The 115,343-nt window shown below is 43.4% G+C and carries 105 protein-coding genes, 1 pseudogene and 1 riboswitch (2 of these 107 cut by a window edge); of the genes and pseudogenes, 17 read left to right on the top strand and 89 right to left on the bottom strand.

The window, feature by feature from the left end:
* From AB1L17_RS14375 to ftsE, 5 genes are all read right to left on the bottom strand, one after another.
* Window positions 1–763, bottom strand: the 5' portion of a protein-coding gene (locus tag AB1L17_RS14375; protein ID WP_412845504.1) for a PDZ domain-containing protein. Its footprint begins 599 nt before the window's first position; 763 of the gene's 1,362 nt are visible here — the first part of the coding sequence; it begins with the start codon at window positions 761–763; its stop codon lies off the left edge, out of view.
* A gap of 15 nt (window positions 764–778) precedes the next feature.
* Window positions 779–2,248: a S41 family peptidase gene (locus AB1L17_RS14370; RefSeq protein ID WP_412845503.1), complete on the bottom strand. Its 1,470-nt coding sequence runs from the start codon at window positions 2,246–2,248 to the stop codon at window positions 779–781.
* A 93-nt stretch (window positions 2,249–2,341) separates the two neighbouring features.
* Complete coding sequence (locus AB1L17_RS14365; RefSeq protein ID WP_412845502.1) at window positions 2,342–3,544, bottom strand: murein hydrolase activator EnvC family protein; 1,203 nt, start codon at window positions 3,542–3,544, stop codon at window positions 2,342–2,344.
* 25 nt (window positions 3,545–3,569) lie between these two features.
* Window positions 3,570–4,466, bottom strand: a complete 897-nt coding sequence (gene ftsX, locus AB1L17_RS14360) for a permease-like cell division protein FtsX (protein ID WP_412845501.1) — start codon at window positions 4,464–4,466, stop codon at window positions 3,570–3,572.
* Entirely contained in the window at window positions 4,456–5,142 is a 687-nt protein-coding gene (gene ftsE, locus AB1L17_RS14355) for a cell division ATP-binding protein FtsE (protein WP_412845500.1), read from the bottom strand. The genes ftsX and ftsE overlap by 11 nt, the downstream gene beginning before the upstream one ends.
* Before the next feature lie 332 nt (window positions 5,143–5,474).
* Here ftsE and AB1L17_RS14350 point away from each other — a divergent pair, with 332 nt between their 5' ends.
* On the top strand, window positions 5,475–6,632 hold the full coding sequence (locus AB1L17_RS14350; RefSeq protein ID WP_412845499.1) for an iron-containing alcohol dehydrogenase: 1,158 nt from the start codon (window positions 5,475–5,477) through the stop codon (window positions 6,630–6,632).
* Between the two features lie 45 nt (window positions 6,633–6,677).
* Here AB1L17_RS14350 and AB1L17_RS14345 read toward each other — a convergent pair whose 3' ends face one another.
* Complete coding sequence (locus AB1L17_RS14345) at window positions 6,678–7,790, bottom strand: GerAB/ArcD/ProY family transporter (protein ID WP_412845498.1); 1,113 nt, start codon at window positions 7,788–7,790, stop codon at window positions 6,678–6,680.
* 139 nt (window positions 7,791–7,929) lie between these two features.
* On the opposite strand from AB1L17_RS14345, the gene AB1L17_RS14340 reads away from it, so the two are divergent.
* A complete protein-coding gene (locus AB1L17_RS14340) occupies window positions 7,930–8,841 on the top strand; it encodes an acetamidase/formamidase family protein (protein ID WP_412845497.1) in 912 nt (303 codons plus the stop codon).
* A gap of 55 nt (window positions 8,842–8,896) precedes the next feature.
* On the opposite strand, the gene argH is transcribed toward AB1L17_RS14340, so the two are convergent.
* Window positions 8,897–10,342, bottom strand: a complete 1,446-nt coding sequence (gene argH, locus AB1L17_RS14335; RefSeq protein ID WP_412845496.1) for an argininosuccinate lyase — start codon at window positions 10,340–10,342, stop codon at window positions 8,897–8,899.
* Window positions 10,339–11,598, bottom strand: a complete 1,260-nt coding sequence (locus tag AB1L17_RS14330) for an argininosuccinate synthase (RefSeq protein ID WP_412845495.1) — start codon at window positions 11,596–11,598, stop codon at window positions 10,339–10,341. The genes argH and AB1L17_RS14330 overlap by 4 nt, the downstream gene beginning before the upstream one ends.
* A gap of 281 nt (window positions 11,599–11,879) precedes the next feature.
* On the opposite strand from AB1L17_RS14330, the gene AB1L17_RS14325 reads away from it, so the two are divergent.
* Window positions 11,880–12,419: a histidine phosphatase family protein gene (locus AB1L17_RS14325; RefSeq protein WP_412845494.1), complete on the top strand. Its 540-nt coding sequence runs from the start codon at window positions 11,880–11,882 to the stop codon at window positions 12,417–12,419.
* Window positions 12,420–12,448: 29 nt separating this feature from the next.
* Here the strand turns inward: AB1L17_RS14325 and AB1L17_RS14320 are convergent, their stop codons facing one another.
* The 10 genes from AB1L17_RS14320 to AB1L17_RS14275 form a co-directional block, all read right to left on the bottom strand.
* Window positions 12,449–13,798, bottom strand: coding sequence for an HD-GYP domain-containing protein (locus AB1L17_RS14320; RefSeq protein WP_412845493.1), 1,350 nt, complete (start codon window positions 13,796–13,798; stop codon window positions 12,449–12,451).
* Window positions 13,782–14,333, bottom strand: a complete 552-nt coding sequence (locus AB1L17_RS14315) for a DUF5317 domain-containing protein (RefSeq protein WP_412845492.1) — start codon at window positions 14,331–14,333, stop codon at window positions 13,782–13,784. Before AB1L17_RS14315 ends, AB1L17_RS14320 begins: the two co-directional genes overlap by 17 nt.
* Window positions 14,334–14,762: 429 nt before the next feature.
* On the bottom strand, window positions 14,763–15,734 hold the full coding sequence (argF, locus tag AB1L17_RS14310) for an ornithine carbamoyltransferase (RefSeq protein ID WP_412845491.1): 972 nt from the start codon (window positions 15,732–15,734) through the stop codon (window positions 14,763–14,765).
* Window positions 15,679–18,921, bottom strand: a complete 3,243-nt coding sequence (carB, locus tag AB1L17_RS14305; protein WP_412845490.1) for a carbamoyl-phosphate synthase (glutamine-hydrolyzing) large subunit — start codon at window positions 18,919–18,921, stop codon at window positions 15,679–15,681. The genes argF and carB overlap by 56 nt, the downstream gene beginning before the upstream one ends.
* Window positions 18,914–20,020 carry a carbamoyl phosphate synthase small subunit gene (locus AB1L17_RS14300; RefSeq protein WP_412845489.1) on the bottom strand — a complete coding sequence of 369 codons (1,107 nt, stop codon included), beginning with the start codon at window positions 20,018–20,020 and terminating at the stop codon, window positions 18,914–18,916. Before AB1L17_RS14300 ends, carB begins: the two co-directional genes overlap by 8 nt.
* Window positions 20,021–20,180: 160 nt before the next feature.
* Window positions 20,181–21,362, bottom strand: coding sequence for an aspartate aminotransferase family protein (locus tag AB1L17_RS14295; protein ID WP_412845488.1), 1,182 nt, complete (start codon window positions 21,360–21,362; stop codon window positions 20,181–20,183).
* 18 nt (window positions 21,363–21,380) lie between these two features.
* Window positions 21,381–22,178: an acetylglutamate kinase gene (argB, locus tag AB1L17_RS14290; protein WP_412845487.1), complete on the bottom strand. Its 798-nt coding sequence runs from the start codon at window positions 22,176–22,178 to the stop codon at window positions 21,381–21,383.
* A 13-nt stretch (window positions 22,179–22,191) separates the two neighbouring features.
* Window positions 22,192–23,232: an N-acetyl-gamma-glutamyl-phosphate reductase gene (gene argC / locus AB1L17_RS14285; RefSeq protein ID WP_412845486.1), complete on the bottom strand. Its 1,041-nt coding sequence runs from the start codon at window positions 23,230–23,232 to the stop codon at window positions 22,192–22,194.
* Between the two features lie 134 nt (window positions 23,233–23,366).
* On the bottom strand, window positions 23,367–23,747 hold the full coding sequence (cccB, locus tag AB1L17_RS14280) for a cytochrome c551 (protein ID WP_412845485.1): 381 nt from the start codon (window positions 23,745–23,747) through the stop codon (window positions 23,367–23,369).
* 76 nt (window positions 23,748–23,823) lie between these two features.
* Entirely contained in the window at window positions 23,824–24,093 is a 270-nt protein-coding gene (locus AB1L17_RS14275) for a YciI family protein (RefSeq protein WP_412845484.1), read from the bottom strand.
* A gap of 142 nt (window positions 24,094–24,235) precedes the next feature.
* Between AB1L17_RS14275 and AB1L17_RS14270 the strand changes: the two genes are divergently transcribed.
* The gene (locus tag AB1L17_RS14270) at window positions 24,236–25,672 is read left to right on the top strand and encodes a PAS domain-containing sensor histidine kinase (protein WP_412845483.1); all 1,437 of its coding nucleotides are present in this window, start codon (window positions 24,236–24,238) and stop codon (window positions 25,670–25,672) included.
* On the opposite strand, the gene prfB is transcribed toward AB1L17_RS14270, so the two are convergent.
* From prfB to hpf, 4 genes are all read right to left on the bottom strand, one after another.
* A protein-coding gene (gene prfB, locus AB1L17_RS14265; RefSeq protein ID WP_412845482.1) for a peptide chain release factor 2 occupies window positions 25,662–26,775 on the bottom strand; the annotation gives its coding sequence in 2 pieces (ribosomal slippage) (window positions 25,662–26,693 and window positions 26,695–26,775; 1,113 coding nt in all). The genes AB1L17_RS14270 and prfB overlap by 11 nt on opposite strands.
* A gap of 114 nt (window positions 26,776–26,889) precedes the next feature.
* Window positions 26,890–27,351, bottom strand: coding sequence for a hypothetical protein (locus tag AB1L17_RS14260; protein ID WP_412845481.1), 462 nt, complete (start codon window positions 27,349–27,351; stop codon window positions 26,890–26,892).
* 244 nt (window positions 27,352–27,595) lie between these two features.
* The gene (secA, locus tag AB1L17_RS14255) at window positions 27,596–30,115 is read right to left on the bottom strand and encodes a preprotein translocase subunit SecA (protein ID WP_412845480.1); all 2,520 of its coding nucleotides are present in this window, start codon (window positions 30,113–30,115) and stop codon (window positions 27,596–27,598) included.
* A 203-nt stretch (window positions 30,116–30,318) separates the two neighbouring features.
* Window positions 30,319–30,882, bottom strand: a complete 564-nt coding sequence (gene hpf / locus AB1L17_RS14250) for a ribosome hibernation-promoting factor, HPF/YfiA family (protein WP_412845479.1) — start codon at window positions 30,880–30,882, stop codon at window positions 30,319–30,321.
* A 208-nt stretch (window positions 30,883–31,090) separates the two neighbouring features.
* Between hpf and AB1L17_RS14245 the strand changes: the two genes are divergently transcribed.
* On the top strand, window positions 31,091–32,143 hold the full coding sequence (locus AB1L17_RS14245; protein WP_412845478.1) for an HD-GYP domain-containing protein: 1,053 nt from the start codon (window positions 31,091–31,093) through the stop codon (window positions 32,141–32,143).
* Between the two features lie 171 nt (window positions 32,144–32,314).
* Here AB1L17_RS14245 and AB1L17_RS14240 read toward each other — a convergent pair whose 3' ends face one another.
* From AB1L17_RS14240 to AB1L17_RS13995, 50 genes and pseudogenes are all read right to left on the bottom strand, one after another.
* Entirely contained in the window at window positions 32,315–32,512 is a 198-nt protein-coding gene (locus AB1L17_RS14240) for a cold shock domain-containing protein (protein WP_412845477.1), read from the bottom strand.
* Between the two features lie 73 nt (window positions 32,513–32,585).
* Window positions 32,586–33,260, bottom strand: a complete 675-nt coding sequence (locus tag AB1L17_RS14235; protein ID WP_412845476.1) for an amino acid ABC transporter permease — start codon at window positions 33,258–33,260, stop codon at window positions 32,586–32,588.
* 58 nt (window positions 33,261–33,318) lie between these two features.
* Entirely contained in the window at window positions 33,319–34,119 is an 801-nt protein-coding gene (locus AB1L17_RS14230) for a basic amino acid ABC transporter substrate-binding protein (RefSeq protein WP_412845475.1), read from the bottom strand.
* Between the two features lie 420 nt (window positions 34,120–34,539).
* On the bottom strand, window positions 34,540–35,757 hold the full coding sequence (locus tag AB1L17_RS14225; protein WP_412845474.1) for a class I SAM-dependent methyltransferase: 1,218 nt from the start codon (window positions 35,755–35,757) through the stop codon (window positions 34,540–34,542).
* A 48-nt stretch (window positions 35,758–35,805) separates the two neighbouring features.
* Entirely contained in the window at window positions 35,806–36,591 is a 786-nt protein-coding gene (locus AB1L17_RS14220) for an OmpA family protein (RefSeq protein WP_412845473.1), read from the bottom strand.
* A complete protein-coding gene (locus tag AB1L17_RS14215; protein WP_412845472.1) occupies window positions 36,584–37,393 on the bottom strand; it encodes a motility protein A in 810 nt (269 codons plus the stop codon). Before AB1L17_RS14215 ends, AB1L17_RS14220 begins: the two co-directional genes overlap by 8 nt.
* A 249-nt stretch (window positions 37,394–37,642) precedes the next feature.
* Entirely contained in the window at window positions 37,643–39,133 is a 1,491-nt protein-coding gene (locus AB1L17_RS14210; protein ID WP_412845471.1) for a CDP-glycerol glycerophosphotransferase family protein, read from the bottom strand.
* Window positions 39,134–39,152: 19 nt separating this feature from the next.
* A complete protein-coding gene (locus AB1L17_RS14205; RefSeq protein WP_412845537.1) occupies window positions 39,153–39,596 on the bottom strand; it encodes an FkbM family methyltransferase in 444 nt (147 codons plus the stop codon).
* A 24-nt stretch (window positions 39,597–39,620) separates the two neighbouring features.
* Window positions 39,621–40,250 (bottom strand): nucleoside-diphosphate sugar epimerase/dehydratase, encoded by a 630-nt coding sequence (locus AB1L17_RS14200; protein WP_412845470.1) that lies wholly within the window; start codon window positions 40,248–40,250, stop codon window positions 39,621–39,623.
* Between the two features lie 86 nt (window positions 40,251–40,336).
* Entirely contained in the window at window positions 40,337–41,671 is a 1,335-nt protein-coding gene (locus AB1L17_RS14195) for a glycosyltransferase family 2 protein (RefSeq protein ID WP_412845469.1), read from the bottom strand.
* Window positions 41,672–41,691: 20 nt separating this feature from the next.
* Window positions 41,692–42,774, bottom strand: coding sequence for a glycosyltransferase (locus tag AB1L17_RS14190; protein ID WP_412845468.1), 1,083 nt, complete (start codon window positions 42,772–42,774; stop codon window positions 41,692–41,694).
* A gap of 87 nt (window positions 42,775–42,861) precedes the next feature.
* Window positions 42,862–44,529: a glycosyltransferase gene (locus tag AB1L17_RS14185; protein WP_412845467.1), complete on the bottom strand. Its 1,668-nt coding sequence runs from the start codon at window positions 44,527–44,529 to the stop codon at window positions 42,862–42,864.
* 149 nt (window positions 44,530–44,678) lie between these two features.
* Window positions 44,679–45,803 carry a non-hydrolyzing UDP-N-acetylglucosamine 2-epimerase gene (gene wecB, locus AB1L17_RS14180; protein ID WP_412845466.1) on the bottom strand — a complete coding sequence of 375 codons (1,125 nt, stop codon included), beginning with the start codon at window positions 45,801–45,803 and terminating at the stop codon, window positions 44,679–44,681.
* A gap of 14 nt (window positions 45,804–45,817) precedes the next feature.
* Window positions 45,818–46,669, bottom strand: coding sequence for an SDR family oxidoreductase (locus AB1L17_RS14175; protein ID WP_412845465.1), 852 nt, complete (start codon window positions 46,667–46,669; stop codon window positions 45,818–45,820).
* Entirely contained in the window at window positions 46,657–47,670 is a 1,014-nt protein-coding gene (locus AB1L17_RS14170) for a polysaccharide biosynthesis protein (protein ID WP_412845464.1), read from the bottom strand. Before AB1L17_RS14170 ends, AB1L17_RS14175 begins: the two co-directional genes overlap by 13 nt.
* 36 nt (window positions 47,671–47,706) lie before the next feature.
* The gene (locus AB1L17_RS14165) at window positions 47,707–48,720 is read right to left on the bottom strand and encodes a Gfo/Idh/MocA family protein (protein WP_412845536.1); all 1,014 of its coding nucleotides are present in this window, start codon (window positions 48,718–48,720) and stop codon (window positions 47,707–47,709) included.
* Window positions 48,712–49,086 (bottom strand): annotated as a pseudogene (locus AB1L17_RS14160) (FAD synthase family protein); the annotation flags it as partial. The pseudogene AB1L17_RS14160 and the gene AB1L17_RS14165, both read right to left, overlap by 9 nt.
* Window positions 49,087–49,980, bottom strand: a complete 894-nt coding sequence (locus tag AB1L17_RS14155) for a LicD family protein (protein WP_412845463.1) — start codon at window positions 49,978–49,980, stop codon at window positions 49,087–49,089.
* Window positions 49,981–50,337: 357 nt separating this feature from the next.
* Entirely contained in the window at window positions 50,338–50,697 is a 360-nt protein-coding gene (locus tag AB1L17_RS14150; protein WP_412845462.1) for a hypothetical protein, read from the bottom strand.
* A 13-nt stretch (window positions 50,698–50,710) separates the two neighbouring features.
* Window positions 50,711–51,088: a flagellar export chaperone FliS gene (gene fliS / locus AB1L17_RS14145; protein ID WP_412845461.1), complete on the bottom strand. Its 378-nt coding sequence runs from the start codon at window positions 51,086–51,088 to the stop codon at window positions 50,711–50,713.
* A gap of 12 nt (window positions 51,089–51,100) precedes the next feature.
* On the bottom strand, window positions 51,101–52,612 hold the full coding sequence (fliD, locus tag AB1L17_RS14140; protein WP_412845460.1) for a flagellar filament capping protein FliD: 1,512 nt from the start codon (window positions 52,610–52,612) through the stop codon (window positions 51,101–51,103).
* Between the two features lie 11 nt (window positions 52,613–52,623).
* Entirely contained in the window at window positions 52,624–52,971 is a 348-nt protein-coding gene (flaG, locus tag AB1L17_RS14135; RefSeq protein ID WP_412845459.1) for a flagellar protein FlaG, read from the bottom strand.
* 98 nt (window positions 52,972–53,069) lie between these two features.
* Window positions 53,070–54,140: a glycosyltransferase gene (locus tag AB1L17_RS14130; RefSeq protein ID WP_412845458.1), complete on the bottom strand. Its 1,071-nt coding sequence runs from the start codon at window positions 54,138–54,140 to the stop codon at window positions 53,070–53,072.
* A 35-nt stretch (window positions 54,141–54,175) separates the two neighbouring features.
* Window positions 54,176–56,116, bottom strand: a complete 1,941-nt coding sequence (locus AB1L17_RS14125; RefSeq protein WP_412845457.1) for a tetratricopeptide repeat-containing glycosyltransferase family 2 protein — start codon at window positions 56,114–56,116, stop codon at window positions 54,176–54,178.
* Between the two features lie 81 nt (window positions 56,117–56,197).
* Window positions 56,198–57,019 carry a flagellin N-terminal helical domain-containing protein gene (locus tag AB1L17_RS14120; protein WP_412845456.1) on the bottom strand — a complete coding sequence of 274 codons (822 nt, stop codon included), beginning with the start codon at window positions 57,017–57,019 and terminating at the stop codon, window positions 56,198–56,200.
* Window positions 57,020–57,196: 177 nt separating this feature from the next.
* Window positions 57,197–57,445: a carbon storage regulator CsrA gene (gene csrA, locus AB1L17_RS14115; RefSeq protein WP_412845455.1), complete on the bottom strand. Its 249-nt coding sequence runs from the start codon at window positions 57,443–57,445 to the stop codon at window positions 57,197–57,199.
* 13 nt (window positions 57,446–57,458) lie between these two features.
* Window positions 57,459–57,875: a flagellar assembly protein FliW gene (gene fliW, locus AB1L17_RS14110; RefSeq protein WP_412845454.1), complete on the bottom strand. Its 417-nt coding sequence runs from the start codon at window positions 57,873–57,875 to the stop codon at window positions 57,459–57,461.
* Window positions 57,876–57,888: 13 nt separating this feature from the next.
* On the bottom strand, window positions 57,889–58,467 hold the full coding sequence (locus tag AB1L17_RS14105) for a DUF6470 family protein (RefSeq protein ID WP_412845453.1): 579 nt from the start codon (window positions 58,465–58,467) through the stop codon (window positions 57,889–57,891).
* A gap of 20 nt (window positions 58,468–58,487) precedes the next feature.
* Window positions 58,488–59,390, bottom strand: a complete 903-nt coding sequence (gene flgL, locus AB1L17_RS14100; RefSeq protein ID WP_412845452.1) for a flagellar hook-associated protein FlgL — start codon at window positions 59,388–59,390, stop codon at window positions 58,488–58,490.
* Window positions 59,391–59,407: 17 nt separating this feature from the next.
* Complete coding sequence (gene flgK, locus AB1L17_RS14095) at window positions 59,408–60,895, bottom strand: flagellar hook-associated protein FlgK (protein WP_412845451.1); 1,488 nt, start codon at window positions 60,893–60,895, stop codon at window positions 59,408–59,410.
* 12 nt (window positions 60,896–60,907) lie between these two features.
* Entirely contained in the window at window positions 60,908–61,399 is a 492-nt protein-coding gene (locus AB1L17_RS14090) for a flagellar protein FlgN (protein ID WP_412845450.1), read from the bottom strand.
* Window positions 61,400–61,471: 72 nt separating this feature from the next.
* Complete coding sequence (gene flgM / locus AB1L17_RS14085; protein ID WP_412845449.1) at window positions 61,472–61,747, bottom strand: flagellar biosynthesis anti-sigma factor FlgM; 276 nt, start codon at window positions 61,745–61,747, stop codon at window positions 61,472–61,474.
* Between the two features lie 109 nt (window positions 61,748–61,856).
* Window positions 61,857–62,285 carry a TIGR03826 family flagellar region protein gene (locus AB1L17_RS14080; protein ID WP_412845448.1) on the bottom strand — a complete coding sequence of 143 codons (429 nt, stop codon included), beginning with the start codon at window positions 62,283–62,285 and terminating at the stop codon, window positions 61,857–61,859.
* Between the two features lie 86 nt (window positions 62,286–62,371).
* The gene (locus AB1L17_RS14075; RefSeq protein ID WP_412845447.1) at window positions 62,372–63,151 is read right to left on the bottom strand and encodes a ComF family protein; all 780 of its coding nucleotides are present in this window, start codon (window positions 63,149–63,151) and stop codon (window positions 62,372–62,374) included.
* Entirely contained in the window at window positions 63,148–65,118 is a 1,971-nt protein-coding gene (locus AB1L17_RS14070) for an ATP-dependent helicase ComFA (RefSeq protein WP_412845446.1), read from the bottom strand. The genes AB1L17_RS14075 and AB1L17_RS14070 overlap by 4 nt, the downstream gene beginning before the upstream one ends.
* A 139-nt stretch (window positions 65,119–65,257) precedes the next feature.
* On the bottom strand, window positions 65,258–65,623 hold the full coding sequence (locus tag AB1L17_RS14065; RefSeq protein ID WP_412845535.1) for a glycosyltransferase: 366 nt from the start codon (window positions 65,621–65,623) through the stop codon (window positions 65,258–65,260).
* A 70-nt stretch (window positions 65,624–65,693) separates the two neighbouring features.
* Window positions 65,694–66,401: a response regulator gene (locus AB1L17_RS14060; protein ID WP_412845445.1), complete on the bottom strand. Its 708-nt coding sequence runs from the start codon at window positions 66,399–66,401 to the stop codon at window positions 65,694–65,696.
* A 33-nt stretch (window positions 66,402–66,434) separates the two neighbouring features.
* Window positions 66,435–67,577, bottom strand: coding sequence for a sensor histidine kinase (locus tag AB1L17_RS14055; RefSeq protein ID WP_412845444.1), 1,143 nt, complete (start codon window positions 67,575–67,577; stop codon window positions 66,435–66,437).
* Window positions 67,574–68,590, bottom strand: coding sequence for a polysaccharide deacetylase family protein (locus tag AB1L17_RS14050; protein WP_412845443.1), 1,017 nt, complete (start codon window positions 68,588–68,590; stop codon window positions 67,574–67,576). Before AB1L17_RS14050 ends, AB1L17_RS14055 begins: the two co-directional genes overlap by 4 nt.
* Window positions 68,591–68,742: 152 nt before the next feature.
* Window positions 68,743–69,948 (bottom strand): methionine adenosyltransferase, encoded by a 1,206-nt coding sequence (gene metK, locus AB1L17_RS14045; protein WP_412845442.1) that lies wholly within the window; start codon window positions 69,946–69,948, stop codon window positions 68,743–68,745.
* Between the two features lie 133 nt (window positions 69,949–70,081).
* Window positions 70,082–70,183, bottom strand: a riboswitch (SAM riboswitch).
* Window positions 70,184–70,243: 60 nt separating this feature from the next.
* A complete protein-coding gene (locus tag AB1L17_RS14040; RefSeq protein WP_412845441.1) occupies window positions 70,244–72,817 on the bottom strand; it encodes a S8 family peptidase in 2,574 nt (857 codons plus the stop codon).
* Between the two features lie 180 nt (window positions 72,818–72,997).
* Window positions 72,998–73,993: an SLAP domain-containing protein gene (locus AB1L17_RS14035; protein ID WP_412845440.1), complete on the bottom strand. Its 996-nt coding sequence runs from the start codon at window positions 73,991–73,993 to the stop codon at window positions 72,998–73,000.
* 38 nt (window positions 73,994–74,031) lie between these two features.
* The gene (locus AB1L17_RS14030) at window positions 74,032–74,994 is read right to left on the bottom strand and encodes an SLAP domain-containing protein (RefSeq protein WP_412845439.1); all 963 of its coding nucleotides are present in this window, start codon (window positions 74,992–74,994) and stop codon (window positions 74,032–74,034) included.
* Between the two features lie 99 nt (window positions 74,995–75,093).
* On the bottom strand, window positions 75,094–76,035 hold the full coding sequence (locus AB1L17_RS14025) for an accessory Sec system S-layer assembly protein (protein WP_412845438.1): 942 nt from the start codon (window positions 76,033–76,035) through the stop codon (window positions 75,094–75,096).
* Window positions 76,036–76,434: 399 nt separating this feature from the next.
* The gene (locus tag AB1L17_RS14020) at window positions 76,435–77,721 is read right to left on the bottom strand and encodes a glucose-6-phosphate isomerase (RefSeq protein ID WP_412845437.1); all 1,287 of its coding nucleotides are present in this window, start codon (window positions 77,719–77,721) and stop codon (window positions 76,435–76,437) included.
* A 149-nt stretch (window positions 77,722–77,870) separates the two neighbouring features.
* Window positions 77,871–78,746, bottom strand: a complete 876-nt coding sequence (gene galU, locus AB1L17_RS14015; protein ID WP_412845436.1) for a UTP--glucose-1-phosphate uridylyltransferase GalU — start codon at window positions 78,744–78,746, stop codon at window positions 77,871–77,873.
* A gap of 20 nt (window positions 78,747–78,766) precedes the next feature.
* A complete protein-coding gene (locus AB1L17_RS14010) occupies window positions 78,767–80,461 on the bottom strand; it encodes a phospho-sugar mutase (protein WP_412845534.1) in 1,695 nt (564 codons plus the stop codon).
* Between the two features lie 34 nt (window positions 80,462–80,495).
* Complete coding sequence (locus tag AB1L17_RS14005) at window positions 80,496–81,902, bottom strand: sugar phosphate nucleotidyltransferase (RefSeq protein WP_412845435.1); 1,407 nt, start codon at window positions 81,900–81,902, stop codon at window positions 80,496–80,498.
* A 14-nt stretch (window positions 81,903–81,916) separates the two neighbouring features.
* Complete coding sequence (locus AB1L17_RS14000) at window positions 81,917–83,011, bottom strand: glycosyltransferase (protein WP_412845434.1); 1,095 nt, start codon at window positions 83,009–83,011, stop codon at window positions 81,917–81,919.
* A gap of 1 nt (window position 83,012) precedes the next feature.
* Complete coding sequence (locus AB1L17_RS13995) at window positions 83,013–83,939, bottom strand: glycosyltransferase family 4 protein (protein ID WP_412845433.1); 927 nt, start codon at window positions 83,937–83,939, stop codon at window positions 83,013–83,015.
* Window positions 83,940–84,260: 321 nt separating this feature from the next.
* Between AB1L17_RS13995 and AB1L17_RS13990 the strand changes: the two genes are divergently transcribed.
* The 9 genes from AB1L17_RS13990 to AB1L17_RS13950 all read left to right on the top strand — a co-directional run bounded on the left by AB1L17_RS13990 (window position 84,261) and on the right by AB1L17_RS13950 (window position 96,307).
* Complete coding sequence (locus AB1L17_RS13990) at window positions 84,261–86,087, top strand: Ig-like domain-containing protein (RefSeq protein ID WP_412845432.1); 1,827 nt, start codon at window positions 84,261–84,263, stop codon at window positions 86,085–86,087.
* A gap of 211 nt (window positions 86,088–86,298) precedes the next feature.
* Complete coding sequence (locus AB1L17_RS13985) at window positions 86,299–86,988, top strand: tetratricopeptide repeat protein (RefSeq protein ID WP_412845431.1); 690 nt, start codon at window positions 86,299–86,301, stop codon at window positions 86,986–86,988.
* Between the two features lie 28 nt (window positions 86,989–87,016).
* The gene (locus AB1L17_RS13980) at window positions 87,017–89,311 is read left to right on the top strand and encodes an O-antigen ligase family protein (protein ID WP_412845430.1); all 2,295 of its coding nucleotides are present in this window, start codon (window positions 87,017–87,019) and stop codon (window positions 89,309–89,311) included.
* A 129-nt stretch (window positions 89,312–89,440) separates the two neighbouring features.
* Complete coding sequence (gmd, locus tag AB1L17_RS13975; RefSeq protein ID WP_412845429.1) at window positions 89,441–90,412, top strand: GDP-mannose 4,6-dehydratase; 972 nt, start codon at window positions 89,441–89,443, stop codon at window positions 90,410–90,412.
* Between the two features lie 18 nt (window positions 90,413–90,430).
* On the top strand, window positions 90,431–91,384 hold the full coding sequence (locus AB1L17_RS13970; RefSeq protein WP_412845428.1) for a GDP-mannose 4,6-dehydratase: 954 nt from the start codon (window positions 90,431–90,433) through the stop codon (window positions 91,382–91,384).
* A 12-nt stretch (window positions 91,385–91,396) separates the two neighbouring features.
* Window positions 91,397–92,173: an ABC transporter permease gene (locus AB1L17_RS13965; protein ID WP_412845427.1), complete on the top strand. Its 777-nt coding sequence runs from the start codon at window positions 91,397–91,399 to the stop codon at window positions 92,171–92,173.
* Between the two features lie 3 nt (window positions 92,174–92,176).
* Complete coding sequence (locus tag AB1L17_RS13960) at window positions 92,177–93,493, top strand: ABC transporter ATP-binding protein (protein WP_412845426.1); 1,317 nt, start codon at window positions 92,177–92,179, stop codon at window positions 93,491–93,493.
* A complete protein-coding gene (locus tag AB1L17_RS13955; RefSeq protein ID WP_412845425.1) occupies window positions 93,480–94,823 on the top strand; it encodes a methyltransferase domain-containing protein in 1,344 nt (447 codons plus the stop codon). The genes AB1L17_RS13960 and AB1L17_RS13955 overlap by 14 nt, the downstream gene beginning before the upstream one ends.
* A 17-nt stretch (window positions 94,824–94,840) precedes the next feature.
* Window positions 94,841–96,307, top strand: a complete 1,467-nt coding sequence (locus tag AB1L17_RS13950) for a glycosyltransferase family 4 protein (protein WP_412845424.1) — start codon at window positions 94,841–94,843, stop codon at window positions 96,305–96,307.
* A 532-nt stretch (window positions 96,308–96,839) separates the two neighbouring features.
* Here the strand turns inward: AB1L17_RS13950 and AB1L17_RS13945 are convergent.
* The 7 genes from AB1L17_RS13945 to AB1L17_RS13915 form a co-directional block, all read right to left on the bottom strand.
* Entirely contained in the window at window positions 96,840–97,340 is a 501-nt protein-coding gene (locus tag AB1L17_RS13945) for a PIN domain-containing protein (RefSeq protein WP_412845423.1), read from the bottom strand.
* The gene (locus tag AB1L17_RS13940) at window positions 97,324–97,635 is read right to left on the bottom strand and encodes a UPF0175 family protein (protein ID WP_103108916.1); all 312 of its coding nucleotides are present in this window, start codon (window positions 97,633–97,635) and stop codon (window positions 97,324–97,326) included. The genes AB1L17_RS13945 and AB1L17_RS13940 overlap by 17 nt, the downstream gene beginning before the upstream one ends.
* 335 nt (window positions 97,636–97,970) lie before the next feature.
* A complete protein-coding gene (locus AB1L17_RS13935) occupies window positions 97,971–98,774 on the bottom strand; it encodes a hypothetical protein (RefSeq protein ID WP_306418828.1) in 804 nt (267 codons plus the stop codon).
* Window positions 98,775–98,837: 63 nt separating this feature from the next.
* Window positions 98,838–100,655 (bottom strand): DUF927 domain-containing protein, encoded by a 1,818-nt coding sequence (locus AB1L17_RS13930; RefSeq protein WP_164684904.1) that lies wholly within the window; start codon window positions 100,653–100,655, stop codon window positions 98,838–98,840.
* Window positions 100,656–100,772: 117 nt separating this feature from the next.
* Window positions 100,773–101,423 carry a pentapeptide repeat-containing protein gene (locus AB1L17_RS13925; protein ID WP_103108920.1) on the bottom strand — a complete coding sequence of 217 codons (651 nt, stop codon included), beginning with the start codon at window positions 101,421–101,423 and terminating at the stop codon, window positions 100,773–100,775.
* Window positions 101,424–101,446: 23 nt separating this feature from the next.
* Window positions 101,447–102,307: a site-specific tyrosine recombinase/integron integrase gene (xerA, locus tag AB1L17_RS13920; protein WP_103108921.1), complete on the bottom strand. Its 861-nt coding sequence runs from the start codon at window positions 102,305–102,307 to the stop codon at window positions 101,447–101,449.
* Between the two features lie 120 nt (window positions 102,308–102,427).
* Window positions 102,428–102,985: a pentapeptide repeat-containing protein gene (locus AB1L17_RS13915; RefSeq protein WP_164684905.1), complete on the bottom strand. Its 558-nt coding sequence runs from the start codon at window positions 102,983–102,985 to the stop codon at window positions 102,428–102,430.
* A gap of 97 nt (window positions 102,986–103,082) precedes the next feature.
* Here AB1L17_RS13915 and AB1L17_RS13910 point away from each other — a divergent pair, with 97 nt between their 5' ends.
* Window positions 103,083–103,274 (top strand): hypothetical protein, encoded by a 192-nt coding sequence (locus AB1L17_RS13910; RefSeq protein WP_412845422.1) that lies wholly within the window; start codon window positions 103,083–103,085, stop codon window positions 103,272–103,274.
* A gap of 276 nt (window positions 103,275–103,550) precedes the next feature.
* On the opposite strand, the gene AB1L17_RS13905 is transcribed toward AB1L17_RS13910, so the two are convergent.
* From AB1L17_RS13905 to AB1L17_RS13885, 5 genes are all read right to left on the bottom strand, one after another.
* Complete coding sequence (locus tag AB1L17_RS13905) at window positions 103,551–103,877, bottom strand: DUF960 family protein (protein WP_103108924.1); 327 nt, start codon at window positions 103,875–103,877, stop codon at window positions 103,551–103,553.
* A 4-nt stretch (window positions 103,878–103,881) separates the two neighbouring features.
* On the bottom strand, window positions 103,882–104,343 hold the full coding sequence (locus AB1L17_RS13900) for a JAB domain-containing protein (protein WP_103108925.1): 462 nt from the start codon (window positions 104,341–104,343) through the stop codon (window positions 103,882–103,884).
* Entirely contained in the window at window positions 104,340–104,744 is a 405-nt protein-coding gene (locus AB1L17_RS13895) for a hypothetical protein (protein ID WP_103108926.1), read from the bottom strand. Before AB1L17_RS13895 ends, AB1L17_RS13900 begins: the two co-directional genes overlap by 4 nt.
* 1 nt (window position 104,745) lies before the next feature.
* Complete coding sequence (locus AB1L17_RS13890) at window positions 104,746–105,006, bottom strand: hypothetical protein (RefSeq protein WP_103108927.1); 261 nt, start codon at window positions 105,004–105,006, stop codon at window positions 104,746–104,748.
* A 302-nt stretch (window positions 105,007–105,308) separates the two neighbouring features.
* Window positions 105,309–105,533 carry a hypothetical protein gene (locus AB1L17_RS13885; RefSeq protein ID WP_103108928.1) on the bottom strand — a complete coding sequence of 75 codons (225 nt, stop codon included), beginning with the start codon at window positions 105,531–105,533 and terminating at the stop codon, window positions 105,309–105,311.
* 158 nt (window positions 105,534–105,691) lie between these two features.
* Here AB1L17_RS13885 and AB1L17_RS13880 point away from each other — a divergent pair, with 158 nt between their 5' ends.
* Window positions 105,692–106,033 carry a helix-turn-helix domain-containing protein gene (locus tag AB1L17_RS13880; RefSeq protein WP_103108929.1) on the top strand — a complete coding sequence of 114 codons (342 nt, stop codon included), beginning with the start codon at window positions 105,692–105,694 and terminating at the stop codon, window positions 106,031–106,033.
* Between the two features lie 6 nt (window positions 106,034–106,039).
* Here AB1L17_RS13880 and AB1L17_RS13875 read toward each other — a convergent pair whose 3' ends face one another.
* Together AB1L17_RS13875 and AB1L17_RS13870 are read right to left on the bottom strand one after the other, a co-directional pair.
* Complete coding sequence (locus AB1L17_RS13875; RefSeq protein ID WP_103108930.1) at window positions 106,040–106,915, bottom strand: tyrosine-type recombinase/integrase; 876 nt, start codon at window positions 106,913–106,915, stop codon at window positions 106,040–106,042.
* Between the two features lie 118 nt (window positions 106,916–107,033).
* Window positions 107,034–107,531: a hypothetical protein gene (locus tag AB1L17_RS13870; RefSeq protein WP_103108931.1), complete on the bottom strand. Its 498-nt coding sequence runs from the start codon at window positions 107,529–107,531 to the stop codon at window positions 107,034–107,036.
* A 335-nt stretch (window positions 107,532–107,866) separates the two neighbouring features.
* Between AB1L17_RS13870 and AB1L17_RS13865 the strand changes: the two genes are divergently transcribed.
* Window positions 107,867–108,097 (top strand): hypothetical protein, encoded by a 231-nt coding sequence (locus AB1L17_RS13865; RefSeq protein WP_412845421.1) that lies wholly within the window; start codon window positions 107,867–107,869, stop codon window positions 108,095–108,097.
* A gap of 142 nt (window positions 108,098–108,239) precedes the next feature.
* On the opposite strand, the gene AB1L17_RS13860 is transcribed toward AB1L17_RS13865, so the two are convergent.
* From AB1L17_RS13860 to AB1L17_RS13850, 3 genes are all read right to left on the bottom strand, one after another.
* Window positions 108,240–110,612, bottom strand: coding sequence for a hypothetical protein (locus AB1L17_RS13860; protein WP_412845420.1), 2,373 nt, complete (start codon window positions 110,610–110,612; stop codon window positions 108,240–108,242).
* A 126-nt stretch (window positions 110,613–110,738) separates the two neighbouring features.
* A complete protein-coding gene (locus tag AB1L17_RS13855; protein ID WP_412845533.1) occupies window positions 110,739–113,882 on the bottom strand; it encodes an S-layer homology domain-containing protein in 3,144 nt (1,047 codons plus the stop codon).
* Between the two features lie 449 nt (window positions 113,883–114,331).
* On the bottom strand, window positions 114,332–115,343 hold the 3' portion of the coding sequence (locus AB1L17_RS13850; protein ID WP_412845419.1) for a TolC family protein. Its footprint extends 197 nt past the window's final position; 1,012 of the gene's 1,209 nt are visible here — the last part of the coding sequence; its start codon lies off the right edge, out of view; its stop codon occupies window positions 114,332–114,334.

Here is a 115,343-nt window from a genome sequence, read left to right as displayed (position 1 = left end):
AAGCAGCCTCAGGAGAAAAGAATGGCCACCCTGGATACAATGCACCAGTGATTGCGCCTGGCTCCATCTGTACAAACAGCACAACTGGCGTCAACCAAAAGGAATGGAGCAAATAGGCACCGACGATCCGCCCACGCTGCCCTTCCACGAACAGCGGAGAAGCATCCCGCCCAGCATTCCAACGTATGAGCATCGCTTCAATCAGATGCATGATCGCGACTAACGCAAGCAATGGCAACGGTTTTGCCTGACGAATCATTTCCCAGACGAAGCCTATGCCAGGAACGTCCGCCATCGAGGGGAACACCTGTGTAATCGCGTGTAATATCGCCAAAATACCTGCAGCATATGCGAAACAGAGAAACCGTAAACGAATCAACGCCAAGATTAGCGCCAATCCCCATAGTATCCACAAATCCTGTGCTTGCACGACCACGCCGAGTCCTGCGCCAAGAAGCGAAATAAGCAGACCACCTACTAAGCCCATCCCTACAGCCCGTATCGTCGAGAGCAAGGGAGACTGCATGCGTGCAGCAAAAAGCTGTCTTTCCAGGTTCATCTGTCTGCGATAATGCAAATAAATAAACACGAGAAAGAGATAGAAGACCGGATTGATAAAAAATGCGGCAAAGCCGTATGCAATGGTAAGCATATCTGCCTGTATCGCCAATTGCCTCACCTCAAATGAAAGAAAGAAAAACCACGACATGTGATTTGCCGTGGTTATCATTTCTACGGATAGAAGGTAATTACCTGCTTCCATTTTCTTGATTATTCATTACTTGCCCGTGACTACATCCAGAGCTTTTTGCAATTGCAGGTCATTCTCTGGCTTCGCCATCGTTTTACGGAGACTTTCTTCCAGCGAAGAGCGTGTCTTCGCGTCTACTTTACCAGTCACCTCAAGCTTGTTCGCGGATTGGAACTGCTTGATGACTTGCTCTGTCTTTTCATCAAAGTAGCCATCGTCTCGTCCTGGGGACAGATTCAAGCCCTTCAGGATGAGCTGCAGGTTTTTCACGTCAGTGCCAGCCATATCGCGCTGCAATACTTTATCAGCAGGTAACAGAGTTGCGTTGAAATAATCCGGTTGCTTGACTACATAGTCTGGCGTAATGCCTTTTTGGTGGACCCATTCGCCATTCGGTGTAACCCACTTGGCAATCGTCAGCTTCAATTGGCTCTTGTCGTTCATTTCCATCGTGCTCTGAACGGTTCCTTTACCAAAGCTCTTCTCACCAACCAGCTTGTAGTTGCCGCTATCTCGCAGAGCACCCGCGAGAATCTCCGAAGCGCTGGCGCTACCGCCATTGATCAGTACCGAGATTGGATAAGGCTTAGCGGCTTCCGTAGTCGAATGATACACTTCTTTTTGTGTACCGCCATTTCCATACTCAATTTGTACGATCTTGGCTTTATTCGGTACCAGTACTTCGCCGATTTCTTTTACAGCCAACAAATATCCGCCTGGGTTGCCGCGAACGTCAATGACCAGACCGCCAATACCCTTTTGCTCGAGAGCAGCCAGCTGTTCTTTGAAATGCTTAGCCGTTTCTGTCGAGAATTGGGTAATGCCGATTACTCCTACCTTCACACCGTTCTTCTCGATAATTTGACTTTCTACAGTCTCAATCGGAATATCATCGCGTACACAAACGATGGTAAGAGGCTCCGGTACTCCCGCTCGCACTACCTTCAGAACGGCCTTGGTGCCTTTTGGTCCTCGAATCTTGGTCACTGCCTGATGCAGGTCCAATCCTTCGAGGGATTCGTCGTTCACACTCAAAATTTGGTCGTTCGGTCGCAGTCCTGCACGCTCCGCTGGAGAGTTTTTGAATGGCGAAACAACTGTCACCCGACCATTTTGCATTGTTACTTCTGTCCCAATCCCTTGGAAAGTCGAGTGCAGGGTAGAAGTGAATTCCTCAGCAGATCTAGGGTCCATGTAATCACTGTACGGATCTTCGAGCGCCCCGACCATACCGCCAATTGCACCCTCTACTAGCTGCTCATTGGTGACATTTTGGATGTATTCTTTCTTGATCGCCGAAAACGCCTCGTACAGCTTTTGGAACTCTTGCGGATAATCTCCGTTCCCAGAAAACAGCGACATGCTGGATGCTGTCAGAGCCCCACCTTGACTTGTATTGGCGCTAGCAGATGTCCTCATGATCGCCATCGTAATAAAGCTGCTGGCTACCATCGAGATGAGTACAAGCGCTATTACGGTACGTCCTTTCCATCTCACTGTTACGTCACCATCCTTTGTGCTACCGGCAAAAAGATATGCTGCTAGTGTATGCATGTTCCGTTAACAATATTTGTCTGGTCGCACGAGGGTCTACTTCAAGTACGGCATTGGGTTAACTGCTACGTCGTTTTTATAGACGGTAAAGTGCACGTGATTTCCGGTTGAGCGACCTGTCGATCCTACCTCAGCGATCTTTTGACCCTTTTTAACGGATTGCCCAACAGAAACCTTGATACCTCCCTCGCGAATATGACCGTAAAGAGTGGTATATTCCGCGTTATGCTTGATCATCACTGTATTTCCGTAGCCGCCGTTGTATCCCGCAAAGAGAACGACGCCGTCAGCTGCAGCCAAAATAGGCGTTCCTTTACGTGCTGCCATATCTAAACCATTATGCCCAGCCGAGCGGCCTGTAAACGGGTCTTTCCGCATTCCGAAGCCTGAAGTGAAGCGAAATTGTCCACTCGCGACTGGCAAACCGAACTTTCCGCCCTTGTAGCCCGTACTGGATGCACTCATCGCGCGTACACGTTCCGAATATTTTGCTGCTTCCTGTTTGGTAATAGCTATAAGCTCCTGTCCATACTGCTCCAAATCGACTTCAAGCGCAGATTCTTTCTTATCCAATTCAGCCTTGACTACTTGACTGTGCTTGTACTGCTTGTCCAGCTCAGCTTTGAGATTCTCTGCCTCTTCGAACATCCCGGAATAGACAGTCAGTTGGTGATCAATTTCTTTCTTTTTGGTCTCGATGGTTTCCTTATCGCGAATGTTATCCTCTAAAATACGCGTGTCCTGCTCCAGAATAAGATTCAGGGCCTGCATGCGTGTTAAAAAGTCCCCAAAGTCAGACGAGCCGAGGAGTACATCCAAATAAGTGACATTACCGCGTTCATACATAGCCGTCACACGCGTTCTAAGCAAGGCATCCCTTTTCGCTACGCGGTCTTTTGCCTCATCCAGCTGATCCTGTGCGTGTGCTGCTTTATCCTTGGTATCTTCCATCTGCTGCTCAAGCTTGTCCAGCTTTTTCTGTGTGTCGTTGCGACGCAAATCGATTTGCATGAGCTGCGTCTCCAAGCCCTTTTTCTCTTTCTGCACGATATTGATCTGCTGCTCGGTCTGTTTCAGCTGCTGCTGCTGGCTTTTCTTCTTCTTTTGAATTTCTTTTAGCTCTCGATTGATCTTGTCCAAAGAGGCCTTACTAGGCGCTGCCAAGCTCACGTTCGCCGGGATCACAGAGCTGACCACAAGACCAGTGATTACGAGTGCTAGCAGGATTCTCTTTCTCATGTTACTCCTCCCACGCTCTTCAAATTTAAACTCGCAAGAAGCGACGTACGGACACCATGCTTCCCCAAATCCCGATGAATGCACCAATCGCCAGCAAAGCCAGCGCTACTTGATACACGAGTGGATATAGTGGTAACAGTTTAAACAATTGGGAAGCTTCAAAGCTGGAGTTAATCGCATCCAGGAGGTAATGATAGCCTACTGTCAGCATGATCGTCGGAATCAATGCCCCTGCTATCCCCATCAACAGTCCCTCTACAAAGAATGGCCAACGGATAAACCAGTTCGTAGCACCAACCAGCTTCATGATCTCAATCTCTCTGCGACGTGCCACAATCGTCAGCTTAATCGTGTTGGCAATCAAGAACATGGCTGTAAAACCGAGTCCAATGATAAAGGCAATACCGACATTCCGGATTGCTCCGGTCAAGGAAAACAGCTTTTCCACAGTACCTTCACCGTAGGTCAGACTTTTGACGTACTGAAAATTTTTGATCTGAGCTGCAACAGTAGCAGTGTCTTGTGGTTGCTTCGTCTTCACAACGAACGCATCCGGCAATGGATTGCTTTCCTCTAAGCCTTCAAACAGGTACGCTTTTTCACCGAGGCTCTCTTTAAACTGCTTCAGCCCCTCGTCTTTCGGTATAAATGTAACGGACTCCACTTGAGGAAGCGTCTTGATGTTTTTCTCAACCTGCGTGATGTTTTCTTTCGTCGCCAGCAAGTCCATGAAAACGCGAATTTCCACTTGTTTTTCAACGGACTGCGCAAAGAAATTGACATTCATCGCCAGGATCAGGAAAACGCCCAAGATAAAGAGAGTAATGGTCACGGCACTAATTGAAGCGAACGACATCCAGCCGTTCCGCCCGAGGTTTTTGACCCCTTCACGGACATGGCGCCCTAGCGTCCTAATCTTCATAACCGTATTCCCCTCTCTGCTCATCACGGGCAATTTGACCAGCTTCGATCGCAACAACCCGTTTTCTCATCGTGTTTACAATCTCTCGGTTGTGGGTAGCCATTACGACTGTGGTTCCTCGCTGATTGATTTCTTCAAACAGCTTCATGATTTCCCAAGAGGTCTCCGGGTCCAAATTCCCCGTAGGCTCATCCGCGATGATAATGCCCGGACTATTCACCAATGCCCGCGCCAAGGCAACCCGTTGCTGCTCACCGCCAGACAGCTCGCTTGGCAGCATTTTAGCTTTATGCTTCAGCTTCACGAGTCCCAAAACATCCATCACACGCGGCTTGATTTGTTTTGGATTGCTCTCGATTACTTCCATGGCAAATGCCACGTTTTCGAAAACAGTCAGCGTCGGCAACAGCTTGAAGTCCTGGAACACGACGCCGATACTGCGGCGAACCAACGGAATTTGTCGCTCCTTGATTCTGCTTACATTGAAGCCACCCAAAAAGATTTGTCCCTTCGACGGCTTCTCTTCACGATACATCAATTTGATAAACGTAGATTTACCTGCACCACTGGGGCCGACTACGTACACAAATTCACCTTTTTCAATCCGAATGTTGATACCTTTCAAAGCATTCGTTCCATTCGGGTATGTTTTCCACACATCAAACATCTCGATCAAGCCAATCACATCCTACTTCGTCAGATCCTTCTCTATGTATCTTGATCCTGTTTTTTTAGTAAAAATCGACAAAACCCCTCTACCTACTAGCAACCGCTGCCATACCTTGTTGAAAAACAGCGGGATTTCCCATCTTATCCATTATACCATCACGATTCACGGATGGTATCCACTAAATCTCTCATTTCTTGTCGAAACCGCTTCGATTGTTAACAACTGTCACGATTTGGGAAGGAAATGCCTTTGCACATTCCCGCCTAGCATCAAGGAAAACAGTTGGCTACAATGAGGGTGACAAGAGGTTATACCCTTTAAAAGGAGCTGGTAATGAGATGGATAATTTTGTTTCCCATAACCCGACACAACTGATTTTTGGACGGGGTCAATTGGCCCAGCTCGAGGAAAAAGCAAGACAGCTAGGTCCCACTGTTCTTCTGGTATATGGTGGAGGCAGTGTGAAGCGAACCGGCCTCTATGACAAAGTGATTTCCCTGCTTCAGTCTGCAGGCTGCCGTGTACTCGAATTGGCTGGAGTGGAGCCAAATCCACGTCTCAGCACCGTTAAAAAAGGAATTGAGCTTTGCCGCCAAGAGGGCGTTAATTGGATACTGGCTGTTGGTGGCGGCAGTGTAATCGACGCCGCGAAAGCAGTCGCGATCGGCGTTCCTTATGAGGGAGATGTTTGGGATTTTTATACCCGTAAAGCTATCGCGAAAGAGGCGCTTCCACTCGGGACCGTACTGACGCTAGCCGCTACAGGTTCGGAAATGAATCGGGGAAGTGTCATTACGAACTGGAAAACACAAGAAAAGCATGGAGCTGGCACGACCTTTCCTGCGTTTTCGATTCTGGATCCAGCGCATACATTTAGCGTGCCTCGCGACCAAACGATCTACGGAATCAGCGACATTTTGTCTCACGTATTCGAGCAATATTTCACGCATACGACCGAAATCCCACTGCAAACACGCTTTGCCGAGTCGATCATGAAGACGGTCATCGAAAATGCAGAACGCGTCCTCGCGAATCCGGAAGATTACGATGCCCGCGCCAACATCCTGTACTGCGGAACGATGGCATTGAACGGCACCCTGCCTGTTGGTGTGACAACGGACTGGGCCACCCACTCGATTGAGCATGCTGTCAGTGCTGTATACGACATCCCGCACGGTGGCGGTCTGGCGATCATCTTCCCGAAATGGATGCGCTATGTGTACCGTGAAAACGTAGCTCGCTTCGTCCGCTTCGCAACAGAAGTCTGGGATGTAGATCCTGCCGGTAAAACAGAGGATGAGGTGGCGTTAGAAGGGATCGCCGCTACAGAAGCTTTCTTTGCACGCATCGGTGCCCCTACTCGATTGGCTGACTACCAAATCACCGACGAGCATTTGCAGCTCATGGCCGAAAAAGCCACTCCGTTTGGTCCGATTGGTCAATTTAAAACGTTGACAAGTGATGATGTGGCGCAGATTCTTCGCATGTCCTTGTAAGCACAAGCAACCGCCGCATTCCTAAAATGGGAGTGCGGCGGTTGTTCATTCTGCTCGTCGGTTTTGGTCCAGCCATCTTTTGCGAATGGTATATGCGCACAGAAGCAACAACGGTACACCGAAGCTGTAGGTAAAATCATAAAAGGGCCAGTACTTCGAAATGATGTTCCCAAAGACGACAATATTGGGGGAAAAAATCGTAGACATCACCATGAGCAAGATGGTGTACGGCAAAATAAGCACGGAAAAGTTTTGGATGCGAAAAACGTGGCATATCCCCAAATGAAAGAACAGGAAATAGAGTGTAATCTTGACGCTAACCGCAATAAACCAGATAACCGCTATAATCGCCTCTAGCCGCTGAATGAAATCACCGAGCTTGAGCTGTTTGACTAGCACATAAGTCGGATAATAATGTCGCGCAGTCTGATCTGCTCCCAACACAAGGATGCACATCAGCATGATGATGAACAGCACAACTCCCCCCAGTAAGGTCCCCATCAAAAAAGACCTCATACGCTTTTGGATGGGGGAGACAAACGGTAGAACCGCCATAAAAATGACAAGCTCTGAATAAGGAAACGCAGTGGCTGCCGCTGAACCCTGCAAGATTGGCTTCCATCCATTTTCGAATACAGGTTGAATTCTTGATACTTCCGCCTGTGGCAGCAAAAAGAGCATTAATAAAATAAAAAAGAAAAAGAACCAGGCAAAGTAGATTTCTGCCGATTTGGCGACTGTCTGCAGTCCCAATCTCACGCCAAACATAATCACGATGATAAATAATAGCTGTATCGCGAATCTTGGCGTGGTTATCAACAGATGCGTTTCGACAAAATCGCCAATTTCCATCACATGCGCACCTGCTGAAAACAGTGTATAGCTAATAAACGAGAGCGTAACAATTGTTCCCGGTACTCTCCCGATGGTTTGATCAACGAAAGTGAAAAAGCTTTGATTCGGGTACAGCTTCCCAACTGCTATGAGTAAGACAATATTGAGCAGTCCCGCCACGAGCCCGATCAGGACAGAAATCCACGCATCCTGCTTAGCAAGTCCAGCCGCCATGCCAGGCAGGACGAGAACGGAGTCCCCAATCGTAACAAGAGTAACGAGCATCATTAGTTGACGTGGACTGATCTTGTAGCTCTCTTGCATGTTTGCTCCCTGCTCTCTTTAGACCTTACTATACCTTTGTACAATTATTTCCTCCATGATTCACAGCTAAACCCCCATGCATTTCATGCTATGATAAAGAAAAATATGTAAATTTCAAATTGACTGGAGGATAGCCACCATGCACATAGTAAAAAAACAGGACGTTATTTATTCCATGTCTCCAAAGAATCAGCCTGTATTGAAGGTGGACGCAGGTAGTGTCGTAACGTTTGAAACTTGCGATTGCTTCGAGGACCAAATCCAATCAGCCGACACTGCCTTTCAGGAGCTTGATTGGAACCGGATCAACCCTGCTTCCGGCCCCGTTTACATAGAAGGAAGCGAGCCAGGCGATATTTTGGTTGTTCATATTCAGAAAATTAAAATTAATGATCGTGGCGTAATGGTTACCGGACTGAATCTGGGTGTAATGGGCTTCGACTTGCAAGAAAATGTAATTAAAATGATTCCGATACAAGATGAGAAGGCCGTTTTGTCAGACAAGCTCCAAGTACCGATCAATCCCATGATTGGTGTAATCGGAACTGCTCCTGCCGAGGAAGCCATTTCATGCGGGACGCCAGGCGATCACGGTGGCAACATGGACTGCAAGCAAATGCGTGAAGGTACTACACTGCTATTACCTGTAAATGTTCCCGGCGCTTTGTTTGCCCTCGGTGACCTCCATGCAGCAATGGCTGACGGGGAAGTAGCTGTATGTGGTGTGGAAATCGCCGGAGAAGTAACCATCAAGCTAGATGTGATCAAAGGAAAGCAGTGGCCCTTACCGATGGCGGTCAATCATGAGCACTTGATCACGATTGCATCGGAAAAAGAGCTGGACAAGGCTGCGGATCGAGCAGTAATCAACATGGTTCAATTTCTGCACGATGAGCTGGGCGTCGATAAGGCAGAAGCCACCTTCTTGCTCTCTGCTGCGGGAGATTTGCGCATCTGTCAGGTCGTAGATCCACTAAAAACTGCCCGCATGGAGTTACCTCTTGAATACGCCATTGCTGCTGGCTTTGACTCGAAAATAGTAGGCAGATAGAGAACGCAAAAAACCCCAAAGCTTTGGGGTTTTTTGCTTTTCACACACTATCGTTTTATGCAGGTGAACCAACATCGATCAGCGATTCAATCATGACCTTTTGACTGTTTTTGTCCACCCATGCATGCGTTTCTACCAGTTGCTTGCGGTACCAGTCAATTTGGACTTCCACCTGATTACGAGCTGTACCACCCAATACGTTACGAGCATTGACGACCGTCTCTACCGCTAGAGCGTCATATACATCAGCCCCAATAGCCTCTGAGAAGCTCTGGAATTCTTCCAAGGTCAAATCGAGAAGATATTTTTGCTGCTCGATGCAGTACAAAACGGTTCTTCCTACGACTTCATGCGCCTGACGGAATGGCATGTCTTTGCGAACCAAGTAATCTGCCAAGTCTGTCGCATTAGAGAAATCGTTGGTAACAGCCTGACGCATGCGCTCTGTTTTGACCTGCATCGTCTTGATCATCGGCGTCAGCAAGGCAAGTGCGCCATGAATGGTAGCTACCGTATCAAACATGCCTTCCTTATCTTCCTGCATATCCTTGTTGTACGCCAACGGCAAGCCTTTCAATACGGTCAGTAAACCGAACAAATTACCGTAGACACGCCCTGTTTTTCCGCGAACCAGCTCGGCCACATCGGGATTTTTCTTTTGCGGCATGATGCTGGACCCTGTGCAAAACGCATCGTCCAGCTCCACGAAGGAAAATTCCTGACTGCTCCAGATGACGAGCTCTTCGCACAGACGAGAAAGATGCGTCATGACCAACGAAGCGTCTGCCAAAAATTCTACGATGAAGTCACGGTCACTCACCGCATCCATGCTGTTTTGATAGATACCGTCAAATTGCAGCAGTTCCGCTACAAACGTGCGATCAATCGGGAATGTCGTACCTGCGAGGGCACCAGCACCAAGCGGCAGCACATTCACACGCTTCCACGTCTCGGTCATCCGCTCAATATCACGCTGCAGCATGGATACATACGCCATCAGGTGATACCCGAACAAAACGGGCTGCGCACGTTGCAAATGCGTGTAGCCTGGCATGACAGTATCGAGATGCTGATTCGCTTGTTCCAGCAATGCCTCTTGTAAATACATCGCCAATTGGATGATCTCCATCAGCTTTTCTCTGAGATACAGGTGCATATCCAACGCGACCTGATCATTGCGGCTGCGTCCGGTGTGAAGCTTGCCCCCCACCGGACCGATCTCTTCAATCAGCATCTTTTCAATATTCATATGAACATCTTCGTGGGCCACGAGAAATTCCGCTTGCCCGCGTTCGATCTTATCTTTTACCTTTTTCAGACCAGCGATAATCTGTCTTACTTCCTCCATCGGCAGGATGCCGCACTTGCCCAACATGGCAACATGCGCTAGGCTTCCGACGATGTCCTGTCGCCACATTTTCTGGTCGAAAGAAATAGAAGCGGTATACTCTTCTACGAGCTGATTCGTCGGCTTCGTGAAGCGTCCTCCCCAGAGTTTCATTGCTTGATCGCATCCTTTTCGTCCAAAATCTTGATCGCTGTATTTTGGTTCTCATGCAGTACGCCTTCGTTTACTTGCGCGTACACCTTGGTAGGCAGACCCCACAGCTTGATGAAGCCAAGCGCTGCTTTGTGGTCGAATTGGTCACCTGCATTGTAAGTCGCCAGCTCATGGCTGTACAGAGACGATGCAGAGGTGCGGCCTACAACGATGGCATGCCCTTTATGCAGCTTCACGCGTACTACGCCCGTTACGTGCTTTTGTGTTTCTTCAATGAAAGCACAAACAGCGTTGCGGATTGGCGAATACCAGAGACCCTCATAGATCACTTGCGCCAATTTTTGCTCCACAATCGGCTTGAACTGAGCGACTTCACGTGGTTGTGTCAAGAATTCCAGCTCGCGGTGAGCCAAAATCAGGGTAGTCGCAGCAGGTGTCTCGTATACTTCGCGAGATTTGATCCCCACCAAACGGTTTTCGACATGGTCGATACGGCCCACACCATGGTTGCCGGCAATTTTGTTCAGCTTCAGGATCAGCTCGGACAGTGGGAGCTCTTCTCCGTTCAAGGCGGTTGGCTTTCCTTGCACGAAAGTGATCTCGATTTCTTCCGCCTCTTCTGGTGCATCCGTGATCGACTTCGTCAGATCGTATGCACCTTCTGGAGGAGCTGCCCATGGATCTTCCAGAACACCGCACTCGCAGCTTCTGCCCCACAGGTTTTGGTCAATGCTGTATGGATTGTCCAGATCGATCGGGATCGGGATATTGTTCTTTTTCGCATATTCAATCTCTTCGTCACGCGTCCAGCCCCATTCACGAACTGGCGCCACGATTTTGATATCCGGGTTCAGTGCTGTGAAGGAAACGTCAAAGCGTACCTGGTCGTTTCCTTTTCCTGTGCAACCATGTGCCACTGCTACTGCGCCTTCTTTTTCCGCGATTTCTACCAACACGCGAGAAATCAGGTAACGCGACAGTGCGGACACCAACGGATATTTGCCTTCGTACATCGCGTTTGCTTTCAGCGCTGGCAATACGAACTCCTCAGCGAATGCTTCCTTTGCATCCACTACGATTGATTTCACTGCCCCTACCTGCAATGCTTTTTTCTGTACGAAGTCGAGGTCTTTTCCCTCTCCTACATCCAGCGCAACTGCGATCACGTCATAGTTATACGTATCTTGCAGCCATTTAATTGCTACCGATGTATCTAAACCGCCTGAATAGGCCAACACAATTTTATCTTTTGCCATCATTCTCTCTCCCCGTTTCGAAGTTTCTCTTATGCGAGTAATTATACAAAGGAATTAATAAAAATACAACTATTTTTCTTGTATATTTTTTGTGAATTCGCAGACAAAAACAGGGAAGTAAGCAAAATATACATTTTTCCGTATATGGGGCATCTTGTTTTTATGCATATCCACTGTCTGTTTATGCATAAATACTGTGTCATTGATAGGAAAGGGAATCCACGATTCAGAACGAATTAGAGGAAGGAACTACTTTGGAGAATAAATGCTGGAGGCAAATTATGAAAACGATTTATTTGGTGCGTCATTGTCAAGCTGCTGGCCAAGAACCGGAAGCCCCGCTCACGGAAAAGGGAGAAGGACAAGCTCGTAAGCTCGCATCTTTCTTCGACGAATACCCCATTGATCGAATCATCTCGAGTCCTTATCAGCGGGCAATTGCCACCATCCAACCGCTTGCAAAGGAACGCAGACTCAACATTGAGGAAGATCAGCGCTTGGTCGAACGTGTCCTTTGCGGGGTACCACGCGAAGATTGGTTCGAGCGACTGCGTGATACGTTTGATGACCTGTCTCTTGAGTTCGAAGGGGGTGAATCTAGTCTCACTGCAATGAACCGGGCCAATTCGTTACTCACTGAGATTTTGACCGCTGAGCATAAAGAAATCGTGCTTGTGAGCCATGGCTGCCTGCTGGCGTTGCTCATGAAATCAGTTGACGACCGCTTCGGCTTTAGCGATTGGGAAAGATTAAGCAATCCAGATGTATTCAAGCTCACCTGTCACACGGAAGCCCGGGAGCTCGTCCGCATTTGGTCTTAAAAAACGTAAAAACAGTTACAAGGGGCAGCTCATCTGATTGCCTCCTGTAACTGTTTTTGAGGGATGGATTCTATTCCGATAATGCTCTGCAGCTCTTCACGCGGCAGTCTCTGTACAATTCGGATAAAATGCTCTGCCAAAATCGGATCAAATTGCGTACCGGACCCCCGTTTAATTTCTTGAAGCGCTTCCTCTACAGGCAATCCTTTTCGATAAGGCCTGTCTGCCACCATCGCATCGAAAGCGTCCGAGATCGCTAAAATCCTCGCCATCAGTGGAATGTCATCCCCTGCTAAACCATCCGGGTATCCTCTTCCGTCTATTCGCTCATGATGGGAACGGATCGCAGGAAGCAATTCATTAAACATCCCTGCTTGCAAAATGATTTCATAACCAATGACCGTATGCTGCTTGATCTTGTCGTACTCTTCCGGGGTCAGCTTTCCTTTTTTATTGAGAATTTCGTCTTCGATGCCGATTTTTCCGATGTCGTGCAGAAGACCGCCAACATAAATCTCTTCTACTTTTGTAGCAGATAACCCAATATCCTTGGCAATTTCTCTTCCCCAGTGAGCCACTCGTTGGGAATGACCACTCGTATAACGATCACGTGCATCAATAGAAGCTGCCATGGCAGTCAAAAACTTGTGGTTGAATGTTTTGACTTCTTCCACTTTTTGTTGGAGTTTTTGAATACTATCATAGTAGTGATGGAATACATAACTAATAGTAATAAAGGCTACCATCATTGGAAGTAACGTAAGTACACCATAAGACTCAACTAATCGGGAACCTACACCTGCCAATACACAAAGGAGTAAGTAAGTAGATGTGAATCCCCTAGCCATCTGTTTGACTGTTTGAATCCAACCCATTTTATGAAAATAAGATATGCCTAATCCACAAAGGAACAAGTTCGCAAACCAATAAGCCCCCGCTAAGAACAGGTCTGAAACCATCGGAGAAATTGTGCCCAAGCTGCTGATCCATCGATTTAGAGCATCAACAACCCAAATAGTCATCATCAATTGACCTAGATTAGCCATTGCTTTTACTGGTGTTTTTACTGGATTGAACTTCATCAAAAACGCAATGATTAATGCCTCAATAAGAGCAGACCAGACACCAACCCATGCACCAAAAAGGAGGATTCCTGAAAATATGACTGCATTATTTAATGTTAGAATGGTATTCGCCAATCGTACGGGAGCAAACGTAGAAAATATAGTTAAGAGAGTATAAACAAATAATACTATCCAATTCTCACGCGGCTCCCACTTAGACATAGACGAATATATAATCAAGATAGCAGCTACTGCATATCCATATTTAACGATAATCCCTTTAATCATTGTCCGCATGTTAGTTTTTAGTAGCATAACTCTTACCTTCTCGGAGTTGTAGTAGCGAGATTGGTTTATTCATTAGACGTTGAACAAGTAAGAATGCACCCAGCATGATAAAAATATCCCCGATACTAATTACTCTTGGAATAATTGAAGGCATGTAAATAACATCCGTCAAAAAGGGGAGATTTGAGCTTTCCGTCAAAACACTGTGTTTAAAGTTCGTCCCATTAATGACAGGCTCTAAATCATATGGTAGTTTTTTTGCTTGCTCGAGATCGAGTGGCATTTTTCCACCATTTGTCCAAATGGCAATTGCATTCAGAAACCAACCAACCATGAAGATGCGCATATCTTCGAATTTTCGGTTACTTAAAAGAAACGCTAGAATAAACACATAGGCGACGGAAATAAATCCACCACCCCATGAAGGAATTAACGCAGAGCATACTTGAAGCGCTATGCTTATACCAAGCAGCCATACTTTATAGAATTTAGGGAATTCCTTAATTCTTCCTCCCCGCAACAAAGCAACGAGGAAAGATAAACAAATAACATCTAATAACATGTCTCTTTCCCCCACGATTGAAGAAAAACACCACTCAACCAAGCGGTGCTTTCCCCCTATTACTAATATTATCCGATATTAAAATTTGCAGATGTAGCTGCTACGATTGCTACCACCATCATAATTGCCGCGAACCATTTTTTCATTTTCTTTTCCCCCCTTCATGCATAGTGGAGAAAGCTGGCTTCGCTACTGTCCTAGATGCAGAGGCCAAGCGACCAAGTACAGCCCCTGCTCCGCTTTCCTTTTCCATTATGGAAAAGGGTGGATTCGCTACTGGCTCCATACGGACCAAGCGACCAAATACAGTCCGTACTTCCTTGCTTCTTTCCTACCTTTATTTTACACATAAGTGACAAAATTCGGCAATCATAGATTCATAGTCTATTGGATTTAATTGCAGCTAGTTCCATTTGACTAGAACTATGTTCATACCAATGCAGCCAATATCGCTTTTTGTGCATGCAGTCTATTTTCAGCCTGATCAAAAATTACGGAGCGAGCTCCGTCGATGACTCCTGTGGTAACCTCTTCACCACGATGTGCCGGCAAGCAATGCAAGAAGAGATAGTCACGGTCTGCCGCAGCTACCAACTTTTCGTTCACTTGATAGTCGGCAAATGCTTTCAATCGCACCTCATTTTCTGCTTCAAAACCCATACTAGTCCAAACGTCCGTGTATACGGCATCTGCCCCCATGGCAGCTGCTATCGGATCGGTGGTCACCATCATTTTCCCGCCGCTTTGTTTCGCGTATTCTGTAGCTTTTGCGACAATCGCTGCATCCATTTCGTATCCTGCTGGAGTCGCTACCCGCACATCCAAGCCTAGCAGAGCTGCGCCCAGCACGAGTGAGTTCGCCACATTATTGCCGTCCCCTACATATGCGAGCTTGACTCCTTTGAGCTTGCCTTTGTGCTCCCAAATGGTCAGGAGGTCAGCCAATGCCTGGCAAGGATGGTACAGATCGGTCAAGCCATTGATAATGGGGATCGACGCGTGCTCTGCAAGCTCTTCTACATAAGAGTGGGAAAAGGTGCGAATCATGATGGCATCCACGTACCGCGAGAGAACTTTCGCTGTGTCGCTGATCGGCTCCCCGCGTCCTAGCTGGAGTTCTTTTCCGCTCATGAACATTCCCAAACCGCCCAACTGATGCATCCCTACTTCAAAGGAGACACGCGTACGAGTTGAAGCCTTGTCAAAGATCATCCCCAACGTCTTGCCCTGCAGTGGCTGAAATGGCTGTCCCAGCTTTTGCAGCTGCTTGACGTGAGCGGAGAGATGGAGCAGCTCCATCAATTCTTCCCCGTTGAATTCATCGACGCACAAGAAATCTTTACCTTTATGCTTTTGTAACGGCAAGTTTTGAAAGTGTTCCAATATCTTCACTGGCTGCATGCGAGCCACCTCTTTTCTTCATAATAGACTTCACGTATAACTCGAACGTATCAACCGCGGAGAACAACGGCACACCCTGCTGTACCATTCGGCTTCGCAAAGCAAAGCCTGTTCGGCCCTGACGATTGCCTTTTGTCGCGGTAACTAAGGCGAAGGCCGCTTCTTCCTTTTGCAGCAGCTCAATCCACGCTGCTTCATCTGTCACGACATGCTTGACGTCAATCCCTTTGGCTGTCAGCCACTCGGCAGTACCCGGAGTCGCCGCCAGATTGGCTCCGTCTGCTTGGAGTTGTCCGATCGACTCTCCTACTTCATCTTGCTTATCTCCATCTGCCAAAGAGATCATGACCAACTGGCCTTTTTGCCAATCGCCGTACAAATTGTCTTTGAATGCAAACGCTTTGCCTGCCGCCTCTTCGAATGTACGCCCCAAGCCGAGAACTTCCCCCGTCGACTTCATCTCTGGGCCAAGCACCGGGTCTACGCCATTCAGCTTGATCGTGGAGAAGACTGGCGCCTTGACGACTGCAAAAGGGATTTCTGGCAAAAGTCCTGTACCGTAGCCCATTTCCGCCAGCTTTTCGCCCAATTGTGCGCGAACTGCCAGTTGAACCATCGGGATGCCTGTCACTTTACTCGTAATCGGCACTGTCCGCGAAGCCCGAGGATTTACCTCCAGTACATAAACCGTACCGCCATCTATGACAAACTGGATATTGATTAACCCGACGGCTCCCATTTCCCGTGCGATTGCTTCTGTATAGCTCGCGATTTTGTGCTTGATGTCATCTGTCAGCTGAGGAGCCGGGAACAAGGCTACACTGTCACCCGAGTGGATGCCTGCTCTCTCCACATGCTGAAAAATTCCCGGGATAATGACGGATTGTCCGTCGCATACCGCATCTACTTCTGCTTCCTTGCCCGGGACGTATTTGTCCACGAGGAGTGGGAAAAACATGCTCATATCCGGATGGTTCAACCAATCGTTGATGGTGGCTTGCAGCTCTTCGAGGTTATGGACCACTACCATGCCCTGCCCGCCGATGACGTAGGAAGGACGCATCAAGACAGGGAAGCCGATTTCCTCTGCAATTGCGGTCGCATCCTCCAAGGTCGATACCCCTTTGCCCGGGATATGCGGGATGTCCAGCTTGCGCAGCATGTCATAAAACAGCTCGCGGTCCTCCGCGCGTTCAATAGCTGAAAGTGACGTTCCCATTACTTTCAAGCCCGCATGCTCCAGCTTGGCAGCTAAGTTGATTGCTGTTTGACCCCCGAACTGGACCATAACGCCCTCCACCTGCTCGCGTTCTGCGATATGCAGCACGTCTTCTACGTGAAGCGGTTCAAAATAAAGATGGTCGGCGGTTTCATAATCCGTACTGACCGTCTCCGGGTTGTTGTTCACGACAACAGCAGCAATACCGCTTGCCTGCAGCGATTTGGCCGCGTGGACCGAGCAATAGTCGAATTCGATTCCTTGCCCAATGCGAATCGGACCTGAGCCGAGTACCAGCACTTTGCGGCCAGCTAGTGATTCTACCTCATCTACTCCTTGCCAATCCGAGTAGTAGTATGGTGTTTGGGCATCGAATTCTGCGGCACAAGTATCGACGATTTTATATGTTGGCGTAATGCCGGATTGTTCACGAAGTGCTTTGATCTGAGCTGGTGTTGTACCAACCAGTGAAGCGATGGTTTCATCAGCAAAACCGCGACGCTTTGCTTCCAACAAAACCTCCGAGCTCAATGATTCACTGTCATGGCAAGACAGCTCTACTTCCAGATCCACGATTTTACGCAAGCTCCGCAAGAAAAACGGATCGACACCAGTCAGACTGTGAAGCTCACTCTCCGTAAAGCCTTTGCGAATCGCTTCGGCAAAAACAAACAGCCTGATATCAGTCGCTTCCTGCAAGGCATGTGCAAGCTCCTCACGCGTCCAGGATTCGAGCTCTGGTCGAGTCAAATGCGTGCAGCCCTGCTCCAGGGAACGAACCGCCTTCAATAGTCCCGCTTCCAAATTACGCGCGATTGACATAACTTCGCCAGTCGCTTTCATTTGTGTCCCCAGCCTGCGATCTGCCAGTGGGAATTTGTCAAACGGGAAGCGTGGAATTTTTACAACGATGTAGTCTAGCGCCGGTTCAAAGCTGGCGTACGTATAACCCGTGATCGGATTCGTCACTTCATCCAGCCCGTAGCCCAATGCGAGCTTGGAGGCGATTCGTGCAATCGGATAACCTGTTGCTTTGGAAGCCAACGCACTCGAGCGACTCACCCGTGGGTTTACCTCGATCAGCACATAGCGATCCGAGTTTGGATCAAGCGCAAATTGAATATTGCAGCCACCTACCACCCCAAGTGAACGAATCACTTTCGTGGATACGCTGCGCAGCATTTGGTACTGGCGATCCGTCAGCGTCTGAGATGGCGCGACAACAATGCTGTCTCCCGTATGAATACCTACCGGGTCCAGATTTTCCATATTGCAGACGATGATGCAGGTATCATTTGCGTCCCGCATGACCTCGTACTCGATCTCTTTCCAGCCTTTTACACTCCGCTCAATCAGCACCTGCCCGATTGGACTAGCAGCAATACCGCCAGCAGCAACCTTGCGCAGGGAAGCTTCATCCTCTGCGATTCCGCCACCCGCTCCACCAAGCGTGTAAGCCGGGCGCACAATCACTGGATAACCAATCGAACCGGCGAACTCGATCGCAGCTTCAACTGATTCAACTGTATCGCTCTCTGGAACAGGCTCTCCGATTTGTTGCATTAATTGCTTGAACAGCTCACGGTCTTCCCCGTTTTGAATGGCGGCAAGCGGCGTACCCAACAGCTGCACGCTGTACGTTTCCAGCACGCCCGCTTCTGCCAGTGAAACAGCAAGATTAAGTCCCGTTTGGCCGCCTAACGTAGGCAAGAGACCATCGGGACGCTCTTTTGCGATAATAGCTGTCACGGATTCCACCGTGAGCGGCTCCAGATACACTTTGTCTGCTACTTGTTCGTCTGTCATGATCGTGGCCGGATTATTATTCACCAGCACCACTTGCACACCGGCTTCCTTTAAGGAAAGGCAAGCCTGCGCACCTGCATAATCAAATTCTGCTGCCTGACCGATGACAATCGGGCCAGAACCGATGACCAATACTTTATGAATGTGTGGCAATTTAGGCATATCTCTTCGCTCCTACTACGCGCATGGACTGCAAGAATTGGTGAAAAATATGGGTCGTATCGCTAGGGCCGGGATGTGCTTCTGGATGGTACTGCACACTGAAAACAGGCAGACTGACGTGACGCAGTCCTTCGACTGAACCGTCGTTGACATTGCGATAGGAAACCGTCAGCTGGCGTTTATCCAAGGACTCCTCCTTGACCACGTACCCGTGATTTTGTGAGGTCATGTATACTTTGCCAGTCATCAGATCCTTGACCGGATGATTGCTTCCGCGATGGCCGTAAGCCAGCTTTTCTGTCTTGCCGCCGTACATCAACGCCAACACTTGATGCCCCAGGCAGATACCTAATGTCGGGTACTGCTCCACGGCTTTGCGCCATTCACTGCAATAGGCAAGCAGGTGCTCTGGATCTCCAGGCCCATTGGAGAACAACAATCCGTCCGGCGCGAGAGCATTGATTTGGGCAAAAGTCGTGTCAAATGGCACCACTGTGACACGGCAGCCCTGTTCGAGAAGGGCATCCAAAATCGATTGCTTCATACCGAGATCAATCAGCACGACATGCTCGCCACCTCCCGGATACCGCTCCACTTGTTGTCTGGACACATTGGCAACCAATGATTTCTTGGCATGCTTGTAGCGCAGAGACACAACTTCCTCCACCTGCATAGGCTGATCGGAAATAACCCCGAATACCGGCCCATTTTGGCGGACGCGCTTGGTAATGGTTCGTGTATCAATACCAGCTAGGATCGGGAACCCGAATGACTCTGCCGCTTCAGCCAAAGTCATGTTTGATTCATAATGGCTTGGTTCTGTGCATAGCTCACTGACGATCATGCCTGTCAGCGCTGGCTTGGCTGCCTCATAGTCCTTTTCGTTGATCCCGTAGTTTCCGATCAAGGGATACGTGAAGGTAACGATTTGTCCTGCAAATGAAGGGTCTGTCATCACTTCTTGATATCCAGTCATACCTGTATGAAAAACCACTTCTCCAAATCCGCTAATCGGGGCGCCATACAGCTGCCCTGTAAAAACCTCGCCGCACTCCAGCGTAAGGTATCCTGTTCCAAGCGATTGATTCTCTCTATTCATCTATGAAGCCACTCCTCTCCAATGGGCACCGGCCTGAACATTCTTACCGAAAATTTATGCAACCTTTTGTATTAATATACATTTGACATTATAAAAATGCAACGAGTTTTTTGACAGCTTTGCCTCGTTGCATTTTTTACCATTCATTCAATTTTGGCTTCTATACTTGTGACAGCGCCTCGCTTAATACCGCAATCGCCTGCTTTACTTCAGCGTCCGTCGTCACAAACGAAGGCAAGAGTCTGACTACTTGTGGACCAGCCATCAGCAAGATCACTCCTTTTTCCCGTGCATACGCTACTGGGTCACCTGCCGGGATCGTCAGCTCCACACCGAGAAGAAGTCCTTTTCCCCGAACCGTAACCACTTTATCTGGATGTTCAGCCTTGAGCTTCTCCAGTTCTTTGATGACTAGCTCATGAATATGGGCTACGCGCTCCAAAATCTGCTCCTCTTCCATCGTCGTAAGCGTCGCAATTCCAGCAGTCGCTGCCAATGGATTCCCGCCAAACGTAGTGCCGTGCGTACCTGGAGCGAATGCCTCCGCTACTTCCTTGGTCGCAACTACCGCTCCGATCGGGAATCCGCTTCCCAAGCCTTTTGCCAATGAGATCGCATCTGGCTTCACGCCGTATTGCTGGAAGGCAAACCATGTACCCGTACGACCAATCCCTGTTTGGATTTCATCTACCAACAGCAGCAAACCATGCGTATCGCACAATTCACGGAGCGCCTTCACCCACGCCTCTTCTGCTGGATGTACGCCGCCTTCTCCTTGGATCAGCTCCAGCATGATCGCGCATGTCTTGTCCGTTATTGCTGACTTGACTGCATCCAGATCATTGTATGGAACAGTGACAAAGCCCTGTGGCAATGGGGCGAATCCATCCTTTACCTTTTCCTGTCCAGTTGCTGTCAGGGTAGCCAATGTACGTCCATGAAAGGACTGCTCGAAGCTGATGATCTCGTAACGGTCTGTCCCTTTTACTTTTTGTGCATAGCGGCGTGCCAGCTTGATCAAGCCTTCATTCGCCTCTGCTCCACTGTTGCAGAAAAAAGCCTGATCGAGTCCAGACAAACGGCTCAGCTTTTCCGCCAAAATCTCTTGCTGGGGAACATGCACAAGGTTCGAGCAATGCCACAGGGTGTCGAGCTGTTCGTGCAGCTTTGCCGTTACTTTTGGCGGGACATGTCCTAGCGAAGTCACTGCAATCCCTGAGGTAAAATCGAGATACTGCTTCCCTTGATCATCCCACACCTGATTCCCTTGTCCTTTTACCAAACTGATTGGCCATCTCGCATAGTTATTCATGAGATGCACTGGAGCTGTTGTTGTATGCATATTCATTTCCCTCCTCATCTAAGCGTAATTGACATTCATACGAACCGTCGTCCCAACTGCCTGCCCCGTACAAACACCGAGCAGATCCTCAGCCGTTCCCCGGCAGATCACAACCTGTTCCACTCCCTGTCCGAGAGCATCGAGAGCTGCCTGAACCTTCGGAATCATTCCTCCAGTAATAATCTCTGCCTGAATCATTTCCTGTATCTCTTGTGCACTCGTGGCTGACACTACTGCCTTGGTTCCATCTGGCTGAGGCTGCATAATGCCTGGAACGTCTGTCACCATGATCAGCTTTTCTGCACGAAGCGCTGCTGCGATCGCTCCTGCTGCAACATCGGCATTGACGTTAAACGTATTTGCACCATCTTCACTGACGGAAAGAGGAGCAACCACCGGGACATAGCCCTGCCCAAGAATGGCTTTCGGAATGGTCGTATCAGCCTTTTGGATTTCTCCTACCCACCCGAGTGGCTTTGTTGTTTTTGTGGCTAGCAGGGTCTGACCATCAATGCCGCTTACCCCCCAAGCCTTGGCCCCTGCCTGCGTCAGTCTTTTTACCAGTGCCTTATTGATGCTGCCGCACAAGACCATTTCCACTACACCCAGCGTATCCTCGCAAGTGACACGGAGCCCATCCACAAATTGCGGAGTGATCTGTACACGATCGAGCATACCGTTAATGGCGGGTCCTCCCCCGTGAACAATGACAATCTCTTGTCCTTGCGCCTGCAGTCCTGCAATCGCCTGAAAGAAGGAGTCAGGTAGCTGATCCATCGTGCTTCCGCCACATTTGATAACAACTATTCCTTGCATCTGCTCTCCTCCTCTACGGGAATACTGGTACGAGCGGCAAGCCTGCTTTCTCTGGCAAATCAAACATGACATTCATGTTTTGTACCGCTTGGCCGGCTGCTCCCTTCATCATGTTATCGATCACCGACAGTAAGATGACACGCTTCGTGCGCTGATCTACATGGATAGCAATATCGCAGTAATTGGAGCCATATACTTCCTTCGTGCGTGGATGACTGCCCGCAGGACGTACACGTACAAAAGGTTTATCTGCATAGGCAGCTTCGTATAGCTCCTGAATTTGCCCTTGTGTCACATCCGTAGTTAACTGCCCGTAAGCCGTGACTAAAATGCCTCGGGTCATCGGTACCAAATGCGGAGTAAATTGTACGAGTGTCTCTTCTCCGCTTTGCTTTTGCAGCTCCTGTTCAATCTCGGGCGTATGCTGATGATTTGTAACTTTATAGGCATGAATGCTTTCATTGATTTCGCCGTAATGAACACCAAGTGAAACTCCACGTCCAGCGCCGGACACACCTGATTTGGCATCGATGATCCAGCTGTTTGGCTGTACCCATCCAGTCTTTACGAGCGGAAGCAAAGCGAGAAGCGCAGCAGTCGGATAGCAGCCTGGATTCGCTACGAGACTGGCACCTGCCATATGCTCTTGATTCCATTCCGTCAAACCGTAAACGGCTTTTTCTACCCACTGGGAAGGGGCAGGCTCGTGTTTGTACCACGTCTTGTAGACCGATCCGTTTTCCAGACGAAAATCTCCAGATAAATCAATCACCTTTACACCTTTTTCGACCAGCTTCGGAGATAGTTCGCTGCTTACTCCCGCAGGCGTAGCGAGAAAGATCAAATCGTTCACACCACTCATGCTGTCTGCATCAATCGGTGACAATGTGGGCAATCCGAGCCCAGCTGCATGTGGAAACGATTTTTCCAAGCTCTCCCCTTCCGATGAACTTGAGTATAAATTTGCAATCTCAACATGCGGATGCCCAGCCAAAAGACGGATCAACTCCGCGCCACCATAACCCGTTGCTCCAACAATCCCGACCCGAACCATGCTCTCTCCCCTTTATCCACTTCTGTATTTTTATACATGAATAATAATAAAAATTCAAACGAAATACAACAGAAAAACTTTTGCAGTGCAAATGAAAAAGCGCCCGATTGCTCGAGCGCTGGTCTGTTTCCTGTTTACTTCTTGTCCGCCAACCATGCAGCGATATTTTCTGCATCTTTTCCTTTGACAAGACCTGGAGGCATGGATCCTTTTCCTTTTTCCAGAATACCCATGATCTGCTCCTTGTCCATCTGACTGCCGATCTTCTGCAAGTTCGGTCCAACTGCCCCTTCCAACGTCTGTCCGTGGCAGCTTGAACAGGTATTTTTGTACATGGTTTCGGCAGTTGCTGCATCATAGTCTCCTGTTGGTGCCGTGGCTGGTGGAGTTTCTGTAGCCGGAGCCTCAGTTGCGGGTTGGTTGGCAGGCGGCTGGGTTTGCTGATTTCCGCCACCACAGGCGCTTAGCGAGAATGCGAGTACAGCCGCTGTCAAAACGAATGGAATGCGTTTCAAGGCTGTTCCCTCCTTTATTCGGATTTCTTCGCTAAGTATGCCTCCAACTACCACTTCTCATTCTTGCGACACCCATTTAGGACAAAGGAAACTCCAACGGACTCCATTCACGTAGCTCCAACGTCCGTGCGCCTTCGACTACAACTGGATCAGCCTCAGCCAATTTTCGAGCTTCTTCCAGAGAATCCGCTTTGTAAATGACCATTCCCCCAAGCTTATCGGTGAACGGTCCTGCCATGAACACTTTTCCCTGCTTGTACAAATCATTAATATACGTAAGATGAGCGGGTCTTACTTGAGCATTCAGCTCTTGATTCACGATTGGCAAAAATGCGGCGTACAGCATGACGGTTTCTCTCCTTTTTCATGAGCTTGTTCTTTCATGAAGTATAACATAATTATGAATACGGACTTTTGTCTGGTAGGATTTTTCCTTTCTACAGCGAACGATTCAATTGTAGCAAGTAGCAACAGAGAGGCGGATATGTATGGGTACGCAGTTACAGTTATATACTTCTCTCTTCCACAACAATCCTGATGCTGTTTTCATGTTCGACATGGACGGCAGATTCACAGGAGTAAACGCTGCTGGTGAAGCTCTGGTAGGATACACCTCTCAAGAATTGCTGCGCATGCAAATTTGGGAAATTCTCGGACCGAAGGAAGTTCTCGATCAAAAGAAACAACAACAAATCCTCTATTCAGGAATCAGAAGAAACAAGTATTATCAGTTGCTTCATAAAGACGGACAAATTGTGGATATCGTCGCTTCCAGCTTTCCCATTTTCCACAATGGCGAGATCATCAGTCGTTATTCCATTGCCAAAGACATTACGCAACAAAAGAAAATGGAAGAGGCTCTGCATCAAATGCAAGAGAACTTTCGGTTAATATCGGAAAATATTATGGATTTGATTTTCATTGTGAATGTGGATGGAATCATTACATACGCTTCCCCTTCTGTTCAGGCGGTCAGCGGTCTCACGATTGATCAGGTTATCAACCAGCATTTCTCGATCTTGATGCATCCTGATCAAATTGCACAAGCCAAGAGCGATTTTGACCACATGTTAAAGGAAAAAGTCACACTCGACGCCGAGTACCATTACCTTCATCCAGACGGCAGAATGCTGCTGTTCGATGTGAAAGGAACACCTGACATCTGTTCGAGCGGCCAAATCGTCAGTACCGTTTTTGTGGCACGCGATATTACAGAACGCCGGCAGTCAGAGGATCTACTCCGTTATTCAGACAAGCTGTCTGTTTTAGGAGAGCTTGCTGCGGGAATCGCGCATGAAATTCGAAATCCACTCACTGCCCTGAAAGGATTTATCCAGCTCATGGAGGGCGATAATGTCGCCAATCGGCAATATTTGCAAATCATGCTATCCGAAATCGACCGAATCACTTCGATAACCAGTGAGCTTTTGTTATTGGCTAAGCCACAAGCGTTGCGATTTGCTCCCAACGGTTTATTGCCGTTGCTTTTATCTGTCATTAAGCTCCTGGAGCCACAAGCACTTCTGAAAAATGTAACCATTCTCACTGATTTTCCACAAGTTACGTCACTCATTTTGTGCGAGGAGTATCAAATCAAGCAGGTCTTCATTAACATCATAAAAAACGGCATGGAAGCCATGCCGTTAGGTGGAAATCTCACTATCAAGGTTGTAGAATGCTCTCATGATGTTGTCATTCGAATCAGCGATCAAGGACAAGGCATCCCTGCAGAGCTACTTCCCCGATTAGGAGAGCTTTTTTATAGTACCAAAGAAACAGGAACTGGCCTCGGGCTGATGGTAAGCTCAAAAATTATTCGCGATCACGGTGGTTCGATTGACATCGCGAGTGATGTCGGCAAAGGAACCACCGTCTCGATTGCATTACCAAAAGCCTTGAAGACTTCTGTTTCGTCTATCGATTGATCTGCGCGCGCAAGTAGGCATCAATAAACGAATCAATTTCTCCATCCATGACCGCTTGAACGTTTCCGACTTCCATATTCGTCCGGTGATCCTTTACCAGACTGTATGGGTGGAAGACATATGAGCGAATTTGGCTGCCCCAGGCGATGTCTTTTTGTTCGCCTTGAATAGCTGCCAATGTTTTCTCCTGCTCTTCACGCTTTTTCTCAAATAGTCGTGCCGTCAGCATTTTCATCGCACGCTCCCGGTTTTTAATCTGGGAGCGCTCTGTTTGACACGTCACTACAATTCCAGAAGGCAAGTGAGTAATCCGTACAGCGGAGTCAGTCGTGTTGATATGCTGACCACCTGCACCACTGGAACGATACGTATCGATTTTGAGGTCTTCCGTACGAATGTCTACCGCATTATCGTCTTCGATCTCCGGCAGGACGTTGCAAGACACAAACGATGTGTGACGACGTCCAGACGCATCAAACGGAGATATCCGCACAAGACGATGTACCCCTTTTTCTGATTTGAGGTAGCCATACGCATTGTAACCCTTAATGAGGAGAGTAACACTTTTTACACCGGCTTCATCGCCAGGCAAATAGTCCAATGTCTCAACCTTGAAGCCCTTGGCATCCCCCCAACGTGTATACATACGCAGAAGCATAGCCGCCCAATCCTGGGACTCCGTACCACCCGCTCCCGGATGCAGCTCCAGAATCGCATTGTTTTTGTCGTATTGATCGCTCAGAAGCAACTCCAGCTCAAAGCTCTCAAATGACTTTCTCAGCTCCTGTGTACTGTCATACAGATCTTGAATAAGGGACGCATCCCCTTCTTCAATGACGAGCTCCAGCATGAGCTGAAGGTCCTCGTATTGGGAATCGAGCTTGCCCATTGTCTCTACGAGGCTTTTGATTGCATTCAGCTCACTGATTGTCTTCTGCGCTGCATCATTGTCATCCCAAAAATCAGGGGCCAGCATGCGCTCTTCCAGTTCACCGATTCTTTCCTGTTTTACTGGGAGGTCAAAGAGACCCCCTAATATCCGCTAATCGTTTAGCCATGCTAGACATCTCTTGTTTGATGTCCGCAATATCGATTAATGCCATGTTGCGAATCACCTTCTCTTTACGTAAGCTATGTTTTATTGTAACGTAATTTGCCGGATGCGCAAATATGGCAGCCTGTCACGTTTAGAAAAGGGACTTCGCTTTTACAGTTTGTTATGTTGCCACCGGTGGTGATGGCGAGGATCTCAAGTCTCGGATTTCATGTGGTTGTTTATTTTCCGTCTGTGGTGTCGTAACCAAAAATAGATGTGTACCCCGCGCTTCTCGTACTTTCTGCTGGTAAGCCTGCTTGATGAAGGCTTGTCGCTTCCAGCCGCGTGTTTTCCTATGCTTTTTCGCTATCGGACTTTCTTGCGTTCGATCCACCAATCCATTCGGCGGTACGATCATGCCTTCTGTCCAATTCGGCTCCGGAATTTCCTCCAGCAATCGCTTGTCCTCAAAGACTGGGTCTTGTGCTGAGATTACTCTCGGTAACTCTACCCCCTCCTCCTTTTCAATCAGCTGTACTTTTTTATTTTCCTTTCCTGTCTTTAGCACCGCTTTTAAAGTAATCGATATTCGCTCCATTATATTTTTCGTTTGTATGCCCATCACGCTTCCTGACGTTCTCATTTGTTCATTCCTCCGTCTGTCGTGAATTTGGTAAAAGTGTTGTACTTACGATTCTATTTATTTTTCAGATAATTACCACTTGAATCGTTCGATTACATTTACCAGTGTTAGACAAATAGATCGTTTATATCAGACGAGGGAGAATAGATGGAGACGAATACTGTCAAGGCATTAGGAATCGGCAAGAAAAAAACATCCCCCTCGTACCGAATTTGCCGATACGAGAAGAATGTTCTGTAATTGCTTAGTGTTTTTTGTTTTGACGTTTGCGTTCCTGCTCCTGGGCGCGACGCTGTGCACGGTTTTTCGGATCAGCATCACCGGAGGTCTCAGGATCTGGACGATCAGATGGTCCGGAGGTCTGCAAGTTGTCCGGGTCGATTCCTTGACCGCGAATGACATCCTGGCGCTCCAGATTTTGACTGACTTCGGCCTTCATGATGTACATGGAGACCTCTTCCTGAACAGCTGCCAGCATTCCTTGATACATTTCATATCCTTCGAACTGGTACTCACGAAGCGGATCGTTTTGTGCGTAGGCGCGCAGGTGAATACCTTGACGCAACTGATCCATCGCATCGATGTGATCCATCCATTTGCTGTCGACAGCACGCAGGATGACGACTTTTTCAAACTCGCGAATTGCCTCGCCGATTTCTTCTTCACGCTGTTTGTACTGTTTGTCGACTTCTGCTTTCAACAGCTCGATAATCTCTTCTGCTTCCATGCCTTTCAGCATTTTTGCCGTAATTGTTTCTTCATGGAGGAATCCATTATTGGCAGCATCGGCCAATGCTTGCAGATCCCAATCCTCTGGTACCTCTTCTTTTGGACAATGCAGATTCACTGCACGCTCCAACACTTCGTAGATCATATTCAAAGCAACTTCGCTGAGATTTTCTTGTTCCAGGATGTCTTTACGTTGTTTGTATACAACCAGACGCTGCTGATTCATCACGTCGTCGTATTGGAGAACGCCTTTACGTGCGTCGAAGTTCGATCCCTCTACACGCTTCTGAGCGGATTCTACTGCACGAGTTACCAAACGGCTCTCTATTGGCATATCCTCTTCCATACCCAGACGATCCATCATATTCATGATATTGTCCGCACCAAAACGACGCATCAGCTCATCCTGCATAGAGAGGAAGAACTGAGAAGAACCAGGGTCTCCCTGACGACCAGCACGACCACGCAGCTGATTGTCAATCCGGCGGCTCTCATGACGTTCTGTACCGATAATATGAAGACCGCCCCGATCCGCAACTCCTTCACCGAGCTGGATGTCTGTACCGCGACCAGCCATGTTCGTCGCGATGGTAACCGCTCCGTACTGACCTGCACGTGCAACGATTTCCGCCTCGCGTTCATGCTGCTTCGCGTTCAATACGTTATGCGGTACCCCTTTTTGCTTCAGCATTTGGGACAGGCGCTCTGAGTTTTCGATGGAGATGGTACCTACGAGAATCGGTTGGCCATTTTTGTGGCGCTCGACAATGTCGTTTACAACTGCACGGTACTTCGCTGCCTCTGTTTTGAAAACGAGGTCTGGTGAATCGATACGCTGTACCGGCTTGTTCGTTGGAATGACCACAACATCGAGACCGTAAATTTTCTTGAACTCTTCTTCTTCCGTCTTCGCTGTACCAGTCATACCGGCAAGCTTTTGGTACATACGGAAGTAGTTTTGCAGCGTGATTGTCGCGAGTGTCATGCTCTCGCTTTGAACACGCAGACCTTCTTTTGCTTCAATGGCTTGGTGCAAGCCATCGCTGTAGCGGCGTCCAACCATCAGACGGCCGGTGAACTCGTCAACGATTACGACTTCGCCATCTTGCACCACATAATCGACATCACGCTTGAACAGCACTTGTGCCTTCAGCGCCGCCGTAATGTGGTGGTTCAGTGTGATATGCGCCGTATCGTACAGGTTGTCGATGTTGAATGCCTGCTCGACCTTGCTTACACCTTCATCGCTAAGGTTTACGATTTTCAGCTTCTCATCTACTGTGAAATCTTTTTCTGCTTCCAAGCGCTTCACGAAATGAGAGCAAATGTAGTACAGCTCTGTCGATTTGTTCGCAGAACCAGAGATGATCAACGGCGTACGCGCTTCGTCAATCAAAATGCTGTCTACCTCGTCAATGATAGCGAAGAAGAGTGGACGCTGCACCATTTGTTCCTTGTACAGAACCATGTTGTCACGCAGGTAGTCGAAGCCAAACTCGTTGTTCGTACCATACGTAATATCACACGCGTATGCTTCGCGTTTTTCTTCAGGACTCAAGCCGTTTTTGTTCAAACCGACTGTCAGTCCGAGGAAATTATACAGCTGTCCCATGATCGTAGAGTCACGCTCAGCCAAGTATTCGTTCACGGTAACGACGTGGACGCCTTTTCCCATCAAGGCATTCAGGTAAGTTGCCAGTGTTGCAACCAGCGTTTTACCCTCACCAGTCTTCATCTCGGAAATACGGCCTTCCTGGAGAACCATACCACCAATCATCTGAACATCGAAGTGACGCATACCCAGTACACGAATGGATGCTTCGCGCACAACCGCAAACGCTTCGTTCAAAATTTTGTCCAGATCTTCCCCGTTAGCCAAGCGAGCCTTGAACTCCGCTGTCTTCTCACGCAATTGGTCATCAGAGAGCACCTTAATCGTTGGTTCCAATGCGTTAATACTTTCTACTCGCTTAAACATTTTCTTTACTTCACGTTCATTGCTGTCGCCGAATATCTTTTTAACGAGTCCTAACATGAGGACACCCCTTCCATATGCTGCCAAACAAAAATGTATCACAAGCCGGCATGAGTCCAGATAATAAGAAATGAATACCGATTCTACGAGAATAATACTTTCTAAAAAGATATTTTATCAAATAGAACATCCTCTACACAAGTAAAGGGAGTTGCCAATAGCAACTCCCTAGTCTTATACGAATGAAAAGGTGTAAAGTTTCGTTATTTCGGTTCAATCAATCCGTAGCGCCCATCATTGCGGCGATACACCACACTAACATCATTGGTGTCACTGTTTTGGAAAACGAAGAAGCTGTGTCCCAGCATATCCATCTGCATGACCGCTTCCTGTGCGTCCATTGGCTTCAAATCGAAGCGTTTGGTTCGCACGATATCGATGTCAATATCGAAATCTTCCTCATCAACATCTGGGACCATGACTGCTACTGGCTGACTCTCACGCTGTGCCATTCTTCCTGTCGAATCCACTCGAAGCTTACGCATCAGCTTCGTTTTGTGCTTGCGAATCTGACGTTCCAGCTTTTCTACTACCAGATCGATAGCAGCGTACATATCTTCGTGTGTTTCCTCCGCTCGGATAATGACCCCACTAAGTGGGATAGTTACCTCGATCGTGCCTTCTCCGCGATGTACATGCATGGTGACTTGTACTTCTGTAGGCTGTGGTGTTTCAAAATATTTTTCCAGACGGCCGACTTTCTTTTCGACAAATTCTCTAAGTGCAGCGGTGACTTGAATGTTTTCTCCACGAATGTTAAATTTCATGGTTCCAACCTCCTTCCGTCTATACATACTTATTCGCCACCACTGTAAATAATCCTTCTGTTCTGCTTAAAAAATTCTTTGCAAATCTTTTACAAATCATCAATATACGACATTTTTTTACCAATACTTACTAGATTCCCTATGCTATAATAGGAAAGGTAGTCATCCAATCCTATATCGCGGTCGTACACGCACTGGAGGAATCCTCATGGTCGAGGTAAAACCTTCCCATTCACTTATCGGAACAGCACTCGCGCAAGACGTCTACAACGAGTACGGCCTGCTTTTATTACCCGCTGGTGCAGTCCTTCATCTTAGTGATATACGACTGCTCGAGGCTCACCAGGTGGAAGCCGTACAAGTTACACCCGTCTCGGAAGCACCCGAAATGCCTTTTCCTCTGCTCCATTGGAGTGAGACAGAGGCTGCAAAGGCCTATATGGTGGCAGTCCAAAAAACCGAGAATTTATTCAACCAATTCGCAAATGGGGATATTCCTCGTCTGCATCAATTTAGCGGCGCAGTCCATCCCATGCTTGATCAGGTGCTTCATCATATGAGATTTCTGCGATTCGTCTATTTGAATGAAGGGACAGAAAGCTATACGTATCGTCACTCTCTTCACGTAGGAATCGTTGCAGCCTTGATCGGGAAAATCATAGGATTGCCGCAGCGAGATATTCATTTTTTGGGACTAGCCGGCCTTCTCCATGACATCGGCAAGATGAAGATTTCAGACGAGCTGCTGTCCAAGCCAGATCGTTTGACGAATGAAGAGTATACGATTATGAAAAAGCATACCGTCTATGGCTACGAGCTTCTGCGATCCATGAAGGATGCTGACGATTTGCTAGCCCAATGCGCCCTTCTGCACCACGAACGCTGGGACGGAAGCGGATATCCACTTGGGCGAAAAAAAGATGGCATCCCTTTTGAATGCCAAATCATTAGTGTCGCAGACGTATTTGATGCGATTTGCACGGATCGCGTGTATCGCCGGGGAACCTCTCCCTTTGAAGCCGCGAATGTTCTCTGGGAATTAGCTTGTTCAGGCAAATTAAATCCGATGATTGTGTCCCGTTTTATCCATTACATCATCTTGCTTTACGTCGGTTCCCATGCATTATTAAACAATGGTGACCACGTTGAAATCATTATGATTCATACCGATGAGCCTATGCGCCCTCTCGTTCGTAGAGGTAATGATTTTATAGACCTGAGACAGCAGCGTTCTCTACGCATCCAAAGAATGATCAGTTAAAAAAACGTCAATCGATGCCTTCTCGTAGGGAGCGACCGCGTTTTGCGGAAAGTTTTTATGCGCTCCAGAATTAATTAGCGATTGCGCTAATTAATTCTTACACGTTGAACATACGAATCCCCCTGTCCTAATAGGAAGCAGGGGGATTTGCTATTTTTTGATCATGTTTTTTTATAACTTAACGACGTTCGCCGCTTGTGGACCGCGGTCCCCTTCCACAATGTCAAATTCTACAGCTTGCCCCTCATCCAAAGAACGAAATCCATCCGACTGAATCGCCGAAAAGTGGACGAATACGTCATCACCGTCTTGTCGTTCAATAAATCCAAAGCCTTTTTCCGCGTTAAACCATTTTACTTTGCCTTGCATGAAACAGCACAACCCTTTCTTTTGTGAAAATAAAATCAAGTCTAGCTTTCCCCAATTTGCCAGATTCATTCCATTATCGTGTTGAGTATTTCTTCTCTAGTCCTCTAACCACTACACGGGACAGGAATAAAGTGAGCACGAGGTATATCGCTGCTTCCGTCAAATACGGAGGATAGCGCTCAAATGTGCTTTTCGCCACGTTCATGGCTGCGTAGTTTAATTCCGGTGTCGCAATAACAGCTAATAGAGATGAATCTTTTAGAAGAGCAATAAACTCATTCCCAATAGCGGGCAGCATACGTGTAAACGCTTGGGGAAGAATAATTTGTCGCATCGCAAGGCCCTTGTTCATACCAAGTGAGCGTGCCGCTTCCATTTGGCCCGAATCAATCGATTGGATGCCGGCCCGAAAGATTTCCGCCATATAGGCTGCAGCATTGAGTGAGAGCGCGACGAAGCCTGAATAAATCGCTTCCGGGCTGCTCGCTCCTGGATACAGAATACCCCAAATCGATGGAATCACCGCAAAATGAATCAGCAAAATTTGGACCAGCATCGGTGTTCCTCGAAACAGCTCGACGTAAATCGAGCAGGTCCAGCGCAAGATTCGCTTGGAGGACATTTTGCCCAAGCTTATGAACAACCCCAAAAATGTTCCGCAAACCGTAGCCACTGCCGTCAGTAAAATCGTATTAATAACGCCGCGATAAAAAAGTTCCCGATAATCGTAAATTACGCTCCAATCCAAGCAAGTCTTCCTCCTTCTGCACAATGTTGTCTGAGTGTCGCAGACAGGGGTCTAACTCTTACTTGTTCCCGAAGTATTGGTTGTAGATTTCTTGGAGCTTTCCATTTTCCTTGATCTTTTTCAAGCCGTCGTTGATTTTGGTCATGATCTCGGTATTTCCCTTTTTCACCATGACGCCGTAGTATTCTTTCGCGAACGATTCGTCCTGGATCAGCTTGAATTTTTTGCCTGGATTTTTCTTTGCGTAGTAAGCAATGACCCCGTTGTCTCCCACGACAGCATCCACACGACCGTTGAAGAAATCATCGACGGAGGAAGGCATGTCATCATACCCTTTCAGTCCTTCATACGTATCGCCGAAAGCCTTTTTCACCACTTCTTCCCCAGTAGTCGCTGCCTGTACGCCAATTTTCTTTCCTTTGAGATCAGCCAGCTTGGTGACAGGTGAGTCTTCTGCAACCAGAATCAGCTGATTCGCCTCGAAGTAAAAGTCCGAAAAGTCGTACTTTTTCTTCCGGTCTTCTGTAATCGTAATCGAAGAGATTCCAATGTCGACTGTCCCTTTATCCAGCCCATCAAACAGCGGGTCCCAACCGGTATTTCTCCATTCGATCTTGAAACCGCCTGCTTCCGCAATCGCGTTCATGACATCAATGTCATGGCCAGTGATTTTGCTATCTGCCTCCAGTACTTGGAATGGTGGGTATGCTGCATCCGTTCCTACTACGTACACTTTGTCACCCGCTCCGCCACTTGAACCACTGCCAGACGTTTGCTGGCCGCTCCCACAGCCTGCGAGGAGTACCCCCACACCAACGACCAACGCCAGCGATTTGAACCACTTTGTCCCGATACGCATTTCGAAATCCCCCTTATGTCTCTCTATCTGCCTATTTTGTCCCCAGCAATGTCCACATGAAAATCACGGATTTTTTGCGTTCTCCACAGAGTTATCCACATTATCCACATGACCTTGTGCACAAGCTGGGTATAACTATTTTCCTGTATATTCTGCCACTTTGGTACGAAAGTAAGGGGATTGAATTGGGAGTATTAGTGGATATAGCAGCAAAAAAACAGGATTCATATATACGGGATATAGTTCTATCCTGCATATAAAAATCCTGCCTTTTATCAGAAAATAACGAATTATTCTTTTTCCCCCAAAATCACGATCTCTACCCGGCGGTTCTTCGCACGGTTCTCCGCGTTGGAGTTGTCCACAAGCTGCATTTTCCTCAGCACAGCCTTAATCAACATCATTAGATCCACCTGTAGCTTATTTGATATGCTCTTTCTTTAACCAAATACTTCCCCCGTGATTTGGTACATCTAATGGCCACTTTTCCATATAAGCATTTTTATATTTTTGTTCAATCATATTTTGAAAAAATACAATAGAATAATTTGAGTTATTTTGCAGAAAAGCACGTAATAAATACAACTCATTCCATATTACACCATCATGAATCCATTGCTTAGGATATTCAAAGGGATAGAAGATATCATGAAGATGAATATAAACGCCTTCTTTGAGTCTAGGCATGATCTCGAAAAACAAAAAATTAACATCTGAATCTATCTTAGATACGTGAGTAGAATCAATAAACAAAATATCTCCACTCTCTAATTGATCAAAGACTTCTAACGGTACCTCCTGTAATCCGCTCTCAATCAAATGGATCTTATCTGTTTCTTTCAATATTGATTTTAATAATTTTGGATATGGCTCAATGAAGGTCAACTTAATTTGATTATCTAAGTAATATTCATTAGTATCCAGTGTTACGGCAGATGTAAAGCCGGATCCAACTTCTATCATTCTTTTCGGCTTTAGAATACGGAGCATACAATGTAGACCAATCGCGTCCCCTGCACTTAAACTCTGATTCCCGTATCTATACCTTAATGGTGTTGAACCCAGTTCTATAGACATATCAGTCCATTTTGGTATTGATGAATATAACTCAATCATTTTATTTAGCAAGGCTAGTTGATTTCCTTCATTAAAATCAATATCTAAAACTTCTTTTTGTGAGTTAAATATTCTCTCTTCATTTTTTAATATGTCATCAATCTTTGGATATAAAGAGTAGAAATGACCAATATAAGGCATTTTTTGAAAATAACTTTCAGTTTCCGAATCTGGGACGAATCGTATTAATTTCATTTCATCAGATGAGACAACCTGAGAAAATCCATTATCTTTAAGAATTTTATAAATATCAGTAGCGTTATTAGGTGATACAAATACAATAACCTCATCTTTGTATTTACATAGCTCTTCAAAAGAAATACATAAAACACCGTCTATAGTGATTCCCTGCTTTTCTGGATTAGTATCACAAAAATATTTTACTGCTACTCCGTTATTCTGCAGATATTTATTTAACAATACACCATTCTGTCCTGCGCCAAAGATAACAATATACTGCTCCCTTGTACCTAAATGATATTGTTTAAGTATCATCTCTACCAACACACGACTAATCTTCATTTCAATCTCCTTCTAAAGAAATAAATGGTATAAAATAACCTATTTACACTACTCTTTCTCTGCAAGAATCACGACTTCAACCCGGCGGTTCTTCGCACGGTTCTCCGCGTTGGAGTTGTCCACAAGTGGTTTGTATTCGCCCAAACCCGCCACGGTAAAGCGAGAGGCTGGTAAGGAATAAGCATCGACCATTTCACGCATGACGGAAATTGCGCGCGCCGAGGATAGCTCCCAGTTGGATTTGTAGGCGCTTCGCGAGATCGGCACATCATCGGTATAGCCCTCGATCCGCACCTTGTGCTCAAAGCGCTTCAAAACTCCCGCTACCGTCCCGACGACCTGCTTCCCTTGTGCCTGTAGGTCTGCCGAACCACTCGTAAACAAGATGGTTTCTGGCAATCGGATACGCAAGCCTTCTTCGGTCTCCTCGTAGTCCAGATTCAGCTCAGCCAAGGCAGAGGATAACTGGTTGCGCACGGTCTCCATATCGCGCTCACCAGACTCAGCCATGCCCATTGGCGGCTTCGGTACGTTTACGGTGTCTTCGGAGCCTTTTTCTTCTTTTTCGCCCTTGAGCTCCTTCTGGCGCGCCTCCAATTGGTAGACCTCGCGTTGCAGCTCCAGCTTTTGCAGGTTGAGCAGGTCGAGGCTCTCATGCACCTGCTCCAAGCTCGCTTTTTCCTTTTGGACCTCTTCTTTTTGGGCCTGAATGCTCTTCGTCTGCGTCGCCGCAATAATAATCACAATCACGAACAACAGCGTAATCAGGTCACTGTAGCTGAGCAGCCAGCTTTTTTCTAGCTCCTTCTCGTCATATAACCGTTCGTCATGCATAGCGGTCCTGCCTTTCAATCGTGCCCTTCATGCTGCCTGCTTCTTTAATCAGCACCAGCTTCTGGTCACCTGGCAAGAATGAATTCAGCTTCTCAAACAACAAGCGTGGCGTCTCCATACGTTGCAGACCGACACAGCCTTCGATGAAGAGACGCTTTTCAAACATTTCCCGGTCGTACAGGTCCATTAGACGGTAGTAGCATGGTAGCGCGAACAGGTTCGCGAGGAGCGCGCCATAGAGTGTCGCTACGACCGCAGCGCTCAGGCTGTGACCGGTCAGTGCCATGTCAGAGAGCGACTTCAGTACGCCCGTCATCCCGAGGAGCGTACCTACAAGCCCCATACCTGGAGCCAATAAACTGATGAGGCGGAAGAAACCAGCTGATTGTTGGTAGCGGTACTGTTCGCCCTTGAGCTCGTTCTCCAGGATCAGGCGCAGTTCGTCTTCCGGAACGCCCTCGATCGCGAGCAAGCTGCCGCGCTTGACGAAGGAGTCGGGTTCTTGCTGGAGTTCCTTCTCGAGCGCGATATAACCTTGTTCCTTCTGGACGAGCGCGTAATAGTAGAAGCGTTTGATTGTTTCTTCGACGTTGCTTTGCCGGCCGTGGATGAGCAGGCGCCAGATTTTTTTCAGATCGAGATGCTTGCGCTTGACTGCGTAGGACATGACTACGGAGAGCGCGACTAGCTCGATTGCGGTGGCATTGAGGAGATCCGACAAGGTTCCGTTTAGGTAAACCGCGTGTATGAAGATGAGGAGGACGGCTCCGATTAAGACGAGTGAGCGGCGTTTTGTGGACACAAGTGATTCACCTTCCTGCACGAATATTATCTTGTTGTATCGGATAGTTGCAATTACAGTGTTATAGTTAAATTGTTTCTACTTCATTTCCATTCTAAATTCCTATAAACAAAACCTTTTAACACTCCTGAAAAAGCACCATCCCCAAACTGAGGATTCTTTATCTTAACCAAATAATAAGGGAGTCATATCCATTTCCCTTTAATCAGTCGGTCCTGAAAAAGTTCAATAAGGGGATGAGGGCTTTTATCATTTTCTTTTCAACACACATTCCTTTATTACATGATAAATTTTTTCTCCAGACGTGCCGTCTGTATTAACATATACTTTACTAGCCATTCCTTTCCTGTTTTCAGCCAATGGATCATACCCTTTTGCGAATTTCTTAACTACCTCAAACCAAGGTTCATCGGGATTGAAAGCGTAATAAAAAACATCTTCTGGTAAAAGTGACTCGGTTGGTAAACTTTCATCCCAATACAATCTATCATCCCAATACAATACTTTTTTCTCCGTAAGTAAATATGAGCGTAGGAGTGAACCATCAGCCGATATCAATACATCTGCCGCTTTTAAAGCCGGCATATAGTCCGCTGTTTCATCTATTATTATTTTGTTGTAGAACTTATCTCCGCCTTTAATATATTTCTCGGTTAAATTTACGTAGTACTCTGCAAAGCTAGGTACATATTTCATAATAGATACTAGCGTAAGCGGGTGAGGACGCCAAATAATTACACTATCTTCTGCAATTCTGGCTATATTAAAGAAGTCTACCAACTTCTCTAATTTCAAGAATGGTTGACTCGCGAAAAATAGACAACCTGTATTTATTAAATATACTGTTTTTCCTTCTATTTTTTCTTTCCATTCGCTTGGGTACGCAATGTCTTCTTTAAGTGCATTAACCATCGCATCAAGTTTAGGAGAACCGAGTACCAAAAGCTTTTCAGAGGGTACTCCATCCCGAATAGCTGAATCTTTTAAAAAGTCTGCTACTAAGATAATTTTGTCTATATTCTCTATAGTAGGGAGATTATAAGCTAAACTCTTTGTTCCTTGAGTTGGAGGGATAAAAGAAGAAACATGGTATGGAACGTAAACAAGCATATCCGTATATTGCTTAAGGTTTGTTGTAAAATATTGCTCATAAACACGAGTAATAGTATTGTACTGATCATACACATTATGAACAAAAATAATATCCGGTTGCTCATCCTCTAGGACATAATTACTATAATGTACTATTGGTATATCATCCGGGAAAAATTCCCCTTCATATGTATGTATTGCTTCATTTTGAGTCAATTGATAATAAGGAATCGGGACAACGCGAGCCACACAATTCTCATCTTTTGATGCAGCCTCATAAATACTAGCTAGACTATCCCACATTGATGCCTTATATGGAAAGAAGACTACATTAAGCTTCGCGTTAATCTCCTCTTGGAAAATTTCTTTAAGCAATACTACTTTATTATGCATTAATTCAAAAGTGTTTTCATTTATTGAAATATGATTATTTAAAATCTCATCAAAAGATATTTTTACAATTTCTAATTGGTCTAATGTCTTGAAAGGAACTCTCTCTTCCATCTGAAGTTGATTTTGAATAGCTCCAATGGCATTCAAGCAGTCTAATACTGCAGTATCTGGTTTACTCAGTCCAGGTAATACCTCAATGTATTCGAGGATTGTATCCATTAATTCTGATATTCGTCTTTTCATATTTAAGAACATGGTGAATTACCCCCTGGTACTAAATAGCATATAAGACAGTTTCAATTGTATAATCACTGTAATGCCTTATGTAAAACTTGTAATCAGGCACCAAGCTTTGTAAATACAATGGTATTTCTAAAATATCCTCCGGTTTATGATAAATACAAATTGCTAAACGTGGTCGATATTGTAGAATAGATTCTTTAGCACCCTTTAATGCCTCCAACTCTGCACCTTCTACATCCATTTTAATGAAAGTAACTCTTTGACCATTTAATATTTCATCAAGGCTTACAACATTCACGTTAATTGTTCCATTATCGGCCAATGTTGAAGCACTATTTTCATCCCCAGTAAATTTTAATGTATCGTTCTTACTCCACAGTCCTGCATTATACAATTCAATGTTTTTTATTTTCCTATCCTCTATAACTGCCTTGCAATTCGAATGATTTGAAGGATCTGGTTCAAAAGCATAGATTTTTTCATATTGCTCATTGCACCATTACTTAAACAAAAGTGTTGTATCACAATTGAAGCATCCTGCATCGACAAAAACCTCATTTTCTTGCGGTTCTATAATTGGAGCTTCAAAGTATTGTTTATCATCAAAGACTTCTAACCTGAATTTTATATTTCCATTTAAAATGTGGTTTTTTGGAATCGCCATAGAAGTTAACTCTTCATAAATCTCCTCATAGAAATCTCTTGAGGCAATTACAATATAATCATCTTTATGATCCTGAATTAATTGTTCAGGGGAAATCACTGGTAAGCCACAATAGAATGTACCTTGCTTTTTTGGATCTTTATCACAAAAACTGTACCAATTGATCTCTCTAAAGAGCTCTAGTAAGCCTTTCCCTACTGCCCCTGCCCCATAAATAATTAGTTTCCGAGTTGGATATTGATCACTAATCGCTTTATATTGATTGTAGTAGTCTTTAAATGACTGCATTTTATTTGAGTCTATCCCCGGTATGAGTGAAGTCATATCTATGAGATAATTATAGTCGTTCGTAAGATTAAACATCATGCGTAATGCGAATATCTTTTTTGATTGTTCATCATTTAAACTATCAAAAACCTTTTTCGCTTGTGGAAACACTTCTTTTATCATATTGCTGTAAACCATTTAATTGACCTCCGAATTTTTCTTTTTCATAACATTCCTTTTTTCTACACGACCTCACATTATAACTAAGCGGACAATACATAGCTTTAATGCTGCTGCTTCTCGTAATGTTGGCAGATATCAAAAATCGTTTGATTAAACTTATTTAACAATAGTTGAACACCTTCGGATGAATAATTTACTCCATCAATATTGTCTAGTGCTGTTATCCATTTGACTGGGGGTACATGTAGCAGAACTTTATCAAGTTCCTGCTTAGTCGTAATATATGAAAAACCGCTAGATTTTAGTTGACTAACTATCTCTTCAGGAGTCCGGTTTGCTACAATGACTAGTGTTCTTTCTTTTTCTTCCTCAATTAACACAGGAGAAATACATTTCACATTTGCGAAACTCTTCTCCCACTTGGACGGATCATTATCCGAAAAACAACTGACAAAAATCAATTTACTGTACAACTCCTGAACAAGTCGTTTTCCGTATTCACCTGCACCAAATATACAAATTTGCTCAGCTTTTCCTTCAGATAAGGATGCGATATACTTTTGCAAAAATAAAAGTTGTTCGTAGAGATTCCCTGGAATATCAGACTCTTGCATTTTTTGATTTGCAAAACGGAAAGTTTCCTCCATTCCAATACCTTTAAAAAAGCAACTCATTCTATGGTAGAAATTATAAGGACTTCCATACATTGTGCACATCTCTTCTTCTGTTAATTCTTTCAAAAAATCTATATGTAACTGGTTGCGTTCTGCCTGATGACTTGTGATGGTACGGCTACCTTGCTCATTATGTAGTCGCCCCAAGATAAGAGCTTCAGCAATATAAATCGTTTTCTGTCCTCGAAACATACGAAAGAACAGATCATAGTCTTGTGTTGTAATTAAATTTTCATTGAATAGTCCGACACGCTCAAAGTGGCTTTTGTGTATTAAGAGAGTGCACCCATGAATTAAACCTTGCAAAACCGGGAAAACGGAGTTTGTCAACTGATCCATTGAATACGTATTACTAAGCATCACATGAGATGTTTTAAGTGAATGGATTTCTAGCAAATCGTAATCACTTTGTACAATCGCAGTCAAATCGCCTTCCTTAAACAATGCTTGAATTTGTCTCTCAATCTTGTAAGGATAATATAAGTCATCATGGGACAACCAAGAGAAATATTCTCCCTTCATTTCCTTTATTGCAAGATTCAGTGCTGTAGCTACACCACCGTTTTCTTTGTAAAAATAACGTATCTTATCCCCGTAGGAGAGAGCAATTCTCTCCGTTGCCCCATTGTCTTTTGAACCATCATTCACGACAATTATCTCAATATTTGGGTACGTTTGAGCAAGCGCGCTATCGATTGCTTCCTGCAAGTAATTTTCCCCATTAAATACTGGTATGACTATAGATACCATCGGCCTTCCCATTGTAATCAAGTCTCCTCAATTTATTTAATCAATGCTGGCTTTGAATAAATAGATCGTACAATTGTGCATTTACCATATCTAGCAATATACTTTTTGCCTCTTTGTTTAATAGCTAGCAGCAATAGGTTTGTACATTTTAATCTCATTAGTAGTGGGATTATGATACTATCACCACTTCTTTTCTTCCTATAGACTCTGCTTGCTTGGATGACCATTTTACTATTAAGAACTGAAGAAATTCTTTTAATCATATCCTCTCTAGAAAAATATTCACTATAAGCCCCTAGACGTACTAATCCAGCAATTAACTGATCATAAAATGTTTGCAAAAGCATTAATTTCACTGGCTTTTTTGACTCTTCCCTTAATCCCGTAAACAAGAGTTCAAAATATGTCATTCTGAGTTCATATAAATCTAGGATAAAATGCGAAATTGCACTTATACGTTCTTCTGGTTGATATAAATAGTGTTTATAAAAAATGTCATTAACAATATAAATTTTGTCACTTTTTAAAAGATACTCAAGTGTAAATAACCCATCCTCACCCATCGCATAGTTAGTGTCAAATCTAAGATTATTTTTTTTAATCACCGTATTTTTATATATCATGTTACAGGAACTCCAAACAAAGGGTGTCTTTTGTGAATCAAGGTAAGAAGAGATAATAAATTCGTTTGCATCAAATAAACCTGATTCAACACTAAAACTTTTAGTTTTTAGTCCAATGTTGGTATACCCGCAAATCACAATGTCACAGCCTTGTTCTTCCATCCTAAAGACTAATGTTTCAGTCATATTTCTATTTATTTCATCATCTGAATCAACAAACTGAATATACTTCCCCTTTGCCTTTTCCAGACCTATGTTTCTCGAAACTGACACTCCATTATTTTTCTGGTGTATTACTTTAACATTAGGATATTTTTGAACGTAATTATCACATATTCTCCCAGAATCATCAGTAGATCCATCATTCACTAGAATTACTTCTATATTTGAATACGATTGTGATAAAACACTATCAATAGCTCTGACAAGAAATTTTTCTGTATTATAAATAGGAATAATAATAGAAACTAGCGGTTGCTCATGATTATTCAAAACCGCTTCTCCTCCCCACTCAAGCAAAACTAAAAAACATGTGTATCAAAAATATCCTGGCTAGTGATCGGAAAATTAAGTTCCCATTTATAATTCTTTTGTTGCCGATAGTTCTAGATTTCTAATCTTGTTACGCAACATTGCGTTTTCTTTTTTTACTTCATTTAGTTCATCATTAGCCCCTGGTATTTGAACGAGTGCTCTCAATGTTGATTTTCTTAAAGTGATGTAATCAATCTCGCTACTTTTTTCAGAAAAATCATGGGTACAGATATGTGGTTCCGGCTGCAATGAATGCTTATCAGTCAAATCACAAACCATAACATCTGGCGAGAAAACAGTCACAATTGGATTTAGAATATTATTAACGTGTGAACAATCAATCGTCTCTCCATCTAAAGCATCTTTAATTCTTGAGCTCAACGGATGAAATACCAATTTGTTTACTCTTGAATCTTTATAAGATTCAAGAATTGTTTCCATTATTGGATTCCCTGCCATACCACCAAATACCCAATCAGAGTACTGATTATTGTCTATTAAGCTAAAAAACACATTGCAATAGCGAATATAGTTAAAAGGCGTGTCTATTTTAATTCTTTTATTAAGGTAAATGCCACCTTCTGACCAGATAGCCTTTAATGCAAAATATCCATTTACGAAATCATATTCACCGGCATCATAGGCAGCCTTTACAAGTTTATTCTCTGAAATATTACAGTTTTGTTCATTTAAGACGATTACCTTACATCCTTCATAAAAAGCGTTCAGCCGACAATCTTGTAAGAATTCTTCAGATATTTTCTCACCAAAGCCCCCGACCCATACTTTACAAGGTATGGGCTTATCCGGTAAACTAACAAAACTTTCTAGTCTTTTATATAAATATTCGTCACTATTTAAAACTGGATTGTCTTTCAGTTCCGGCCATAATTCTTTTAATTGTTTAATATAGTAATCCGTAAAACTCCACCTCTTGCGGAAATCACTATGAATATGGCGAGCAACATAGGCTAAAACATATTGACGAAATTGTGGATTGCAATTTTCGATTGCATATTGTCTTGCTTTAATTGTATCTAGATTTCTAAGTCCAAAAACAGCATTGCTATCCGAACCATATCGTTTGAAATAATGGTATACAGGATAGTCTAAATATCCAATCCTTGTTGCATAAGAATGTAGCACAAGAGAATACCCTAGATCTTCCATACTTATTTCTTCTGGTATCCATCCGGCTTTTTGTATTAATCTTTTATGAACTAATTTGGTATGTAAATATAATTGACCAGTAAGTATCAATGATTCTGTTGAGATAGGTTCTTTTAAAACTCCATATAATGACTTCGTGTTTCCAGTATAAATCCATATTGGAGCGCAAACGATATCATGATCGTTTTCAATTGCCTTTTTATAAAGTAATTCCACTGCTTGCCTATCCATGATGTCATCAGAATCACAGAAAGCAAGATAGTCTCCACGAGCGATTTTAATCGCTTCATTTCGCGGTGCACCAGCTCCATGAACATGGGGAATTGATTTCACTATAACTTTATTAGGATAGTTTTTTTGATACTCCTCTAATATAGAGAGTGATCTATCCGTTGAACCGTCGTCAACAGCAATAATCTCAATGTTTTCCAAAGATTGATGGACAAGGGAATCGATACACTCACGCACAAATTTTTCTGAATTATATACGGGGACTACAATAGATACCAATGGCTTGTTTTTTTTTTCAAATGAATTCAACATACAAAACCTCCCTCATATACGCCTCATCATACGCTTTAAAATGTATAATAATAATATTTTGACCTATCCTGTAATCTAATTTATTCTTCTATTATCGTTTTCTCTATCATGAAAAACCTTAATGCAAGGTAAAACTTATCTATAATAAATTACTTGCCCCATACTTTTTGATTAATAATCTGAGTGTAGCTCTGAATAATTCGGATTACGGTTGAAGACACATTGAGCTCCGAATAATCTGGCACAACCGGAACAACTTCCTCATTTTCCCTCATACCCACTGCAATCTCAACTGATTGTAATAACTGTTCTTCCGTAATTCCCCCAATAATGAAGCAACCTTTATCCAAAGCTTCTGGACGTTCTGTAGAAGTCCTTATTGAAACACCGGGAAAACCACACATAGCACTTTCCTCCGCCAATGTCCCACTATCAGATACCACACAAAATGCGTTACGCTGAAGACTAATGTAGTCAGTAAATGGAAATGGTGGGAGCTGTTTCACGAGAGGGTGAAAAGTAAACTGTCTCTTTTCAATCAGTTTCGCACTTCGTGGATGTACAGAATAAATCACTGGCATTTGATATTTTTCTGCCATCCCATTAATCGCACTCATCAAACTGATAAAGTTATCTTCATTATCTACATTCTCTTCTCTGTGCGCGGACAATAATATATACTTGCCACTTTTAATCCCTAATTTCTCAATAATTTCATTATTAGTAATAGCCTCTTTATGTGCATGTATCACTTCTGCTAACGGAGATCCTGTTACGTAGACATGTTCTTTTCGCACACCCTCTGCTAACAAATATCGGCGTGCGTGTTCCGTATAAGGAAGGTTTACATCCGAAATATGATCAACAATTCGTCGATTTGTTTCTTCTGGAAGATTTTCATCAAAACAACGGTTTCCAGCTTCCATATGAAATATAGGGATTTTTAGTCTTTTAGCAGCAATAGCTGATAACGCTGAATTCGTATCTCCAAGGATTAGTAATGCATCTGGGCGCAACTCATTCATTAATTCATAAGACTTTTCAATAATGTTTCCGATAGTCTGACCTAGATGATCTCCAACAACATTCAAATAATAATCTGGGGCACGCAGCATTAGATCCTTGAAAAATATCTCGTTTAAGTAATAATCGTAGTTCTGCCCTGTATGCACCAATATATGTTCAAAATAGCAATCGGCCTTTTTAATTAACTCAGATAGACGTATAATTTCAGGACGAGTTCCTACAATCGTCATCAATTTTAATTTTTTCAAATACGGTCACCCCTCTAAAAATAATGTGGATAATACTCTTGATGAGACCTTATCCAGTCACACGTATCCTTTATCATTTGCTCATACGAGGGAACCTTAAAATCAAAATCTTTTCTGTTATTCACTAATGATTTATCTACATAAACAGAATCATCAGCTATGATTTCAATATGAGCTGTCCTTACTAAATTATTGAATAATTGTAGTAGTTCATATTTGCTGATTAGTTGATTATTTACTAAGTGATAAAGCCCACACAAATCCACTTCTATTGCACGCTCAATAGCCTGAGCCAATGTGACAGTAGACACTCCCGTCCATATTGCAGAGGTAAACCCTTTTACTTTCTCATTTTCTTTCATAAACCAATTTAAAAGTCCTATCCCGTACTCATTACGGTCTGGCCCGATAATTGATGTTCGGAAAGTCAAATTTTTTGAATCATTGATTTCTCCAAGCAATTTTGAGCGTCCATATAAGGAGTCACTTTCTGGAAAACTCTTCTCATTGTAGCCACCTATCTTACCTGAAAATACGCAGTCTGTACTAAGGTGAATTAGCTTTGTTTTCTTATCTTTTAGGCATTCTGAAATATAATGTGGGAGATAGCTATTGAGAAATATTCCATCCGCAGGATGCATATCTACATCCTTATTTAATACACCAATGCAATTTATTACTGCATCAAATGGCTTGGAATTTACAGCATCCCTTAACATTTCCTTGTTTAGCGCGTCACCAACTATAGTTTCGCAATATGGCAATGGAGTTCTTGAAAATGAAGTAACCTTATGACCCCGTTCACTGAAATAGAGTGTCGCAACGTGACCAGCCATTCCTCCAGCGCCTAGAACTAAGATTTCCATCCAATCAACTCGCTTTGCACGTAATCCAATCCTAACAGGAGCTCTTTAACTTGCTCTAAATCTAGCAATCTCGTATTGTTGGATGTAAACTCTGTCAGTTCTGTTTTTTCCGTCTTTCCAAGTTCAAAATACTGAGCATAATTCAAATCACGATTGTCCGCTGGAACCTGATAGTAATTTCCTAAATCTTGTGCATGTAGACATTCTTCTCTCGTTAGTAACGTTTCATAAGTTTTTTCACCATGTCGAATTCCAATGTATTGAATCTCATTGTTACTGTTAAAAATCTCTCTTATTGCTTGAGCCAATACGCCTATTGTACAAGCCGGGGCTTTTTGGACCATAATATCCCCAGGTAAAGCATTTTCAAAGGCGAATAGGACTAGCTCAACTGCCTCCTCCAAGCTCATCATAAAGCGAGTCATATTAGGGTCAGTTATTGTGATCGATTTCCCCTGCTTAATCTGTTCAATAAACAACGGTATAACCGAACCTCTCGAGCACATGACATTGCCATACCTGGTTCCACTAATGATAGTCCTGTCAGTAGTGCGTGATTTGGCAACAAAAACCCGTTCCATCATAGCTTTGCTCATACCCATCGCATTAATGGGGTATGCTGCTTTATCTGTAGACAGACAAATAACCTTTTTTACCCTTTCAGCAATAGCTTCGGTTAATACATTATCTACACCTATAACATTTGTTTTTACTGCTTCCATTGGGAAAAATTCACAAGTCGGAACCTGTTTCAAAGCAGCTGCATGAAAAACATAGTCAACTCCAATCATGGCTCCCTGAACACTATGTAGATCACGCACATCTCCTATATAGAACTTGAGCTTGTCACTTTTATAATATCTTCTCATATCGTCTTGTTTCTTTTCATCTCTGGAGAAAATACGGATTTCTTTGATACCCGAGTTCAAAAATCTCTTTAAAACTGCGTTGCCAAATGATCCCGTTCCACCTGTAATTAATAACGTCATATCATCAAACATTCGTAATTCCACTCCCTTAGGCATTTGGCATGGTTTCTATACACTACCTACAATTTCCTGAGGCTTTATACTTAACGCGATAGTATTTTCCCGCTTAACAAACGCCTCAATAATTCCCGCAATTGCAGTCGATTCTTTAGGAGTCAACTTGAACCCTTTTTTCTTACTACCGTTTATCATGGAAATAAAGTCACTTAACTCATACCGAAGACCCTCAGCTGCAAACTTGGTAAAAAACTTTTCATTTTGATCGGTTTGTTCATGACGGACTTCAAAATACTGTGTTTTCCACCAAGGCGCTTCTACATATATGTAACCCTGAGTGCCAGAGATCAATAACTGTCCCTCTGACTTTACGCCTAGCCCAACTTTAGCAGTTGAGAAACAATTTTCATATTGGAGATAGATCTTTGTATACAGATCAACCCCTTCATCATTTACAAATGTCTCAAATCTATAATTTTTTATATTTGTACCAAGCAACTTTATAATTGCAAGTAGTGGATAGCTTGCTAATTCAGTTACGCTTCCCCCATTTTCTTCTGGACGTAACTCTCGTATATCTCCAGAAACTAACTTAGTGAAACTCGCTTCTACATCTCTTATTTCTCCAATCCTTCCACTTTGTGTAATCGCCAGCAACTGCAAAAATCCAGGTGCATAAGCAGTCTTTATTGCTTCTAGTAGAACAAGTCCTTTTTCCTTTGCTAGATTATATACCTCTTCAGCTTGAGCAGCTTCCAGAACGAGTGGTTTCTCACAAAGTACGTGTTTACCGTTTTCCAGTGCTTGGCGTATATACTCATAATGAGTATTGTGGGGTGAAGCTATATAGACCGCATCGACTCTACTGAAGAAATCCTCCAGATCGTCTGTATAAAAATTTAATTCAAATTGTTGTGCGAACTTTTTTGCACTATCAATCCGCGGATTGTAAACACCTTCTAAATTTGTCCCACTTACATACTTCACTTCTGGAGCAAATCTCACTGCAATCCTGCCGCTCCCTATAATCCCTAGTCTTACAATGTTGAATTTTTTCTGACGCATCATCGTGCTGGAAATGCCTTTAGTTCTTTCTAGATAGACCACATCGCAATATTGCTTTAGGAAATCAAATTTCCCTTTCCAGTCAGAACCTACCGTAAATATATCAATACCGTACTTTTGAATATCCTGAACCTTTTGACCTTCACGATCTTCAATGATAATTTCGTCAGCAAATCCAGTTTGTTTTATGTTATTAATTCTATCCATGAGTGAATCAATAACATTCATCTTGCCTCTATACTCATCATATTGTTCAGTAGTTACCCCAACGATTAGATAATCCCCCAGCTCTTTCGCGCGCTTTAATAATCTATAATGTCCGTCGTGAAACAAATCAAAAGAACCGTAAGTAATTACCTTTTTCATTTACTGCGCCCCCATCTTTGTATCATCAAATTGATTTTTCTCTTCAAGCTTTAGCAACCGTTGATCTAAAGGTAACAGTCGATATCGAGTAGAAGCATGTCCCTGACGTTGCTCTATTGGGGGAAACTCTTTATAGTTACCAAACTTAAATGTCAAATACTCATCGTAATCTTTCGCCCCAGGGAAATAATACCCCTCAAACTCGATATCGGCTAGCTCAACGTACCACTTTCGGTAATAACCGTAATACCCATTATTAGGGGTCGGGAACGTTAATATTCGAAGCATTTTTGTTTGTTTCTTATTACTTGTACGCATTAGCCAATCGTACATGGAAAAAATGAAATCTCTCGGCAGAAGTGAAAGGCAACCATACACACCGCGCATAATAGGGTTACTATCTGATTTCGCCCCTACTGCAGACCAGAGCATTTTTCGAATCACCGTGCATGTTATATTATGTACTCTGCGTGCAAGAAGGTTATCCGGTACGTTATCAAGCGGAAAAATATCTATAAAAATCCCTGTCGGATAAGGCATGTGCTCTTGCCCTTTGCGTACAAACTCTGTTCCTACACGTCTTATTTTCCCATAACCCCAACGATATCCAGGTGTATTGGAGTGAGTCTGCAAATAAAATCGTGTTCTATCCAAATCCTTTTCGCACGCTTTGCAAAACCTTTCATATTCTGGGCGAAGCATAGCAACATCCGCATCATCATCCCATGGAATATACCCTTTATGACGTACAGCTCCCAAGAGTGTGCCAGCGATAATGCAGTAGCGTATATTGTTCTTTTTACAGATCCGGTCAACTTCCAGCAGCATCTCAAGCTGGATGAGTTGTAGCTGTCGTAAATCTTCAGGTGGCATCTTTTTATACACGTTCTCCATAGATACCTCTCCTCGTCCTGAATACTTTAGATGACTCCATGCATTACTGGAACAATATAACTTCTATTATTTAATAAATGTAACTACTAGATATATCGGCAAATTGCTACAGATCATTACACTAAACGCTAATAATTAAAACTAATTTCATGTATTAATGATATATACCTGATTTTTAACTAAAACCTCCTCTATCGTATTTAATTTACACACCCTAGATTTAACACTTGAGTACTTGAGTACTTAAGCGCTTGAGTACTGATACAAAAGTAATATCTCCAGTAAACTAAACTCTCGCATGATATGTCGAAAGTTTGTCATACTGGAGATATCCATATAACTAACTATTACTATATTCTATTTTCTTCGATCAATAAATGATCCGTAAGCAGTAGTTCCCCCGTTATTATAAAACTGTCTCACCGTTTTGTTTTGTTGAATCTTTTCTATTTTCTTCTTCAAATCGTCTTTTCTTAGGTTCATCTGCGCAAATATACTCAAATTGATTTCATTCATCATTGAGAGACGCTCTTTTTGATTGGGAGTGAAGGCATTACCAGCTTGCAAGAGTATTTCAATATCTTGCATTACCTGTTCTCTTCGTTCCAACACTTGCTCCCATAGTCCTACATCTGAATCCTCTATAGATACTACCTCCTCTAACTCTTCCGTCGCTATTCTCAATTTTTCCAGCTGTTCATCCATTTTGTTTTCCATTTTGATTATGCCCTCATCCCTGGCTTCGAGCCAAAATCATGGCTTCTTTCCAAGTATCTCGGAACTGGATGAACAAATCCTCAACCTCATCTAGAATTTCCATATTTTTTCTCATATTTGCTTCGACTGTTCTCCGGAGCATGTACTCGTACATTTTCTCGAAATCACGAGAAACAGGAAAATCTTTCTTAAGAGAAGACATCAATTCAAATAGGATATTTTGAACTTTTAAACAGTTTTCATGTACTTTCACAAAATTCCGCTCTTCCAGCGCTACTTTAGCTTGCTTAATGAACTTAATAGCACCATTGTACAACATTAACGTTAACTCAGACGGAGCCGCGGTAGTTACTTGATTCGTTTGATAAGTCTGTGCAGCATTATGTAACATTTGCAACTCTCCTTATTGACCCGACATTTTGGCGAACCAACTGCTTTGAGACTGCGATTTTGCCATAAGCTTCTCCATGGTTGCAAATTGTTTATAATATCGATTTTCTATATCTTTTAGTCGATCTTCCCAACGATCAATTTCATCATTTGTTTCTTTTAACTTTTTCCCCAGGTAACTCTCATCATATGCTGCCGTCGAAGTGGCACTACCAGCCTGACCCGTTACCTTGTCAATCGCTTTTGATAATTCACTGTACAAACGCTCTGCAATTCCACTTTCTTTATACTTAGTTGCTGGATTGGTACTATCGCTAAAATTTGTAAATAACTTTGTAACCTCGGCACCATTGTTACGAATAGCTGAACGTAGTTTTTTTTCATCGATGTATAGTTTACCGTTTTCTTGGTATGCATTTTTGCCGAAGGGAGGGCCTCCAATGCCAATTTCAGTCATCGTATCAAATGCAGCATTTACTCCTGTACCGCTTATTGCTGTACTAAATGCACGTCGCATCTCATCCAAAGCACTTTTCAGAGTAGACTCTCTAAGTAACAAGCCGCTTTTCGCCATTTCTTCCATTTTATCAACTGTCTTGTCAGGCAATGCTTCTTTTTCCTCATCAAGCAATGGCTTGTAACTTCTAAATCTTGGTTCAGAGATTTCTTTATTTATTTTTGCAATAATGTCATTGTATTTGTTGACAAAATCTTTTATCGTGTTAAACACTGCGTCTTCATCAACTTTATTTGAAACGTTGATTGCAGAACCAACATTTTTCTGCTTTAACGTGAATTCAACACCATCAAAAGTGATCTTGTTGGTCGTTCCTTCATGTTCAATACCATTAATAACAACTTTCGATTTCTGTCCGACACTACCAGTAGTTGACGTTACGGTAGAATCTGCGGCAATGCCCAGTCTGCTACTATCCCCTGTTGTCGTAATAGAGAATTCTTGATTTGTTAAACTTCCCACTTTTCCACTTGCAGAAGTTAAATGCAATTGTCCATCTACCAAAGTAGCTTGTACATTGCTAGCACTAGTTTTCGCATTTATCTTAGATACTACAGATTCAATACTATCCTTAGCTTCAACCTGAATTGCTTGCCCGTTTACAGTTAATGTAAATGCGGAGCCAATCTCAGCCTTGGTATTATTTTTCAGGCTAGGATCGATTGTAAGAGCAACGGCTGCTGGCATTTCAGCTTGAGCCAGTTGTTTAACCTCCACCGCATATGATGAAAGCTTAGGGGTCCCGACAACATTAACTGAAGCAATATTATCGTTCTCAGATGATGCTTGCTTCTTATTAAAGTTTCCAGAGAAACGAAGTGAATCCACTGACGTACGTAGTTCCAATAACAATGAATTCATTTCTCGATAAGAGTCTCGTTTCCACTCCAGCGTTTGTTTTTCACGAAGCAAGCGGTTCATTGGCTCCTTGCGAGCTTTCATCATTTCTTTGACCATCTTCTCAGTATCTAAACCTGATGCCAAACCAGTAAATCGGATCGTTGCCATATTCTCAACTCCTATCTTCTTTCATCCACTAATAGTCCGACCATTTCGTGAATCTTTGCAACCATATCCATCATTTTTTTTGAAGGAATTTCGCGGATGACTTCCATTGTTTGATCGTTAATAACTTGAACATAGTACTCATTTAATTTTTCATGCAAAGTAAACTTCACATGAGTGTTTGTCGCTTGAAGCCATTTGTTCATGCCGTCAATTTCTTTACTCAGTTCTTCTTTGGTGAGAACTTTTTCCTCTGCACCCTCTGGCTGTCGGACTGGTTTGCCTGTCCCATCTATCTGGGACTGACCACCTTCAGCATAGCCAGCCGATTTGCCCATTGAGGATTTTATTCCGATATCCATCATTCTACCTCCCATTAAGAAAAGTAATCTTACTAGGAGTATCGGAAAAAAGGGAGCCCTCATTTATGGAAACTTTAAAATATCCTATTGTTAATCCGTTACCCTTTTAAGAGCACGTGCAAACGTTCTTTGGCTTTTGAGTAGTCTTTTTCTGCTGAAAGTGTGTAATAATGAATAGCTTTCGGTGTATCCCCGACTACTTCATAGTAGACGCCAAGATTATATGACGCTAGAAAAGATCCTGTTCCGATAACACCGCCTTGTCCTCTTTGGTCCCCTAACTCCAGACATGCTAGAAAGGATCCTTCAATCAGGGACAGTTTATCTATGTGGGCAGCAATATTGCTAAGAACGTAATCCATATAGAACATCCCTAAACAAAAATGGAAATCTGGAAACGTAGTCAAGTTATCTTTCTCCATTTGAATGACTTGATAACCCGTTTCCAACAGGCCTATTTTCATTAAATTATAGATATATTCAACAATAAAATCGGGATAATACCCGTCCTCTTTTGATAGATAAGGGTACGCACGAGAATAATAGCGATCTGCCTCGACATAATCCTGTTTATTTTTAAATTCCCTAGCAAGCTGCATCAACAGGTAAGGATTGTTTTGATCCTTTTGGAGCTCTTTCTGCAAAATAGGAATATTACGTTCTGTCTTATTCGTTTGATAGTACCCGTCGTGATTAACAGTAATGAGAGTTAATCTATGCGGCAAATCAGATACTACTTGCTCATGTATATCCCCTTTATAGGTAACTCCTTTTGGGAACAGTCTGGATATCGGAGATCTCGCATACCGAACCTCTCCGTTGTCCAAATATTTGCTAATGATATTAATCCTCCCGATAGCAGGAGGACCTGATACAAACTCCTTAATTAATGCTGAAGAACCTGGCTCCAAATATTCATCCGCATCCAATACCAGAATCCAATCACCCGATGCTTGTTCAAGGGCGAAATTGCGTGCCTCTGCAAAACTATCTGTCCACGCAAAATCGTACACTTTTGCTCCACATTCTACGGCAATTTGTTTCGTTTGATCTGTTGAACCAGTATCCACTACTATGAGTTCATCTACAGATTCCTTTGCGCTGAGAAGGCATTTGCGTAAATGGTACTCCTCATTTTTTACGATCATTACAAGTGAAATCATAGACATGTTTTTCCCTCTTTTGCGTTGTATAAGAACCTAACTCAACTTAATTCTTCCTTCTGAACTGCTAAAAAGTTTGAATCGGGATATAATTCGATTGCCTTCTCAAGCATTGTATAGACATCCTTCTGACGACTAATCAATTTGGCTACCTCAATTATCGGTCCGTAAATTCGATAGTCTTCCGGTGCAATGGTAAACGCCTTTTGCAAGAAGAGCCATGCATACTCATTTTGGCCGCATTGCAACAAACAGTCCCCCACTTTATAAGATAGGTCTGCTAGTAATTCCTCCGGAGCCGCCGCCTCTTGCTCAAGGTATTCATTGTAGAAGTAATAAGCTTCCAAGTACTCTTCCTCGTAATAAAGGTAGTTACCCATTTCTAATAAAAGCTGGTTGTCTCTCGTTATTTGTCCAAGAGCTTTGTATTCAGTTATCTTTAGAACTCCACATACGTGGATCAAGAAGGAATACATCTTTTTCTTATCTATTTGTACAGAAGAATGATCTCCAATTATTTTCAACGTAATCTCACTTAAATCTTGTTCGTTCGCGTAACTCTCTCCAAGCTGAATCAGACCATTATGATCATTTCTTCTCCATGCAGCACATATAGCCCCATATGCATGTTCTATTTTTTTATGTTCGTAATACAACTCATCGAACATCGTGAAGGAATCTGAATAGTTTCCACTTAAGAATAAATACAGAGCTTTAAACTCTTTAAGTTCTGAGGCGTCGCCTTGTAATAGGGTTAAAATATGACCAGCAATGGTCGTATTATTTGTTTCTAAAGAAGCCTTCAATATATATAAGCAATCTTTTTTGTTTTTTACATCATAAAGTTTTATCAGAAAAGTAATAATGCTATCTGATTTTTCAAATCTACCTAAAATCTTCATGAGATTCACTAATGAAGAGTAAAGATATTTGTCAACCTGAAGTGCCTGTACATGGTAATTTACAGCTTTATTCCAGTCTTTCAGTTTGCTGTACAAATGTCCAACTGTATCCAATACTTTCACTGTTGTGGCAAATACACCTGACTGAACAATGGTGGTCTGCTCCATTAATTTCAAACCAGTTAAATAAGCTTCAATTGCATCTAAATAGCGATTTTCTTTTTTGTAAAAATCCCCTAGATAAAGATAGAAATCGGGGTGTTTTGGAAATGCTTTAATTGCTTCCTGCATCTTTTGTAAAAGCGCAACTTTCGGCTTGGATAAATGGATGAAGCATCGAAAAATATTTACGTAGTTGTTCTCATATACACCTTTTAAGTCGGAGTTCTGATATTGTTGAGCGCGCAAGGCAAAATCAAGTGCCTCTTCAAATTTATTATCCACCAGATACGACTCAGAAATATAATATAATATATCAAAACTGTCAGGTCTTTTATCCAATTCTTTAAACAAGATCTCTAAATTGCGTTTCCCTTTTTCTTGGCTATGTAAATTTTCCTCACTATATCCTGTGTGGATAATAGTTATATCCTGTTGGACATCCAACGCTTGCGCCGGAGAGTCTAATCTTACAATTCGCTCATGTATAGCACCCACATAGCGAATTTGAGGATGATTCCGAAAAATACGTATATGTAAATTAGTAGAGATTATTTTCCCTGTTTGCTTTTCAATATTGGACATCATGCAAATTATCATGTCCATTTTTTTTTGTTCCGCTTCCGCAATTGCACCCACTACATATTTCACACAATCAGGAGAAAAATACTCATCCGCATCTAAAAAAATGATCCAGTCGGCTTTTGTTTGTTCAATCGCAAAATTTCTAGCTGCTGCAAAATCGTCGACCCAGTCATAGAAAAATACTTTCGCTCCATATTTTTTTGCTACCTCAACAGTTCCGTCCTCAGAACCTGTATCCACTACAATCATTTCGGAAACAATTGATTTTACACTATCTAGACACACTGGCAGGTTTTTTTCTTCGTTTTTGGTAATGATACAAGCAGCTATTTTCATGGAGCGATAAGTCCTTTCTGTACACAAATGAATTTTAAAAAGAGAGCAAGGAAGCCCTTGCTCTCTTTTCTAGACTTATGATTAACGGAGAAGTTGCAATACACCTTGTGGCAGTTGGTTTGCTTGTGCAAGCATTGCTTGAGCTGCCTGAGTAAGGATATTGTTCTTCGTGAACTGCATTTGCTCTTTCGCCATATCAACGTCACGGATACGGGATTCAGCAGCTGTGAGGTTCTCGGAAGTAATGTTCAGGTTATTGATCGTGTTTTCCAAACGGTTTTGGTTCGCACCCAAGTAAGAACGTGCGGAGCTCACTGCGTTGATTTGTGCATCAATCCCGCTCAATACATCTTTAGCTTTGGATTGAGTGTCCAGATCCCAACCGTTAACTGTGGTGTATACGTTGCTCAGGTCAAAGCTACCTGCATCCAGCGCCAATACTTGAGAAGCTTCTTGGCCAATTTGCAAAGAAATCGTGCCTGCGTTACCATTGAGCAATTCGATACCATTAAATTTAGTGTTGTCTTGAATGTTTTTAATCTCTGCAGTCAGTTCAGTCAGCTCTTCATTGATTCGTTTCAAATCGTTTGTAGCGCTGTAAGTACCGTTAGCAGCTTGCGTAGCCAACTCTTTTACACGAACCAGCATATTGTTAACTGTTTGCAGAGCGCCCTCAGCCGTTTGAATTAGGGAGATACCGTCTTGAGAGTTGCGGGAAGCTTGATCCATACCACGGATTTGTGCACGCATACGCTCGGAGATGGAGAGACCAGCAGCATCGTCAGCCGCACGGTTGATGCGGTAGCCAGAAGACAGTTTCTCAACGTTTTTACCCAGGTTACCAGCGTTAACGCCGAGTTGACGGTGAGTGTTGATTGCCGACATATTGTGTTGGATAATCATGTAAAATTCCTCCTTGAGTGTTCGACAGCCACGTCCCTGTGGCTGTTGCTGAATTTTGGGACCTGTTGCAATCGCGCGCTTGCGAACTTATCCCTACATTTTTATTATCGGTATCTTTTTCATTGAACGTTAGCATATTTTGAGTTTTTTCATCATTTTTTTGCAAAAAAAGATGGGCTATTGACCATCTCTCTGTTTCTGATTCATTTGCATAAGTAATTTTAGCGCTGACCAATCTGTCTCCTGTATTGTAGCGAGCTTGTTCTCCTCTTGAATCGCATCGTAGATTTCTTTCCGATACACATCCAAATTACGCGGTGCCTCGATCCCAATCCGTACTTGATCACCATCAATCGAAATAATCTTGATTTCGATGGTGTCACCAATCATTATGGATTCATTTTTCTTTCGAGAAAGGACCAGCATGTTTGGACACCACCTATTCAGTATCCGCAGCTTGTTGCGAGAACAATGGCTGGCGGATAGGATACGAATCTTCCTGCAAAATGACCTGTTTCCCCATTCGATTGGCTAAATTGAGCACGATAGGAGCCTTCAAATTGATAGTAGCTTGATTTTTGCCACGGATGGTAACGATAGAAAACACAGCGACAGGAGACTCCGCTTCCATACGTAGCGCCTCTTTTGATACCTCAGGGAGAGTAAATTGATAATCAGGAAAGAAAGAAAAAGGATTTACCACCCAAAAACCAATATCCTTTTCTTCTGTAGACTGAATTAAAAAAAAGGGACTTTCTTCTTCCTGTATCAATTGAAAAAACTGCAAATGAGAAAATCCAGGAATGCCGTCTTCAAAAAATAGCTTGCCCAATTCCACTTGCTGACTTGCGTTCATGTTTTCCCCTCACTTACATCATTCGGTCCAGCTGGCTACCAACGACTTCTATTTTTAGGCTATTATACTGTAGCATATATGGTTCTACTTTGCCCGCTATATACGTGAATTCAGGCGGTCGGATCACTGGGTCCATGCTCATCCCATTTCGTTTTACATTGATAACTACAGGCTTGAACTGAATATTGATCTCAACACCTTCATCACCAGAAGATGCTGGTGGAGTATAACCGCTCTCCAGCGCACGCATACCTCGTTCTCTGCCAATTGATGCAATCGCATTCTCCTTGGTATGAATCCTCATCAACCGATCGCCTTCTTGACTCTTTTCCACAATAGCTTGCATGGCTTTTTGTCGACCATAAGAGGCGATATTATCACTAAACTGCATCGAAGTCATAATTCCAATATTGGCCCGAGCCTGACTAGAATCAATCTGTAAATCGGTCCGAGCTTGCTCTATCATAAGCTCAGCTGGTTGCTGACGAAGATTCATTTCTGCCTGAGGTTGCTTTATTTCATGAGTTGTCTTTATAGTATTTAGCCCTAATTGAGCAAATGAGCTTTCCATTCTAAGCTGAGGAATCTGCATACGCCCACCTCATTTTTTCATTAACGTAGGAAATCCAGAAGTGTCGGCTGTATAATTCGTGCTCCAGAACCTAAAGCTGCTTGATGCACACCTTCTTGCGTCTTCAGTTCTGTCATTACTTCCGCCATGTTCGCATCTTCATTTTTGGACATGAGACCAGTGATGCTTACTTCCTGGGATTTTAAACGCTCTGCAATAAGCTCTACGCGATTGACACTTGCACCTAACGAAGCTCGCTCTGCCAAGAGCTTGTCGAATTGCTGGCTCATTGCATTCTGAAATTGCGCGGCACTCCTACCATTGTCGAGTTCAGTAATAATACTGTCCAAGACTTTAAACATATTACTACCGTTATTTGGGAAGTTGAATAGATTTTGAGCATTAATATTTGATGTAACAAATACGTTCTGACTTACCTCTAGATTAATAGGAGAACTATTTGTACTTACAAAATCTCCCTTACCACCATTTGCTGTCATGTCATATGGAGGTTTATTCGTTTCAGTACCTGCAAAAATGTACTTGCCATTAATCTGTTGGTTCGCCAGAGTTCCGAGATGATTCTTCAATTCTTTAATTTCGGATCCCATAGTTTTTAAATCATCCGGTGAAACCGCCCCATCCCCAGAATAAACCAGAAGCTCCTTAACTCGTTTCAGCACATTCCCTACTTCATCCATCGTAGCATCGGTCATGTCCATCCAAGACTGAGCTTCATCCACATTTCGGCTGTATTGGTCATTCTCCATTAACGAGGACCGATAAAACATCCCCCGCGCAGCTACTACAGGATCATCAGATGGTCTTGCAATTTTGCTCCCCGATGATAGCTGTTGCTGCAGTTTATCCATATTACGCATGGAATTGTGCAAATTCCGCAGCATATTACTATTCAGCATGTTCTGCGTTACACGTACCGCCATAATCTATACCCTCCTAATTAGAGGCCAACCCGGCCCATGCCATTGATGACTTTATCCAAAATTTCGTCCATGCTTGTCATGACACGTGCAGATGCGCTGTACGCATGCTGATACTTCACCATTTCTGCCATCTCGTCATCGATCGATACACCAGAAACCGATTGACGCTGACTGTCAACAGTACCGACAAGCATTTCGGAGTTCAACTGGTTCCGCTTGGCTTCTTGGGAATCGACACCTAATTGGCTGATTGTATAACGATAGTAGTTATCCAAAGTAGAGCTTTCTGCCAAGTCATTCGGCCCCGTACCTGCAGCCAAAACCTTGAACTTAATGGAGGCAATGGCAAGAGCGCTCTTATTATTCCCTACAGGAGTGCCGCCTGCCTCTTCTTGTGCTGCTGCGATTGCGTCCAAGCTCTTCATAATCTCCGGATTTACAACTAGACTGGATGCACTTGTTGGATAAATTTTTGAAGCTGGGTTAGTTGCCAGTGAGTTCGCATCTACAAAGAATGGAAGATCCTGTACAGTACCATTGTTAATATCATTCAAACTTCGTCCTGCCCGATGCAGGTCATTGATTTCTTTCGTAATATTCACTGCCAAAACATCCAAACGTTTTAGCATGTTTGGTACGATCTGATCACGAGATTGGAAGGTTCCTGCCATGTAGCCAGTTGTCGGTACAAACGTTGCCCCGCCTAATGTCATGTCACTCAAGCCCGTGGCTGGGTTTTGTACAGTAGCTACAGGCTGAGAAGTAATTCCTGTAACAAAGTCGCGTCCTTCAATCGTCACATTAACCATGCCTGCTGTTGTTTGTGTTGCTCTGATTTCTACCAGTTTAGAGAGCTTGTCCAGAAGTACGTCACGTTGGTCATACAAGTCGTTTGGCTCATAACCATGTGGCACAACGTTTGAAATTTGATTGTTCAAATTGGCAATTTGCTGGCCCAAGGAGTTGATCTCCATTGCTTTTACATTTACCACGTTGTTCAGATCAGTTTGCACTTCTTTAATATGATTGGTTAACGTATTAAATGTATCTGCTACTGCCTTGCTTCGTTCCCGAACAACCGCACGAGCCGATGTATCAGTCGGGTCTTTCGCCAAGTCTTGCCATGCTTGCCACATTTGGTCCATGACCTTTTGCAAGCCTGTATCAGAAGGCTCGTTCATGATGCCTTCCAGCTTCTCCAACGTTTCCAGACGCGCATCCCAGAGTCCTTGACGCTTATGCTCATTCCGATACTGAATATCCAAAAACTCTTCCCGCAGTCGTTGAATACTAGTCGCTTGCACACCAGTCCCCAATATACCCGGCTCAATACTCGCATGCATCCCCACATAAGGCAACCCAGTCGTAGCCTGCATATTCACGCGCTGGCGACTATACCCTTCCGTATTCGCATTCGAAATATTATGTCCAGTCGTATTCAACGCAGACTGTTGAGCGAACAATCCGCGTTTACTCACTTCAATTCCATGAAAAGTAGAGCGCATTTCGACACCTCTTTACGCTTTTTTGTTGAAAAAAGTTCGATTAGCCTGACGATACGTATCTGAGGTCGGTCTGCCGTAGATGAAGTCGTCCTCGGGTGTATCGGTGATCAGGTCGAGCGTCATGTTTACAAAAGAAAGGGATTGCTCCAGTAACTGCTGATTCAGGTCGTTGGCATCGCGCAGTTCGGTGACAATCCGGCTTAGCTCATTACGACAGGAAGTGAGTCGCATCTTCTCTTCCGCACTGGTCGTCAACTTGATCAATTCAGCCAGTGTGCCTTCTTGCAGCGCAAAGCCCTTCTGTGCTGTCAGTTCTTTTACGACTTGCTGGCGGGCTGCTTCTGCTTCCGTGATGCCCTTGATCAGTTTTTGCTCCTGGCGCGTAATGGCTACCAGTTCATCTACTTTTCCTTTTACCAGCACCTCTTTCTTGTGCGTGGCCAAGGTGTACAAGGCCTTGTGCAACTGGATCAAGTTGTCGAGCAGATCGTAGAGTCTATCCATTCCTTGCTTCTCCTCATCTTCCATCGAAAACTATTCAAAGAGGCTGTTCAAAAAGTCCTCTTTTGATCTGAACTAAAGCTTTTTCCAAAAGGACAGGAGCTTATCAGCGATCCGCTCACTTGGGACGTGATATTTTCCTTCCTCCACTTGCTTCTTCAACTGCTCCACTTTCTCCCGACGCTGTGGAGAGCTCACATCTTCAACTTGCTTATGCATTTCCAGCGCTTCTGTGGAAATGTTTACTTCATCCTTGCCCATCGGGATTTTGCCGCTTTTGCCTACCTGGTTGTTTCCTGTCTTGTTGTAAGCATTAATCATCCCGACGCGGTTAGGTTCATTAATCCGCATCTGATTACCATCCTCTCATACCACCGGTTTCCCATACAAAAAACCGATGACACCTCTTAGTAGTATCATCGGCAATTTCATTGAGTACGATTAGTTTTTTTGCACAAAACTATTCGTCACTATTCTGCTTTCTTCGATATGCGGCCTGCGCCAGTTGGGCGCGTTGGAATTCCTCCAGCCTTTGCTCTACCTCGTTTTGTTGCGTGATTTCGTGCTTCAATCCGTTTAGACAAGATTCGCAAATGTTGCCTGATCGAATCAAGAAACCGCAGCGCTCGCAAGGATAGCCAAGATTGGGACTTCCGGCTACAGAAATCCGACCTTCCTTGATAAACTTCGTGATCTGCTTCACACTCACGCCTGTGGCTTCACTCACCTGGTGAATATTCGATCCGCGATTCTCGCGCTTGCGCAAAAATCGGGCGCATGCTTCATATTCTTTTTCCACTTCTTGATAGCATTTGGGGCAAATGTCACGGACGGCTTGTACAAATACAGCATCACACCGCGAGCAGTTTGCCAACTTGCCCATAGACATATCGGACACCCCTTTTCCGTTCAGAAAGTTCATAAGCTTCCACATCCGTTATATGCCTACATCATAGCTTAATTTTTCCAAACTGGCTATCGGTATATTGTCAAGGAGTAGATTTCACAGCTTGTCCCCACATGTGCTTTGATTGTCCTCGCGCACGAACGTAGCGTAGAGCCAGTCGTATAAATATCGTCAATGAGTAAAACTTTAGAGCGGGGGTCCATCTCTTTTCCATCCCACGCAAAAGCTTCACGCATGCTTTCTTGACGGGCGACGCGCCCTCGCTGCTTGCTTAGCTTTGGTGTGTCCTTCGTTCGGCGAAGCAACGGTCTGACCGGAGTTTTTATCGCTGTGCCTAAGTAGCGAGCCAGCAAATCCACCTGATTGAAGCCGCGCTCCCGCAAACGTTGTGAATGCAGGGGTACCGTCGTGATGCAGGTAAATCCAATAGATCTGTAAAAGCATTGAGCCGTAATCGCCAAAAGCGCTCCGTAGTAAGCAGCTAACCGCTCATCACCGCGATATTTGAACAAACCTAACAGATCCTTCTCTCCATCGTCGTAACGAAGCAAACTCCGATTTACCAGCAAAGTCTGCCCAACTTCTCCATGAACGCAATCCCTGCATAGCCCTCCGTTGCCAATACGAATCTCAAACTCCATATCTCGTCCACACTGCTGGCAAATATCATCACGAATAAACGGTAGTTCCTCAAGACAGCCCCCACACAATGATATTCCCTTTACCATCCGGTAGATGGTCGGATAACTGGCTTGATTGGATATCAGTCGCGCCTTTTCACGTACTACCGCTTCTCTCTGAATCGCTATTATACACCCACCACAACGAACACACGCTCCACCTATCATGAAGGGCCTCTTTGCTCTGCAAGACGTTGAGCCAAGTGGTTCATCTGTGTAATTTGCTTAACCGCCTGCTTTGGAGCAGTAGCGCGATCAGCCTGCAAAAATAACACGCTACCCGTCGTATCATCGACAGATCTGCCTACTCGCCCCGCTATCTGCACCAAAGACGCCTCGTCAAATACAGGTGCCTCCGCTCCTAACACTACTACGTCACTCTTCGGTATGGTCACACCCCGCTCCAATATAGTTGTCGTCACCATGACTGTATAACGTTTTTCACGAAAAGCGAGTACCTTTTCCTCCCGCATTGGGTCTGCCGCGTGGACACAGGCCATCTGCCCCGCATGAACAGGAAGCCACTTCTGCAGATACGCAAGTACCCTGTCCACCTCATCAACACGCGGGACAAACACAAAAACTTGTCGTTCTGCCTCCAGCGATGCACTTACCGCTTCAGTAAATGGAACCACCGCTCGATTCGTCTGAACGCACTTATGTAACCCTTGTACCGTAATAATCTTGGGAACAGGAAGTGCTGCCCCATGATAGCGCCCAGGCAAAAGAACATGCGTATCAGAGAAAAGCGGTATCGTAGCTGACGAAGTAGCAGTTGGGCGTATTTTTCTAACGAGCCGCTTTTGCAAATATCTCGGAGGTGTCGCGCTTAAATAAAGCAACTTTCCATTCTTTTGCACGGCTCTGGACAGAGCGCGGTACAAAATCGGATCGTTATGATAAGGGAACGCATCCGCCTCGTCGAGCACCACCAGCGAAAACCTCCTGTAATAGCGCATGACCTGATGCGTGGTCGCTATCGTTATGTCACTCTCTTCCCACTTCTCCGAGCTAGAGCCGTGGACTGCAATCACTTTGGCACCGGAAAACACTCGCTGAATGCGAGGGGCTAGCTCCAGCACAACGTCCTTCCGGGGTGTCGCAATCAACACCCGACCACCAGCAGCAAGCGCTTCAGTAACAGAAGGGAAGAGCAATTCAGTTTTGCCAGCTCCACACACTGCCCAGATCAAAAACTCCGACAGTCCCAGCCGCGGATTGGCTACAAAACAGCGCGCTCGCTCAGCTGCCCGTGCTTGGTCTACCGAATACTTCCCCGTCCACTCCACCCTCGATACATTCTGTATGGAGTCTGTGTTACGGATCAATCGAGCCCCCACCGCCATTAAAAAATAGGGCGTACAGCATTTGCTCCTGCCCATCCCCAAACAGGCTGTACAATAAGCGCAGCCTTGCTCACATGTATGACAATAGGTCAGCTCCAGCTTCTCCCCCACGCTTCCGCAGCGCTCGCAGACCCACTCTAATCGATTGCGCCACCAGCCTTTTGCAATCTGAAAACGAATACCAGATCGCCACTCTGCCTTATTTGCGAGGACGAATGAATGCAAAATAGCTGACACATCACGTATCTCCACCCCTCGCTTTCTCAGCAAGGTTTCGATTTCTTCCCAGAGGAGCGCACGCCCATCCAGAAGCTCACTCAAGGCGATCACTTCCGAATTCTCATGAGATGAAGTCCTTCGAAGAAGCTCGCGACCACCCAAAGGCAATTTCCTCGAAGAATCGTTCCTCTGATGCGGGACTTCCACACTCGCCTCGACTGGCTCCCAAGAAAACCACCCCTGTTCCCGACGTTCCTGTACGTTCACTGCTTCCCGCCCATATAAACGACTCGCTTCACATACACTGTTAACTGCCAGCGATCTCAACTCTGTTATATCCCCATCTGTCAGCTTCCGTCCTTTGCTGACTCGTTCCATCAAATGCCCGTTCATCTTCTCACGCAAGGAAAAAGCCAAAGCAAGCGACGCTGTCTTCCCGATGACATGAAGTACACAGCCCTCCCTCTCCTGCCAAAAAGAACGATCAACAGAAAAACTCGGTGTGACATAGGTCTGCACCTGTTGTGTCGATTCGCTGCAAGCTTTGACATACAGCAAGTACTCGCGCATACGCTACCCACCCTCCGCCTCTTGCTCATAGTGTGCAAAAAGACAGACAGGTCCGGCAAATAATTTTCCGTACGATGGACATAAAAATAAAAAGCCGCCGACATGTTGTCGACAGCTCGATATACTTGCTCCCAAATCTTTATGCTCCCTCTTTTTTCTCCCGCAGATCAATAACGATGGTTCCAGCCGTCCTATCATCATGCGCGTCTCCCAAAAAATGTCCGTACGGATAACGAGTCAAGACGGCAGCCATCTGTTTCGTATCATCGTCAGAGCCATCATCTATCAAGGTAATTCGGATAGGTCTGCCACTCCAATACGAGCGAAACAGCAGACTCCTCACTACACGTTCCAGCACCTGTTCCGAATTGTGTACCAGCAACCGATAATGCTCATACGGGAGCTCGCTCACGCTATCTGTCCGATTGGTCCAGCGCTCCGCGATCATTACCAACAAAGAGGAGCAGCCAAATGCTGCCAAAAGCCATACAATCAGCTCTTCCATCACGGTCATACCTCCTCCTATACCAAGGTATGCCGCACGGCTTGAACAGAGTGCAACTAGGATGTGAATCCTACAGTTTCACCCAGCCGTTTTTAATGGAGATGACAACAGCTTGCGTCCGGTCTTGAACATTGAGCTTTTGCAAAATACTGCTCACGTGGTTTTTAACCGTTTTCTCACTAATAAACAAGAATTCTCCGATGGCACGGTTGCTTTTTCCTTCTGCCATCAACTGCAGCACTTCCCGCTCGCGACGGGTGAGTGATTCGATCACCTTTGGATCGATGGTTTGCGAGTCGTCTACGGAGAAGCTGCGCTCTGCCGTACCTTCCTGCTCGCTCAGACGACGGAATTCTTCAATCAGCTTGCCCGTCACCTTTGGATGTATGTATGCGCCTCCACTTGCAACTACACGGACAGCGTCAACGAGATCACTCGTCCCCATTTCCTTCAGCAAATAGCCAGACGCTCCGGAGCGCAGTGTACGATACACATAGCCTTCATCATCATGAATCGAGAGCATAATCACTCGAGTAGACGGACTTACGGTAATGACATTTTCTGCAGCAGAGACGCCATTGATATGCGGCATATTAATATCCATCAACAAGACGTCCGGCTTGTGCTCTTCCGCCAATGCTGTGGCTTCTCCACCGTCCGCACCTTCCCCGACGACCTTGAAATCTTCTTCCATTTCCAAAATTCGTTTGACGCCTTCGCGGAACAATTGATGGTCATCCACAATTACGATGCGGAGTTCTTGCTGTCTCTTATCCATGGTTCATCCCCCAGTACATATTTACGTATCATGTCACATTTTTATCGGTATTTGGAATATAACCTTGGTTCCCTCTCCCGGAGCGGATTGAAGCTCGACACTGCCCTCCAGGAGCTGTACGCGCTCACGCATTCCCAAGAGTCCAAAAGAGTTGCCATTCGCCATGCGTTTTTCCAGATCGAATCCGACCCCATCATCTTTGACGATAAGGCTTAACGAATCCTGTACAAATTCCAGCTTCACCTGGACTGTAGCCGCCCCTGCATGCTTCTCCACGTTGTTCAGACATTCCTGAACCAACCGGAAGATTGCAGCCTTTACCGAGCTGCGCAATGGAGGCTCCACACCAAATACTACCAGATCGATCGAAGACTGAATACGCTCTTCGCACGTTTGGATATATTTTTGCAGGGTTGGTACTAAACCTAAATCATCTAAAGCCATTGGGCGCAAATCAAAAATAATCCTTCTGACATCTGCCAAGCTCAAACGGACCATTTCCTTCAACTCGTGAAGTTCCATTTGAGCTTCCAAAATACGCTCGTTTTTCAGCATACGTTCTACGATTTCCGAACGCAGCACGACATTCGCCATCGATTGGGCTGGGCCGTCGTGAATCTCGCGTGCGACACGCTTGCGTTCCTCTTCCTGGGCCTGGATCACCTTTAAGCCCATCAATTGATGCTGCTTAGCCGATTCCAGCGCTTCGCCTATCTTACTTAAGTCACCTGTTAAGTAACCCAGCACGACACCCATTTGAGAAACCAGCTTTTCCGCACGGACGATGGTTTCCTCCAAGGTACGCAATTGACGCTCAAGATCATTTCTTCTGCGCTTTAAATTATTTTCCCGCTCGCGGTAAATCGATAGCTCTACCTGAATACGGCTCGCCTCTTCATAAGCAACTCGGATGTCTTCCTCCGTGTACATATGAAAATTGCGGCTGACCAGAACAAGCTTGTTCCGCGATTTGCGATACGCGAGCTCGAGCGCATCGACTTTTTGAATCACTTTGGAAATTTCTTGTCGAAGTTCATGTAAATCAAACTTCAACGAATTGCCATGCTGTCTGGCGTTTTCTGCTATATCAAATATTTGGGTTTTACTCGTTTCTACGGTTTCAATTGTTCGCTTGATCACCCCGTCCAGCACGCTGATGTCTATCGCTTTGTTCATGATTGCTCTCCTTCAAACTCATTTTTAGCTTTCGTGAACAACTGTTGGAGGTGCGTTTCATCTACATCTCGTAGTCCCATGTCATTACGTGGAATGGCAAAAGGATCTGTTCCCTTTTTCACGAATCCACGGTTGGATGTAAATACATAGCGGTAGCCAGCTTGACGGGCTGTTTCCAGTACGATTGGACTTGTATAACCAAAAGGCAACGAGATGGCCTCTACCTGTTGATTCATCCATTCGCTTAAACTGGCACGAGATATACTGAAATCCACATAGAGGCGGTCTCTGTACTCTTGCTCGTCCTCTAAACGCTGCAAGTCCTTCAGATAGACTGGAGCTGTTTCCGGCCCCAGCTCGCCCCATTCATTTCGTTCTTCCTCTTCATGCAGGCTGTACGTGTGGGAACCGATCGAAACCAGTCCCGAATGAATCATTTCGTTTACCTGTTGACGCGTAAGTGGCGGCGTCATATTCTCCCGTTTTCGGTCGGCTACATCTCGTAAGCGACCCGCAATCGCGAAGTTCACTGACGGGTAGCCATATGTACGTAAGACTGGAAATGCTTTTGTGTAATAACTCTCGTACCCATCGTCAAACGTAATCAGAACAGCATTCTCAGTCGGTAAGGTACCCGTCTCCATAAATCTTAGGAATTCATCCAGCGAAATTGGATTCAGGTTGTTATCGTGTAAAAATTTCATATGTCGGGCAAATTGATCAGGAGCTATGACATACCGCTGATTTGATTGATCCATGACATGGTGGTACGTCAAAACCACGACCTGATTGTTATACCACTTTTTCGTTTGAACCGTTGCTTCTTCTGTTGGTGTGACGTTTGGCTCAGCATTTTTTGTCTCACTTATGCTTATAGACGTATCCACTTGGGGAAAAGGTTGCACTTCTTGTGTATTCTTTTTTTCCAATATAGAGCCGCCTAATAATCCAATCGCCATTGCAAGCAACAAAAAAGTAAGAAATACGATCAGGAAGAGCCTTCTGTTCGGCAAAAAAACCCCTCCTCTACTTCCTCCCTAGGAGATTCGACACAGTCCTACCAATTCCTGTGCAACAAACGGCCCAATAATTGGATGACTTTGCTCCTAAAAAAGAAAAAGAGCCCAGTAGCAATACCAGGCTCTTTCTATGCCATTCATAAATATTACAGTTGAGCAGCCTCTTGCTTCAGGATTTCTGCTTTGTCTGTTTGCTCCCAAGGAACATTCAGGTCATTGCGTCCGAAGTGGCCATATGCCGCTGTTTGCTTGTAGATAGGACGACGCAGGTCGAGCTGCTTGATGATACCAGCAGGACGAAGGTCGAAGTGTTTGCGAACCAATGTTACCAGAGCTTCTTCGGAAATCGTACCCGTACCGAAAGTATCTACTGCGATGGAAACTGGTTGTGCTACACCAATAGCGTAAGCAACTTGTACTTCACATTTGTCTGCGAGGCCAGCAGCTACGATGTTTTTCGCTACATAACGAGCTGCGTAAGCACCGGAACGGTCAACCTTTGTTGGATCTTTACCGGAGAACGCACCGCCGCCATGACGAGCATAACCGCCGTAAGTATCTACGATGATTTTGCGGCCAGTCAAGCCAGCATCCCCTTGTGGTCCGCCAATTACGAAACGACCAGTTGGGTTAATGAAGTATTTGGTATCTGCATCCAACAATTCAGCTGGAACAACAGGTTTGATTACTTGTTCAACCAGATCTTGCTTGATTTGCTCCAAAGTCGTTTCAGGAGCATGTTGGGTAGAAATAACGATTGTGTCAATACGAACTGGTTTGTCGCCATCGTACTCAACGGTTACTTGTGTTTTTCCGTCAGGACGGAGGTAAGCAAGCGTACCGTTTTTACGTACTTCAGTCAGACGACGAGCCAATTGGTGAGACATGCTGATCGGAAGTGGCATCAGCTCAGGTGTTTCATTGCAAGCAAAACCAAACATCAAACCTTGGTCACCAGCACCAATTGCTTCGATCTGCGCGTCAGTCATTTTACCTTCGCGTGCTTCCAATGCTTGGTCTACACCAAGTGCAATGTCAGCGGACTGCTCGCCAATTGCAGTAATAACACCGCAAGTGTCAGCGTCAAAACCGAATTTCGCACGGTCATAACCGATTTCACGAATGGTTTCACGAACGAGCTTTTGGATGTCTACGTATGTGTTTGTAGTGATTTCACCTGCTACGAGAACCAAACCGGTAGTTACGGAAGTTTCGCAAGCAACGCGAGCGTTTGGATCTTTGGACAGGATCGCATCCAAGATGGAGTCGGAAATTTGGTCACAAATTTTATCCGGATGTCCTTCGGTTACAGATTCGGATGTAAACAGACGACGACCTTTTTGCAAAGCCATGAGAAAATACCTCCTTTGACCTCATACAAATAGTGTGGTAGCCGAGTCAGGATTTTATCTACGTAAACGCAAATAAAAAACCTTTTCCATCTTTTGGGAGGAAAAGGTTTGAGCGTTTTTTGCTTCCTTCATCCTCTTATCGGCCAGAACAGATGTCCGTTCTGCTGGTTAGCACCGCTCGAGATCGGTTGCCGGGCTTCATAGGGCCAGTCCCTCCGCCTGCTCTGGATAAGAGTATCCATTACGGAATATAGAATAATTGTTTTTTTCTATGGTGTCAATAGGCAAAGATTGCTTACAATTGATAGGCTTTGGAAAGCAAGACCACGACTTCAGCACGTGTTGCCCTTCCATTTGGTTTAAAGCTAGAGCCATACCCGCTTACCCAATTTCTAGATGTCAAAGCTTCAATGGCTGGTGAAGCCCAGTGGCTCGTTGGCACATCCTGATAATTCGAATGATTGCGGTTGTACAGCAAAACATTGCGTGCACGCGCGATCATAACAGCCATCTCTGCTCGCGAGATCTGCTGATCCGGCTTCATTTCATTTTTCGGGTACCCTTTCAAAATTCCTAATTGATAGGCTACCCCCAGGTTATTATAAGCCCAGTGGCGTTTTGACATGTCTCGAAAGGTCGTTTTGCCTGTGTAGGTTGTCGCTACCTTAGACCCCGTAGCACGCATGGCCTTGAGCAGCATCGTCGCAAACTCCGCGCGGGTCACTGCCTGATTGGGCTTGAACGACGCGTCGTTAAACCCATTTACAATACCGCGAGAGCTGAGGCGGACGATCTCCGAGCGCGCCCAGTGGTCCGAAATGTCGCGATAGCCTGCTAGCAATTTCTGCTGGGTTACCGTCATGCGGTACGATTCGTATTTGAACGGACTACCGCTATTGAGTCGAACATAATATTTTCCTGGTTGCAAACGCAAACCGATAATGTCATGTCCTCTACTGGACAGCTCCGCTACTTCATTTGTCGAAGCAAGCGCGTAGTTCATGTTTCGATCACTGTAGAGTGCGAATCGAAAGCCACTGTCGACAGGAATGTACGGAGCTCGAAACGTCACATACGATTCGTTATTAACAGTAAAGTGGAACCAGTCAGAATCTGTTGCCGTCGGGAATGTCCCTGTCATCACGGTCCCGCCGCTTAGCGGAGACGCTTTCTGATAGGTGTCATTCGGCTCATTCAGGTCTTTTCTTACTGGCGTATACCCAAGATCCAGCTGGTAATTACCATTCACCGCATTCCGCGAATACTCACTCACACGGATGAAATACTTACCCGGTGACACTTCTTTTTGGACACGCTCAGTCGGATTGTCTTTCGTTCCATTATCGTATTCAGGATCCCAGACTACTGTTTTTTTCCCAGGCTCTTGTTTACCAAGACCCAGAAGCATATCCACCCGCTTGTTATCAGGGCTAACAGAGATATCTAAATACCCGTATTCACGAACGTAGTAGGAAAACCAATCCGGATCCCCCTCATCGTGAAAATTACCTGTTACGCTGATTTGGTTCCCCACGAGTGGTCTGGCTGTCTCTTGTGTATCATTTGGTTCGTTTCTGTCCGGGTTGATGGTAAATTTGCTCGTCAACACGTAGGTAAAAGCGCTGTTGACTCCACCGTTACGCATCAACCGGATGTCCATTCTTCCCGCCTTGACCGGGACGGTTACGGTATCGCCGTTGCCGAAGTACTGTGTAATCGGCGGACGATTATCCGGGTAAAAGGTAGCAGCCATCGCTGAAGAAATACCCGATGTCACTGTAGCCGTAAAGCTGACCTTTCCATCGTAAGGGATGTCCATCCTCAGCCAATCTACTGTATCTTTTGGTCCCAAATTACCACGTATTTGTGACTCAATTGGAAATGCCTTTGCTTTAGAGGGGGAATTATTCGGCTCTAAAAAGTCGTAAGAAAGCGCAGTTTTCACTGCCTTATTCACATCCAGCAAGCCGTATCCTGTCTTCAGATCCCAGCCTCTCTCCCCCAAATCTGTCGCCGTTTGATATAGCAATTGCCTTACATCAAATGGACTAAGCTTTGGATGACGAGCGAGAATGAGCGCAGCTGCACCAGCGACTTGCGGTGCTGCGGCTGAAGTACCACTAAAAGAACCGTATTTCCCACCAAGCTTCGTAGTGTATACATTAAAACCAGGGGCTACCAGGTTCAGTTCAGGCCCCGTATTAGCCTGGGGCAGTACTTGGTTGTTGCTTCTCACAGCCCCTACCGCTACGACTGTTGGGTACGCAGCTGGATACGCCACACGGCTACTTTCATTACCACTTGCCGCAACCAACACAGCCCCGCTTCTCTCCGCTCGTTGCACAGCTGCTGTCATCGACTTGGAGTATGCCATACTGCTAATTGACATCACAATGACTTTGGCCCCACGATCCAAAGCAACATTGATGCCTTTCGCAATCAATTCCTCATCGGATTGCGCCTTGCTGTTCAAGATTTTAATCGGCAAAATCTTGGCATTCCACAAGACCCCAGAAACACCGATGTTATTATTTCCGCTTGCAGCAAGAACACCAGCTACTTCTGTTCCATGCCCGTTGTCGTCCTGTGCTGACCTCCCGGGATTGACGAGATTCACACCTGGCAAAAGGTTGTCCTTTAAATCAGGGTGTTTATAATCCGCTCCAGTATCCAACACAGCTATCGTAATCTGCTCATTGCTATTTACGGTTGGCCATGCCTTGTCTGCTTTGATTTGGCTTAAGTGCAGCTGGTTAGTCAAATAGTAGTCATTGGCTGCTGGAGTTGCTGCCAAGCCCGATTGGTTGTTTGCCATAATGAGTGTGACGGTTAATGTAACAGCCACTGACATGTTCACTGATTTTTTCATGTAAAACAGTCCTTCCTTCTCTCCCCTGCAAAAGTAGCAGTCTAAAAGGAATTCAGGTATTTGTCTTCTCGTCCTAGCATAGCGGATGCAAAGGGGGACACGCAACCCTGATTACCCAATATTTGGAACACTTTAACAGAAGAAAAACCCTTTTCACCATCGGCAAAAAGGGTTCTCTTCTTACTGTAACAAACCTTTATTGTCTTCTACTTCAGGTGCTACCTGAGCTTTTTCTTTTTTTCTTTGCTGCGCTTTTGGAATAAAGGCAGTCAGTTCCTCTACACTTACCTCTTCTTTTTTAAAGGAGGAGAACGGAATATTGAACGCCCATACACGATGGCTCTTCGCTTCTACCTTCATGTTTTCCAGGGTGAAATGTACACGCGCTACTGTATCGCCCGCTTTATCATGAACGATAATGGGCACTTCGGTAAATTCCAGACGTTTCTCCAAACCGTTACGGAAAGCAACGACAACTTTCAGGCCGTTATCTTCTCCTGGCTTAATGTCGAGAACTTGCAAATCTACTTCGCCCTCTACAATTGGAGATTTCTCTGCAGCCTGTTGCAAGTACTGCTCAGACTCATCCGTGCTCAGACCCAAATTAAAATTTTGATTATCCTCTACTTCATGCTTCTTAGGCTTGATAAAAGCCAGCTTCAGAGGGATCTCTTTTTCAGGGATATGGGCGAACTCATCCCAACGGAACATAAATTCCATCGGACGGCTGGACATTTCTCCCACAGGACCCGATGCAATCAGGTCAAATGTTTTTCTCGCTACTTCTACACCTTCCTCTGTCATCAAAGACAGCGGGAGCTTTTGCAGCAAAACACTGCGGTCGGTCGCATTACGAATGTAGGTCAAAACCAAATACCCTTCATTCGTAACCTGCGTAAAGAACGGAATGATGCCGACTTCGTTGCGAACAACTGGAGGCATTTCATCGTGAGCATATTGCAATAGCTCCTGCTCAGCGTCATCCAATTGAGCTTCCCACGGACCGTTCATCACCAAAAACAGTTCCTTCGATTCCACACGGTTCGCAGATTGCTGCGGGTTATCCAGTCCAGATACACCCAAATAAAACTCTCTATGAAGATTCTCATGAATATCTTCGCGTACTTGCTCCAAGCTCTCCTTGGAACCAAACCAATTCTCCAATAACCAACTCATAAGACAACCTCCTCTTTCCCATACCTGAAAAATTCGCGCTACTCTACGTCAAGCGTCCATCTTTTCAGGTCGGCATCAGGCTTTTTCACAAATTTAGGCGGGAAGACAATCAGCCACGGACGGCTATATCCAGGCTTCACTCGAATGGAGCTTGCATCCAGAGAGCCTGTCGCAACTACATCTCCATCTGCATCCGAAATCGTCATTTTGAGTTTTTCCGGACGGTAATCTTGGCTTAGACCATTTCGGAAAAGCATGCCTACCACCAAGTTTCCTTCATCCGTCTTCCGAATGTCAAATCCCGATATTTCTACAGTATTAATAGGAATCAAAGGCAATGACTGTGTCAGTGCTTCTAGACGGTCCTTTTGACGATCAGTCATGCGCTTCTCCATTTCCGGATCAAGCTCCAGTGTACGCGGCCAAACATGCGTGTTTCTGCCAGCCTTCATAACCACTTTCCAGCGGCTAAATGAGAAATTGTCATGCAGATAGCTTTCTTCCGGGAACAAAATCTCCCATGGACGGCTGCTCTGCGGAGGAATGGCACCCATATCAGACAAATCTACCTTCACACGTGCAAACGGCTTATCATCTAGATAAATGGCTAAACTTACATTTTTAATACGCACAGGCTTATTCGTGGAATTGCGGAAAAACATAGCAACAGTCATTCCATTTGGCTGTGGAATCATACTGAAGCCAGTTACACTAATCATGCCTGGTACCATCTCAGGCAATTCTGCCTGCAAAAAGCGAAGCGTGTACTTTTTCTCCGAATCCAGCTCACTTTCCCAAATCGGGTTCAAGGATAGTTCCGTTCGAATTTTCTCAGCCTTCGCTGCAAGGTTTTCCTGCCCTGCTTGACTGTCCATTTCGACCTCGTCGCTTGTCATGGATGCTAAATCAATTGTCGATTCTTCCTGAATCTCTTTTTTAAGATCCTCTAACGAGCGCTTCTGTTGATCCTTACCTAACAAATTCTTCATAAAAGAAAACATATGATACCTCCTCACACGTCCGGACACGAACGAAGCTTCTCTTATCATCATAAACGTTTTTGACTAGCCCATGCAAATTGGCCTGTCGAAAACTCAGTCCTATTGTGGCACGCTTACTTTCCAGCGGGACAAATCAGGATCTTCCATTTGGATGCTTTCTGGTGGGAAAATAAACAGCCATGGTTTACTCGTATTTGCATTTACCGTCAGGTTACCCAGTTCAAATGAACCTTCTGCCACTTTATCGCCACTCGCATCAAACAGCGCCAACGGTAATCTTTCAAAGGAAAGGGACTGCGCAGAGCCGTTTCTTATCAGAAGCATGACATGAAGATCGCCTTCTGGGGATCGTCCAAGCTGCACACTCTGTATATTGACCTCTCCCTCTTTTAATGCAGGAAGATTCTTGGCTAACTGAATCAAGTAAGTTTTCTGTTCTTCAGACAGCGCCTTAATCCATGATTCCTCTAGCTCTAGTTGCTGTGGCAGAACCATTTTCTTTTCGGCCAATTCAAAAGCAATTTTCCAATTGGCCAACAGAACATCTACTTTTAAGAAGTGTTCTCTAGCAAATACAAACGACCACGGTCTTGCGGAACGCGGTGGAATTTCCCCGATCTCGCCCAGATCAAACGTCTGGCGAGTAAAAAGCTCCTGATCACCGAACAGTACCACCAGTGTCGTCTCATTAAGTTGTACAGGCTCATCAGAACTGTTCCGGATGAACGCTGTCACTTCGATCCCATCATCATGTGGAACAAGAGCTGTCCCTGCCAGGGAGATATTCCCTTCCTGCAGCGGAGCTAATTCTTGCGCCATAAAGGAAAGCGAATACTTCTCCTGTGGAGTAAGCTTATCTTCCCATGATTTATGCAAGGAGAGCGTTGTCATAACGCCAGAAGCTGCATCCTGTGCCTGGTCCTCTTCTTGGTGTGACTGTGCGGTATCAGAAGCGGTCAAGATCGATTCCTCCTGAACCTGCTCTTGTACCTCTTTCGTTGTTGGTTTATTCCCCATTAAATTCTTCAAGAAGGATAACATGTCGTCGCTCCCAACTTTTCTCTACATCTATATATAGTTTACATTCGTCATCCACTATAGCATAGTGGTATCCTTTTGCAACATAGAAAACTTGGCATTACAAGCTGCAAATAAACGGTTTGTGCAACCATCGAACAGAGCCATTCGTAATAGTAGTTATGTTAGGATACCCGTACGAAGCAGGGGATGTCAAGGAATGGAAGAATTGCGTTTTGTATTTGATTTCCATAATCAGATAAAGTTTACATCCTTGTTTTTAATTGATAAAATATAGGAGTCTAAACAAATAACTTGGGGAATTTCTTTTGGCCAACTGACTGGTTCAGTTGGCTCTTTTTTTCGTATTCTTAAGAAAACAGAAAATCAGGGCTTTTGCCCTGATTTTGTCTACCGATTTCATTATCCAAGTAATGCTTTTATATTTTTTTTATACTCCTCTACACCCGGTTGATCAAATGGGTTTACCCCTAACAAATACCCACTCACAGCACATGCCTTTTCAAAAAAGATAATTAATTCACCGAAAGTATATTCATTTATTTCATCGAGTTCGATACTGAGGTTTGGTACTCCACCATCGACGTGGGCACGGATCACCCCTTGGAAGGATATCTGATTCAAATCGTGAAACGTTTTTCCCGCCAAGTAGTTTAATCCATCGATATTCGCAGGGTCAGATTCAATGAATAGTTGGTCTTGTTGACTATTAACAAAGAGTACGGTTTCGATTAAATCCCGTCTACCATCTTGTATGTATTGTCCTATAGAATGTAAGTCAGTAGAAAATTGAACGGAGGCAGGAAATAGAGCTTTATGCTCTTTCCCTTCACTTTCGCCAAACAGTTGTTTCCACCACTCTGATAAATATTGTAGGGATGGTTCATAACTTACCAACAATTCAATAGTCTTACCCTTTCGATACAATACATTTCGTACGGCTGCATATTGGTAGCTCTCGTTACTCCATAAGTCTGGATTGTTATAGTGATGAGAGGCTGCTCTTGCACCTTCCATCATTTGTTCTATATTAAGCCCAGCAACGGCCATTGGCAAAAGCCCTACTGCCGTCAAAACAGAATACCTTCCACCCACATCATCAGGGATCACAAAGGTTTCATAACCTTCTTCGTCTGCGAGCTTTTTAAGAGCTCCTTTGGATTTATCTGTCGTTACGTATATTCGTTTTCTTGCGCCTTCTTTTCCGTATTTCTTCTCTATGTAATCCTTAAATAAACGAAATGCTAGCGCCGTTTCCAGCGTGGTCCCCGATTTCGAAATGACATTAATAGAGATATCTTTTCCTTCTAATACTTCAAGAAGATGAGTGAGATATCTGGTACTCATATTGTGACCTGCAAAATATACCTCTGTCGAACCATTCAACTGATTGTAAAACGAATGAGTTAGCGCCTCAATTGCGGCACGAGCTCCTAGATACGATCCCCCGATCCCAATGACGATAAACGCCTGGGAATCCCTTCTAATGCGTTCTGCTGCCCTTTGGATTCGTTCAAATTCTGCTTGATCATAGCTGAGTGGCAAGTCTACCCATCCAAGGTAGTCAGAACCGGGTCCCATCTTTTCATGAAGGAAATCATGCGCTTCTTTTACGAGTTCGCTGAGATTGTCTACCTCTTTTTTATCGATAAAGGATAGCGCATTTGAAAAATTGAAAGATAGCCCCATTCTAATCTCCCCCTACTATCTTCTCTATACACTATTTTTAATATCGGTTTTAAGTTGATATTCAGAAGCATAATGTACTATACAAACAAAAAAACTTTCCACTTTAGGATTACAAAGCGAAAAGTCTTTCATTCTGACATAACACCTATCTATTTTACTATTTTTTCATGATTAATGAGTTGATCCAAATAATTCATAAAATCATATCTAATATCTTCGCTTAATAGCCCAAACTCTACTGTTGCTTGAAGAAATCCAAGTTTGTCTCCAATATCATATCTTTTTCCTTCAAACTCCAATGCGATCATCCCGGTATCCTTCGCTAACTCTTTTAAGGCATCGGTCAGTTGAATTTCACCACCAGCACCTGGGGAAGTAATAGCCAAATAATCAAAAACCTGAGGCTGCAAAATATACCTTCCCACAACCGCAAGATTCGAAGGTGGATTTTCCTTTGGTTTTTCAATCAAGTCAAGAACTTCTGTTTCTCTTCCCAAGTTCTCTCCAGGTGTTACAATCCCATATTTCTCGGTATCTTTCCAATCAATTCGTTGAACACCGATAACAGATTTCTGCTCTCTCTCAAATACTTCAATCATCTGTTGTAAACATGGTTTTTGGCTGTGAACGATATCATCTCCAAGAAGAACAGCAAATGGCTCGTTTCCAATAAACTTTCTGGCACAATAAACTGCATGTCCAAGACCGAGCGCTTCCTTTTGTCGGATATAATGGATATCAGCCATATTAGAAATAGATTCAACCATTTGTAGCAAACTATGTTTTTCTTTCCCCTGCAAATTCAGTTCTAATTCAATCGAGCGATCAAAATGGTCCTCAATTGCCCGCTTATTTCTACCGGTTACGATGATGATATCTTCAATACCTGAAGCAATTGCCTCTTCTACTATATATTGAATCGTCGGCTTGTCTACAATAGGAAGCATTTCTTTAGGCTGTGCCTTTGTTGCCGGCAAAAATCTCGTACCTAGCCCTGCAGCCGGGATTATCGCTTTTTTAATCATATCCGACCACCTCATTTTTGTTAATTTTCTACAAGACTTGTTACAAAGCTTTTTAGCATATCAAGTTTGATAGTGGCAGCATCTTTCTGTTTATCTACCGCACTAAAATAAAACTTAATCTTAGGCTCTGTACCTGATGGTCTGATTGCGACCCAGCTTCCATCTTCCAAAAAGTATTTTAGGACATTTGACTTTGGTAATCCATCAATGCCTAGGGAGTAATCTTTTAGGGTACTCACGCCAATAGAACCAATATTGGAAAATGGATTCTTCCTCGCCTTATCCATAATGCCCGCTATTTTTTCTTGCCCCTCTTTCCCTTTTAACGTGAAAGAGGAGAGATCCTCAATAAAATAACCATGCTGCTTATAAATTTCTTCTAAAACCTGATAAAGTGTCTTACCGAGTGATTTGTAATAAGCAGCCATTTCACACGCAAGCATCGCCGCTTGGACAGCATCTTTGTCCCGCACAAAATCCCCAATTAAATAACCATAACTTTCTTCATATCCGAACAGGAATTGATATTCTCCCGAAGTATTGTACTCTTCGATTTTTTCACCGATAAACTTAAACCCCGTTAAGGTGTCAACCGTATCTACATTGTAGGCTGAAGCAATTCCACGACCGATTTCAGAGGTTACGATGGTTTTCAGTACAACAGCATTCGCAGGAACTCCATCATGTTTACTCTTCTGTTCAAGAAGATAATGCAATAGCAATGCTCCAGTCTGATTACCATTCAGGATTACGTATTCATCATTCAAATCTTTTGTAATAATACCGACACGATCTGCATCGGGATCTGTTCCTAACACAATATCAGCATCTACTTCCTTGGCTAAAGACAGTGCCAGATCGAATGCCTGTCGTTCTTCCGGATTAGGAGACGAGACTGTTGAGAAAAATGGATCCGGCTGCTCCTGTTCGGGAACTACATATACTTGTTTAAAACCCATTTCTTTCAAGACCCGTCTAACTGGTTTGTTACCTGTACCATGTAGAGGTGTAAACACTATTCGAAAATCATCTGCAACTTTCTTAACTGACTCTGACTGTAAAGAAAGAGAAAGCAAGCTCTCAGTGTATGCTGCGTCAATTTCCTCATCCAATAGATGAATAAGTCCTTTTTCAATTCCTTCACCTTGCGAGACGAATTCTATCGTCAATTCGTTCTCCACACGATTAATAGCTTCTAATATCCCATCCGCTACCATCGGAGGAATTTGTCCCCCATCCTCACCGTACACCTTGTAACCATTATATTCTGGTGGATTATGACTTGCTGTCAGTACAATCCCACTGGCAGCTTTCAAGTATCGAACAGCAAACGATAACATAGGTGTCGGACGTAATTCCTGGAACAGATGCACCTTTATGCCGTTCCTAGCCAATACCCCTGCGGCTGCCTCTGCAAATTCAGGAGACATCTGTCGAGAATCGTAGGCAATGACAACGCCTTTTTCTTTAGCATTGTCTACGTTTTCAATTAAATAATTGGCAAGCCCTTCTGTCGCACGCCGTACCGTATAACGATTGATGCGATTCGTTCCCGCTCCAATTACCCCGCGCAGTCCGCCAGTTCCAAATTCAAGAAAACGATAGAAACGATCTTCAATCTCCTTTTCATCCGTAACAGAGAGTAGTTCAGTTCTCAATTCCGGCTCCAACTGCTTAAATTGTGACCATCGTTGATAGGCGATCTGATATTCCATCATTGCTTACACTCCTAACAGGAAACTCCCCTAATTATTCCTTTGTAGCCGCAATCTCTTGTAGCGAGGAGGAAACCGTCTGACAATGTTCCTCTACTTCTTCCCAAGTCATAAAGATCCGAACAATATCTTCTTCTACTAGATCAGTACCCGTTTGAACCTCAATAAACTCAATATCTGTAATTGCTTTGATCCCATGCTTGGAACCGACCGGGATTTGCAATACATCTCCTGCTTTTACTGTGAAGATCTTATCATTGAGAGCAAATTCTCCGATCCCGCTAATGATTGTCCATACTTCACTTCTCTTATAATGCAATTGATAGCTCAAATTTTTCCCGCTGGCAACGCCGATACGTTTCGTTAAGACTTCTGTACCATCTGCGACTTTGGTATGGTCCAAGACGCGGTACCATCCCCAGCGGCGTTCCTCAAACATCGGTCTTTGATCGAAATCTTTTACCATATCTTTAATTCTAGGACTAGCTGCCTTATCGCTCAACAGGATACCATCCGGACTAACGGCAACAACAACATTGGACAAGCCTAGAACAGTAACTGGGATATCCAGTTCGTTGATCACATGTGTATTTTCACAGTCATTACTTACCATTCCCTTGCCAATGAGCCGTTGCTCTACTTCTTCGGTAAGTGTATTCCAAGTACCAAGGTCTTTCCAATAGCCATCATATGGAAGTGCGACGATGTGATTGGCTTTCTCTACTACTTCATAGTCAAAACTAATTTTAGGCAGTTCATGATAAACAGAAAGCAACTTGTCATACTCGGTAGGTAACCCTCTATTTTCCAACAAAGAAAGAATGAAACCTAGCTTAAATGCAAAAACACCGCAGTTCCAAAGTGCCTTCTTCGTAATCAGTTCCTTCGCTATATCTTCGCTTGGCTTTTCCTTAAAAGAATCTACCGTTAAATAGTCATGATGAGTAGCAATTACTTGCGGAATAATGTACCCATACTTTTCAGAAGGGTAGGTTGGTGTTACCCCCATCAATGCCAAATCTGCTCCTGAATCGAGAAGCACTTTTTCAAGTTCCTTTACTCTTTGAAAAAATCGGTCCTCTACATAAGGGTCGACAGGCAAAATAGCAACCGCTTCTTCGCGGTTTACTTTCTTTACGGTATGTAAATAGGTTGCTGCAAGAGCGATCGCTGGAAACGTATCTCGGCGTACTGGTTCTATCACTAATGGAACGTCGTGACCAATTTGGCTTTGGATCATATCTACTTGAGATTTACTTGTAGCGATTACCGAAGCCTCACTTAAATCAACCGCACTTAATTGACCCCAAACACGCTGCACCATTGATTCCAAGTTGCCTTCTTTATTTTTCAGCAGTTTCAAAAACTGTTTTGATCTTGCATCATTAGAGAGTGGCCAAAGGCGTTTGCCAGAACCACCGGACAATAGCACTAGTTTCATGATTTAATCTCCTTTTACTTTAGTAGGGCATCCTGAATAATTTTATGTAATCCATCGATAAACGGCTGTTTACCGAACTTCTCGCTGTGAGCACGAATGATCTGAGAGTCAAAATCATTCACGTTAAATTGCTCTAAAGTATGTATCAACGATTCTGGTGTTTGTTGCTTAAAAAACAGCCCCGTCACGTTTTCCTTGACTGTTTCTAATGCACCGCCTCTTCCGAAAGCTACAACAGGTCTACCGCTTGCCTGTGCCTCTACCGGAGTAAGACCGTAGTCCTCATCACCTGCAAAGATAAATGCATTGCATTTTGAATAATACTCAGCAATAACATGATCCGGTTGATACCCCATAAATTTAATCGTCGGACCTGCCAGCTTTTCTAGTCGAGCACGGTCGTATCCATCACCAATAATTACTAAAGGCTTATTCATTTCATTACAAGCTTCAATGACAATATCAACACGTTTATATGGTAGTAATCTTGAAACGACAAGATAGAAATCCTCCACTTGCGCTTGATCAAGTACTGTAAAACGTTCAATATTGGCTGGAGGATATAATATCTGTGAATCCCGGCGGTAGTATTTCTCAATGCGTTTCGACACGTATTCGGATATGGCAATAAAGTCATCTACCCTGTCGGCCGTTAACTGATCCCACATGCGGATATAATTCATGCCGAAAGGAAGCACTTTCGAATACAAACCGCCCGGTCCATCTTCACCTAGATACTGATGATACAGATCCCATGAATAACGCATGGGCGTATAGCAGTAGCAGATGTGCTTGGTATCCGGTTTTGTAATAATACCTTTGGCAAAAGCACTGGATGAAGATAAAACCACGTCATACTCACTAAAGTCAAACTGTTCAATTGCCGTTGGGAATAACAGCAAATACTTTTTGTAATGTTTTTTTACCAAAGGCAACCGTGCAATAAATGATTCATGTATTCGATGCTTTCTAATCGGATCCGTTATCACGTCAGGATCGGCAAGCAGCGTGTATACGGGTGCATCAGGAAACATGTCGCACATGATCTCCAATACGCGTTCTGCACCGCCAAGCTGGTTCAAATAGTCATGGACAATGGCAATTTTCAACTTATTCACTTCCTGCTAACGTCTTGTTATACACTTCAATTGTTTGTTCCGCTACCTTATTCCAGGAAAACTGCGCAGCACGTTCTAAAGATTTACTCACAAGTCTTTGGTGTAATTGCTTATCAGAAACTACATTTTCTATGGAATCTACCCAACTGTCTATATCCATCGGTTCAACCAGTATTCCAGCGTCACCGATCACTTCCGGAATGGATGATACATTGGAACCGAGTACCGGAATCCCACATTGCATCGCTTCCAATAGTGGTAGCCCAAACCCTTCGTACACAGATGGCAACACCAAGCTCGTAGCTCCATTATATATGGATACGAGATCTTCATCGTTGACATAACCGAGAAAAATTACATCATTTTCGAGTTGGCATTCTTTCATGAGTTCAAAAATCGGGGAAAACTTCCAACCTTTAGCCCCAACAATAACCAGCTTTTCCTCGATGTGGCCTCGCTTTTTCATTTTGTCAAAAGCCCGAATCAAAGTCATCAAGTTTTTTCTTGGTTCGATCGTCCCCACATATAATACATATTTTCCTGGTAATACGTAACGTTCTCTTACATATTCGCATTCTAATGGAGACATAGGTTTAAACATTGGATCTGCTGCAAGGTACACGACATCGATCTTTTCTTCAGGCACATGCAATAATTTCATTATATCTTGTTTTGTTTGAGAAGAGTCTGCTATAACACGATTCGCTTCGTTGACCGAGTAAGGAACCCATTTCATATGGTGATTATAAATTTTTTCACTGGTTGTTTCCGGATAAATCATGTACGCCAAATCGTGAACGGTTACTACAGATTTCGCTTTAGTAGTCGGGAGAATTGTAAAATTAGTCCCATGAAAAAGGTCGATCTTCTCTTTACTGAACGCATCAAATGGAAACTCGTACAATATAGTAGGTTTCATTAACCTTCTGATCACATTGTACGGGTAACGGCTATTAACGCGAAACAAATCGAAGTTAAATTTAACAACACTGTAGATAAGGATACTGCTGTTGATACTAAAAACTACTTTATCCAAAGATCTGGTGACGCAGCGCCGGTAACAGTACACTCTGTAGATGCTACTGCAGTTGCTGAAGTTCAAGAAGATGGTAAAACAGTAGTTATCTCTACAACAGCTGATATTGCTACTAACTTTGGAGTACAAACTGGTGCGGCATTTACCTTCAAAGTATCTGGAGTTAAAGATACAAACGGTAAAGAAGTTGCCAAGTATGAGACAGTGCTTGTTAATAAAGATACTGTAGCTCCAACATATGTATCTGCGAAGGCATCTGCAAAAGTGTCTACTAACACTATTACTTTGAAGTTTAGCGAACCAGTCGTTGCAACAAGTGGTATTGTAAAAGTAAATGGTCAAGTAGCTTCTGTAGGTGTGTCTGCAAGTGACAAAAATGCTCTTGTAGTAACTACTGGTGCGAATCTTGCAGCTGGTCAAACATACAACCTTGAAATCCTTAACTTCAAAGACTATGCTGGTAATCTCTTGAATCCTAACCTCGTTACTTCAACAGTAACAGTGACGGCTGATGTTGTTGCTCCTGTTCTGACTGATGTAACAGTTTCTCGTGATAACAGACTGACTATCACATTTGACAAAGCTATGGATCCAAACACTTTGACTGCTGGAACTGTTAAATTGTTGGATGGCAATTCTACAAACATTGATGCAGTTACATCTGTTACACCAAAAGATCAATCCTCTAACAAAGTATTCTATGTTAACCTGAATAACAAAGTTGTATTTAACAACAATGTATTCAATGGAACATTGGTACTGACAGACAGCATTTCCGATGCTTCTGGTAATAAGATTGCAACAACGAATAAATCTGTTTCTATCGCTAAAGATACAGTAAATCCAGCAGTTGCTAGCATGAAGTTTGTAAAAGCCAATACCACTGCTGGTGCAAACTACGGTGGCGTGTCTACTACAAATGGTGCAATCGTCGTTAAGTTTAATGAAGCTGTTGCCAAGAATGGCGCTGCATCTGCAGCTGGAATTGTACTTGTAGACAACAAAGGTGCTACACAATCTCTGATTGCCAACCTAAGTGGAGCAGCTGTTAGCAACGTGGATCCTACAGAATATGTAATTCCACTTACAACAGCAATTCAAGCTAACTCTGGAATTACATCTCTGACAGTTCGTATTCCTGGAGCTCTTGTAAATGACCTCTCTTTGGCAGCAAATGCAAGCGATGCAGGTGTCAACACTATTACAGTGGAAGGCGGTTCAAGCACTACTGATCCGACTGCTCCAGTTGTAACAGCTGCAAATGGTCCTACTGGTCCAGTTGGTACTAGCGGAAATACAATTGCACTAACTATTACGGAGAACGTAGAGCTTAACGCTGCTACAGTACTTGACGTAAATAATTACCGCTTAGATGGTGCACCGTTGCCAGCTGGTACTTATGTAACAATTTCAGGTAAGGCTCCAACCTTCACAGCTACATTGCATATCCCAACAGGTACTATCTCTAAAGATAGAAGCAACTACCAATTGAACGTGTCTGGAATTAAGGATGCAGCTAATAATACTGCGACTGCAATAGCATTCAACGTAACGTTGATGGATGATGTTAAACCAGAATTATCAACTGCTGCTCTGAATACTGATGGTACACTGTCCCTTGGTTTCAGCGAAAAAATTTCTACAAGTGATGTTGTAGATGCAGATGATCTGGTTATCACTGTTAACAACCAAATCCTCTCTACTGCTGCGTATAATGTAAATGCTGTTTCTACAGGTGCTGATGCAGGTAAATCAGTAGTATCTGTAACTCAAAAGGTTTACACAGATGCAAATAATGTACAAACACTGTACATTGATACGACCGATAATAACACTTCTACCACTGCACCAGATGCTACAGATATTATCCTTGCAACTGGTGGTAACTATGCTGGTTTGGGTTCTGTAGTAGATTTGAACAGAGCTGTAATCCACTCCTTGAAAGTTAAGACTGCGGATACAACTTCTGCTAAGGATGCTTCTACAAACGGAAACACCTTGAAGGCTAAAACAGAAAAAGTTGTTAAGTAATTAGACTATTACTTTTAGCTTTGAAAAGAGAGTCCGAGTGATCGGGCTCTTTTTTTCTTGAGAAAATCTGTTTCAAAATACTTTGCATTATAAAAAAAAGAAACAATTATAATACGGTAATCATATGTTAATTCGACATTATATGTGATAGAATGTGGGGGATATTTGAAAAAATATCCTATGGATGAAGGAACTGTGGAGGAATTTTAAATTGATAGCCAAAAAAACGATATATTCAATTGTTTTAGTCGTGTCTTTACTAGCTACTACTGCCTGTAGTAATACTGATAAAACAACTGAAAAAGAGCAAGCTTCATTACCTAACGCTGCAAGCGAGGTAACAAAAAAGTTTGAACAAGGAGTTAGTTTATACAACCAAGGGAAACTAGACGAAGCCAAAATAATATTTGAAGAATGCATTTCTCAAGATCCAACAAAAGGAGAATACGATTTTTTTATTGGGAACATATTACGTATAAAAAATGATTTTGAAAATGCATTAGTATATTACCAAAATGCAATGAAAAAGTCTCCAAAATTAATAGAAGCATACAATAATGCTGTAGCACTTCAAATGGCCACACAGAAATTTGATCAAGCACTTGAAACTGCGAACAAGGGTTTAGAAGAACAGCCAGATTTCGTTGATTTAAAATTTAAGAAGGCCCAAATTTTATATGTTCAGAAGCGATATAACGAGGCAATCCCTTTGTTGACTGATCTTGCAAAGGACCCAGTAAATTTTGAGGCGTACCGCTTTCTTGGGTTAAGTTATATTGGGTTAAATGATAAAGCTAAGGCCTTAGAACACCTAAAAACATATACAAACTTAGCTCCTGAAGGTGTACCGTTTAAGGAGAATATAAAACAAATTATTACTGAATTAGAAAAAGGCAAGTAATGATATTATTTTTAGTCCGGAGGATCTAATGGGACGAATAATAGGTTTAGTTTGTGTATTAGTGATTTCTTTACTTTTTATCTACACTCCGTATCTACGGGGTTTATTTTTTGATAGTGATTTTTATTTGATCGAAGTATTACTGGTAGTGTTATTCCTTGTCAATGTAGTTTGGCAATTCGTTAAGAATCCACAGCAGGCTATACTGCCATATTTAGTTGTGTTTTTAGTACCATTTATGTATCTTTTATCATTGACCAATGCAGCGACACCTAATGGAGCGTTTGACAATCTCTTTCGTTGGCTAGCCTATACTTCTATGTTTGTCATGTTAATTTGGGCAAAACAATCAGATGAATCAAAGAAGCTAGAGCAAGTTTTTTCAACTGTATTTCAATTGACGGCGATATGGGTTTCCTTTTTTGCTGTCTTTGGCATGTGGGGATGGGTTGAATTTAAAGACCTTATGCTTGCTGAACGTTTAACAGGCACATTCCAATATGCCAATACCTTTGCTACCGTTATATGTGCTTTCTGGCTTTATGCACTGGTAGCTTTGACGAAGAAAAACCTTCCTATCTGGTCTACTATACTGTTTAGCTTACCTTTGGTGGCATATGGAGTAGGCTTATTACATTCCTACTCACGCGGATCTCTACTTATTTTTCCGCTGGCATGGTTTTTCGGACTATTGTTACTGAAAGGTAAGGGACAAATTTCATACACAATTTACTCCATCCTTTCAGGTGCTGCTTCTTTCATTGTATTTCGACAAATTACTTCGCAAACGGAGCAAGGCTCAGCAAATCCGGGCATGCTTGCTTTCTTTGTTTCTACTGTTGTGGTGCTAGTGTTGGTTTATTTAATCAGAACAGTATTTGACAGAAAATCGTTTTTCACTAACTTTGGAGATAATAAGTTTGCAAGGTTCCTTTTGCCTGGGCTCGTCATTATTGTAGGAGTATTATTCGTATTGGATTTAAAAAGTAGTGGCTTATTATATCAGCAATTGCCAAGTAGTTTACAGGAACGGGTATCGGATATTAATAGGGAAACTGCTAGCTTGCTAGGAAGAACAAATGTATATCAAGATGCATTCAAGATCAGTAGCGAGGCACCTCTATTAGGAGTTGGAGGTGAAGGCTGGAATATTCTTTATCCAAAGTATCAAGAACTGCCGTACTTAAATAATGAGATTCACAACGGCTACTTGGAAGTCTTGTTAAGTACCGGTTGGTTAGGATTAATTATCTTTTTGCTGGTATTCGCATTCTTGATTTATCAAGTTGTTCTTCGGATAGGTAAAGAAAAAGAGCAAGAAGAGCAAATACTAACAATAGCTGTACTACCAGCCTTAGCAATGATATTCATGCATGGCTTTATAGATTTTGACTTTTCTTATGGGACTGTATGGTTTGTTGTTTTTTGGTTGCTTGCAATGGGGGTTCCAGCTTATGCATTGCGTGTCAATAACATAGTTATGCTAGTCCCAGGCGCAATAGGAGTCAGAGTGATTTTATCTTTAGTAGCTGTCATTGTGCTTGTCTTCGGTGTTTATTCTTTCCGATTCTATTTAGCAGAGAATGCTCTCCCTAAGGCAGATAGACAAATATCGATTGATGAAGCTCAGCAAATGCTAGAGAGAGCAGTCTCGCTAAACCCATATCAACTTGATTATCAATTTAATTTGGCTAATGTGTATGCTGCTAAATATAAGAATGAAGGAAAAGAAGAGTGGAAAACGAAAGCAATTGAGAGACTTCAGGCTGCAGAAGCCTTGGAGCCAAATAGTTCAAAAGCGATGTATAGCGTAGGGAATGGGTATTTAGCGTTGAATGATTGGGAGAAGGGTATACAATACTTTGAAATGGCGATGGAACATGATCCATTCAATGTACAGCTCATTGAGAGCACGATGCGTGTGGAAGCACAGCTTGCAGCACAGTTTGCATTATTGAAGGAAAAGGAAACGGCGGCTATGTTGGCAAAGAAGGCCATTGGTCTTTATGAGGACTATATTGCGCGAATTGAACCATTTAAGGCAAAAGAAATTCCCGATAAGCGGCCGTTGGATTTGGAAAATGGTACGTATTTGTTTTTAGGGCAGGCATATCTGATAGTTGGAGAATATCAAAAGGTTATAGAACAGACCAAGATAGTAACTGATCCGAATTTTGTACTTGATGCGAAAGCTTTACAGGCTGTAGCATTAGAGGCTTTAGGACAAGATGAACAGGCCGCGGCTATAACTAAATCATATATTCAACAATATCCTGATTTTGCTCAGCGAGTAGTTACTTACAAAACTCAAATTATCTACTAAACAATTCATATTTAATGTTATACAGCTTGTGAACTCTCGTATACAATAGAAGGATACAGGTGAGATTTTTCGACAAATATATGAGTTCATAAGAAGATCAAAGAAGAATATAGAGAATGGAGAATAATTATGTCGAAACGTGCTTTAATTACAGGAATTACAGGTCAAGATGGATCCTACTTAGCAGAGTTGCTATTAGATAAGGGATACAAGGTATACGGTCTACGCCGTCGTACTAGCGTACCTATTATCGAGAATATTGAACACATTAAAAATGAAATTGAATTTATTGATGGCGATTTGTTGGATCTCTCATCAATGGTTTCTGCTGTAAAAAAAGCTAACCCAGATGAAGTCTATAATCTAGCTGCTCAGTCTTTTGTAGGGACTTCTTGGGAACAGCCAGTTTTGACAGGGCAAGTAACCGGGATTGGTGTAACAAATGTACTCGAAGCGGTTCGGATAATTCGACCAGAAGCAAAATTCTATCAAGCATCAAGTAGTGAAATGTTCGGTAAAGTCGTGGAAACTCCTCAAAAGGAAACAACTCCATTTTATCCGCGGAGTCCTTACGGAGTAGCAAAGGTGTATGGACACTGGATTACTGTAAATTACCGTGAAAGCTTTGATATGTTCGCTTGTTCTGGTATTTTGTTTAATCATGAATCGCCACGTCGTGGAGTGGAGTTTGTAACGCGAAAAGTGACAGATGCAGTTGCAAGAATTAAACTTGGTATGCAGAACGAACTACGCATGGGGAACTTGGATGCCAAGCGCGATTGGGGCTTTGCAGGGGATTATGTGAAGGCAATGTGGTTAATGCTTCAACAAGACCAACCGGATGATTTTGTAGTGGCAACTGGTGAGACTCACACTGTAGAAGAGTTGGTAGATATCGCATTTTCACATGTTGGGCTAAACTGGAGAGATTTCGTTGTCATTGATTCTCGATTTGTGCGGCCAGCAGAAGTGGATCTTCTATTAGGTGATCCTACGAAGGCGAAAAATAAACTGAATTGGAAACTTGAGGTTGGTTTTGAACAGTTAGTAAAAATGATGGTAGATAGTGATCTAGCGAAGATAAAACAACTTTTGAAGTAGGATAAAGGTGGTTACACAATGAGAGCTTTAATCACCGGTGTAAGGGGATTTGTTGGTCAGTACTTAGCAAAACAACTAATAGCAGAAAATGTTGAAATTTGGGGGACTTCAAGAGGTGAGTCCCCCGAACCTTATATTCAAGGTGTTCGATTGATTTCAACGGATTTAACGGATGAATCAGAAATAGTTGCATTAATTGAAGACATAAGGCCAGACTACATTTTTCACTTAGCTGGTCAAAGTTCGGTACATTTCTCATGGGAAAATAAGATTGAAACATTTAATGCGAATGTAGAATGTACTATTAGATTATTAGAGGCTATAAGAAAAAGTAAATTTGCTAAGTCAGTCAAGATCCTCACTGTAGGTTCTTCTGAGGAGTATGGAAAAATAGATTCTTCTCAGACACCAATAACAGAACTAACTAGTCTTAGACCAATAAGTCCGTATGGGATTTCGAAAGCAACAGTTTCTTTTTTACTATCACATTATTATAACAGCTATGGTCTGCAAATTATTCATGCTAGGCCTTTTAATCACATAGGTCCTGGACAAAATTTAGGGTTTGTTACAACAGATTTCGCCAAACAAATAGTTGAAATAGAAAAAGGGGTAATATCATCAGTTATAAAAGTAGGTAATTTAGAAGCAAAACGTGACTTTACTGATGTTAGGGATATCGTAAAAGGATACAGCTTGTTAATGAGGAGAGGTAAACCAGGAGAAGCTTATAATGTATGCTCTGGCGTGCCGGTATCAATTATGGATATTCTATACTGGTTTATAAAAAGAAGTTTTAATCAGTCAATCCAAATTGTAACAGATGCCAATAATTTAAGGAAATCGGATATTCCTCTTCATTTTGGTTCAGCTGAAAAAATGAGAAATCAAACAGGTTGGACTACAGAGATTAGTTTAGATAGTTCTTTACAAGATATATTAGATTTTTGGAGAGAGAAGTACGAAAATTAGGGAGTCCAAACGATGCTGAAAAAACTGAGAGAAATTTACTCCTATAGACAAATGTTAAGGAGTTTGGTACTAACAGATCTACGGACGAGGTATAAAGGGTCAATATTAGGCTTTTTTTGGACATTTTTAAATCCGCTGTTAATGCTTCTTGTATATTCAATACTATTTAAATATGTAATGAAGATGAATTTGGAGAACTATACTGCTTTTTTGTTTATTGGTTTATTACCTTGGTTTTTATTTAATCAATCCATTCAATCCAGCGCTGGAGTAATAATTAGAAATGCTGGACTGGTTAAAAAGATTTATTTTCCTAAAGAAATTCTGCCAATATCAGTTATAATTGGTGGGTTAATTAATTACTTGTTTAGTTTTATTATTTTGGTTCCATTATTATTAATTAGCAATATCCAATTAAGCTGGATCGTATTGTGGTTCCCGGTAATTTTGTTGGTCACGCTTATTTTTTCTTTAGCCCTGTCTCTACTTATTTCAAGTTTAAACGTGTATTTTAGAGATTTAGAACATATTATGGGGATCATTTTAATGGCTTGGTTTTATATGACGCCAGTGATTTATCCCGAGGATATGATACCAAATGATTTAAAAACAGCGTTTAGTTATAATCCAATGAAAGTTATCGTTCAGAGTTACCAAGATATATTTTATTATAATCAAGTACCTAATTTGCTTGGTCTTGCCGTAGTTGGGATAATCTCTTTACTTATCATGATCATTGGATTTTATGTATTCTTCAAACTTAGTAAGAATTTTGCTGAGGAAATTTAAGGGATGATTACAATGGATGTAATTCGAATTAACAATGTATCTAAATCATTTAAGATTTACAAAGAAAGAAATTCTACTTTAAAAGATCGTATTATTTATCGGAGTAAGAATAGGTTTGAATTGTATCATGCCTTAGATGGGGTTTCACTAGATATTAAAAAGGGTGAAACTGTTGGGCTACTTGGAAGGAACGGGTCAGGAAAAAGTACCTTATTGAAATTGTTAACTGGAATTCTTTATCCAAATTCAGGAAGTATAGAAATGAAGGGAAGAGTTTCAAGTTTGTTGGAACTTGGAGCTGGCTTTCATCCTGATTTCACTGGAAGAGAAAATATTTATATGAATGCCTCTATATTAGGGCTTAATAAGAGGGAGATTACGAAAAAACTAGATGAAATCATTGCGTTCTCAGAGTTGAAAGAGTATATTGAAAATCCTGTTCGGAATTACTCATCAGGAATGTATATGCGTTTAGCTTTCTCAGTTGCAATTATGGTCGAGCCTGATATTCTACTGATTGATGAGGTTCTAGCAGTTGGTGATGCTGCTTTTCAACAAAAATGTATGGATCAAATGCTTAAATTAAAGAGAAAAGGTACAACAATCGTATTCGTATCACATGATTTAGGGGCGATGCAAAAATTATGTGATAGAGTGGTGTGGATTAATAAAGGAAAAGTGATCGAAGAAGGACCTCCTCGGAAAATTATTGACCAATATCTAATGTTTTTAGGTGATGAGGAAAATAATCGTTTACTCGCAGAAGAATCATTTGAAAAAGTTGTTTTGGACGACAGCATAATAGCAAATACGAACCAGCATGAGGAACAAGATAAATATGATAGTGTACAAGAATCTGACAATATTGAGCGGTGGGGGAATAGGAAAATTGAAATATGTGAAGTTAAAATTCTTGATAACACCTGCAAAAAGAGATTAAGTTTTATTTCTGGTGAAAAAATGAGAATAGAATTAAAGTATAAATCTAACTTGGATGTAGATAAACCAGTATTTGGTATTGGTATATTTACTCTTGATCATGTTAATTGCTATGGCACAAATACATATATAGATAATTATCAAATTAGAGATTTTAAAAAAGGAGATAAGGGATCTATTATTTTTGATGTACAATCACTTGATCTTGTAGCGGGGACTTACTTGGTAGATGTTGCCGCTGTAAGTCAAGATGGAGAACCTTATGACTATCATAGTAAGAAATATTCATTTAGAGTTTCTTCCACTACCAATGATCTTGGGATAGCCAAGCTTAAACATTCATGGTCAAATATTGGGGGAGCAAATAATGAGGAAGAGTAACTTTTTTCAAATATACGAGAGTATTAAAAGTAACATAAAAACAAAAAAAGTAGTCGATCATAATCTGGTTGATGTTACATATAAGAGAAATTCTGAAAAATTGTTCCAAAGAAATTTCCGTGATTTGGACTATATTAATAGAAATTGGGCAGTAACTATCGACGACCCTATTACATCACATAGAACAATAATAGGACCAAGTATTGTTTTTGGGAAAAAAGTTGTTCGTAAATTGCTTAGATGGTTAATTCTTCAGATCACGAGTAAGGTATCACTTCATAATGCGGCCACTACTCGGGTGCTAATCGATGTAGTCCAAGAGATTGATCAGATTGAAGGAAAATTGGAAGAAACGATAAAGAACAATATTTTTCAAACTGAGGATAACTCTGAGTATGTAACGAGAGATGAATTCTTACAGTTAAAATCAGAAAACGAAACATTAATTCAAGCAGTTCAATTTTTGAAGGAGAAAATGGAACTTCTAAGTGATAAGTTAAATTTTTATAGAGAACAAACGGAGTTTAAGAATCAATTATTTAACCAAAGTATAGAACAGGTTAAACGACAGATTGATACTGAAAACGAAAAATATCGATCAGAAATGGAAAAAAGTCTAGAGGTAGCAAGTCAGGCCTGGAGACGAAACACTCGCGAGATATATAGTAATTTTGATTGGTTCAGCTTTGGACAAAAGTTTGGTGGTAATCTAGAAGCCTTGCACGCTAAATATATCCAGTATATTGATCACTTCAGCGAAAAGAAAAAAGTCCTAGATATCGGATGTGGTGAAGGTGAGTTTATCGAATACCTAAAAAAGAACAATATAAACGCATATGGAATTGATTTCGGGAAAGATAGTATCGATGATTGTTTGCAAAAAGGCCTAGAGGCATATTGTATTGACGCGCTTTCGCATTTAAATCAGTTACGTGACGGAGAGATTGACGGAATATATATAGGACAAGTTATTGAACATTTGTATACAGATGAACTTTTAGCATTAATAGAATTGGCTTATAAGAAGCTTTCTCCGCAGGGAGTGTTTGTGCTCGAAACAGTTAATCCGAAATCCTTTTACTCTTTAAGTAGTTTCTTCAAAGATTTTACACATATTAAACCTATCTTTCCCGAATCACTCGAACACATGTTAATCAGCGCAGGTTTTACGTTAATTGAAACTAAATATCTAACTCCGTTACCCGTACGCCTAGACACTATTGATGGAGACCCTGAGGATTCAACAGTGTCTACTATCAATCGTAATATCGAGAAACTGAACCAGCATTTATTTGATTTCCATGATTATGCTGTAATTGTTAAAAAGTGATAGGAAAGGTGACTTAAATGAACATTTGCATAGATGCCCAACCTTTGCAGACAGCAGGGTCAAGGACAAGAGGGATCGGTCATTATACAAGAAGTCAGTTAAATCAAGTCTTAGTACTAGACAAGAAAAATCAATATAAGTTGTGGCTTTATGACAAAAATATTGACTCTGGGATTATCGAGAATGCTTCGTTAGAGAATTATTATTTCAACTTTGGTATAGATAATTTTCTACTCGATAGTAATGTAAGGGATTCTTTGGTAGCTTCTTTAATCAAGAAGACAATTACCCATCAGAGAGCTGATTTGATTCATTTTACGTCCCCATTTGATCAATGGAATATTTTTGATACAGGATGGTATTCAAATATACCAACTGTCGCCACTATTTATGACCTTATCCCCTTAATTTTTAAGGAGGTATATTTAGCTGATCCTAACTCTCAAAAGGCTTATTTTCAACGAGTTGACTTTATAAAGAATCTAACAAGAATGATGGCGATATCAGAGAGTGTAAAGGAGGATTTGGTAAACTACCTTCATATAGACCCCGAGAAAATTGATGTTATTTACGGTGGTATTGATAACTCGTTTAAAAAAATTAGTATAAGTAATGATGAAGAGTATCGATTAAAAAATAAATTTGGTATTAATAATGAGTTTGTAATGTGCACGGGTGGCGCTGATTATAGAAAAAATCTTGAGGGTCTTATTAAATCCTTTTCGATGATGAGCAAAGAAGTGCTAGTACAGCATCAACTTGTAATTGTTTGTAAAATTGATGCTAACTATAAAAAGGCACTTAAAGACCTAGCAGAAAAAATGGGGATCGGTGATAAATTAGTACTTACAGATTATGTAACGAAAGATGAATTAATTAGGTTATATAATCTGGCTAAAGCATTTGCTTTTGTTTCTTTATATGAAGGTTTTGGCCTTCCTATTGTTGAGGCGATGGCGTGCGGATTACCAGTAATTACATCAAACAATTCAAGTCTAAGAGAAATCGCTGGAGATGCAGCACTTCTAGTAGATCCTAAAAATAATAAAATGATAGCGCAAAATATAGAAAGAGTATTAACTGATCAATTTTTAAGAGCTAAATTAATACAAAAAGGATTTTATCAACGCGAAAAGTTTACCTGGGATAAAGTAGCTGAAAAGACGATCGAGTCATACGAAAAATGTATGTCCTCAAAAACTAGAGTTACACACAAAACTACTTCAGAAAAAAAACGAGTAGCCTTCTTTTCACCAATTTTACCTATAAAATCGGGTATCTCTGACTACTCAGAAGACTTGCTACCTTATCTCAAAAAGTATGGATTAGAAATAGAGTTATTTATAGACTCTTATAAGCCAACTTCAATGTCGATAAGTCATGAATTTAAAATCTATGACTACAAAAAATTTGAAGAGATGAATAGCCAAAAAGATTATGATGTCATTATCTATCAAATGGGTAATAGCACAACCCCAACCTAGTTTCCCCTAAAAATCCCCAATTCCAAAACCCTTGCCACTCAAGGAGTTTGGGAGTCGTGTTGTTCGACAATTTGTTAATCAATACATAATGGAAGAAACAAGTTGCAACAAGTAGCAGATCCACAGAAAAAAGATAACAGTTGTTCAATAAGTAGGTTTCCAATAGATGTCCAAAAGAAGTTGGCTTGCCCTCATGTCTGGCAAGGAAATGTCCCTTCAGACAAAAAAATTGTAGGCAAGTTGCAGACGCTCCCTTGGGTTGCTGAGTCCCCTCAATCTGAGCCCCAGTAAAAAGGAAGCGCCCCAGCAAAATGCCCCAGTGGGTACGTGTCAAATTCCATGTCTCACAAGGAAAGGCAATCGGTGCCCCTGTTGCCCCAGCATAATTGCGAAAAGCATAAATCCTCAAAATTGCGAACCACTAAAAACATGACCTCAAGCAATAGATGTACATTTTTGTAGCTGTTGCTTCCCTCTTTTCTAAAAGGTAAGGAAGTTGTACAATCAACTGATTCTCTCACGTCACATGTTTCTAGTTTTCTCCTTCAAGCCTTAGTACCTCGTCATACATTCGCTTGGAAATCCTGTACTCTTTTTCAACCAACAAATCAAGATAAGGTTTGACCGCCTCAATCTTTCCAACTCTCTTGGCAAGTCGCAAAATACCGATGGAACCCATTGGAATGAGGAAGAATGATTTTGCCATGTTTCGGGCAGCTCTCTCATCAATCAAAACAAAGTCAACTTGAAGTTCCATGCCACCCACGATTGTCTCAAGCTCACCATGATGTAATTTGCCATACATCCGCTCGACAAACAGCTCATCTCGTACCTCGTACAACTCAATCCTCTTCTCACGAATCGCTTCCATGACTTCCATTTTTCCAAAGGCAAACTCATCCTCTGGAGAACAAATCTCCGTAAAAACCGCCTGTGGAATAAAGACTCGATCAAACAACTCCCAGAGAAGATGGAGCTGACCAATCATGGATAAAGCAATGAGAGGACTGGTATTACTAATCAGCTTTGTCATCCGCTTTACCTTCCTCTACGAACTTCTGGATGGCAAACGAATCTTCTTCGAGGTGTTCTTCCGTAAACTCCATCCAAGGAATTTTTTTCACTCGTAATATCTCAATAAACTGGGCTAGAGGCATCCCAGCTAGCTCAGCCGCTCTCTCCAACGTCACCGATTTCTCCACAAAGAGTCCGATGGATAAAGACAATTTCACTTTTTCATCCATCGATTTTCCATACCCTGTTTTCTGAATCACATGAAGTAACTCGTCAGGGATACGTACATCAGGAACATTTTTTTCAGGTAACATCACCATCACCCCTTTGGATACCATTATACCATTTTTCCACGAAAAACCCTTGAAAGGCATTGTACCGATAACTCCTTATACCCATACTATTCTGCTTGTGTTGAGCCGGAAAGGAGAAGAATGCACCCTTTTTTCCTTTTCTAACATTCCCCCTTTTCACAGGGGCAGCAGGGGCGTAGGAGCGAAACCCTTGTTGTGCATGGCCTTTTAGGCTGTACCCACAGGGGCGTTCATTAGGGGCAATCCGAGCGAACAGGGGCGCATGGTGTATTTCTTGCTTTTTCGAACTAGGAAAACAAAAAAGAGGACAGTTGCCTGCCCTCCCTTTACCGTCTTTATCGTTGTCCAAGTAGCTGTTCTACCTCACGTTCGTAGCCATATTTGCGGAAAAATTCGATGAGAGCCACCTCGAAAATTTCTCGTTGACTAATGTTCTTTTCCCGATTGAAATCGACCACGAGCTGCTCTAACATGTTCATCATGTGTACCGTCTTCGTTTTCGCTACACCTGGAACCACATACCTAGGGATTTTGCCCGTTTCGCTACCTGGCACCAGCAAATCAACAAGTTTGTCTTTATTGCGATCCAGCATCTCTAGAAGCGGCATGTACTTAGCCATTCCTTCTTCAGCAGGCAAATTTCCTTTTGTTGGTGATGGAATTGGCATCTCGGACATGAGTTTGTCTTTCATCTTTTCCGCAGCAAAAGATTCGCTCTCTTCCTTGATCTCTCCAACCATTTTGATGTAATTATTTTGCTCAGCATTCCAGACATACCCTTTGGTTGTCATGTACGTTGCCAGCTCGCGGTGATCCCCAAAACCCAGTCGCTTTGCGATCACTTTGGCATCCGCTTCCTCTTTCGCAAAAAGGGCGACTACCTGACCCGCTTTGGATGAGTCCATAACGGGAATGCTCTCTCGCTCACCAACTCTTGTAAAGGTGGGGACGTAGTTCCCTTTTTGCTTATCCCACATAAAATTCTTTCGATTCATGACCGTGTGCATGGAGCTTACACTACTGTATCCCAGCTCCTTTGCTACATGTTCCCTTGTTTTTCCCTCCGTCAACATTCGTTGGATCTCTTTGACTCGGTCGTCATAGACAGGTCGTTTTTCTGCAGGCAATGCCACGATCATCACTCCTACTTGAAAGAAATCGTCCCCTTCTCTTTGCAAAAGGCTGTAGAGAAGGGGCTTGGTTTATTCATTTTCTGGCTTGAAGTACAGGGAAACAGGGGAAGCATTTTGACCGGAAGCCATCTTTCTCGCTTTTACCAATTGATTTGGGAGGCTTCCTTCCTCTCGCATGTCGAAAATGTTCTCCTTGATTCGGATGCAGTAGGTGAGCTCCCTTTTGGATGTTGCCTTGGTTTCAGCTTGGACAATCCCATCGTTTTCCGTCCCAACGACCTGCACAATGGCTCTTTTGCGAGTCAATTTATCCGCATCATGGTCGAGGTAGCCTTTTTCTTTCCAGCTTTGCAGAATGACATCTGAATCTTCAAAGCCTCCGTCTGCCATCATTTGCTTAAACGGTGTCGTAAGCATAGCTACCTCTGTTTCTGACCCCTTTTGCGTAATTTTCCCCCAGCATTCATAGGCTTTTGCTGGGAAACTCTCACCATCAAACTTGGACCGGTGCTGAATGATCATCTGTTTGAAGTAGTTGTACGCATTTTCGCCAATGTCACGCTGTCCTGCGGATTGTTGTTCCATACCTACCAGCATGTCCAGCATTCCGTCAAGGTTCAGTGTGAAGTCAAACGTCTGGTTTACCAGTTCTGCCGTTGCCATAATGAGTGCCAACTTATCAGCGATCCGATGAGAAAAGGCATCTCGTATCGTCATGTTCTCCAGACAGATGGTTGCCCATTTCCTCCATGTGTCCATGACTGTCTCTTTTCCGGTGTTGATGAGGAATTGAGAAAAGATGGGGCCTGCATGACCGTAGTTTTCAAGGAGTCCGACTTTCAGTTGATTTGCATGTTCCGCTGAGGTTGTCCAAAAGATATTCCCAAACTCAAACAGCCGAACCTTGAGTCCCGTATTTTGATTCGCTTTCTTTTGCAGGGAATGCTCCGCAGTGGAAAAGATGACCCCTGACCATGTTCTACGCTCACGGAGGGCCAGTTCTTTGGTCATTCTCGCCTTCTCGCTTCCCTCTGCCAGTAAGTAGATGGTTTCAGTGAAGTCCTTCATCCGATTCATAGAGGCTTCGTCTAACGCAATGGGTAATCCGTGGTGATTGGCTAGTTGAGCGACAATTCCGTTTTGTGTGCCATTCCATTTACAAATGAGTCCACCCTCTTTGCTGGTTGGAGCTCCGTAGGGAGATACAAACACGCGTGCAGCCGTTGTCTTCCCTTGTGAGCTATCTCCGTAGGCATGTGAAACAAGTACTTCCAAGTCCAGATCTTTCGCGATCAAGGAAACAACAGCAGCAGCAAATCCGTAGGTGAGTGCGAGTTCTAACGGTGTATGCCCAACCACACGCTGCTTTACCAAAGCCAACCAATTCTCCAGCGTACCCTTTGCTTTCAACTGAAACACTCCCTCATATTCAGAAGGTAGATCATCATTTCCGATGATGTGATGATGTTTGTAAATCAGTTTCTCTTCATGTATGGCCCATCCAGCCTGATGATGAACGTACGTGGTAGGCACAAACTCTTCTTGGATTGAAAGAAATTTCAGAACCTCACCTGCTTTGTGATGGTAGATGTCCAATCCCTTTTCGAGCAGGTTGGTAAATTCATTGAGTTGAAGCTGCTTACGTGAAATGACAAGCTCGTTCATCTGGTTATTAAACCAGTATTCAAGTGTCATCCAGACGGATTTTGTCTCGATATCCTGCTTCATATTCTTGATCCGAACCAACCGTCCTACACGGTATTCCGTCTCTTCGCTCTTTTTGCTTTTTTTGATGACATACAAATCATTGTCTTTGATGAAGTATGGATACAGATCAAGGGAGGGCGTTTCGACAGGCTCTTCTAGCAGTTCTTGTTCAAGTGGCATGATCAGTTCCTCCTTTTTCGATTGTTGTAGGAATGCTCCTTCCAGACGTTCACTCCCTTCTCTCACGTACGGAAGGGAGTACATCGGAGACAAAGGGGAAGGAGATCATCTCTCTGTTCACAGTTCCTTTCTTGATCGCCAGTTGACTTGTTTTTGATGCCATTCCGTCCACCCGATCATGTCTTTTCGTATGGTTTTGCACATGGTAGCGTCCTGGAAACTGGCATCGGTCACATCTGCCTCCGTTAGATTTGCTTGCGTCAAATCTGCACCATATAAGCAAGCATTGTGTAGGATGGCTCCACTAAGATCGGCATGCGTGAAATTGGCACCACTCAAATCAGCACCTGTAAAATCTGCCATGTACAAGCTAGCATGAGACAAATTAGCATGGGTTAGGTCGGCACCCCGAAAAGAGACAAAGTCTAGTTTCGCTCTGTGAAGAAAAGCATTTTTAAGGGTAGCAGCCTCCATATTGGCACTCAGGAAATCCGTTTCAAAGGCACGAAGGTTGCTCAGATTCGCTCCTTCAAATTGGGATGCCTGAAGTGTTCGATTCCTGATCTCCATCCCAGACCAATCCTGATGACTGAAGTCTTCCTCATACCCTGCAAATTCTCGGGCAAACGCCTTCTCTTCTACCGTCATCTCATCTGTGATCGCAGGGAGATGATAAAAAAATCGTGCTTCATAGCGATCTATTTTCCGGTTCAATTCAAATTGGCGTTGGATATCATGCATCATTTTTCTTACTTTGGCATTGGACATGTTTCCTTGCCTCCCTTGGGTGGTTACAACACACTTACTGCATCTTTCAGTTGGTCCGTGTCGGCATGGGTATAGATGCTTGTAACTTTCAGAGAGCTATGCCCTAAAAGTTTTTGAATTTGAACAAGGTTCACATCTTTTTTGACCAACTGACTCGCAAAGCTATGACGCAAAATGTGAGCGGTGACGGTCTTTTTCCAGCCTAACTTCTCAGTGGTTTCTGCCAGCACCCGATTGACGTACACTGGAGAGAGCTTCCCTGTCTTGTCGGTGGCAAAGAAACGATCCGAAGTCTGTGGCCTAACATGTTCGCTGTACTCCCGTAGAAGCGGCACAATTTTGTCCGACAACGGAACGACTCGGTCTTTGTTACCCTTGCCAGCGCGAACGTGAACCATCTGACGGTTCAGGTCTACGTCATCTACCTTCAGATTCAGGCATTCCGAGATGCGTAATCCGGTGTAGTACAGGAAAGTTACCACCAACCGGATAAGGTCATGGTCGATGGCCTGTACCAGTTCGTTTACTTCCGGTTCTGTCAGGTAGGTACGCTCTTTTTGCTGCAGCTTGATGTTCTCAAGCGAAAAGGCAATGTTACGCTCAACCAGTTCCTTTTTGTAGCAGTAGTTGTAGAAGGATCGGAGTGTGTAGAGATTTCGACTACGACTGGCGGGAGCGTACTCTTTTTCTTCCTTGAGCCAACTCAGGTATGCTTCCAAGTCGGAGAGCTTGACATCCTCCAAGTAGGGAGGGCAATTGTACTGATCTTCCAAGAAGCGGTGGAACTGTGTCAGGTCTTTTTGGTAGCCAGATCGGGTCTGTTCGCTACGGTCGATGGCTGAGAGATGCAGGTCGAACAGGTGAATCGCTTGTGACAAAAGCATCTACATTCACTCCTCTTTCAGTTGTAGTTGCCAAAGGGCAAAAACGGTGTCGAACGAAACCGCTAGGGTGATCGTGGAATCTATGGGAGCTAGACTCCACGATCCAGGCCTAACGAATGATTACAGGGACTGCAGGAGGTAATCGGGTACCCCAATGGCATCTTCCAAATCTGCTCCGGTCATATCATTACCGCTGAAGATGGCACCGCTCAGGTCGGCCCAACGCAAGTCAGTATGATGGAAAGTTGCTCCGGTTAGGTCAGCTCCGCGTAAAGTAGCGCCAACCATTTCTGCAAAGCTGAAATCGGCTCCACGTAGAGATGCTCCGCGTAAGTCGGCATGAACCAAGTCAGCATCCACAAAACTGGTGCCCACGGCCTGAACCTTTCTCAGACATGCACATGAAAAATTGGCATGGGTCAAGTTTCTCCCACTCAACTGCAAGTTGCTCCAATTCTGGCAGCTAAAGTCTTCCATCATCATGTCATAGAGCCGCTGGTAATACTTCCGTTGGTGTTTCGTCAGGTCTTCTTTCAGCTTCCCGCATGCTTCGACAAAGAGCTCATGACGAGAAACTTTTTGCGACAGCTCGTCCTGTCGCTCAAGAAGCGCAAGGAGTGCATTTTTGGTCACGATGTCCCGGTCATTGTAGGCTAGAAAGGATGTAGATTGTTTCATGGTTGGATTCCCCTTTACTGTTTTTTTCTGTTGTCGAAGGACAGATGATGCTTGCATTAATCATAGTAACCAAATGATTTTACTTGGTTTAATGCGTTTGCCAGATACTCCATTGCCTGCCAATTACAACAAGCAATGGGTGGAGGAGTATCAGACAGGATTGCCGATCGCTGTATTCTCCGGTCATGCTTGCTTTTCGAATCGTAGTAGCATCGACGTTATGGTTCATATTATAGGGGAAGAAGAAACCAATGGAAAAAGCCGAGAAGCGTCAAATTTGCCTTCCTAAATTTAGATTGAGTATTCAGGCAAGTCATTCGAGCCCGATAACGAGCCTTAAAAAGATGCCTGTTTATTCTGTTATTTTGACAAGCTAGGTTATCTTCAAATTTCACAGTATTTGATACAATTTTCTCCGTTTTACTTTGAATATCTCATTTTCGGCTGATTTTGAACCGCCACCTTACATTTTTTATGCTCTTTTTCCTTTTGCCAAAAGAACGATTACCTCCGCTATTAAAACAACGACCTGCACGATTAACGCTGGATTCATACTTGTGCCTCCTTAGTATTCTTTTGGCAGGAGCATGGTACTATACGTTCGCGAGTCCACAATCCACACGGTGACCCCTATGGCCAGATTCTCAGTGTGATCCACATAGAACACTTCCTCATGGAAGGGCTGTTCCTGCCGATTGGTCACCTTCTGTAATGGCTCTCCGTCCACCCACTCTGCCGAAAGCTCGAACACCTGCAGAAAATCCAACTGATCGCCCCGTTCTTGTCTTTTCTCCAGGATGCTCCACAAGATCAGCTGTAGCTCTACGGGAACTACCTCATTGACACCCCTTGTCACGTATCTGTCGGATGTAAATCGTTTTTGTTCGCTCATGTGCTCACATGTCCCCTCCTTCTTTCAAGCTATAGTAGGCACCCTCTGTGCCCACGATGATGTGATCCAAAACGGTGATGCCCAACAGCTCTCCTGCCTGCTGGAGCGTCTTTGTCACCTGAAGGTCTTCCCTGCTTGGAGTAGGGTCACCTGATGGATGATTATGTGCAACGATTACCGACGCGGAATTGGAAAGAATGGCAGTCTTGAACACTTCCCTGGGATGGACAATGCTAGCATCCAAGGAACCGATCGAAACCGTGTGGAGTGCAGTCGGTTCGTTCTTGGTATTTAGGCAAAGCAAAAAGAACTGCTCCCGATCCGTTTCATCCAGAAACTTCAGGAACAGTCCCACCACATCTTTTGCCATTCTGATTCGGCGTTGCGGGTACAAAACGCTTGATTCCCGCACCATTTTCAGTCGGACAATGTTGACCCGTTTTGCTGCTGTATAGTCTGTTTTCATTCTACATGCTCCTCCAGCCAGTTTAGGATTTCTTTATCTTTGGCAACAACTTCTAACGGAACATAGAAAGCCATTGCGTACTCATTGGTGTAGATCACGACCACCTTGTACCAGCTCTCATCGTGTCGTTCTACCTTCTCGACAAACTCCGGCAGGCTACCAAGCAAGCCTTCGTCCTCTCTTCTTAGGCCGACTGCGGACATGTCCCGCAAGTTGTCTCCTTTCTCCAGCACGACCATGAAGCCGTAGTGATCCAGCGCAAATTCTTCGTCCAAACCGTCGAAGTCAAACGCCTCTTTCAGTCCGTCAAACTCTTCCTCCAGGTACGCCTGAAAGCTAGGGGAAAAGGCTTGTGCTTCCCGCAAGCATCGTACATCTGCCAAAGTTTTGATCGTTCTCATGCTACACTTCCTCCTTCTTCTTCATTTGATTGGCTAGTAGTGCCTTTTGGATTTTGATGTTCATCCATTCCCGCCGAAGCCGCTGTTCGACTTCGAGGACAATGGTCAGAATTTCGTTGTACGTCTGTTGACTACGTGGCTCTCCTGCTTGGTAGAGGTTGTCCAGAAGCAGTGTGACGCAATGCTCGCAGGTCTGGATGCCAAACACGATCTTATCCTCCTGCAAGACAAGCTGCTCGTACTGTTGGGCTGGTGTCAGCATGTGTGCCCTCCTTGTCTACTTGCTTCAAAATGAAAAAAGGCATCCCATCGTCCCTGTTACGGGCGACAGAATGCCTTACCTATGCAAAAGATCACCTATTCTTTTCCTGTACCATTGCAGGCCGGGCAGGTATGTACACCCGAACCGCCGCAAGCGTAACAATCGTCATCGGCAGCATGTTTTCCAACCCCACCGGTGCAATCGCAAAGGACTTTCTTCTTACCTCCGCATTCGCTACAAAGCGCCATGTCTTTCACCTCCCTCCACCGAACCATCGTCTTTCCCGAAAGAATGTTGCTGGACTAGGTGAGATCCCGTTCCCTTGACGCAGTCGGCTTTTTCCGAAACAGGCGAAAGATGGCTCCGATCAGACGGAATGGCAGCGTCACCACCCACCAGACAAAGCGAACTAGGCCGAACAGGAAGTCGAAGATCATAGAGAACCATCCGAGCAAAGCTTTAAAGAGAAAGGAAAGGATGCCAAGCGCAAGGATGATGAGAATGCCGTAGAACAAAACGTCTGTCATTGTACTATTCCCCCGTCATTATCTAATAGGAAAAACACACTATGAGTTAGATTTTCATAGGAAATATTATCTATTAGTGTTGCTTTAGTGTCAATTACTATTTATAGTGTGTGTATGCTTTTTTCCACCTCCTTTAAGCTTGTCTTGAGGTGGTTTTCATGACCGAATTGATTAAGCGTTTAGGCAATCGCATCCGTTTCCTCCGCAAAGTGAAAGGGCTGAGCCAGGAACAGCTAGGCGAATTGTCCGGTTTACATACGAACTACATCGGGCAAGTGGAGCGCGGGGAAAAGAACGTGACGGTTGAGAGTCTGGAGAAGATCGCCAAAGGTCTTGATGTTACGTTAGAAGAATTATTCCGGCACATTGACCCTTCTCCTCAAGCGGACGAGCTGCAGCAGCTGCTTGATTTACTGGCGGAGCGTTCCACACAAGATCGCGAATTGGCTCTACAACTAGTGAAGTCCGTTTTTAAATGGGAGAAAGAGAAGTACCAGTAGGCAAGGCTACAGAAGGTTAACCGCCAGTTCCTTTTCCTGTTTGCTAGTGTTGATGTAGTAGTGCGCGGTGGTCTGGATATGGGCGTGTCCTGCTAATTTTGAAACCGTTGTGAGTGGCACACCCTTTTTCAGCAGTCGGGAGCAGAATGTATGCCGGAACTTGTGCGGGTACATCTTGAAACCCAACTGCTTCTCCAGTCCTTCCAGCATAGTGTTGACTGCGTCCTTGTGAAGCTTTTGGGAACGCTGGCTAACGAGGAGGTAGGGACTATCTTTATGCTTGTTTTCCTGCCGTTCTGTCCGGACGTATTCACGAATTAATTCTGCAAGGTCTGGCCGGAGCGGAATCTCTCGGTACTTTCCTCCCTTGCCTGTAACCCGTAGCGTGTTTGTGAGGAAGTCGATGTCTGCCAACTGAATGCCGCACAACTCACTGACCCTGACTCCTGTGTAAAGAAGTAGATGGACAATCAGATGATTCCGCAGGATTACCTTACTCCTGTCCTGGACAAAGAACAGCAACTGATTGACTTCTTGCTCAGAGAAAACGTCTACCTCTCCTTCGCTGCCTGCTGCCACCTTGATCCGATCCCGTTGCAGGGTGACGACCTGTTCCGTCATGATTCCTTTTTCGATCAGGTACAGGTTGTACGCTTGCAGGGAATTGATTTTCTTGTTGATGGTGGCGATGGCGTACTTATTTTCTTGCAAGTGATTCTTATAGCTGACGACGTAGAAGCGTTTGAAGTCTATTTGATTCTCTACACCCATGCCAGACAGGTACTCGTAAAATCCTCGTACATCCCCTGTGTAGGACTCAATCGTTTTCGGCGCAATGCCATTCTCCAACAAGTGCTGCTCAAACTGAGAAATGATTTCCACTCGTTTTCCCTCCTAACCACGCAAAAATGCCCTACATCCACTGAGGGACGTAGGGCTGTGGGCTTGATCACTTTTTGATTTCCAGTTGCGTACAAGGCGTTATCTGTGGGAATTTGGGCTACTCATTGGTTCCGTAGCTGTAGTATTTCCGAAGGTACAACTTGACCGCTGTGTTGACCAAGTTATTGATCCGGTCAATTTCTCCACTTTCATGAAGTTCCTGTACCTTCTCGTAAACGTCGTTTTCGAGGTAGGTAGTCACCCTCCTGTAGCGTTCCTCGAAACGGGCCTTTCTTTTTGGCAGCTTTGCTGTTTGTTCTTGCTGTGGCTTTGGCTGCGCTACTACCGGTTTCGCAGCATCGGCGGTTCCTTGTAGCGTGTTTTTTGGACGTGGCTGTACTCTCTTCGGTGAAGTCTGTTCGGTCTGTTTCAGATTCGGCGCAAGTTTCTTTCTCTCTTGAACTTTTTCCTCTCCTGACTTGATGGGTACTACGATTCCTTTCTCTGGAGAAGCCCCAATTTGATCAGCTTGTTTCTGTTCAGCTTCCCTTGCTTCCTTCTTTGCTTGATGTTCCGCAGCTACTCTTGCAAAAACAGTTCTCATGTCTTCTCTCATTTTGCCCACTCCTACTCGGATGTTTCGTTTTATCTACGCCTACGAAACGTAGATGTATACGTTTATGTATTTGTTTTGTAAACGTAGGAGTGGACGTGAGCTGGTTTTTCTGCCTCCTTTCAGGTATGGTCTATAAATATATTAAATGTTTGAATTTTCTGTTAATACAATTTCCTTTTTGAGTAAGGAGGGTTTCTGTGATTTTTGCGGTTCTAACTGCATTCTTTATATTCTTCAGCGAGTATCACAGATGATTCAATGCAGACTCTTGTTGAGTAGCAAAGGATGTTATTTTAGAGGCACTGGTCTTTAGTGTATTGCAGTGAGAACGTGAAGTGTTTTACAGTGAGTATTTGAAAAACAAAGATCAGCTGCTCATGATGGTGACAGATCAGCCAAAAGAGCTATATATGAAACGTTATACAGGACAGGATGTAACCAAAACGGTACAGATTCAAGCGCAGCTTTCAGATAGGCTGACTGGCTTCGTGAACAATACTGGCTATACAGTGAAGGATGTTATGAATATGGCCGTGGAGGATTTTTTGCAGAAGTATGGAGGATAAGAACCCGTTTGGGCTCTTTTTTCTGTGTAAAGATGTGAACATACTCACAGATAAAAATCAACCAAATAGAAAAGAGCCTACCTAAATTTAGGTAGGCTCTTTTACCACTTCCAACAACCTAAGAAAGGTTATTGAGCTTCAATTACTTCGAAACAGTAATGGAAGTGATGTTTGCAGCGTTTGTATTGGCATCTGTTACATCAAAATCAGCAGTTGGTCTCAGCTCAATTGTTTTACCAAGATCACTTGCAGAGAAAGTAGCGCTGTCCAGCTTGATAGTGAACTTAGTATCAGTTGTATCGCCAGCAGCAGCAGCTTCAGCAAGCAGAGCATAAGATGCTTTAGTTCCATCAATGTAGAGGTCGAAATCAGCCTCAGCAGAAGACTCAACCAATGTAGCTACATCCAATGCTTCACTGAAAGTCACTGTAATAGTATCAACATCAGTTACAGCAGCAGTTGCAGTTGGACGAACGTTCTCAACCAAGGATTCTGTCAAAGTTACAGGATCCATTTTAACGTTGGATGCGTTCTTAACATCTTTGATTGTTACAGTTCTAGCACCGCTGATTGTGTTGCTATCTTCTTTAAGAGTCAGTTTAATAACAGACGCAGTTGCATCATTTTGAGTGAAGATAGCACTCTTAACTTCTACACCTTCGATGCTGAAGTTGGACAGGCTCAAAGCAGATGCATCGAGTTTTTGATCAAATTTAATTGTAACAGTATTTGGAGTATCGGCTTGAATACCGTTGCCACCGTATGTTGTTACAAGTTTAGGTTTGTTCACGAGCTCATCTGCACCACGAGTAAATTGGAAACCAGAAACTGCTTTGTTAGCAACTCCAGATTCGTCCTCAACCAGGCCAGCAGGCAAGGTTACAGTATATGCACCTTTTGCTACGCTTGTAAGATCAAGCTTAACAGATTTGGATTTACCATCTACTGCATTGTGGAGAGAGAAGTTCACAGCTGGAGTGGATGCAGTTTCAGCATCAGTTGTAATAATGTTAGAAGACAAAGTTGTCTCAACATTATCTACTACAACCTTACCACCATTACCAAATGCAACACCATCTTTTGGAGTTACATTCTCATCAAAGGTCAGAACAAGATACTCAGTACCATTGATTTTTTGAACAGCAGAAGAAGTTACTTTAGGCTCAACATTGTCAACTTTGAACTCAGTTACTTTGTTGAAAGTATCTCCGTTATTACCGCTCAAATCAGAGAAGTCTACATTGATAGTGTGAAGTTTAGAAGTAGCTGGAGAAGGAACCAATGTAGTATCCATAGTTACTGTGTATACCAGACCAGTCTTATCTGCTACTACTGTACCTTTAACTTGCCCTGTACCAGGTGTTCCACTAACCACTGTATCTCCGTCAACTTTAACAGTTGGAGCAGCGCTCAGTTTTTCGTTGAAGGTCAATTTAAAAGTCTTGTCATTCACTACTGTCAAGTTAGAAAGAACTGGTTTGTCAAAATCAGCTTTTTCCTTCTTAACAGTTGTAGTGTATGGGTTTGGAGTTACAACATTATCTTTGTAATCCACAGTACCAAATACTTTCAAAGTCAAGTTTTTAGCACTTGGGATTGTTCCAGCACTCAGGCTTACAGTGAAGAAGTTATCTCCAGAATTAAAGGTTGGAGAAATAGCCAACTCATTTGTACCATCAAAGAGTTGAACAGTTCCAAGAGCTTTAACTGGCTCGGAGAAAGTCACTTTTACTGTTTGGAAGTCGTTATAGCTTACGGATGCTACAGCTGGACGAGTAGCGTCACTAACTGTCAATACTCCGGAGTAAGCTTCTACTTTATTGTCATCAGCATCAGTTACATCTTTCAGAGTAACCGCATATTGACCGTCAAAGTATTGATTTACTTGAGGAGTAGCAGTCAAATCTGTTTTTGCTTTAAGAGTAAGAGTTTTTCCATCTTCACTCAGAGAAGCTTCCAGATCATCTGCAGTAACGGAGCTGAAAGTGCCAATACCAGTCAAGGTAAGAACTCCGTTAACGATAGTGTCATCGGAAGCAATTACGGAATCTTTCTTAACTGCTTTGCTAAATTTAACTTCGATGGTTTTACCGTTAATAGCATTTACAGCTTCAACTTTCAGATCGCCCACAGGACCTGGAACTGCATCTTTACGAGGATCGTAAGTTGCACCGTTAGAACCATCAATGTTCGATTGCGTATAAACGCCTTCGAAATCAGTTTCTTTCAGAGTTCTTTTAGCTTTATCGTAATCAGGTGAGTCAAAGATTTCTCTCATGGTCGCACCGGTACCGCTGCGGTCAACATAGATAATGTTTTCGAACTTAACTTTGGACAAGTCAGATTCGAATTTTTTGTTACCTGCATCAGTCAATTTGAACAGATCTTCAAATGCATAGTATCTGTCTACCTCGCCGCCAAGATATACACCAGATTTTGGTGCTGCAAAAGCGGAAGAAGCCATGCTAGCAACAACTGTAGCAGAAAGCAAGGAAAGAGCTACTTTTTTATTCACGTACTACCCCTCCGTAAGTTTGATAGGAAGTCTATTTTTTAGTGTGAGTATGTAAGGAACAACGGAAGAAGTAGACTCCTTCCGTTGTTCGACTCACCTAGAAGGTATTACAAGTTAGCTACAATATTATTTTTTGATTGTAACATTTGCTGTATCTTTGTCGCCTTTATCGTTAGTAACTGTAACTTTTGCGGAAGTTACATCGAAATTACCTTCAGTTTGGAAAGTAATTTTTCCGTTTTTCACTTCACCGTCAACAGTTTCATCGCCGATGGACAGAACTGCAGTTTCGATCTCGGATTCTTTACCATCATTGATAGGTACAATTACCTCGTAAAGGTAAAGGTTACCCAGTGCGAACTTCTTACCTGTTGCGGAGCTAGGGATAGCATCCCATTTGTCGTTGCCGCCGTCTTCTTTAGGTTGTTGTTTCAGGAACGCTTCCGCTTCATCTTCCCAACCTTCTTTATCTACTTCATCTTCGTCGGAGATGATCAATACGTAGTCGTATTTGTTACCGGAAACGTCGGAGCTATCGATAGCTACGATGTAATCGCCTTTGTTCACGCCATCTTCGCCTTCCAGATCATCGAAGATATCGATGAATGCAGTGGAAGATTTAACAGAGATAGGGGATTTCTTGTCGTCAGCATCTTTGATAGTGATGGTGTTGCCATCTACATCAGATACCAGACCAACTTTCATTTTGTCGATGCTAGCATCGTTCCACTCGTCTTTGTCAGCGATCTTAGCGAGCATTTTTTCATCATCGTCTTGGAGATTGTTGTTAACTACTTCAACAACATCGTCCACAACTACTTCATCGTTAGCATCTTGTTGGAATGCGATGAAGTCGCCGCGTTTGATACCACGATCGTCTTTCAGATCGTCGGAATCTTTATCCAGTGTGTAAGTTTTCAGTTCTACTTTGTCGCCTTCTTTAGTCAGAACTTGAATAGTGTCATCTCCACCGGATCTTCCGTAATCCCAAACCATACCGTATTTGGAGTCGCCACCCAAACCAGAACCATCTACTACGAAGATTGCATCTACTTCATCTTTATCTTCGTTAACTGTGTAGTAAACAGTCAGATCTTCTTCGTCTGCGATGTCTTTGAACTTCGCAGCTTTAGCGTTTTTCAGTTCAGGACGAGTGTTTTGGTCTTTGATCTCACCAGTCATGTTGAAGATAGCAGTATCTTCATTTACTTCGTAGTCGTCTACCATTTCATCGTCTTCGTCTGCGATCTTATCCCAGTCAGTTCCAGAAGAACGCTTCAGATCTGTTTTCAGGATGCGAACTTTTTCTGCTTTACCGTCTTTGTCAAGTTCAACTTCCAGCAGAACGTTGCTGTCGTCTTTCTTAGGTTGGAGCAGGTCTTCCAATTCGCTCTCGTTACCGTTTTTGTCGAAGTTTTTGCCGTTTACATCATAGATGTCTTCAGCTTCCAACTCAACATTCACTTTTTTGCCTCTTTGAGTCAATACAGTGAATTGGTATTTGTCTTTACCATAGTCATGGTAAGCTGCACGAGTAACGATTGCTTTTTGTTTGCGATCGTCGATTGGATCCTTAGTAGTTACGTGACGAACACGACCAGAAGCATCCAGGTACAGTTTTACAGTTTCGCCATCAAGATCTTTGATCAGATCCCAGTTGGATCCATCAGTATCTTCAACGTCTTTGTTTCCGTTATCGGAGTAAGTAGCACCTTTGTAAATGCGGTATGTTTTGTCGCCAATAGTCAGACGGTAGTCGCTGCTGCTACGCATATTAACTTTGTCTACTTTACCTTCTACTACAGTGTCAGTAGCGAAGATCAAGAATTTGTCCTCGTCACCTTCTGGATAGTAGATGCTGTAAACCATGTTTTCTTTCAGATCGCTGAATTTAGCTGGTTTACCGTTGAGGAACACGAGGAAGTCTTTACCTTCTTCTTTGTCTTCCAGCTCATTGAACTTGTCGTTGTCAATGTTCGTGATCTTTTTCTTTTCAGCATCGATTTTGCTGATCACTTCAGAACCATATTTGCGACCTTCGTCAGTTTGGTTCATCGTTTGATCATCAATTACGTGCATGTAAGCAATCTCGTTGTTGTCATCCAGAACAACTTTTACGCCGAAAGTGAAGCCATCGCCATCTTTGATGATTTCTTTCAAAGCGTCAACTGGATCGTTGTAACGTTTGAAGTTGTAAGTAACGATAGTGTCTTTGTTCAGACGGTAGGATTTCTCGCTAGCATCCAAAGTCAGTTTCAGATCTTTCAGATCGGAGCTGCTCAGATCTTTAGCATCGCTGTATGTTTTACCTTTGAGTTCCCATTCGCTCACGCGGTCCATGATAACTTCTTCGTCTGTGGAACCTTCCATCCAAACGATTACGTCTTCACGGTCGTCTTTGATCCACACTTGTACGTGTTGACCATCGAATTCGTTAGCGTTGATACCGTCAGCTACTTTGTAAGTAGTGTTGCCGATACCAGCATCTTTACCGTTCAAAGTTACTTCGTTAGCTTTAATTTTGCCCAAACCGATAGCAGGTACGTTTGCTACCAATGGCAAGTCATCGCTGTCGCGACCAGCTTCTTGAGCCCATTCCATGTCACGTACAGTAACTTTCAGATATTTAGTCAGAAGAGTTTCGTTAGTTGTTTCATAACGAATGTCTGTTCCGTACTCTTTTTGCTCCATCAGGTCAACGCGAAGAGCGTTATCCATCATTTTGAAGATGTCGCCACGAGTTGCTGCATTGTTAGGAGTAGTGATGTTTCTAGCAATGTTCAGTTCAGCAGCTTTGGAGATCATGTTGTTTGGCCATACACCTTTAACGGATGGCTCATAACCCAGTGCACGAACGATCATAGTTACTGCTTCAGCATAAGTAACTTGATTTTGTGGTTTGAAGGATTTGTCTGGGTAACCTTTGATGTACTCTTCACCGGAAGCGATGTTTACGAAACCAGCGAACCAGTCGGAAGATTTAACATCTGTAAAAGTATTAGTGAATTGTGCCAGTTTCGCACCAGACTCGCGTCCAGTCAAACGAACTACGAGAGTAGCAAACTCTGCACGAGTGATAGTTTTTTCTACACCGAAATCGCCGTTGCCATAACCTGCTACCAGGCCAAGAGCTTCCAGACGTTTTACGGTTTTTTCCATATCAGCGTCCATTTTAGGAGCTGTAGTTGCTGCTTCTTCTGCTGCGAAAGCCATTGGAGCAACAGTAAGTGCGAGTGCACTAGCCAATACACTGTTAACGACCTTTTTCATAACCTTGTGTTCTCCTCCTCTAGTATAAACAAATTGTTCTTGGGGAATATTTGTTGTTAATCTATCTTTCTTTTTAAAGCCCGAATCCTGCAAGCGCGTGTCACCTCCTTTCGCAGGAAAGCCTCGCTTTTTGTGTTAAAAATCTCTAGTATATTCAGTATTGTGTAAAATGCAACAATCACTAGTGTAACACAACTGCTAGAATTCGTGAATCTTTTTTACACAATTCCCCGTTTTTCGTGTGACATCCTATTAAACGCCTGAGCGAATCAAAAGTTGCGGCGCCTTCGAAAAAAAATTAAAGTTTTTTTCGTGGTTCGTTATTCACCTGTCAGTTATGTACGAAGTGACATCCGCCACAATCGTAATTATAGGGTACGTAGGGCGGGCTGTCACGACTGAACCTTTTTCCAATTCGATTCAAAAGCTTACAAATCTTGTTTTTTTGGCTAGTTACCCAGTGCAGTTTCAAACGCTACAACAGCCAGGTTGTAATTCAGAACAGCTTGTTGGTATTGATTTTCACTTTTAGACAGTGCTTCTTCTGATTGGATGACCTCCAAAGTAGTTGCGAGGCCATTTTCAAAGCGCAAATTCTTCAGTCGATAGCTCTCCGCTGCGGAATCCTTTGCCGACTTAGAAAACTCAATCGCTTCTCTTGCGGCATTCAGGTTGAGATAGGCTTCTGTAACACCTTTGGTAACAGCACGCTCTTGCTTTTCGATTTCAAGCTTCGCTTTTTCCACGCCGTTACGAGCCATTTGTCCTTGGAGAGTAGATGCGGCTGTAAAATCACTGATCAGTTTAACATTCAATTCAGCCAGTTTGAGCTCTTCTTTTGCCTGTGTTATTTCGTTTCGATTGGAAAGCGCCTTCTGCTCGGCTTCCTTCAGTGTCATTTTAATAGGAGCCGTTTGCTTATTCGACGATTTGAGCGTCCATTCTTTATTCAGATCAACTCCGAGGAAGTCATTCAGATTCATACGGGCAATTTTCAAGCTGTTTTCTGCACTTGTCAATTCCGCTTTTGCAGCTGCTACCCCCATCTCTGCTTCCAGAACATCTGTCTTAGCATTTGTTCCTACATCGAATGCAGCCTTCGCTACCTTGAGCTGTGCTTCTGAGCGCGCCAAGCTCTGTTTCTTCAAGTTCAGATCATCTTGAGCAAAAATTAGCTTGTAATAGACATCCTGCGCGCCAAGCTTTGTTTTAGCTTCCGCCGATTTTACGTACAGTGCGTTGAGCTTCTTGGTTTGTTGCCCTTTTGCGTTGTTATAATATTTTTGTTGTGCTGCTTCCAACGATTCGATCGCACTGCTTGGCATATCAGAGTTACTCACATAAGTAAGCGTTTGGTTAAGGTCTGCATTTGTTGCATCCAGACGTGTTTCATTGAGCGCAGCATTTGTCTTCAATGCCTGTTCAATGGCTTTTTCCAAAGTCAGCTCTTCTCCTGTAGTA

This window comes from Brevibacillus jepli (genome assembly GCF_047229145.1).
In the GTDB taxonomy this organism is placed as follows: Bacteria; Bacillota; Bacilli; order Brevibacillales; family Brevibacillaceae; genus Brevibacillus.
Note: the sequence above shows the minus strand (reverse complement) of the source record. Positions and strands in the feature narration are given on the sequence as shown.

Bases quoted from the DNA above. Each gene is read 5' to 3' on its own strand.
- AB1L17_RS14365 (WP_412845502.1), bottom strand. From the start codon at position 3,544: ATGAGAAAGAGAATCCTGCTAGCACTCGTAATCACTGGTCTTGTGGTC.
- ftsX (WP_412845501.1), bottom strand. From the start codon at position 4,466: ATGAAGATTAGGACGCTAGGGCGCCATGTCCGTGAAGGGGTCAAAAAC.
- AB1L17_RS14350 (WP_412845499.1), top strand. From the start codon at position 5,475: ATGGATAATTTTGTTTCCCATAACCCGACACAACTGATTTTTGGACGG.
- AB1L17_RS14345 (WP_412845498.1), bottom strand. From the start codon at position 7,790: ATGCAAGAGAGCTACAAGATCAGTCCACGTCAACTAATGATGCTCGTT.
- AB1L17_RS14340 (WP_412845497.1), top strand. From the start codon at position 7,930: ATGCACATAGTAAAAAAACAGGACGTTATTTATTCCATGTCTCCAAAG.
- argH (WP_412845496.1), bottom strand. From the start codon at position 10,342: ATGAAACTCTGGGGAGGACGCTTCACGAAGCCGACGAATCAGCTCGTA.
- AB1L17_RS14330 (WP_412845495.1), bottom strand. From the start codon at position 11,598: ATGGCAAAAGATAAAATTGTGTTGGCCTATTCAGGCGGTTTAGATACA.
- AB1L17_RS14325 (WP_412845494.1), top strand. From the start codon at position 11,880: ATGAAAACGATTTATTTGGTGCGTCATTGTCAAGCTGCTGGCCAAGAA.
- AB1L17_RS14320 (WP_412845493.1), bottom strand. From the start codon at position 13,798: ATGCTACTAAAAACTAACATGCGGACAATGATTAAAGGGATTATCGTT.
- AB1L17_RS14315 (WP_412845492.1), bottom strand. From the start codon at position 14,333: ATGTTATTAGATGTTATTTGTTTATCTTTCCTCGTTGCTTTGTTGCGG.
- argF (WP_412845491.1), bottom strand. From the start codon at position 15,734: ATGCAGCCAGTGAAGATATTGGAACACTTTCAAAACTTGCCGTTACAA.
- carB (WP_412845490.1), bottom strand. From the start codon at position 18,921: ATGCCTAAATTGCCACACATTCATAAAGTATTGGTCATCGGTTCTGGC.
- AB1L17_RS14300 (WP_412845489.1), bottom strand. From the start codon at position 20,020: ATGAATAGAGAGAATCAATCGCTTGGAACAGGATACCTTACGCTGGAG.
- AB1L17_RS14295 (WP_412845488.1), bottom strand. From the start codon at position 21,362: ATGCATACAACAACAGCTCCAGTGCATCTCATGAATAACTATGCGAGA.
- argB (WP_412845487.1), bottom strand. From the start codon at position 22,178: ATGCAAGGAATAGTTGTTATCAAATGTGGCGGAAGCACGATGGATCAG.
- argC (WP_412845486.1), bottom strand. From the start codon at position 23,232: ATGGTTCGGGTCGGGATTGTTGGAGCAACGGGTTATGGTGGCGCGGAG.
- AB1L17_RS14275 (WP_412845484.1), bottom strand. From the start codon at position 24,093: ATGCTGTACGCCGCATTTTTGCCAATCGTGAATCAAGAGCTGAATGCT.
- AB1L17_RS14270 (WP_412845483.1), top strand. From the start codon at position 24,236: ATGGGTACGCAGTTACAGTTATATACTTCTCTCTTCCACAACAATCCT.
- AB1L17_RS14260 (WP_412845481.1), bottom strand. From the start codon at position 27,351: ATGAGAACGTCAGGAAGCGTGATGGGCATACAAACGAAAAATATAATG.
- secA (WP_412845480.1), bottom strand. From the start codon at position 30,115: ATGTTAGGACTCGTTAAAAAGATATTCGGCGACAGCAATGAACGTGAA.
- hpf (WP_412845479.1), bottom strand. From the start codon at position 30,882: ATGAAATTTAACATTCGTGGAGAAAACATTCAAGTCACCGCTGCACTT.
- AB1L17_RS14245 (WP_412845478.1), top strand. From the start codon at position 31,091: ATGGTCGAGGTAAAACCTTCCCATTCACTTATCGGAACAGCACTCGCG.
- AB1L17_RS14240 (WP_412845477.1), bottom strand. From the start codon at position 32,512: ATGCAAGGCAAAGTAAAATGGTTTAACGCGGAAAAAGGCTTTGGATTT.
- AB1L17_RS14230 (WP_412845475.1), bottom strand. From the start codon at position 34,119: ATGCGTATCGGGACAAAGTGGTTCAAATCGCTGGCGTTGGTCGTTGGT.
- AB1L17_RS14225 (WP_412845474.1), bottom strand. From the start codon at position 35,757: ATGAAGATTAGTCGTGTGTTGGTAGAGATGATACTTAAACAATATCAT.
- AB1L17_RS14220 (WP_412845473.1), bottom strand. From the start codon at position 36,591: ATGCATGACGAACGGTTATATGACGAGAAGGAGCTAGAAAAAAGCTGG.
- AB1L17_RS14210 (WP_412845471.1), bottom strand. From the start codon at position 39,133: ATGTTCTTAAATATGAAAAGACGAATATCAGAATTAATGGATACAATC.
- AB1L17_RS14200 (WP_412845470.1), bottom strand. From the start codon at position 40,250: ATGGTTTACAGCAATATGATAAAAGAAGTGTTTCCACAAGCGAAAAAG.
- AB1L17_RS14195 (WP_412845469.1), bottom strand. From the start codon at position 41,671: ATGGGAAGGCCGATGGTATCTATAGTCATACCAGTATTTAATGGGGAA.
- AB1L17_RS14185 (WP_412845467.1), bottom strand. From the start codon at position 44,529: ATGTTGAATTCATTTGAAAAAAAAAACAAGCCATTGGTATCTATTGTA.
- AB1L17_RS14175 (WP_412845465.1), bottom strand. From the start codon at position 46,669: ATGGAAATCTTAGTTCTAGGCGCTGGAGGAATGGCTGGTCACGTTGCG.
- AB1L17_RS14170 (WP_412845464.1), bottom strand. From the start codon at position 47,670: ATGTTTGATGATATGACGTTATTAATTACAGGTGGAACGGGATCATTT.
- AB1L17_RS14165 (WP_412845536.1), bottom strand. From the start codon at position 48,720: ATGCGTCAGAAAAAATTCAACATTGTAAGACTAGGGATTATAGGGAGC.
- AB1L17_RS14155 (WP_412845463.1), bottom strand. From the start codon at position 49,980: ATGGAGAACGTGTATAAAAAGATGCCACCTGAAGATTTACGACAGCTA.
- AB1L17_RS14150 (WP_412845462.1), bottom strand. From the start codon at position 50,697: ATGGAAAACAAAATGGATGAACAGCTGGAAAAATTGAGAATAGCGACG.
- fliS (WP_412845461.1), bottom strand. From the start codon at position 51,088: ATGTTACATAATGCTGCACAGACTTATCAAACGAATCAAGTAACTACC.
- fliD (WP_412845460.1), bottom strand. From the start codon at position 52,612: ATGGCAACGATCCGATTTACTGGTTTGGCATCAGGTTTAGATACTGAG.
- flaG (WP_412845459.1), bottom strand. From the start codon at position 52,971: ATGGATATCGGAATAAAATCCTCAATGGGCAAATCGGCTGGCTATGCT.
- AB1L17_RS14130 (WP_412845458.1), bottom strand. From the start codon at position 54,140: ATGTCTATGATTTCACTTGTAATGATCGTAAAAAATGAGGAGTACCAT.
- AB1L17_RS14125 (WP_412845457.1), bottom strand. From the start codon at position 56,116: ATGAAAATAGCTGCTTGTATCATTACCAAAAACGAAGAAAAAAACCTG.
- AB1L17_RS14120 (WP_412845456.1), bottom strand. From the start codon at position 57,019: ATGATTATCCAACACAATATGTCGGCAATCAACACTCACCGTCAACTC.
- csrA (WP_412845455.1), bottom strand. From the start codon at position 57,445: ATGCTGGTCCTTTCTCGAAAGAAAAATGAATCCATAATGATTGGTGAC.
- fliW (WP_412845454.1), bottom strand. From the start codon at position 57,875: ATGAACGCAAGTCAGCAAGTGGAATTGGGCAAGCTATTTTTTGAAGAC.
- AB1L17_RS14105 (WP_412845453.1), bottom strand. From the start codon at position 58,467: ATGCAGATTCCTCAGCTTAGAATGGAAAGCTCATTTGCTCAATTAGGG.
- flgL (WP_412845452.1), bottom strand. From the start codon at position 59,390: ATGGCGGTACGTGTAACGCAGAACATGCTGAATAGTAATATGCTGCGG.
- flgK (WP_412845451.1), bottom strand. From the start codon at position 60,895: ATGCGCTCTACTTTTCATGGAATTGAAGTGAGTAAACGCGGATTGTTC.
- AB1L17_RS14090 (WP_412845450.1), bottom strand. From the start codon at position 61,399: ATGGATAGACTCTACGATCTGCTCGACAACTTGATCCAGTTGCACAAG.
- flgM (WP_412845449.1), bottom strand. From the start codon at position 61,747: ATGCGGATTAATGAACCTAACCGCGTCGGGATGATTAATGCTTACAAC.
- AB1L17_RS14080 (WP_412845448.1), bottom strand. From the start codon at position 62,285: ATGTCTATGGGCAAGTTGGCAAACTGCTCGCGGTGTGATGCTGTATTT.
- AB1L17_RS14075 (WP_412845447.1), bottom strand. From the start codon at position 63,151: ATGATAGGTGGAGCGTGTGTTCGTTGTGGTGGGTGTATAATAGCGATT.
- AB1L17_RS14070 (WP_412845446.1), bottom strand. From the start codon at position 65,118: ATGCGCGAGTACTTGCTGTATGTCAAAGCTTGCAGCGAATCGACACAA.
- AB1L17_RS14065 (WP_412845535.1), bottom strand. From the start codon at position 65,623: ATGGAAGAGCTGATTGTATGGCTTTTGGCAGCATTTGGCTGCTCCTCT.
- AB1L17_RS14060 (WP_412845445.1), bottom strand. From the start codon at position 66,401: ATGGATAAGAGACAGCAAGAACTCCGCATCGTAATTGTGGATGACCAT.
- AB1L17_RS14055 (WP_412845444.1), bottom strand. From the start codon at position 67,577: ATGAACAAAGCGATAGACATCAGCGTGCTGGACGGGGTGATCAAGCGA.
- metK (WP_412845442.1), bottom strand. From the start codon at position 69,948: ATGGCTTTGCAAAAAGGTCGTCGTCTGTTTACATCCGAATCTGTAACC.
- AB1L17_RS14040 (WP_412845441.1), bottom strand. From the start codon at position 72,817: ATGAAAAAATCAGTGAACATGTCAGTGGCTGTTACATTAACCGTCACA.
- AB1L17_RS14035 (WP_412845440.1), bottom strand. From the start codon at position 73,993: ATGAGTTGGTTATTGGAGAATTGGTTTGGTTCCAAGGAGAGCTTGGAG.
- AB1L17_RS14030 (WP_412845439.1), bottom strand. From the start codon at position 74,994: ATGTTTTCTTTTATGAAGAATTTGTTAGGTAAGGATCAACAGAAGCGC.
- AB1L17_RS14025 (WP_412845438.1), bottom strand. From the start codon at position 76,035: ATGTTATCCTTCTTGAAGAATTTAATGGGGAATAAACCAACAACGAAA.
- AB1L17_RS14020 (WP_412845437.1), bottom strand. From the start codon at position 77,721: ATGGGGCTATCTTTCAATTTTTCAAATGCGCTATCCTTTATCGATAAA.
- galU (WP_412845436.1), bottom strand. From the start codon at position 78,746: ATGATTAAAAAAGCGATAATCCCGGCTGCAGGGCTAGGTACGAGATTT.
- AB1L17_RS14010 (WP_412845534.1), bottom strand. From the start codon at position 80,461: ATGGAATATCAGATCGCCTATCAACGATGGTCACAATTTAAGCAGTTG.
- AB1L17_RS14005 (WP_412845435.1), bottom strand. From the start codon at position 81,902: ATGAAACTAGTGCTATTGTCCGGTGGTTCTGGCAAACGCCTTTGGCCA.
- AB1L17_RS13995 (WP_412845433.1), bottom strand. From the start codon at position 83,939: ATGAAACCTACTATATTGTACGAGTTTCCATTTGATGCGTTCAGTAAA.
- AB1L17_RS13980 (WP_412845430.1), top strand. From the start codon at position 87,017: ATGGGACGAATAATAGGTTTAGTTTGTGTATTAGTGATTTCTTTACTT.
- gmd (WP_412845429.1), top strand. From the start codon at position 89,441: ATGTCGAAACGTGCTTTAATTACAGGAATTACAGGTCAAGATGGATCC.
- AB1L17_RS13970 (WP_412845428.1), top strand. From the start codon at position 90,431: ATGAGAGCTTTAATCACCGGTGTAAGGGGATTTGTTGGTCAGTACTTA.
- AB1L17_RS13965 (WP_412845427.1), top strand. From the start codon at position 91,397: ATGCTGAAAAAACTGAGAGAAATTTACTCCTATAGACAAATGTTAAGG.
- AB1L17_RS13960 (WP_412845426.1), top strand. From the start codon at position 92,177: ATGATTACAATGGATGTAATTCGAATTAACAATGTATCTAAATCATTT.
- AB1L17_RS13955 (WP_412845425.1), top strand. From the start codon at position 93,480: ATGAGGAAGAGTAACTTTTTTCAAATATACGAGAGTATTAAAAGTAAC.
- AB1L17_RS13950 (WP_412845424.1), top strand. From the start codon at position 94,841: ATGAACATTTGCATAGATGCCCAACCTTTGCAGACAGCAGGGTCAAGG.
- AB1L17_RS13945 (WP_412845423.1), bottom strand. From the start codon at position 97,340: ATGACAAAGCTGATTAGTAATACCAGTCCTCTCATTGCTTTATCCATG.
- AB1L17_RS13940 (WP_103108916.1), bottom strand. From the start codon at position 97,635: ATGTTACCTGAAAAAAATGTTCCTGATGTACGTATCCCTGACGAGTTA.
- AB1L17_RS13935 (WP_306418828.1), bottom strand. From the start codon at position 98,774: ATGATCGTGGCATTGCCTGCAGAAAAACGACCTGTCTATGACGACCGA.
- AB1L17_RS13930 (WP_164684904.1), bottom strand. From the start codon at position 100,655: ATGCCACTTGAACAAGAACTGCTAGAAGAGCCTGTCGAAACGCCCTCC.
- AB1L17_RS13925 (WP_103108920.1), bottom strand. From the start codon at position 101,423: ATGTCCAATGCCAAAGTAAGAAAAATGATGCATGATATCCAACGCCAA.
- xerA (WP_103108921.1), bottom strand. From the start codon at position 102,307: ATGCTTTTGTCACAAGCGATTCACCTGTTCGACCTGCATCTCTCAGCC.
- AB1L17_RS13915 (WP_164684905.1), bottom strand. From the start codon at position 102,985: ATGAAACAATCTACATCCTTTCTAGCCTACAATGACCGGGACATCGTG.
- AB1L17_RS13905 (WP_103108924.1), bottom strand. From the start codon at position 103,877: ATGAGCGAACAAAAACGATTTACATCCGACAGATACGTGACAAGGGGT.
- AB1L17_RS13900 (WP_103108925.1), bottom strand. From the start codon at position 104,343: ATGAAAACAGACTATACAGCAGCAAAACGGGTCAACATTGTCCGACTG.
- AB1L17_RS13895 (WP_103108926.1), bottom strand. From the start codon at position 104,744: ATGAGAACGATCAAAACTTTGGCAGATGTACGATGCTTGCGGGAAGCA.
- AB1L17_RS13890 (WP_103108927.1), bottom strand. From the start codon at position 105,006: ATGCTGACACCAGCCCAACAGTACGAGCAGCTTGTCTTGCAGGAGGAT.
- AB1L17_RS13885 (WP_103108928.1), bottom strand. From the start codon at position 105,533: ATGACAGACGTTTTGTTCTACGGCATTCTCATCATCCTTGCGCTTGGC.
- AB1L17_RS13880 (WP_103108929.1), top strand. From the start codon at position 105,692: ATGACCGAATTGATTAAGCGTTTAGGCAATCGCATCCGTTTCCTCCGC.
- AB1L17_RS13870 (WP_103108931.1), bottom strand. From the start codon at position 107,531: ATGAGAGAAGACATGAGAACTGTTTTTGCAAGAGTAGCTGCGGAACAT.
- AB1L17_RS13855 (WP_412845533.1), bottom strand. From the start codon at position 113,882: ATGAAAAAGGTCGTTAACAGTGTATTGGCTAGTGCACTCGCACTTACT.